At 66.2% G+C, this 96301-nt stretch carries 106 protein-coding genes, 2 tRNA genes, 2 pseudogenes and 1 riboswitch (1 of these 111 only partly in view); of the genes and pseudogenes, 77 read left to right on the plus strand and 33 right to left on the minus strand.

Annotation, left to right across the window (positions count from 1 at the left end):
• From typA to AUL38_RS14630, 3 genes are all read left to right on the plus strand, one after another.
• Positions 1 to 816, plus strand: partial view of a translational GTPase TypA gene (gene typA / locus AUL38_RS14620; protein ID WP_059063187.1) — the final stretch only. 1089 nt of this gene lie to the left of the window's left edge; the window shows 816 of its 1905 coding nt (coding positions 1090-1905); its start codon lies beyond the left edge, outside the window; it ends in the stop codon at positions 814 to 816.
• Positions 817 to 902: 86 nt separating this feature from the next.
• Entirely contained in the window at positions 903 to 1541 is a 639-nt protein-coding gene (locus AUL38_RS14625; protein ID WP_083506940.1) for a hypothetical protein, read from the plus strand.
• A gap of 84 nt (positions 1542 to 1625) precedes the next feature.
• Positions 1626 to 1699: transfer RNA gene (locus tag AUL38_RS14630), tRNA-Pro, on the plus strand.
• 253 nt (positions 1700 to 1952) lie between these two features.
• Here AUL38_RS14630 and AUL38_RS14635 read toward each other — a convergent pair.
• The 3 genes from AUL38_RS14635 to AUL38_RS14645 form a co-directional block, all read right to left on the minus strand.
• Positions 1953 to 2405 carry a DUF6713 family protein gene (locus tag AUL38_RS14635; protein ID WP_201023757.1) on the minus strand — a complete coding sequence of 151 codons (453 nt, stop codon included), beginning with the start codon at positions 2403 to 2405 and terminating at the stop codon, positions 1953 to 1955.
• Between the two features lie 72 nt (positions 2406 to 2477).
• A complete protein-coding gene (locus tag AUL38_RS14640; RefSeq protein WP_059063193.1) occupies positions 2478 to 2942 on the minus strand; it encodes a GNAT family N-acetyltransferase in 465 nt (154 codons plus the stop codon).
• Positions 2929 to 4197, minus strand: coding sequence for a benzoate/H(+) symporter BenE family transporter (locus AUL38_RS14645; protein WP_201023758.1), 1269 nt, complete (start codon positions 4195 to 4197; stop codon positions 2929 to 2931). The genes AUL38_RS14640 and AUL38_RS14645 overlap by 14 nt, the downstream gene beginning before the upstream one ends.
• A gap of 102 nt (positions 4198 to 4299) precedes the next feature.
• On the opposite strand from AUL38_RS14645, the gene AUL38_RS14650 reads away from it, so the two are divergent.
• Positions 4300 to 5682: a PLP-dependent aminotransferase family protein gene (locus AUL38_RS14650; protein ID WP_059063195.1), complete on the plus strand. Its 1383-nt coding sequence runs from the start codon at positions 4300 to 4302 to the stop codon at positions 5680 to 5682.
• Positions 5683 to 6345: 663 nt separating this feature from the next.
• Here AUL38_RS14650 and AUL38_RS14660 read toward each other — a convergent pair.
• Both AUL38_RS14660 and AUL38_RS17190 read right to left on the minus strand, forming a co-directional pair.
• Positions 6346 to 6738, minus strand: a complete 393-nt coding sequence (locus tag AUL38_RS14660) for a hypothetical protein (protein ID WP_059063199.1) — start codon at positions 6736 to 6738, stop codon at positions 6346 to 6348.
• Between the two features lie 136 nt (positions 6739 to 6874).
• Complete coding sequence (locus AUL38_RS17190; protein ID WP_153006622.1) at positions 6875 to 7057, minus strand: hypothetical protein; 183 nt, start codon at positions 7055 to 7057, stop codon at positions 6875 to 6877.
• 186 nt (positions 7058 to 7243) lie between these two features.
• Between AUL38_RS17190 and AUL38_RS14665 the strand changes: the two genes are divergently transcribed.
• Positions 7244 to 7486 (plus strand): hypothetical protein, encoded by a 243-nt coding sequence (locus tag AUL38_RS14665; protein WP_153006623.1) that lies wholly within the window; start codon positions 7244 to 7246, stop codon positions 7484 to 7486.
• Between the two features lie 67 nt (positions 7487 to 7553).
• Here AUL38_RS14665 and AUL38_RS14670 read toward each other — a convergent pair whose 3' ends face one another.
• Complete coding sequence (locus tag AUL38_RS14670) at positions 7554 to 7874, minus strand: hypothetical protein (protein WP_153006624.1); 321 nt, start codon at positions 7872 to 7874, stop codon at positions 7554 to 7556.
• A 63-nt stretch (positions 7875 to 7937) separates the two neighbouring features.
• On the opposite strand from AUL38_RS14670, the gene AUL38_RS14675 reads away from it, so the two are divergent.
• Positions 7938 to 8147, plus strand: a complete 210-nt coding sequence (locus AUL38_RS14675) for a hypothetical protein (RefSeq protein ID WP_059063204.1) — start codon at positions 7938 to 7940, stop codon at positions 8145 to 8147.
• Here AUL38_RS14675 and ctaD read toward each other — a convergent pair.
• Complete coding sequence (gene ctaD / locus AUL38_RS14680) at positions 8144 to 9847, minus strand: cytochrome c oxidase subunit I (RefSeq protein WP_083506929.1); 1704 nt, start codon at positions 9845 to 9847, stop codon at positions 8144 to 8146. The two genes, AUL38_RS14675 and ctaD, sit on opposite strands and share 4 nt — an antisense overlap.
• A 52-nt stretch (positions 9848 to 9899) precedes the next feature.
• The gene (locus AUL38_RS14685; RefSeq protein WP_059063206.1) at positions 9900 to 10829 is read right to left on the minus strand and encodes a bifunctional hydroxymethylpyrimidine kinase/phosphomethylpyrimidine kinase; all 930 of its coding nucleotides are present in this window, start codon (positions 10827 to 10829) and stop codon (positions 9900 to 9902) included.
• 67 nt (positions 10830 to 10896) lie between these two features.
• Between AUL38_RS14685 and AUL38_RS14690 the strand changes: the two genes are divergently transcribed.
• Complete coding sequence (locus tag AUL38_RS14690) at positions 10897 to 12015, plus strand: DegT/DnrJ/EryC1/StrS aminotransferase family protein (protein WP_059063208.1); 1119 nt, start codon at positions 10897 to 10899, stop codon at positions 12013 to 12015.
• Here AUL38_RS14690 and alr (AUL38_RS14695) read toward each other — a convergent pair.
• Both alr (AUL38_RS14695) and AUL38_RS14700 read right to left on the minus strand, forming a co-directional pair.
• Entirely contained in the window at positions 12012 to 13184 is a 1173-nt protein-coding gene (gene alr / locus AUL38_RS14695) for an alanine racemase (RefSeq protein WP_083506930.1), read from the minus strand. The two genes, AUL38_RS14690 and alr (AUL38_RS14695), sit on opposite strands and share 4 nt — an antisense overlap.
• Positions 13185 to 13189: 5 nt before the next feature.
• Complete coding sequence (locus AUL38_RS14700; protein WP_059063210.1) at positions 13190 to 13993, minus strand: YggS family pyridoxal phosphate-dependent enzyme; 804 nt, start codon at positions 13991 to 13993, stop codon at positions 13190 to 13192.
• 53 nt (positions 13994 to 14046) lie between these two features.
• On the opposite strand from AUL38_RS14700, the gene AUL38_RS14705 reads away from it, so the two are divergent.
• From AUL38_RS14705 to AUL38_RS14720, 5 genes are all read left to right on the plus strand, one after another.
• Positions 14047 to 15432: an aminotransferase class I/II-fold pyridoxal phosphate-dependent enzyme gene (locus AUL38_RS14705; protein ID WP_059063212.1), complete on the plus strand. Its 1386-nt coding sequence runs from the start codon at positions 14047 to 14049 to the stop codon at positions 15430 to 15432.
• A gap of 57 nt (positions 15433 to 15489) precedes the next feature.
• The gene (gene gabT / locus AUL38_RS14710) at positions 15490 to 16836 is read left to right on the plus strand and encodes a 4-aminobutyrate--2-oxoglutarate transaminase (RefSeq protein WP_059063214.1); all 1347 of its coding nucleotides are present in this window, start codon (positions 15490 to 15492) and stop codon (positions 16834 to 16836) included.
• A gap of 36 nt (positions 16837 to 16872) precedes the next feature.
• Positions 16873 to 16943, plus strand: a tRNA-Cys gene (locus AUL38_RS14715).
• A 122-nt stretch (positions 16944 to 17065) separates the two neighbouring features.
• Positions 17066 to 17236, plus strand: a complete 171-nt coding sequence (locus tag AUL38_RS17450) for a hypothetical protein (RefSeq protein WP_161937451.1) — start codon at positions 17066 to 17068, stop codon at positions 17234 to 17236.
• A 6-nt stretch (positions 17237 to 17242) separates the two neighbouring features.
• Positions 17243 to 18469 (plus strand): L-lactate permease, encoded by a 1227-nt coding sequence (locus tag AUL38_RS14720; RefSeq protein WP_059063216.1) that lies wholly within the window; start codon positions 17243 to 17245, stop codon positions 18467 to 18469.
• A gap of 116 nt (positions 18470 to 18585) precedes the next feature.
• On the opposite strand, the gene AUL38_RS14725 is transcribed toward AUL38_RS14720, so the two are convergent.
• The gene (locus tag AUL38_RS14725; RefSeq protein ID WP_059063217.1) at positions 18586 to 19128 is read right to left on the minus strand and encodes a carboxymuconolactone decarboxylase family protein; all 543 of its coding nucleotides are present in this window, start codon (positions 19126 to 19128) and stop codon (positions 18586 to 18588) included.
• Between the two features lie 123 nt (positions 19129 to 19251).
• Between AUL38_RS14725 and AUL38_RS14730 the strand changes: the two genes are divergently transcribed.
• Positions 19252 to 20133 (plus strand): AraC family transcriptional regulator, encoded by an 882-nt coding sequence (locus AUL38_RS14730; RefSeq protein WP_059063219.1) that lies wholly within the window; start codon positions 19252 to 19254, stop codon positions 20131 to 20133.
• A gap of 37 nt (positions 20134 to 20170) precedes the next feature.
• Here the strand turns inward: AUL38_RS14730 and AUL38_RS14735 are convergent, their stop codons facing one another.
• The 5 genes and pseudogenes from AUL38_RS14735 to AUL38_RS14755 form a co-directional block, all read right to left on the minus strand.
• Positions 20171 to 20632 (minus strand): MmcQ/YjbR family DNA-binding protein, encoded by a 462-nt coding sequence (locus AUL38_RS14735; protein ID WP_083506931.1) that lies wholly within the window; start codon positions 20630 to 20632, stop codon positions 20171 to 20173.
• The gene (locus AUL38_RS14740) at positions 20598 to 21581 is read right to left on the minus strand and encodes an alpha/beta fold hydrolase (RefSeq protein ID WP_059063221.1); all 984 of its coding nucleotides are present in this window, start codon (positions 21579 to 21581) and stop codon (positions 20598 to 20600) included. The genes AUL38_RS14735 and AUL38_RS14740 overlap by 35 nt, the downstream gene beginning before the upstream one ends.
• Positions 21571 to 22143, minus strand: a complete 573-nt coding sequence (locus AUL38_RS16955) for a glycosyltransferase (protein ID WP_083506933.1) — start codon at positions 22141 to 22143, stop codon at positions 21571 to 21573. The genes AUL38_RS14740 and AUL38_RS16955 overlap by 11 nt, the downstream gene beginning before the upstream one ends.
• Positions 22144 to 22262: 119 nt before the next feature.
• Positions 22263 to 22802, minus strand: a pseudogene (locus AUL38_RS18010) (glycosyltransferase family 4 protein); the annotation flags it as partial.
• Between the two features lie 7 nt (positions 22803 to 22809).
• Positions 22810 to 23769, minus strand: a complete 960-nt coding sequence (locus AUL38_RS14755) for a DMT family transporter (RefSeq protein ID WP_059063227.1) — start codon at positions 23767 to 23769, stop codon at positions 22810 to 22812.
• Between the two features lie 329 nt (positions 23770 to 24098).
• Between AUL38_RS14755 and AUL38_RS14760 the strand changes: the two genes are divergently transcribed.
• The 4 genes from AUL38_RS14760 to AUL38_RS14775 all read left to right on the plus strand — a co-directional run bounded on the left by AUL38_RS14760 (position 24099) and on the right by AUL38_RS14775 (position 28232).
• Positions 24099 to 25319, plus strand: coding sequence for a sensor histidine kinase (locus AUL38_RS14760; RefSeq protein ID WP_059063230.1), 1221 nt, complete (start codon positions 24099 to 24101; stop codon positions 25317 to 25319).
• On the plus strand, positions 25312 to 26004 hold the full coding sequence (locus tag AUL38_RS14765) for a response regulator transcription factor (RefSeq protein WP_059063232.1): 693 nt from the start codon (positions 25312 to 25314) through the stop codon (positions 26002 to 26004). Before AUL38_RS14760 ends, AUL38_RS14765 begins: the two co-directional genes overlap by 8 nt.
• A gap of 52 nt (positions 26005 to 26056) precedes the next feature.
• Complete coding sequence (locus AUL38_RS16960) at positions 26057 to 27460, plus strand: aspartate dehydrogenase domain-containing protein (RefSeq protein WP_083506935.1); 1404 nt, start codon at positions 26057 to 26059, stop codon at positions 27458 to 27460.
• A gap of 79 nt (positions 27461 to 27539) precedes the next feature.
• The gene (locus AUL38_RS14775) at positions 27540 to 28232 is read left to right on the plus strand and encodes a YitT family protein (protein WP_059063383.1); all 693 of its coding nucleotides are present in this window, start codon (positions 27540 to 27542) and stop codon (positions 28230 to 28232) included.
• A gap of 45 nt (positions 28233 to 28277) precedes the next feature.
• Here the strand turns inward: AUL38_RS14775 and AUL38_RS14780 are convergent, their stop codons facing one another.
• The 4 genes from AUL38_RS14780 to AUL38_RS14795 all read right to left on the minus strand — a co-directional run bounded on the left by AUL38_RS14780 (position 28278) and on the right by AUL38_RS14795 (position 33410).
• On the minus strand, positions 28278 to 30329 hold the full coding sequence (locus AUL38_RS14780) for an NADPH-dependent 2,4-dienoyl-CoA reductase (protein ID WP_059063234.1): 2052 nt from the start codon (positions 30327 to 30329) through the stop codon (positions 28278 to 28280).
• A gap of 88 nt (positions 30330 to 30417) precedes the next feature.
• Entirely contained in the window at positions 30418 to 31524 is a 1107-nt protein-coding gene (locus tag AUL38_RS14785) for a DUF4192 family protein (RefSeq protein WP_059063236.1), read from the minus strand.
• Between the two features lie 105 nt (positions 31525 to 31629).
• Positions 31630 to 32097, minus strand: a complete 468-nt coding sequence (sufU, locus tag AUL38_RS14790; RefSeq protein WP_059063238.1) for a Fe-S cluster assembly sulfur transfer protein SufU — start codon at positions 32095 to 32097, stop codon at positions 31630 to 31632.
• Positions 32094 to 33410 (minus strand): aminotransferase class V-fold PLP-dependent enzyme, encoded by a 1317-nt coding sequence (locus tag AUL38_RS14795; protein WP_059063240.1) that lies wholly within the window; start codon positions 33408 to 33410, stop codon positions 32094 to 32096. Before AUL38_RS14795 ends, sufU begins: the two co-directional genes overlap by 4 nt.
• A 141-nt stretch (positions 33411 to 33551) precedes the next feature.
• Between AUL38_RS14795 and AUL38_RS14800 the strand changes: the two genes are divergently transcribed.
• Entirely contained in the window at positions 33552 to 34229 is a 678-nt protein-coding gene (locus AUL38_RS14800) for a trimeric intracellular cation channel family protein (protein WP_201023759.1), read from the plus strand.
• Between the two features lie 5 nt (positions 34230 to 34234).
• Here the strand turns inward: AUL38_RS14800 and AUL38_RS14805 are convergent, their stop codons facing one another.
• Entirely contained in the window at positions 34235 to 35464 is a 1230-nt protein-coding gene (locus AUL38_RS14805; RefSeq protein ID WP_059063243.1) for an MFS transporter, read from the minus strand.
• A gap of 79 nt (positions 35465 to 35543) precedes the next feature.
• On the opposite strand from AUL38_RS14805, the gene rsmI reads away from it, so the two are divergent.
• The 9 genes and pseudogenes from rsmI to ispG all read left to right on the plus strand — a co-directional run bounded on the left by rsmI (position 35544) and on the right by ispG (position 48032).
• On the plus strand, positions 35544 to 36359 hold the full coding sequence (gene rsmI / locus AUL38_RS14810) for a 16S rRNA (cytidine(1402)-2'-O)-methyltransferase (RefSeq protein WP_059063245.1): 816 nt from the start codon (positions 35544 to 35546) through the stop codon (positions 36357 to 36359).
• Positions 36360 to 36498: 139 nt separating this feature from the next.
• On the plus strand, positions 36499 to 37509 hold the full coding sequence (locus AUL38_RS14815; protein ID WP_059063247.1) for an FKBP-type peptidyl-prolyl cis-trans isomerase: 1011 nt from the start codon (positions 36499 to 36501) through the stop codon (positions 37507 to 37509).
• A gap of 45 nt (positions 37510 to 37554) precedes the next feature.
• A complete protein-coding gene (gene dxr / locus AUL38_RS14820) occupies positions 37555 to 38634 on the plus strand; it encodes a 1-deoxy-D-xylulose-5-phosphate reductoisomerase (protein WP_059063249.1) in 1080 nt (359 codons plus the stop codon).
• A gap of 456 nt (positions 38635 to 39090) precedes the next feature.
• Positions 39091 to 39182, plus strand: a riboswitch (glycine riboswitch).
• Positions 39183 to 39334: 152 nt separating this feature from the next.
• A pseudogene (gene gcvP, locus AUL38_RS14825) lies at positions 39335 to 42198 on the plus strand (aminomethyl-transferring glycine dehydrogenase).
• Positions 42199 to 42200: 2 nt separating this feature from the next.
• Entirely contained in the window at positions 42201 to 43346 is a 1146-nt protein-coding gene (gcvT, locus tag AUL38_RS14830; RefSeq protein ID WP_059063251.1) for a glycine cleavage system aminomethyltransferase GcvT, read from the plus strand.
• Positions 43347 to 43396: 50 nt separating this feature from the next.
• A complete protein-coding gene (gene gcvH / locus AUL38_RS14835; RefSeq protein WP_059063254.1) occupies positions 43397 to 43774 on the plus strand; it encodes a glycine cleavage system protein GcvH in 378 nt (125 codons plus the stop codon).
• 28 nt (positions 43775 to 43802) lie between these two features.
• Positions 43803 to 45284: an L-serine ammonia-lyase gene (locus tag AUL38_RS14840; RefSeq protein ID WP_059063256.1), complete on the plus strand. Its 1482-nt coding sequence runs from the start codon at positions 43803 to 43805 to the stop codon at positions 45282 to 45284.
• 69 nt (positions 45285 to 45353) lie between these two features.
• Entirely contained in the window at positions 45354 to 46850 is a 1497-nt protein-coding gene (locus AUL38_RS14845; RefSeq protein ID WP_059063258.1) for an RIP metalloprotease, read from the plus strand.
• Positions 46851 to 46901: 51 nt separating this feature from the next.
• On the plus strand, positions 46902 to 48032 hold the full coding sequence (gene ispG / locus AUL38_RS14850) for a flavodoxin-dependent (E)-4-hydroxy-3-methylbut-2-enyl-diphosphate synthase (RefSeq protein ID WP_059063261.1): 1131 nt from the start codon (positions 46902 to 46904) through the stop codon (positions 48030 to 48032).
• Positions 48033 to 48222: 190 nt separating this feature from the next.
• On the opposite strand, the gene AUL38_RS14855 is transcribed toward ispG, so the two are convergent.
• Positions 48223 to 49695: an RNB domain-containing ribonuclease gene (locus tag AUL38_RS14855; RefSeq protein ID WP_059063263.1), complete on the minus strand. Its 1473-nt coding sequence runs from the start codon at positions 49693 to 49695 to the stop codon at positions 48223 to 48225.
• Positions 49696 to 49741: 46 nt separating this feature from the next.
• On the opposite strand from AUL38_RS14855, the gene AUL38_RS14860 reads away from it, so the two are divergent.
• Positions 49742 to 50815, plus strand: a complete 1074-nt coding sequence (locus AUL38_RS14860; RefSeq protein WP_059063267.1) for a TIGR00730 family Rossman fold protein — start codon at positions 49742 to 49744, stop codon at positions 50813 to 50815.
• Between the two features lie 2 nt (positions 50816 to 50817).
• Positions 50818 to 51183: a TraR/DksA C4-type zinc finger protein gene (locus tag AUL38_RS14865; RefSeq protein ID WP_059063270.1), complete on the plus strand. Its 366-nt coding sequence runs from the start codon at positions 50818 to 50820 to the stop codon at positions 51181 to 51183.
• Positions 51184 to 51521: 338 nt separating this feature from the next.
• Here AUL38_RS14865 and AUL38_RS18015 read toward each other — a convergent pair whose 3' ends face one another.
• The 3 genes from AUL38_RS18015 to AUL38_RS14875 form a co-directional block, all read right to left on the minus strand.
• Positions 51522 to 51836 carry a type II toxin-antitoxin system RelE/ParE family toxin gene (locus tag AUL38_RS18015; protein WP_369795327.1) on the minus strand — a complete coding sequence of 105 codons (315 nt, stop codon included), beginning with the start codon at positions 51834 to 51836 and terminating at the stop codon, positions 51522 to 51524.
• Positions 51823 to 52059, minus strand: coding sequence for a hypothetical protein (locus tag AUL38_RS14870; RefSeq protein WP_059063272.1), 237 nt, complete (start codon positions 52057 to 52059; stop codon positions 51823 to 51825). The genes AUL38_RS18015 and AUL38_RS14870 overlap by 14 nt, the downstream gene beginning before the upstream one ends.
• Positions 52060 to 52226: 167 nt before the next feature.
• Entirely contained in the window at positions 52227 to 54644 is a 2418-nt protein-coding gene (locus AUL38_RS14875; protein ID WP_059063274.1) for an excinuclease ABC subunit UvrA, read from the minus strand.
• Positions 54645 to 54731: 87 nt separating this feature from the next.
• Between AUL38_RS14875 and AUL38_RS14880 the strand changes: the two genes are divergently transcribed.
• From AUL38_RS14880 to AUL38_RS14895, 4 genes are all read left to right on the plus strand, one after another.
• The gene (locus tag AUL38_RS14880) at positions 54732 to 55106 is read left to right on the plus strand and encodes a PadR family transcriptional regulator (RefSeq protein WP_059063276.1); all 375 of its coding nucleotides are present in this window, start codon (positions 54732 to 54734) and stop codon (positions 55104 to 55106) included.
• Positions 55103 to 56002 (plus strand): hypothetical protein, encoded by a 900-nt coding sequence (locus AUL38_RS14885; RefSeq protein ID WP_059063278.1) that lies wholly within the window; start codon positions 55103 to 55105, stop codon positions 56000 to 56002. Before AUL38_RS14880 ends, AUL38_RS14885 begins: the two co-directional genes overlap by 4 nt.
• Positions 55999 to 56724, plus strand: a complete 726-nt coding sequence (locus AUL38_RS14890) for a hypothetical protein (RefSeq protein ID WP_059063280.1) — start codon at positions 55999 to 56001, stop codon at positions 56722 to 56724. Before AUL38_RS14885 ends, AUL38_RS14890 begins: the two co-directional genes overlap by 4 nt.
• Positions 56725 to 56825: 101 nt before the next feature.
• Positions 56826 to 57716 carry a CPBP family intramembrane glutamic endopeptidase gene (locus AUL38_RS14895; RefSeq protein ID WP_059063282.1) on the plus strand — a complete coding sequence of 297 codons (891 nt, stop codon included), beginning with the start codon at positions 56826 to 56828 and terminating at the stop codon, positions 57714 to 57716.
• A gap of 29 nt (positions 57717 to 57745) precedes the next feature.
• Here the strand turns inward: AUL38_RS14895 and aroQ are convergent, their stop codons facing one another.
• Entirely contained in the window at positions 57746 to 58183 is a 438-nt protein-coding gene (aroQ, locus tag AUL38_RS14900; protein WP_059063286.1) for a type II 3-dehydroquinate dehydratase, read from the minus strand.
• A gap of 109 nt (positions 58184 to 58292) precedes the next feature.
• On the opposite strand from aroQ, the gene trmB reads away from it, so the two are divergent.
• From trmB to map, 24 genes are all read left to right on the plus strand, one after another.
• Entirely contained in the window at positions 58293 to 59030 is a 738-nt protein-coding gene (gene trmB, locus AUL38_RS14905; RefSeq protein ID WP_059063288.1) for a tRNA (guanosine(46)-N7)-methyltransferase TrmB, read from the plus strand.
• A 582-nt stretch (positions 59031 to 59612) separates the two neighbouring features.
• The gene (gene rpsJ, locus AUL38_RS14910; RefSeq protein ID WP_010156393.1) at positions 59613 to 59921 is read left to right on the plus strand and encodes a 30S ribosomal protein S10; all 309 of its coding nucleotides are present in this window, start codon (positions 59613 to 59615) and stop codon (positions 59919 to 59921) included.
• Positions 59922 to 59935: 14 nt separating this feature from the next.
• Positions 59936 to 60589 (plus strand): 50S ribosomal protein L3, encoded by a 654-nt coding sequence (gene rplC, locus AUL38_RS14915; protein ID WP_059063290.1) that lies wholly within the window; start codon positions 59936 to 59938, stop codon positions 60587 to 60589.
• Positions 60590 to 60592: 3 nt separating this feature from the next.
• A complete protein-coding gene (gene rplD / locus AUL38_RS14920) occupies positions 60593 to 61246 on the plus strand; it encodes a 50S ribosomal protein L4 (RefSeq protein WP_059063292.1) in 654 nt (217 codons plus the stop codon).
• 2 nt (positions 61247 to 61248) lie between these two features.
• Complete coding sequence (rplW, locus tag AUL38_RS14925) at positions 61249 to 61542, plus strand: 50S ribosomal protein L23 (protein ID WP_059063293.1); 294 nt, start codon at positions 61249 to 61251, stop codon at positions 61540 to 61542.
• A 22-nt stretch (positions 61543 to 61564) separates the two neighbouring features.
• Complete coding sequence (gene rplB / locus AUL38_RS14930; protein ID WP_059063296.1) at positions 61565 to 62401, plus strand: 50S ribosomal protein L2; 837 nt, start codon at positions 61565 to 61567, stop codon at positions 62399 to 62401.
• 22 nt (positions 62402 to 62423) lie between these two features.
• Positions 62424 to 62705 (plus strand): 30S ribosomal protein S19, encoded by a 282-nt coding sequence (gene rpsS, locus AUL38_RS14935; RefSeq protein ID WP_025133706.1) that lies wholly within the window; start codon positions 62424 to 62426, stop codon positions 62703 to 62705.
• 25 nt (positions 62706 to 62730) lie between these two features.
• Positions 62731 to 63111: a 50S ribosomal protein L22 gene (rplV, locus tag AUL38_RS14940; RefSeq protein WP_059063298.1), complete on the plus strand. Its 381-nt coding sequence runs from the start codon at positions 62731 to 62733 to the stop codon at positions 63109 to 63111.
• Between the two features lie 3 nt (positions 63112 to 63114).
• Positions 63115 to 63873 carry a 30S ribosomal protein S3 gene (gene rpsC / locus AUL38_RS14945; RefSeq protein ID WP_042544411.1) on the plus strand — a complete coding sequence of 253 codons (759 nt, stop codon included), beginning with the start codon at positions 63115 to 63117 and terminating at the stop codon, positions 63871 to 63873.
• A 2-nt stretch (positions 63874 to 63875) separates the two neighbouring features.
• On the plus strand, positions 63876 to 64295 hold the full coding sequence (gene rplP / locus AUL38_RS14950) for a 50S ribosomal protein L16 (RefSeq protein WP_017793373.1): 420 nt from the start codon (positions 63876 to 63878) through the stop codon (positions 64293 to 64295).
• Complete coding sequence (gene rpmC, locus AUL38_RS17815; RefSeq protein WP_059063302.1) at positions 64295 to 64612, plus strand: 50S ribosomal protein L29; 318 nt, start codon at positions 64295 to 64297, stop codon at positions 64610 to 64612. The genes rplP and rpmC overlap by 1 nt, the downstream gene beginning before the upstream one ends.
• A gap of 2 nt (positions 64613 to 64614) precedes the next feature.
• Positions 64615 to 64887 carry a 30S ribosomal protein S17 gene (gene rpsQ, locus AUL38_RS14960; RefSeq protein ID WP_059063304.1) on the plus strand — a complete coding sequence of 91 codons (273 nt, stop codon included), beginning with the start codon at positions 64615 to 64617 and terminating at the stop codon, positions 64885 to 64887.
• A gap of 30 nt (positions 64888 to 64917) precedes the next feature.
• A complete protein-coding gene (gene rplN / locus AUL38_RS14965) occupies positions 64918 to 65286 on the plus strand; it encodes a 50S ribosomal protein L14 (protein ID WP_059063306.1) in 369 nt (122 codons plus the stop codon).
• A gap of 4 nt (positions 65287 to 65290) precedes the next feature.
• The gene (gene rplX / locus AUL38_RS14970) at positions 65291 to 65653 is read left to right on the plus strand and encodes a 50S ribosomal protein L24 (RefSeq protein ID WP_059063308.1); all 363 of its coding nucleotides are present in this window, start codon (positions 65291 to 65293) and stop codon (positions 65651 to 65653) included.
• Positions 65653 to 66231 (plus strand): 50S ribosomal protein L5, encoded by a 579-nt coding sequence (gene rplE, locus AUL38_RS14975; RefSeq protein WP_059063311.1) that lies wholly within the window; start codon positions 65653 to 65655, stop codon positions 66229 to 66231. Before rplX ends, rplE begins: the two co-directional genes overlap by 1 nt.
• A 111-nt stretch (positions 66232 to 66342) precedes the next feature.
• Positions 66343 to 66741 carry a 30S ribosomal protein S8 gene (rpsH, locus tag AUL38_RS14980; protein WP_059063313.1) on the plus strand — a complete coding sequence of 133 codons (399 nt, stop codon included), beginning with the start codon at positions 66343 to 66345 and terminating at the stop codon, positions 66739 to 66741.
• A 6-nt stretch (positions 66742 to 66747) separates the two neighbouring features.
• Positions 66748 to 67284: a 50S ribosomal protein L6 gene (rplF, locus tag AUL38_RS14985; protein WP_059063315.1), complete on the plus strand. Its 537-nt coding sequence runs from the start codon at positions 66748 to 66750 to the stop codon at positions 67282 to 67284.
• A gap of 2 nt (positions 67285 to 67286) precedes the next feature.
• On the plus strand, positions 67287 to 67661 hold the full coding sequence (gene rplR / locus AUL38_RS14990) for a 50S ribosomal protein L18 (RefSeq protein WP_042544402.1): 375 nt from the start codon (positions 67287 to 67289) through the stop codon (positions 67659 to 67661).
• Positions 67658 to 68368, plus strand: coding sequence for a 30S ribosomal protein S5 (rpsE, locus tag AUL38_RS14995; protein WP_059063317.1), 711 nt, complete (start codon positions 67658 to 67660; stop codon positions 68366 to 68368). The genes rplR and rpsE overlap by 4 nt, the downstream gene beginning before the upstream one ends.
• Positions 68368 to 68556 carry a 50S ribosomal protein L30 gene (gene rpmD / locus AUL38_RS15000; RefSeq protein WP_059063319.1) on the plus strand — a complete coding sequence of 63 codons (189 nt, stop codon included), beginning with the start codon at positions 68368 to 68370 and terminating at the stop codon, positions 68554 to 68556. The genes rpsE and rpmD overlap by 1 nt, the downstream gene beginning before the upstream one ends.
• Positions 68553 to 69014, plus strand: a complete 462-nt coding sequence (gene rplO / locus AUL38_RS15005) for a 50S ribosomal protein L15 (RefSeq protein WP_059063321.1) — start codon at positions 68553 to 68555, stop codon at positions 69012 to 69014. Before rpmD ends, rplO begins: the two co-directional genes overlap by 4 nt.
• 148 nt (positions 69015 to 69162) lie before the next feature.
• Entirely contained in the window at positions 69163 to 70488 is a 1326-nt protein-coding gene (gene secY / locus AUL38_RS15010) for a preprotein translocase subunit SecY (RefSeq protein ID WP_059063324.1), read from the plus strand.
• The gene (locus tag AUL38_RS15015) at positions 70485 to 71063 is read left to right on the plus strand and encodes an adenylate kinase (RefSeq protein WP_059063326.1); all 579 of its coding nucleotides are present in this window, start codon (positions 70485 to 70487) and stop codon (positions 71061 to 71063) included. Before secY ends, AUL38_RS15015 begins: the two co-directional genes overlap by 4 nt.
• A gap of 60 nt (positions 71064 to 71123) precedes the next feature.
• Positions 71124 to 71906 carry a type I methionyl aminopeptidase gene (gene map / locus AUL38_RS15020; protein ID WP_201023760.1) on the plus strand — a complete coding sequence of 261 codons (783 nt, stop codon included), beginning with the start codon at positions 71124 to 71126 and terminating at the stop codon, positions 71904 to 71906.
• Between the two features lie 15 nt (positions 71907 to 71921).
• Here the strand turns inward: map and AUL38_RS17615 are convergent, their stop codons facing one another.
• Entirely contained in the window at positions 71922 to 72557 is a 636-nt protein-coding gene (locus AUL38_RS17615; protein ID WP_059063330.1) for a CGNR zinc finger domain-containing protein, read from the minus strand.
• Between the two features lie 89 nt (positions 72558 to 72646).
• On the opposite strand from AUL38_RS17615, the gene AUL38_RS15030 reads away from it, so the two are divergent.
• Positions 72647 to 74239 (plus strand): FAD-dependent monooxygenase, encoded by a 1593-nt coding sequence (locus AUL38_RS15030; RefSeq protein WP_059063332.1) that lies wholly within the window; start codon positions 72647 to 72649, stop codon positions 74237 to 74239.
• A gap of 95 nt (positions 74240 to 74334) precedes the next feature.
• Here AUL38_RS15030 and AUL38_RS15035 read toward each other — a convergent pair whose 3' ends face one another.
• Both AUL38_RS15035 and AUL38_RS15040 read right to left on the minus strand, forming a co-directional pair.
• Complete coding sequence (locus tag AUL38_RS15035) at positions 74335 to 75147, minus strand: hypothetical protein (RefSeq protein ID WP_059063335.1); 813 nt, start codon at positions 75145 to 75147, stop codon at positions 74335 to 74337.
• On the minus strand, positions 75144 to 75635 hold the full coding sequence (locus AUL38_RS15040; RefSeq protein ID WP_059063337.1) for a hypothetical protein: 492 nt from the start codon (positions 75633 to 75635) through the stop codon (positions 75144 to 75146). The genes AUL38_RS15035 and AUL38_RS15040 overlap by 4 nt, the downstream gene beginning before the upstream one ends.
• A 97-nt stretch (positions 75636 to 75732) precedes the next feature.
• Here AUL38_RS15040 and AUL38_RS15045 point away from each other — a divergent pair, with 97 nt between their 5' ends.
• Positions 75733 to 76812 (plus strand): GNAT family N-acetyltransferase, encoded by a 1080-nt coding sequence (locus tag AUL38_RS15045; RefSeq protein WP_059063339.1) that lies wholly within the window; start codon positions 75733 to 75735, stop codon positions 76810 to 76812.
• Between the two features lie 8 nt (positions 76813 to 76820).
• On the opposite strand, the gene soxR is transcribed toward AUL38_RS15045, so the two are convergent.
• The gene (soxR, locus tag AUL38_RS15050; RefSeq protein WP_059063341.1) at positions 76821 to 77300 is read right to left on the minus strand and encodes a redox-sensitive transcriptional activator SoxR; all 480 of its coding nucleotides are present in this window, start codon (positions 77298 to 77300) and stop codon (positions 76821 to 76823) included.
• A 51-nt stretch (positions 77301 to 77351) separates the two neighbouring features.
• On the opposite strand from soxR, the gene AUL38_RS15055 reads away from it, so the two are divergent.
• From AUL38_RS15055 to rplQ, 7 genes are all read left to right on the plus strand, one after another.
• Positions 77352 to 78794, plus strand: a complete 1443-nt coding sequence (locus AUL38_RS15055) for an MFS transporter (protein WP_201023761.1) — start codon at positions 77352 to 77354, stop codon at positions 78792 to 78794.
• Positions 78795 to 78955: 161 nt separating this feature from the next.
• The gene (gene infA, locus AUL38_RS15060) at positions 78956 to 79177 is read left to right on the plus strand and encodes a translation initiation factor IF-1 (RefSeq protein ID WP_059063343.1); all 222 of its coding nucleotides are present in this window, start codon (positions 78956 to 78958) and stop codon (positions 79175 to 79177) included.
• An 82-nt stretch (positions 79178 to 79259) separates the two neighbouring features.
• Positions 79260 to 79376 (plus strand): 50S ribosomal protein L36, encoded by a 117-nt coding sequence (gene rpmJ, locus AUL38_RS15065; RefSeq protein WP_005050492.1) that lies wholly within the window; start codon positions 79260 to 79262, stop codon positions 79374 to 79376.
• A 152-nt stretch (positions 79377 to 79528) separates the two neighbouring features.
• Positions 79529 to 79897: a 30S ribosomal protein S13 gene (gene rpsM, locus AUL38_RS15070; RefSeq protein WP_059063344.1), complete on the plus strand. Its 369-nt coding sequence runs from the start codon at positions 79529 to 79531 to the stop codon at positions 79895 to 79897.
• 48 nt (positions 79898 to 79945) lie between these two features.
• On the plus strand, positions 79946 to 80344 hold the full coding sequence (rpsK, locus tag AUL38_RS15075) for a 30S ribosomal protein S11 (protein ID WP_042544393.1): 399 nt from the start codon (positions 79946 to 79948) through the stop codon (positions 80342 to 80344).
• Positions 80345 to 80470: 126 nt separating this feature from the next.
• The gene (locus AUL38_RS15080; protein WP_042544392.1) at positions 80471 to 81457 is read left to right on the plus strand and encodes a DNA-directed RNA polymerase subunit alpha; all 987 of its coding nucleotides are present in this window, start codon (positions 80471 to 80473) and stop codon (positions 81455 to 81457) included.
• 44 nt (positions 81458 to 81501) lie between these two features.
• Entirely contained in the window at positions 81502 to 82008 is a 507-nt protein-coding gene (gene rplQ, locus AUL38_RS15085) for a 50S ribosomal protein L17 (protein WP_059063346.1), read from the plus strand.
• Positions 82009 to 82190: 182 nt separating this feature from the next.
• Here the strand turns inward: rplQ and AUL38_RS15090 are convergent, their stop codons facing one another.
• The gene (locus AUL38_RS15090; protein ID WP_235590749.1) at positions 82191 to 84086 is read right to left on the minus strand and encodes an acyltransferase family protein; all 1896 of its coding nucleotides are present in this window, start codon (positions 84084 to 84086) and stop codon (positions 82191 to 82193) included.
• A 98-nt stretch (positions 84087 to 84184) separates the two neighbouring features.
• On the opposite strand from AUL38_RS15090, the gene AUL38_RS15095 reads away from it, so the two are divergent.
• The 4 genes from AUL38_RS15095 to glmM all read left to right on the plus strand — a co-directional run bounded on the left by AUL38_RS15095 (position 84185) and on the right by glmM (position 87559).
• Positions 84185 to 85084, plus strand: coding sequence for a tRNA pseudouridine(38-40) synthase TruA (locus tag AUL38_RS15095; RefSeq protein ID WP_059063348.1), 900 nt, complete (start codon positions 84185 to 84187; stop codon positions 85082 to 85084).
• 149 nt (positions 85085 to 85233) lie between these two features.
• A complete protein-coding gene (gene rplM / locus AUL38_RS15100) occupies positions 85234 to 85680 on the plus strand; it encodes a 50S ribosomal protein L13 (protein WP_059063389.1) in 447 nt (148 codons plus the stop codon).
• Between the two features lie 32 nt (positions 85681 to 85712).
• Complete coding sequence (gene rpsI / locus AUL38_RS15105; RefSeq protein WP_059063350.1) at positions 85713 to 86192, plus strand: 30S ribosomal protein S9; 480 nt, start codon at positions 85713 to 85715, stop codon at positions 86190 to 86192.
• 17 nt (positions 86193 to 86209) lie between these two features.
• On the plus strand, positions 86210 to 87559 hold the full coding sequence (gene glmM / locus AUL38_RS15110; RefSeq protein ID WP_059063353.1) for a phosphoglucosamine mutase: 1350 nt from the start codon (positions 86210 to 86212) through the stop codon (positions 87557 to 87559).
• 280 nt (positions 87560 to 87839) lie between these two features.
• On the opposite strand, the gene AUL38_RS15115 is transcribed toward glmM, so the two are convergent.
• Both AUL38_RS15115 and coaA read right to left on the minus strand, forming a co-directional pair.
• Complete coding sequence (locus AUL38_RS15115) at positions 87840 to 88670, minus strand: DUF559 domain-containing protein (RefSeq protein WP_059063361.1); 831 nt, start codon at positions 88668 to 88670, stop codon at positions 87840 to 87842.
• A 564-nt stretch (positions 88671 to 89234) separates the two neighbouring features.
• Positions 89235 to 90278: a type I pantothenate kinase gene (gene coaA, locus AUL38_RS15125; protein ID WP_083506938.1), complete on the minus strand. Its 1044-nt coding sequence runs from the start codon at positions 90276 to 90278 to the stop codon at positions 89235 to 89237.
• A 31-nt stretch (positions 90279 to 90309) separates the two neighbouring features.
• On the opposite strand from coaA, the gene glmS reads away from it, so the two are divergent.
• From glmS to tsaD, 7 genes are all read left to right on the plus strand, one after another.
• Positions 90310 to 92160, plus strand: coding sequence for a glutamine--fructose-6-phosphate transaminase (isomerizing) (gene glmS / locus AUL38_RS15130; RefSeq protein ID WP_059063365.1), 1851 nt, complete (start codon positions 90310 to 90312; stop codon positions 92158 to 92160).
• Complete coding sequence (locus tag AUL38_RS15135) at positions 92157 to 92522, plus strand: holo-ACP synthase (protein WP_059063367.1); 366 nt, start codon at positions 92157 to 92159, stop codon at positions 92520 to 92522. Before glmS ends, AUL38_RS15135 begins: the two co-directional genes overlap by 4 nt.
• Positions 92519 to 93658: an alanine racemase gene (alr, locus tag AUL38_RS15140; protein ID WP_059063369.1), complete on the plus strand. Its 1140-nt coding sequence runs from the start codon at positions 92519 to 92521 to the stop codon at positions 93656 to 93658. Before AUL38_RS15135 ends, alr (AUL38_RS15140) begins: the two co-directional genes overlap by 4 nt.
• Entirely contained in the window at positions 93655 to 94161 is a 507-nt protein-coding gene (gene tsaE / locus AUL38_RS15145; protein WP_059063371.1) for a tRNA (adenosine(37)-N6)-threonylcarbamoyltransferase complex ATPase subunit type 1 TsaE, read from the plus strand. The genes alr (AUL38_RS15140) and tsaE overlap by 4 nt, the downstream gene beginning before the upstream one ends.
• A gap of 5 nt (positions 94162 to 94166) precedes the next feature.
• Entirely contained in the window at positions 94167 to 94820 is a 654-nt protein-coding gene (tsaB, locus tag AUL38_RS15150; RefSeq protein WP_201023766.1) for a tRNA (adenosine(37)-N6)-threonylcarbamoyltransferase complex dimerization subunit type 1 TsaB, read from the plus strand.
• The gene (rimI, locus tag AUL38_RS15155; protein WP_059063373.1) at positions 94817 to 95269 is read left to right on the plus strand and encodes a ribosomal protein S18-alanine N-acetyltransferase; all 453 of its coding nucleotides are present in this window, start codon (positions 94817 to 94819) and stop codon (positions 95267 to 95269) included. The genes tsaB and rimI overlap by 4 nt, the downstream gene beginning before the upstream one ends.
• Positions 95266 to 96301, plus strand: a 1036-nt coding sequence (gene tsaD, locus AUL38_RS15160; RefSeq protein ID WP_059063375.1) for a tRNA (adenosine(37)-N6)-threonylcarbamoyltransferase complex transferase subunit TsaD, incomplete at its 3' end; no start/stop codon positions are given. The genes rimI and tsaD, both read left to right, overlap by 4 nt.

Consider the following 96301-nt stretch of genomic DNA (forward strand, 5'->3'; position numbering starts at 1 on the left):
CGTGAGCTCATCGGTAACGTCTCGCTGAAGGTCGTCGACACCGGCCGCCCCGACGCGTGGGAAGTCCAGGGTCGTGGCGAGCTCGCCCTGTCGATCCTCGTTGAGAACATGCGCCGCGAGGGCTTCGAGCTCACCGTTGGCAAGCCGCAGGTAGTGACCCGCGAGATCAACGGCAAGACGCACGAGCCCTACGAGCACCTCACCATCGATACGCCCGAAGAGCACCTCGGCGCGATCACCCAGCTCATCGCGGCTCGCAAGGGCCGCATGGAGAACATGGTGAACAACGGCACCGGCTGGGTTCGCATGGAGTTCATCGTTCCCGCACGTGGCCTCATCGGCTTCCGCTCGGAGTTCATGACCACCACCCGCGGCACCGGCATCGCAAACGCGATCTCGCACGGCTACGACGAGTGGGCTGGCCCGATCGTGACCCGTAACAACGGTTCGATCGTTGCCGACCGCTCGGGTGTTGTCACCCCGTTCTCGATGATTAACCTCCAGGAGCGCATGAGCTTCTTCGTGCAGCCCACGCAGGAGGTCTACGAGGGCATGGTCATCGGCGAGAACTCGCGTTCCGAGGACATGGACGTGAACATCACCAAGGAAAAGAAGCTCACTAACATGCGTGCGGCGAGCTCCGACACCTTCGAGTCGATGACGCCGCCGCGCCAGCTCACCCTCGAGGAGAGCCTCGAGTTCGCCCGCGAGGACGAGTGCGTTGAGGTGACCCCCGAGGTCATCCGTATCCGCAAGGTTGAGCTCGACGCGTCGCTCCGTGCACGCTCGGTCTCACGCCTGAAGAACCAGAAGTAAGCTTCTCGCGGTTCTGCGCGAACGCCCGCTCCTGAGCATTGCTCGGGTGGCGGGCGTTCGTCATCTGTGCCGCGTATGATCGGGTCATGGCTCTCCTATACACAGACACCACGCTCGTTCCCTCGAAGCTCGAACTCGTTGCCGAGTGGCTGCCGAAGCAGCCCTGGTTCACGGGGGATCCCGCCAAGATCAGCCGCGTCTCCGGCTACCGGCTCGACGACCCCGAGGGCGAGGTCGGCATCGACGGCCTGCTCGTCTCCGCGGGTGAGGACAAGGTCTACCACGTGCCGCTTACGTACCGTGGTGCCCCGCTTGATGGCGGCGAGGCGCACCTCGTCGGCACAATGGAGCACGGCGTGCTCGGCACTCGCTGGGTGACTGAGGGGGCGGGGGATCCCGTCTACCGCGCGGTCATCGCGCAGGTCATCGCGCAGGGCGGATCGGGCGGCGAGGAGCTCGTGCACCAGCCCGACGGCTCTGCCGTTGCCCGCGAGATCGAGATGCCGCTGCAAGGCTCCGGTGAGCCCGGCTCCCAGGTACCAGAGGTCTGGGCCGCCGAAGTATCGACCGAGGGAGGCACAAGCGTTGCCTCGACGGGGTTTGTTGCACTTCGGGTTATGCACGTACCCGGCACTGCCGAAGCCGCCCCTGCAGCGAGCGCTGGCACGCTCACCGCGACCTGGCCGGGCCAGGACACCCCGGTCGTGATCGCCACCCTGGGCTAACGCGCCCGACCTTCCACATCCTGGCCGGTCGTTTTCGTTTTTCTCGGGCGAAGCGATAGAGTAGACCCTGCGCGAAAGCGTAATCGGGATGTGGCGCAGCTTGGTAGCGCACGTCGTTCGGGACGACGGGGTCGCAGGTTCAAATCCTGTCATCCCGACGAAATGGCCCGAAACTCCGTTGAATTATCAACGGAGTTTCGGGCCTTTGTCGTTTCCTCTTTAGGGCACATGGGAAACTGGCTCTTCACAATTGCAGGTGTACACGTCAGCTATCCGGAACGCTCACCTGCCATAACCTCAGCGAGGTCATGATGTTTTTACGGTTCATTGCTCCTGACTTCGCTGAGGTCATGGCTTGTGAGCGAATCAGTCTGGGCGTGCCCGCTCATCGGGAATGCGGTGAACGCAGGATCAGCGCGATTCGTTGCGCCCAGCCGTAGAAACTCGCTTTACAAATCCGAGCAGCACGGCCCCAGCGACACCGCAGAGCACGATGACGAGGATCGACAGTGGCAGGTGGAACTCTTCCCTCCCGGCAATGGCGAACCCAATATGGAGCCCGGCGGTTGCGAGCCCGAGCGCCCCGCACAGCACGACGGCGTGCGGGGCCCATCTGCCACCCAGGAGCAGCTCGCGGTACCCGACGAGAATCGCTCCGACCGCCACTGCGTTGAATACGAGGAAGCCTTGGACCCCGCCGGGCACGCCGAACATTGACCACTCCTGCCAAAACGCCGCATCGATCTGATGGATGATGAGCGCGAGCAGGGTGACCTCATACCAGCGCGACACTGCCTGAGATGGCGTACGTGGTACCTGTGGGGCGTTGAGCTGGCCGGCGGGGATACCGCTATCTGAGGTCACTCTCACAGTGTAATGGCGAGCACCTGCTCAGACTCCACGGCGCTGAGTACCGAGCTGCAGGCCGCCGGCGCATCACAGCGGTGTGGGGGCCGCCTCGTAGGTGACCCACGCGGTGCGCTGGGCGAGGGTGTTGTACAGGGCTTGCGCCTGGTGATTGTCTTCGGCAGTCATCCACTGCACGAAAGCCCGCCCCTCGGCCGCCGCCATGTCCGTGAGGCGAGCGATGAGTGCCCGCCCGATGCCCAGGCCACGCGCGGCGGGAACGGTGAATAGGTCATCAAGGAAGATGCCCGAGGTTCCGGTGTACGGCGAAGAGATGCGGCGGTGGTGAGCAAAGCCGAGGATCTCGCCGTCGACTTCGGCAACGACGGCCTGGCACTCGTGCGTGGGATCCATGAACCAACCCCACACGTTCGAGACAACCTCTTCGCTCTCCTCGAGCGTGTAGAACTCGCGGTAGGAGCGAAAGAGGCGTCGCCACTCGGCCTCGTCGGCGGGCAGGATCGGGCGGATCGTGGGGGAGTTATGCGTTGTCATCGGTATCTTCCTGGGATGGCTGGGGTGGTTGTGTGTGAGGTGGTTGGACGTGTGGTTGGACGTGTAGTTGGGGACGCCGCCGAAGCGGAGCGAGTGCGAGGTAGACACCGGTGCCGGCAATGAGTGCCCAGAAAGCCGCACCGATGTTGAGGAACACGACGCCTGACATGGTGACGGCGAGCGTAGTGATGGCGGCCAGGCCCGTGCGGGTGTCGCCGCTCATTGCGCCTGAGAGCGCGGTCAGCGCCGAGCCCAACAGTGCAACCGCGGCAACAACCGAGACTGTCTCCGATGGGATGGACTGGAACCCGGCCACCAGCGCTCCTCCGAAGGACGCGAAGATGAGATAGGTGACGCCGCCAGAGAGCCCGGCGACATAGCGCCTAGAGCGGTCGGGGTGGGACTCAGGGCCGACCGCGATTGCGGCAGTGATCGCCCCCAGGTTAATGCCGTGAGCCCCGAAGGGCGCGAGCGCGGCGGACACCACGGAGATCGTGCCGACGAGGAACCTGTCGTTCGGCGCGTACCCCTGTGATCGGAGGAGCGCGAGTCCCGGCGCGTTCTGCGACGCCATCGTAACGACAAACAGCGGGAGCGCGATGCTCACAAGTGCGGCCGGGGTGAACGACGGCGTCGTGAACACCGGGCCGCCGAGTACGAGCGTTGCACCCACCGGCTGAAACGACCCGGTAGCCCACGTCGCCACGACACCCGCTACGAGGGCCGCGAGCACAGCAAAGCGATCCCACAAGCGTTTCCCCACAACAAATGTGACAACGATACTTCCCGCGATGAGCGGCGCGGTCGCGAAGGCACCCGCTGCCGCGATGACGAACGGGAGGAGGATTCCGGCGAGCAGCGCCTGCAGCACGGGGCCGGGAACCTTGGACAGCAGCCACCCGAACCACCCCGTGTAGCCAGCGACCGCCGCCGCGACGGATGCAACGAGGAAGGCGCCGACGGCCTCCGAGAACGAGAACCCCCCGAGTGAGGCAATCAGCAGCGCGGCTCCGGGTGTCGACCACGCCACGATCACTGGGATGCGGGTGAAGAGGCTCAGCACGATGCTGCAGACGCCGTTGCCGAGCGATAGCGCCCACACCCACGAGGCGGTCTGCGCCTCGTTCAGGCCCGCGGCCCGTGTCGCCTCCAGCACGATGAGGAAGGGCCCAGCGAAGTTGATCACCGCCGAGAGGAACCCGGCGACCACCGCAGAAATCGATAGATCCTGCGGCAGTGCTCTCGCCCGGATCACGCGCGCGCTGTCGAAACGAGAGTCCCGGTGGCTGGGTATCTCAGAGCGAGAAAAGGCCGTAACGGGCTTGCAAATTTATGAGTAACGTTATCTACTAGCTTCATGTCCAAGGATAACAGATCGTCAGAGATTGCCACCCTCCTGCGCCGGCGGATCGCGGCAGCGGCTGACGGCGAGCGGCTGGCCGGCGTGCGAGAGCTCTCTCGCGAGTACCAGGCGAGCGCGGCAACGATCTCGGCAGCGCTCGCCGAACTCAGCTCGCTCGGACTCGTGCGATCCGAGCCGGGGCGCGGAACATTCGTGACGCGGAGCACTCCTGCGCCCGAGCCCGACTTCTCCTGGCAGTCCCAGGCGCTGGGCCCCGCCCGCGTCGATCCTGATCGCGCGTCACGGCTCGGAGGCTACGGCACCGCCGAGCACATTCCCCTCTCGTGGGGATACCTCGCGCCAGAGCTACTGCCCAACGACGAGCTGCACCGCATGGGTTCACGCGCAGCGAAGAGTAGCCGCGCGTGGGTCATGACGCCCTCGGCGGGGTCCCCCGAACTCCGGCGCATGTTTGCCGCAGAGTATCGGGCCGATCCGAGCGACGTGCAGATCGTCGCTGGCGGGCAGCAGGGGCTCGTGTTCGCGATGCGTACCCTCGCCGAGCCAGGGGCCACGGTGATTACCGAGAGCCCGAGCTATCCCGGCGCAATCCTCGCGGCTCAGAGCGCGGGCCTGTCGATCGCCTCTGTGGCAGCCGATCGCGACGGGATCATGGTGGATCGGCTCGCCGACGCGCTCGAGCGCACGCGCGCCCGAGTCATCTATCTCCAGCCCAGCTACGCCAACCCCACCGGGGCAGTGCTCAGCCAGGAACGCCGAGCGCAGGTGCTCGAGCTCGCCGTGCGTCACGGCGCATTCATCATCGAAGACGACTGGGCGAGGCATCTCGGGCTCGACGGCTCAACGCCCGCGCCCCTCATGACGGACGACGCACACGGCCATGTGGTCACGGTCACCACACTGTCGAAGCCAGCATCGCCGGGGCTCCGCATCGGCGCGATCATTGCGCGCGGCCCGGCCGGGGCCAGGCTCCGCGCCTCGCGCACGGCGGACGACCTCTGTGTGGCTCCCATGGTGCAGGAGATCGCGCACAGCCTCCTCGCCTCCAACGTCTGGCCCCGGCATCTCAAACGTCTGCGCGCCGAACTCACGCTGCGCCGCGATGCTCTCGTCGCGGCGGTCCGGGCGAACCTCCCCGAGATGAGCATCCAGACAGTCCCTCGCGGGGGCCTGCATCTCTGGGTCCGCCTGCCAGAGGGAACCGACACTCGTGAGATCAGCGCCGCGGCCTACGCCGCCGGCGTGCTCGTCGGTGACGGCCGACACTTCTTCGTCGACGAACCCCCGGCGCAGTTTCTCAGGTTCTCCTACGGGGCCGCGACGAAGGCACAGCTCGACCAGGGCACGAGAACGCTCGCCCGAACGCTCGCCGCGTGAAGTGCGCTGGTGACGAGTGCAAACACCTGCACGGATCGGGCTTCCCGAGGGGCGGCGCCCCGAGCTCGAACCGTTCGAGGCCGAGCGAGTCGAGGGCGCAGGCCGCAACCATCACCGCGGCCCGGCTTGTCCAGCCGCGGCCGCGAGCGCTGTCCGTCATCCCGCACGAGAACCGGCATTTGGGGGCTGCGGTTCAGTCGGGCGAGCAGGTACTCTCTCAGTAGAGAAAGTCGCAACGAATCAAGCGAAGCGGAGGCCGTCGTGCGATCAGATACAGGTGAGAAACTCGGCCGATGGAGCCTGCGTCTCGACGCTGGTTACTGCTTGCTGTTGGGGCTGAGTATCGCCCTGTGTGCTCCACAGATCTCTGGCGGTGTGATGCTACCGGTTCCCCTGGTTGTGGGGATCGGGGCTGCCGTGGTGGCTTGGGCCGGCGGAGTGCTGTGGATGCTCGCTCGGCTCCCGCTGCGGGTGGCGCTCCGGTGGGTGATGTGCGCAAACCTTGTTGCTGCTGCCGCCGTAGCACTGGTCTCAATGTCGGCAGCGACGGTATTAGTTGTAGTTGCGATTGTGGCGATCGCGGTCGATGTTGCGCTCTTTGCAGCTAGCCAGGCGATTGCACTTCACAGGCTTCCAGCTCACGCCTGAGGAGGCAGCGAGTGGCTAGGGGGCGGCGTTCCACGCAATGTAGGAGCCGTCGGCCTGGGTTGCCTGCCAGACGTTTCCGCACTGCTGCACGTCTTCAATGCCGACGTCCTGCAGCATGAGCAGTGAGACCGTCGAGTTCGTGAGGCCCTTGCCCGGTGCGCAGTCTTCAGTGAGCGGCTGACCCTTCCAGGAGATTCCAAACTCATCGCCATCGATCTCCACACGCAGATCCAGCGGTTCAGCGGTGAACGAAGCGGGAACCTTTCCTTCGCTCTTGAGCTGCTCGAGCTTTGCGGTTGCAGACTCCTGTGGCTCATTCTCAGTGCCATCGGTTGCTGCGGAGCATCCGCTCACGAGAAGCGCAAGCGCGATGGACACGGTTGCCAGCGGGGCGAATGGCTTTGGCACGAGTTCCTCCAGACGGTGAGATGTTCTCAAATTAGACAATCAAGCTCTGTGCCTGCTGGGGATGTCCTGGGTGTTCCCCGGCGGTCATACCTCTGCTGTTGTCACAGGTGCAGCGTGGTTGTGGATGCGCCGGTGCCTACTCGCCCGAAGGGGGACTGGGCGCTGGTGGTTCTTGAGGGCTGCGTTGTTCCTCAGCGTGCTTTCGGAGTGCCGACAGCACCGCGCCGCGAATCACGATGAATGCGAGTGTTGCGATCACGAGCGCACTCATGAGCCAGATAAGGAGACCGTATAGGCCAAACATAGGATTGCTCACCATGCGGTCAGACTAGCCCGGCTGCGACGTTCTTGGAAGGGTGTGACCCGACTGCGGCACAGTGTGGGGTCGACCAGTGGGCGTGCATTCTGTGCGTTACGCGCGGCATTTTCGCAACATTTGAGTAGTTTCGTGGGTGTGTCTCCAGGATGGTGATATTTGTCCGCTGGCTGTCCTAAAATTGTGAACATGCTTAGTGACAGTTTCCAGCGTCTGCCCTCCCACATCCAGCAGGACGTCCTTGACAGCCTTGATGAGGAGATCCGCATCGGGTTCCAGGTGAGCGAGGAGGCTTCGGCCGACGAGAAGACCAGCCCCGAAAAGTCGCGGCAGCTCGCTGACCGCATCGTGAAGTCGCTCGCCCTGCGCAACTCGTTCACCGGTGAGTCAGTGACCTCGCCCCGTGACCTCGGGATCGGCAAGCGCAAGTAGCAGTCGCTACGAAGACGCCTCGGCACGCTCTATTGAGCGAGTCGGGGCGTTGTGCGTTGCGGGGATGCTACCTTCGGCCGTTCGCCGGCCCCGAGTTCACCCGCGACATCTCTGCCACCGCCCTCGTGTCCCAGAGCACCGAGCCGTTCGCCTCCTCAAGCGTGTCGTGTTGCGAGACAACGCGGCGCTTGGAGGGCTCCGGGTGCCAGGTCATGACGAAGAAGAGTGGGACGTTCTCGCGGTTGGCGAGGCCCTGGATCATCGCGACCGGACGGTCCTTCGGGTACCGCATAACGGCCCAGAGGTTTGTGTCGACCTGCACATATGGCATGCGCTCGCGCTCTGTTTCCTTGTCCCGTTCATTCCGGTACATGGCTTTTACCCCCATTCGAATGTGTGTTCGAGTAGTGTAAAAGCCTGTACCGACATTCGGGGGTAGGGGCGACAAACTATGAAGATTCGTGCAAGTAACCATATTGGGGGAGCCTCCCGCTACGAGGCTGCCGCCGCGGAAGAGACCCTCCGCGAGCTCGATGAGCAGTACGCGAGGGGCGAGATCGAGCGCCATGCCTACTTCGAGAAGAAGCGCTCGCTCGTGCGGCTGTTCCTGAAGGCGACGACCTCACCGCAGCGTCGCCCCCGCGACGACTACGAGGTCTAGTCGGCGTTCGCCGCCGTCGACGGATCGGCCTCGGTGGCGCCCCGTGCTGGCACGTCGACCGGATCAGGGACTCGCTCCGGGCCACGCCTCGACGGATCATCGTAGCCGGGCGCGAGCTCGGGGTGGTTCGCGTCGAAGGCTGGCGACTCCGACCGGATGCGTGGGATGGAGACAAAGTTGTGGCGCGGGGGTGGGCTCGTGGTTGCCCACTCAAGTGACCGTCCATAGCCCCAGGGATCGTTCGCGGTGACCTGCTTGCCCCTGCGTGCGGTGAGGTAGACGTTGAGGAAGAAGGGGATCATCGAGGCGGCCAGGATGATGGACCCAGCGGTCGAGAGCTGGTTGCCCCAGGTGATGCCGTCCTCGGGGAGGTATGTGTAGTAGCGCCGTGGCATCGCCATCACGCCGAGCCAGTGCTGCACGAGGAACGTCATGTGGAAGCCGATGAACAGCAGCCAGAAGTGGATCTTGCCGAGCCGCTCGTTCAGCATCTTCCCCGTCCACTTTGGCCACCAGAAGTAGAAGCCCGCGAACATCGCGAACACGACCGTGCCGAACACGACGTAGTGGAAGTGTGCGACAACGAAGTACGTGTCGGAGAGGTGGAAGTCGAGTGCGGGGGAGGCGAGGATGACCCCGGTGAGGCCGCCGAAGGTGAACGTGACGAGGAAGCCGAGCGACCACAGCATGGGCGTTTCGAATGTGATCGACCCGCGCCACATGGTGCCGATCCAGTTGAAGATCTTCACTCCCGTCGGCACCGCGATGAGCATGCTCATGAGCGCGAAGAACGGCAGCAGCACGGAGCCGGTGACGTACATGTGGTGTGCCCAGACCGTGAGCGAGAGCGCCGCGATTGCGATCGTTGCGTAGACGAGCGTCTTGTAGCCGAAGATTGGCTTGCGACTGAACACGGGCAGGATCTCGGAGATGATGCCGAAGAACGGCAGCGCGATGATGTACACCTCGGGGTGACCGAAGAACCAGAACAGGTGCTGCCACAGGATCGCACCGCCCTCGCCTGAGAAGATTTGACCGCCGAAAATGCGGTCGAAGGCGAGCGCCGCGAGCGCCGCCGCGAGCACGGGGAAGGCGACGAGAACGAGGATCGACGTAATGAGCGTGTTCCACGAGAAAATGGAGATGCGCCACATCGTCATGCCTGGCGCGCGCATCACGATGATGGTTGCGATGAAGTTCACCGCTCCGAGGATCGTGCCGAAGCCGGTGATGAGCAGCCCGAGTGCCCAGAGGTTCCCACCGACGCCCGGTGAGTATGCTTCGGAGGAGAGCGGCGCGTAGGCGAACCAGCCGAACGAAGCCGCCCCCTGCGGGGTGAGGAACCCGCCGATCGTGATGAGCGCGCCAAACGTGTAGAGCCAGAACGAGAAGGCATTGAGCCTGGGGAACGCAACGTCTGGCGCACCGATCTGCAACGGCATGATGACGTTCGCGAAGCCCGTGAACAGGGGTGTTGCGAACAGCAGCAGCATGATCGTGCCGTGCATGGTGAAGAGCTGATTGTATTGCTCTTTGGACGCGATGACCTCGAGCCCCGGCGCGAAGAGTTGCGCGCGGATGAGCAGTGCGAGTACGCCTCCGAAGAGGAACCACACGACCGAGCTGACAAGGTACATGTACCCGATCACCTTGTGGTCGGTCGATGTGAGGATGGAGACAATCTTGCTGCGGGTGGCCATTTCGGGGTCCTGTTCGAGAGCTGGATCGGACGGTTGGGTCGTGGCTCGGACGCTATGGTGCCGCCGGACTGGGGCGCAGGGCCTGGGTGCGTGCATAGACTTCCGCTGCAGCGAAGTCGACGGCCTCGGCGATTGCGTAGCCGTCGAGGAGTGCGGCTGCGAGGACTGCGGCGAAGGTGTCGCCCAAGCCCTTGGGGCTGATTGCGGCGGCCTGGAGGCGGTGCGTGCTGCTCGAGGCCCGGCGCACCAGGATCTCACCGATGTGGGAGGAGGCGGGCCCGCCGACCTCTAAGGCGGTCGGCGGGAACCGGATGCCTGTGACGATCACCCACTCGGTGAAGTCGCCCATGATCGAGCGGGCGGCAGCCTCGATTGCCGTGTGGGAGTTCAGATCTTCGACGGGCACGCCGCTGAGCTGCGCCAGCTCAAACAGGTTCGGGGTGACGCCCATCGCGATGGGGAGGAGTTCTTCGCGGATCGTCCCCGCTAGAGCAGGCAGCGTGTAGAAGCCGAGGTCGGTATCGCCGAGCACCGGGTCGACGATGAGCGGTGGTCGGTGCTCGATCGGAAGTTTCTCGTACCAGTCTGCGACCGCGGCAGGCTGGCCGGGAGACGCAAAGTATCCGGTGGTGACCAGTCGCAGGTCGCGCATCGCTCCGGAGGCGGTGAGTTCCTCGAGCGAAGCGGAGAGCCAGGAGGTGGGGATCTGTACCTCGTGCACTCGCGCGTGATGCGGGAGCGCGCTGAGCAGAATCGTGGGCACCTGGATCGTTCGCACGCCGTAGTCCGCGAACACGCGGCCAGCCGCATTGAGGCCGACCGAGCCGTGCAGCAGTTGCGAGCCGAAGGTGAGAAGCGCCGTCGGCCGCCGGTCAAGTTCGAGGGCTGCGGGCGCTGCAACCAGTCGAGCGCGCCGCGGAGCCTCGGGCCCCGCCGGATCGACTCCACACGCTTGCGCATCATCCAATGAGCTGACTGGCATAGGACAAACGCTATCATGGCAGTGACAATGATTCTAGCGGCGCATTTTCAGCGCGGAGGCCACACCTATGACACCAACACCCCAGTTGATTCCGGCAGCGAAACCTCTCATCGGCAGCGAGGAGCGGCTCGCGGTCGATGCGGTACTGCGTTCGGGCATGCTTGCGCAGGGGCCTGAGGTTGCGGCCTTCGAAGAGGAGTTCTCTCACCACTTCGTGCTCGGCCGCCCGACGGTCGCCCTGAACTCCGGCACGAGCGGCCAGCACCTCGGGCTCCTCGCGAGCGGCGTCGGCCCGGGTGACGAGGTCATCGTGCCCTCGTTCACGTTCGCAGCCGTCGCGAACTCGGTGGCACTGACGGGCGCCGCGCCGGTCTTCGCCGATATCGAACCCGACTATTTCACGCTCGATCCGCAGCGGATCCGCGAGGCGGTGACCGAGCGCACGAAGGGCATCATGCCCGTGCACCTCTACGGTCACCCGTTTCAGGTGGATGCGGTCGAGGCCGTCGCCGCAGAACACGGCCTCGCGATCTATGAGGACGCCGCGCAGGCGCACTGCGCCAGCTGGGGCGACCGACCCGTCGGCACGATCGGCGAGTTCGCCATGTTCAGCCTGTATCCGACCAAGAACATGACCGCGATCGAGGGTGGCATGGTGACCTGCCGCTCCGAGGAGACCGCGCGGCAGATCAAGCTCCTCCGCAACCAGGGCATGGAGACCCAGTACGCGAACGAGGTGATCGGCTTCAACGCCCGCATGAGCGACGTGCACGCCGCCGTCGGCAGGGCCCAGCTCGCGAAGGTCGACGCGTGGACCCGGATCCGCAGGCGCAACGCCGCCTTCTTCGACCGCGAGCTCGCCCTGATCCCGGGAATCACCCCGCCGCGGGTCGCGCCGCTGGCCACGCACGTGTACCACCAGTACACGATCCGCGTCGCTGTGGCCGAACGCGACCGAATCCGCCAGGCACTCCTCGACGAGCACGGCGTCGCGACCGGCGTGTACTACCCGATCCCGAACCACCGACTGCCCTCGCTCGCGCGATTTGCGCAGTCCGTCGAACTGCCCGAATCCGACCGTGCAGCCGCAGAAGTGCTCTCGCTGCCCGTGCACCCCTCGCTCACCGAGGCCGAGCTGCACCGCATCGTCGCCGGAATGACCGCCGTCGCGGCGGCCGGCGCCTAGACCTCCCGCTCGCGTAGCGGGCGGGAGTGGTGGATCGGGGCTTCTCGTGGGGGGTAGCCCCGATCCACCGATACACGTCGCACCCGGGGGCCGATCCCGGCGACGATCTCATAGTTGATGGTGCCGAGGCGCTCTGCCCATTCCTCGACGGCTGGCTCGCCGTGCGCCGGGTCACCAAAGAGCACCGCGCGGGATCCCACGAGCGCTCGCCCCGCGAGATGGGTGACATCGACGACGCACTCGTCCATCGCGATCTGGCCAACGACGGGCGCGCGCTCGCCGCCGATCGACACGGCAAGTCCGGTGTCGCTGAGCGCGCGGGGCATGCCATCGCCAAAACCGACCGGGAGCTGCGCAAGCAGCGATTCCCGCCGACAGGTGTGCGTGAATCCCTCCGACACCCCGGCGCCAGTCGCAGCCCAGCGCAGCGAGATGATCTCGGTCGCGAATGTCATCACCGGGCGTAGGCCGAGGACGGCTGCGCCACCGTCCTGCTCCGGGCTGAGCCCGAACGCGGCGAGCCCGATCCGCACCGCGTCGTACGCGAGATGTGGTGACGAAAGCGCTGCGGCGGAGGCGGCGAGGTGCCTGAGCGGGGCAGCAACGCCGTGGGCGCGGAGCAGCCGCACGCCGGCATCGAAGCGCGCGGCCTGCGCGCGGTCAGCGGCATCGCCTGCGTTTGCGAGGTGGCTGAACACGCCGGTGATCCGCACGAGGCCCGCCCGCTCCGCGCTGGCCGCCGCCGCGAAGAGCGTCTCCCACGTATCTGGTGCGGCGCCGTTGCGGCTCAGCCCGGTGTCGAGTTTGAGTTGGGCGCATGCGACGGTGCCCGCCGAGCGCGCAGCGACCGCGAGCCGATTGAGCTGGGCCACGCTGCTCATGCCGAGCTGGACGCCGAGGCGTACGACTGCTCCGTAGTCGAGGTGTTCGGCGTGCAGCCAGCAGAGGATCGGAGCGTTGAAGCCACTCTCGCGCAGCACTGCCGCCTCCTCGATGCTGGCCACCGCAACCATCTCCGCGCCGGCCGCGATCACCGCTGGCGCGACGATGGCGGCACCGTGCCCGTACGCATTGGCCTTGACGACGACGATCACGCCGGCCCCGGTGTGCGCCCTGAGGGCCGCGATGTTGTGCCGGATCGCGGACAGCGAGACCTCGGCGAATCGCACGTGGCCTACTCCGAGCTGCCCGTGGCGTCGAACGCCTCCGGCCAGTAATGGCTGTCGGGCACCTGCCGCTTGCCGAAGATTGCCTGGCCGACGCGCACACACGTCGCCCCCTCCTCGATCGCAACCTCGTAGTCCCCGCTCATGCCCATCGACAGGCCGCCGTCGCCGACGAGCGCGGGGTCGATGTCGCGCATGCGATCCCGCACGCTCCGCAGCAGGGTGAAACAGGTGCGCACGCGCGGGATGTCGCTCGTGAAGATCGCGAGGGTCATGAGCCCGCGCACCCGCAAGGACGAATACTGGGGGAGCTCTCGGAGGAACGCCTCAACCTCCTCGGGTGGCAAGCCGTATTTTTGTGGCTCTGCCGAGGTGTTCACCTGCACGTACACGTCGAGGCTTCGCCCTGCAGCCTGGAGTCTGCGATCGAGCGCCGCTGCTGCGCGGAGCGAATCCAGCGCTTGGAACTCGCTCGCGAAGGCGGCGACATCGCGGGCCTTGTTCGTCTGCAGATGTCCGATGACCGACCAGGCGACGCCGAGATCGGCCAGGTTCTCGGACTTCCGCTTCGCCTCCTGCACCTTGTTCTCGCCGAGCTCGTGGCAGCCCGCGGCGACGGCGAGTCGCACGCGCTCCTCCGGCACGGTCTTGCTCACTGGCAGCAGTCGAACCTCCTCGGGGGAGCGTCCGACGCGCTCGGCGGCGCGCGCGATGTTCGCCTGAACGTCGGCGATGTTGCGCGCAAACTCGTCGACCGAGGTTGCCGTGGGGAAGTCGTGGATTGGCAGATCATCCTCAATTTGATTTGTCATAGGACAAAGCGTAACATGGGCCGTGTCATGCTCATCCAACCGAAGGAGCCACCGTGGAAGAACGCACTACGCGCCGCGACGAGCAGCTCGGGATCTCCGGATCCACAGCTGAGGAGATCGTCGCAAGCATCCGCGCGCTCATCGACAACGGCTCGCTGCGGCCCGAGGATTCACTGCCCCCGATGCGGGCGCTCGCCGATCACCTCGGAGTGAACCGCAATACGGCGTCTGCGGCATACCGGGCGCTCGTGCAGGCGAAGGTCGCCGAGACCCGCGGTCGTGCCGGCACCTTCATCGTGAACCCCTATGCCGCACTCGACGAGGAGGGGTTCGCCCGCGATACCGTGCTCCGCGACGTCGGTGACGGCAACCCCGATTCCGGGCTGCTGCCCGACCCAACGCTCGTGCGGCTCGCGCCCGCGGAGCCGCGGCTGTACGGCGAGACCACCATCGATCCCGAGCTCGCTGAGTGGGCGACCGCGTGGATCGCGCAGGATCAGCAGCGGCCGTTCCGGCTGACCGTTACCGCCGGCGCGGTTGACGCGATCGAGCGGCTCCTCGCGCAGACGCTCACCCCGGGCGACACGCTCGCGGTCGAGGATCCCTGCTTCCTGACGAGCATCAGCACGATCCGTCAGAACGGCTACCGGGCCGTGCCCGTCGAGATGGACGAGCAAGGGATGCTGCCGGAGAGCCTGCGGAACGCGCTCGAGGAGGGCGTGCGCGCCGTGATCTGTACGCCACGCGCACATAATCCGACAGGTGCGAGCCTTACTCCGGAGCGCGCCGCAGCACTGCGAGACATTCTCGCCGCGTATCCGCACGTGCTCGTCATCGAGGACGACCACTTCTCGCTGCTCGCGCGCGCGCCATACGCGTCGATCATCGGCGAGGGCCAGCAGCGCTGGGCCCTCGTACGATCCATGTCGAAGGCCCTCGGGCCCGACATGCGGATCGCGCTTGTCGCGAGCGACGTCGACACCGCCGAGCGGCTCGCATCGCGTATCAGCGGCGGCATCACCTGGGTGAGCCACCTCATTCAGCGCATCACCTACGCGATGCTCGTCGACCCAGACACGCAGTCTCGCATCGAGCGTGCCGGCGCCCACTATGCGGAGCGGAACGATGCCTTCGTCGCCCAGCTCGCGGCGAGCGGGCTGACGGGAATGTCGCGCGACGGACTCAACGTGTGGGTCGATGTTCGGCAGGACGCAGCCGACGTGCTTGTGCAACTCATGCGCCGCGGCTGGGTCGCCCGCGACGGCTCAACATTTCGGCTGCAGGGGGAGGGCGACACCTGTCTCCGGCTCACCGTGCACGACCTGAGCGATGCCGACATGGCGACCCTCGCGAACGATCTCACCCAGTCGGCAGCCGCTGTCGGTGTGAGCAGACCCCTCACGAGACCGCAGGTCGCCGCGCCCATCGCCGCGCGGTAGCCAGCGATCGCACATCCCGTGCTGCACACGTATTCAACCCCGAAGGGAACTCCCGCCATGACCGCAACTGTCAACGCTCCCGTGTCACTGCAACGCCCGGAGCTCGTCACCGAAATCCCCGGCCCGAAGAGTCGCGCGATTCATGCACGCCGCGAGCAGGCGGTACCGCGAGGCGTCGGCTGCGCGCTCCCCGTCTACATCGAGTACGCCGATGGGGCGTGGCTCACCGACGTTGACGGGAACCGGCTGCTCGATCTTGGCTCGGGTATCGGTGTCACCACGCTCGGGCATACGCACCCCGCGGTCGTCGCCGCGGCGAAGGCGCAGCTTGACCGGGTGAGCCACACGCTCTTCACCGTCACGCCCTACGAGAACTACGTGCGACTCGCCGAACGGCTCGCCGAGCACACCCCCGGCGACCACGCAAAGAAGAGCTTCTTTGTGAACTCGGGCGCGGAGGCCGTCGAAAACGCCGTAAAGATCTCCCGCGCGTTCACCGGGCGTCGCGTCGTCGCAGCACTCGACCACGCCTTCCACGGCCGCACCAACCTCACGATGGCGATGAACCACCGCGCCGCGCCCTACGGCACCGGCTTTGGCCCGTTCGCACCTGACGTGCAGCGCGTGCCGAACTCCTCCCCGCTCCGCGACGGCCTCACCGGGGCCGAGGCCGCAGCCCGCACGATCGAGTACCTCGAGCAGCGGATCGGCGTCGCTGATCTTGCAGCGGTCATCGCTGAGCCGATCCAGGGCGAGGGCGGGTTCATCGTTCCCGCCGAGGGATACCTGCCGGCGCTCCAGGAGTGGGCAACCGCGAACGGGGTCGTGTTCATCGCCGACGAGATCCAGGCAGGCCTCGGCCGCACCGGCACCTGGTTCTCCAGTGAGCTCTTCGGGCTCGTCCCCGATGTCGTGCTGACCGCGAAAGGCATCGCAGACGGGCTGCCGCTCGCGGGCATCACGGGCCGCGCTGACATCATGGACGCCGCGCTCCCTGGCGGGCTCGGCGGCACGTTCAGCGGCAACCCGGTGTCGATTGCTGCGGCGCACGCTGTGCTCGACCTGCTCGAGACGGGCGAGCCGTTCGCCGAGGCCGCGCGCGTTGAGCGCGCCCTGGTCGACGGGCTGCGCGAGCTCGCTCACACGTACCCGGAGATTGGCGACATCCGCGGCCACGGTGCCATGGTCGCGTTCGAGCTGCTCCAGCCAGGGACGACGACCCCGCTCGCCGGCCTTGCCGGGGAGATCGCCGCGCACGCCGCAGAGCAGGGCGTACTGCTGCTCACGGCCGGCAGCTACGGCAACGTGATCCGCTTCCTCCCGTCGCTCGCGGTAACCACCGAGCAAATTGAGTATGCTGTGGAGGTGATCGGCGACGCACTCGCGCGCACTCGCGCACAGTAGTCACCACGGGGCCGTCCGTCACGGAACGGCCCCTCCGGTGGGGTGACCGAATGGCTAGGTCACAGCCCGCAAGGCTGTGTATGCAGGTTCGACTCCTGCCCCCACCTCTACGTCCAGTTCACACGGCGCGCCGCACGGCCGCAGGGCGTCACCGAGGAGTCTGATCGCTATGCGCCACGCGCCGCTCGTGCACCGCCGCTATCCCGAACTAGATTGGGTCGCCTGAGCCGTGCAAGCACTCGCCGCGGCAGTGCCGCTTCTTGCCGTGCTCGTCGCACTGCTGTTCGGGCGATCCTCCCGCACCGCAGCGCTCGCGGGAGTCGCCGTGCTGGTGCCGCTGATCGTCTTCCTCTTCCCGACACCGTGGGGTGACATCGCGCAGGCGGGCTTGGACTGGTGACTCGTCGTGCTCGAAGTGATGCTCGTGCTCGGCGGCGGGATCCTGTTCGCTGAGGCGGGGCGCTTCACCGGGAACCAGGCGCAGATCACGGGGTGGGTCACCCGCTCACTCGGCACGGGCATCGTGCCGGTGCTCGCGATCGTGCACGGCTTCACCCCGCTCACCGAGTCGCTCACCGGGTACGGGATCGGCGCGGCGCTCGCCGTTCCGCTGCTGCTCGGAATCGGGCTGCCGGGAAAGAAAGCAGCCATCATCGGTCTTATAGGCCTGTGCGCGGTGCCCTGGGGATCGATGGGGCCCGGCACACTCATCGCATCGCACCTGAGCGGTGTCGACTTCGACACGCTTGGTGTGACGACCGCCCTGTTCAACGTGGTGGTGTTCGCAGGTGTCGGCGTGACGGCCGCGCTCCTGATCGCTGCGCCGGGGGAACGAGTCGGCGCCGCTGCCGCCGGGCTCGGCTCGGCGCTCGCGCTCTCCGTCACGGTGCTCGGCGCCAACCTGCTCATCGGTACGGCGCCCGCTGGCGCGATCGGCGGGCTGCTCACGCTCGCCATGCACATCGGCCTGCGCGCGCTGCGCGGGCACACCGTTCGGCTGTCGCGGCCCGTGCTGCGGGCGTTCGTGCCCTACGCGGTCGTGCTCTGCGGCATGCTTGCCGCGACCGTCGCCTTTGCGATCATTCCGGGCACCGGCTCACCCGCGGAGGCCGTGATCACGTCGCCCGCCTTCTGGCTATTCGTCGCCTCGACGTTGCTGCTCACCACGCACCGCGGATTTTTCCGCGAGGCGGCGGGGGCCGCGGCCGGAACCTGGCTGCTCGTCGCCCCCTCCACGCTGCTGTTCATCGTGCTTGGCGCGCTCATGGGCGTGAGTGGCATGTCCGAGGAGCTTGCGGGTCAGCTTGCCAGGCTGGGTTCCGCGTACCTCTTCCTGCTCCCGCTGTTCGCGGCGCTCATCGGATTCCTGACGGGCTCAAACTCCGGCGCGAACGCGCTCGCGGCCGGCGCGCAGACCGACGTGGCGATCGCACTCGGTGCCGATGTGCCGCTCGCGATCGGGGCGCACAACGCCGCAGGAGCGGCAGCGATGATGGCGTCGCCGGCTCGCGTTGAGCTCGCGACGAGCCTGGCGCGTGTGCCGGAGGAGCGAGGCTCCGTGCAGCGGCTGCTGCTCGTGCAGCTGGGGGCGATTGCCCTCGTCATGGGCGCACTGAGCCTGGCGCTGCTGTAGCTATCGCAGCGGTCCGTGCGCGCACTCACGCGAGTCCCGACACACGTGAGGCTGCCCGGCCGCTCCGACGGGGAGCGAACCGGGCAGCCTGTTCGGACGACCGGGATGGTCGCGAGTTACCGCTGGAACGGTACCTCGGGGAAGTCCACCGGCACGTCGAGCGCGATGTTGATGTAGTTCGTAAACAGGTTCAGTCCGACCTGAGCGATGGTTTCGACGATCTGGCTATCGGTCCAGCCGAGCTCGCGGAGCTTCACGATCTCTGACTCGGCGACCTCGCCGCGCTGCTGCACGAGGGAGTGGGCGAACTGGAGGAGGGCGTCGATGCTCGGATCGTCAGAGTGGCCCTGCTGGGCAGTGGCGAGCTCCGCCGCGCTCAGGCCCGCCTGGGTGCCGAGGGCCGTGTGCGCCGCGAGGCAGTAACGGCAGTCGTTGGTATCCGCTACCGCGACGGCGATCTGCTCGGTGAGTGCCGCACCGAGTGCGCCTGTCGAGAACGCCCCGAACGAACCCCACATGGACTGCAGCGCCGCTGGTGAATTTGCGACCGCGGCAAACATGCTCGGGATCATGCCGCCGACGGCCTTCTCGATCTTCGTCAGAGTGGACTGCGTCGCGGGGGTCGCAGTGTCAACGGTGAGGATGGGTACACGTGCCATGATGGGCTCCTTCGGTGAGATGCGCGGCCTGGTTCGGCGGCGTGATTCTCAGTCTCGCCGATCTGCTGGGATGTTTCGCACCAAATATGCCAAGACTCTTGCCTGATCGTCTATATTGGGGGCATGAACCCAATCGATCGGCTCGATGCCCTCCTCCGCCGATTCGCGGTGCGGGCACAGCAGTTCTATGACGGCACCCTCTGCCACACACGCGACTTCGAAGCCGTGCCGGGCCGGGGATTCCTGCATGTGCTGCGCCGCGGGTCAATGACTGTCAGCGACGGCACCGGCAGAGTGCCGCGCGAGATCACCGAGCCAAGCGTCCTGCTGTATCCGCGCGCACACGAACACGTCTTCACCCCGAGCGCCGACACCGGGGTGGACCTCGCCTGCGCAACCCTCACATTCGACGGTGGGGCGATGCACCCACTCGTGACGGCACTACCCGATGTCCTCACGGTTCCGATCGCAGACGTGCAGGGGCTCGATCCGATACTCGACCTCCTCGAGAACGAGATCGGCGCGATCAGCTGCGGGCACCGGCACATCGTCGACCGGCTGTTCGAAGTCGTGCTCATCAAGATCCTGCGACACCTGCTCGACCGACCCGGCGAATACGACCTTCCCGGTGGCGGCGTCTTTGGCGGGATGGCTGATCCGCACATCGCTCACGCGCTCGCCGCAGTGCACGCGCAGCCCGGCGAGGCATGGACGCTCGACCGCCTCGCACAGACGGCACACATGTCACGGAGCGCGTTCGCCGAACGCTTCCGCGAACTCGTCGGGACAACTCCGCACGATTACCTCACCTCGTGGCGGATGACCGTTGGCAAGCAGCTGCTCACCCAGCAACTCCCCGTCACCCGGGTCGCAACCGAGCTCGGGTATACGGGGAGCTCGTTTTCCAGGGTTTTCGCGCAGCGTGAGGGTATGTCGCCGCGCGCGTGGCTCGACACCGCGACTCCCGGAGCTGCGCTGCCTGCCGCGCCCGCGCTGCGCCGATAGATCTGGGATCTGCGGAGTATCTGCCGAATGGGGCTGATTAGGGCAGACCTTGCGGTGTTTCCATATCTTGCGTCGGCTTTGGCGTCGCCTGAGGCGTGGCCTCCGGCGTGGCCTCCGGCCCGTGCTGCCCAAACGTCGCGGGATCCACGGGGCGCTGCGCGCGTGGAAGGGTCTCGACAACGAGCAAATAAGACTCCGTGATGAGATCCTTCACCAGCGCCTCGTCGAGTGCGCCGCCAGACTTTAGGCTGATCCAGTGCCGTTTGTTCATGTGATAGCCCGGAATGATGTCGGCGAACGCCTCGCGCAGCGTTGACGCATCGGCGGGCCGGGCCTTCACTGTCACGAAGGGTTCCCCGGTTGCATGCGATAGCAGCAGGAACATCTTTCCGCGCACCTTGTAGACCGTCGAATCGGGCCCGAAGGGCTGCTCTGGGACGGCGCCGGGGAGTTCGTCTGCGCGCTCAATCGCCCACTCCTGCGGCGTGTGCGTCGGCATTGTGGCTCCCTCCGGCCGGCGGGCTGGGGAGGCCGGCAGTTTGAGCATAGTGCAGCGCATCACGGCCGCTGGCGTGTAGCCGCTCCCAGTCGGCAATGATGTTGGCGGCTTCGGCCGGCGCTTCGTACGGCACGAGGTGGCCCAGGCCCGGGAGCACACGGAACGTCGCCTGCGTCAGGCCGCTGCGCTCCGGTGTGCAGGCCGTGGAGAGGCTGAGCGGGTCGCGATCTGCGCCGATGACCAGCGTCGGACAAGAGACATCGCCCGCGTAGTCAGCGACCGTGGTCGATGTTGAAGCTGCGAACGACTCGAAGACGACTGCTGGTGACGCGAACGCACCTGCCTGGTTGCGGTGTTCCTGGCGGATCCAACGTCGAAGTGCCGGATCCTGCGTCGAGGTCATGAAGGCACCACCCAGTGCCGCCACCCACTCGTTTGCGAGCAACCCACGCCCAAGCGGCTCGGGGAGGCGCCGCGCGATCGAATAGTAGGAGCGTGCCACCGCCGTCGCGGCGACGCTCGGGCCCGCGAAGGGGAGTGTGAGGATGGGGTTCAGGAGGGCCGCTGCCCTGACGGGCGCTCCCTCAGCGATTGCTGCCGCTGCGACGACGCTGCCGAACGAGTGGCCGAGGAGTAGCGGGGGCTGCGCGAACTGCGACGTGAGTTCGGTCAGCCAGACCGCGTAGTTCGCCGTGTCGTGCGGAGCACTGAGGGGCGCTGAGCCCCCGGCCCCGGGCAGGTCGGGGACGATGACACGATACCCGTGCGAGGCGAGTGCCTCGGCGAGCGGTGCCAGGCCAGCGTGCGTGCCGCGAAACCCGTGAACGGCGAGGCAGGTGATGCCGTCGGGCGGCCCGTAGTCGAACAGCCGTGCGGTGGCGCCGGCCACGGTGAGCGTGTGTGAGCGCGCGGGCGCAGCGACGGGGTCGGCGCGGCAGTCACGCAGCATGGCGCACACCGCCTCGTGGGAGCTGCGGGAGGGGCCCGGTCTGGGCCCAAGCGCGGTGCCGCGTCGCTGCGAGCGCATACAGCGCTTCCGCACGCTCGGTGAGTGCGCTCTGCAGGAAGGCGTCGCTGGGAGCGGGTGTGTGCTGGTGGTGTGCGAGATCGGTGACGAAGTTGCTGAGCGTGTCGGCGAAGGCGGTCACGCTCGCGCCCGTGGCGGTGTGCCGCAGGCTGGCGGGGAGTTCCCGACTGATGTCCGGATCGCGCAAGATCACGGGCGTCCCGAGCGACACTGCCTCGTACGCGGTGAGCCCCTGCGTTTCGTAGCCGCGCGAGCTGAGCACGACCGCGTCGGCCTGACGCATGGCGCGCAAGACGCGGTGGTGGCTTGCCGACCCGTGACAGGTGAGCTGATCGGCGACGCCCAGTCGCGTTGCGAGGCGTTCGCTGCGCGCGAGGTCGGTGCCGGCACCGTACACGTGCACGTCGGCGTCGATTCGTGCGAGCGCGAGCGCGGCGATGAACACAGGGGGAGCTGTTTCTCGGGGCTCACCCGTCCTGGCCAGACGAGCTGTGGCCGTGGCCGGGGCGCGACCGGGGTGGCGCGGATCTCACGCAGTGTGGCGTCGTCGACTCCCGTGGGGAGGACGTGAATCTCACCCGCTACACCTGTTCGGCCGAGCCGCTCGGCGAAGTGCCTGGTTGGCGCGATGATGAGGTCTGCGCGCTCTGCGAAGGCGCGAGTGTAGTCGGTGAGGGTGCGCACTGGCGCGTCGGTGACGTAGCGCTGTTGCGCCGCGAACAGCAGTCGACTGGTTGCACGCGGAAACCGCATGATCGCGGGGAGTCCGATCTCGATGTTGGTGTGCATCGTGTGCACGAGTGGGAGGCCGTGCCGGTGCGCGAAGCGGTAGCCGTTCCAGGCACCCCACCCGTCGGCCTGGACGTGCACGATATCGACCGGTGGCTTGCGGGCGAAGGCCGCGTCGATGACGCGATCACAGCGTTCGCCGGCGAGGCAGAACGACTGCTCACCGACCTGCTGCGCCGACAGCAACACGTCGTCATGCCGTCCGTACTCGGGCGTCGCCACCCGCCGGGAGTTGGGCGCGCAGACAGTCACGGTGTGGCCGCGCAGTTCGAGGTGCCTGCGCTGGGTGCCGAGCGAGACCTGGAGCCCGCCGAGCGTTCCGGGGTGTTGGTCGCTGAAGAACGCGATGTGCATGATGCTCCTAGTGGTGCGTGGTGGGGACGGCCCGGCGCGATTCCGCGCCTGCCGGGGCCGACGGGATCGTGGTGCCACTTGCGCCGGCCGGGGATGCTGCTCGTTGGATGCGGGTGAGGCCAAGGACGCCGGCGCAGGCGATCGCGCCGAACCCGACGAGTCCGAGCACGAGGCCGACGGTGAGCTGTACTTCGCCAAGCACGCTAATGCCGATGACAGCAGCGGTGAGTGGGTCGATGATGGTGATCGCGGCGACGACGACCGGAGCGGGGAAACGATGGTGTGAACGCTGCAGGAGGACGTTCGCGACGACTCCGCCGGCGGCGACCGCAGCGAGCCCGAGCAGCGCGGCCGGCAGCGCGAGTGTCGCGGCGAGGCCGTCCCGCAGCACGAGCGTGACGACGACTTTGAACACGGTGGTGATGCTGCCGAAGATGAGCGCTGCTGCGACGAGCCCGAGGAGTGATGCCCCGTCGGGGCGCCCGCCGAGACGCGGGTTCCTGGTGCTGATCGCGACGGCGACCAGTCCGAGTGCCGTTGCTGCCGCGACAATCACGGTCACCGCGGCGAGGTCGGCGAGTGGATCCGTGCTGGGCCCGCTGGCGAGGGATCCACGCATAAGCGTGATGAAGCCGATGATGCCCACCGCGCACAGCACGATGGCTGCGGCGCCGTGCCCGCCGACTGGCGCCCGGCCTGACCAGTGCGCGACGACGGCTGAGGTCGCGAGCGCCACGATACTCACCGACTGCACCACGCTCACTGGTGCGAGGGCCAGCGCAACAAAGTTTGAGGACACGGCGGTGCCGAGCAGAAGCACCCCGGCCCACCAGCGCGGGGCCCGAAGGAACACGCGCCAGTGTCCGTCGGCCTGGAATACCGCACGGGACTGTAGTTCGGCGCCCGCAGCGAGCAACAGCGCGCCGATGAGCGCAACCCCCAGCCCGAGGGCGAACGAGCCCGTCACCGTGAGGCGCCAGGTCGAGCATGGCTCGCTGGGTGTGCGCGTGGGGGTCGCCGCGCGGGACCGGAACGAGTCTCGCTCTGGTGGCGGATCGGCTCGGCGGAGCGATGCTGAGGTGTCATACCATTCACGCTAGATTTGCGGCGAACGCACCGACACCACCCGCGGGTGGAATCCCGGATGGCGCATCGCTGCGGCCGATCGGCGGCGTGCATACGCTGTTGCTTCCACCCATGGGTGGTGGATGCGGGCGTGGCGAACGCCTAGTCTCGAAGTAAACGGGCACGCGGCGCACCGCCGGAGCGTGCGCAGGAGCTATTCCGAAGGACCCAGTGACGTCGAGGATCATCCACGCTGAGCCGCTCATGCGGCGATCGAAGGTGCCCGCCTGGTTCGCTGCGCGGCCGCGGGTGCTCGACGTCGTGGTGATCCTCATCGCATCGGTCCCGCAGATTGTCGCGCTCACAGTGCAGGACGTGCCGCACGAGTGGCTCGGCCAGCTCTGCGTCGCGGGCGGCGCGGTCGCGCTGTGGTGGCGGCGCAGCCACCCGCTCGCCGTGCTGCTCATCGTCGCCGCGCTCGCAGGGTTCAATCCGCTGTACAGTGGCCTCCCAAACGCCGGAAACTTTGAGGTGATGTTCGCCGCGTACGCGCTCGCAGTGCATACTCGGCTGCGCACTACGGTGCTCGGCTACCTCGCCAGCGCCCTCACCATTCCGGTCGCGGGCGCGCTGGCTGCGAGCGTAGGCGTCCGCGACGGGGCACTGCTCCTCGGCCTGCAACCGATGGCGCTTGTCGCCCTGGCAATCGGAGTGGCGGTGCGCGCGAGCAACTCACGGCGCGAAGCGGTCGAGGAGCTCGCTGCCCTGCGAGAGGAGCGCGCTGTCTCCGCGGAACGTGCGCGGATCACCGCGGAGATGCACGACGTCGTCGCGCACTCGGCGACGGTGATGATCGCGCTCGCGGGTGGCGCGCGAGCCGGGTGGGAGAAACACCCCGAGCGAGCCCGGGCCGCGCTGGAACAACTGGGCACCGTCGGCGCGCAAGCGCTCGAAGACATGCAACGCACCCTCCGCGTGCTGCGAGAAGGGGACGCGGTGCTCGACGCGGGCCTCGCGCACTCCGGCCACAACATCCCGCCCTTCGACGAACTCGTGCGCGTGTTCGCGGCGGCAGGCCTCAACGTCGAGCTGCGCGCCCCCGACGCACTGCCCGACGATCCCGCCCTCCGCACCACCCTCTACCGGATCGTGCAGGAGTCGCTCACAAACGCCCTCAGGCACGGCGCCGGCGTCACTCGGGCAACGGTTGACGTGACCTGGCTCGACGGCGCAGTGACCGTCTCCGTGACCGACGACGGCGACACCACCGGACCGAGCAGCGGCGCAGCCCAGCCTGGCTTCGGGCTGCTCGCCATGCGGGAGCGGACCGCAGCATTCGGTGGCACCCTCGATGCGGGACCGCTCGCGCAGGAACCCGGCGGCCCACCCACGCGCGGGTGGCGCACCCGCGCAACGATCCCCATCGCGACACGGGGAGGCCGCAGTGGCTAGCCAGAGCAGACCGGTGCGCGTCGTCGTCGCCGACGACCAGCGCTACGCAAGGTCGGGTGTTGCGCTCATTCTCGACTCGGATGACGGCATCGAAGTCGTCGCCGAAGCTGACAGCGGTGAGACCGCAGTTGCCGTCGTCGCCGAGGAACGGCCGGACATCGTGCTCATGGACGTGCGGATGCCGGGCATGGGCGGCATCGCAGCAACCAAGCTCATCACCGAACGGTATCCGGGCACCCGCGTGATCGTGTTCACCACGTTCGACCTCGACGAGTACGCCTTCGGGGGGCTCCAAGCAGGGGCAAGCGCGTTTCTCCTGAAGAGCGCAACCCCCGAGGCGCTCGTCGGCGCAGTGAAAACCGTCGCCGCTGGCGCCGCTGTCGTCGAACCCCGCGTCACTTCCCGGCTCATCGAGCACTACCTCACCTCGCGCACCGCACCCGACCGCATGGGCGCCGCCGGCACAGGAGGAGCTCGGCAGCTCGACGAGTTGAGCCCGCGAGAACGCGACATCTTCGTCGCCATCGTGCAGGGCAGCACCAATTCCGAGATCGCGGCCGAACTCCACCTCGCGCAGTCCACCGTGAAGTCCCACATCAACTCGATCTTCGCAAAGCTGCACCTGCGAGACCGAGTCCAAGCGGTGATCCTCGGCCACGAGCTCGGGCTGCACCCACGCAGATAGTCCGCCGCCGCGCACGGGCAGACCCTTTGCCGCGGCACGTTAGGCTGGCAGCATGACATCGGTAGCGCGCGGCCGCCCCCTCGCGTCGTCACGGGAAACCCTCGCAGACGCGGCGAGTGAGCTCTTCCTCGAACAGGGATACGACGCGACCACGGTTGTCGACATCACCAAACGCGCGGGGGTCAGCCGATCCTCCTTCTTTAACTACTTCGACGGCAAAGCGGCGACGATCTGGTACGCGCTCGACGAGCACCTTGACAGATTCTGTGGGCCCGAAGCCGATCACGACGCGTTCTCGGTCGCTGCGCTCGCCGCAGCCCTCGGGGATGCTCCGCCGCACACCCTCGCGCTCGCGATCACGAACGCCGAGGTCATGGGGGTCGCCGAGGAGCTCACCACTGGTCGGGCACTGCGCCAGTCGGCGCTCGGGGCGGCGCTCGCTGCGGATCTGTGTCGGCGGGACCGGAGCCGTGCGATGTTCCTCTGCGAGATCGCCGGGGCGGCACAGGCGGCTGCGGTGTTCGCCGCGATCTGGCGCTGGGCCGCACTCGGGGCGGGGACCCACAGGGCCGACGCGGAGATCACCGCCGCGCTGGCTGCGGTCCCCGAGGCACCCCGTGCGGGCGGCAGCGCGTTGCGCGTTGCTGTGATTGGTGCCGGCGCCATCGGCAGCCGTGTCATTGAGCAGCTCGCGACCGGCAGGGTTGCCGGGACGGTTCTCGCGGGAGTGGTCACGAGACGCCCTGACGCACTCAGCGAAACGGTCGGGGCCCTCGCAACGGGGATCACCGACTTCGGTGACGATCTGGCCGGAGCGATCGCCGCGAGTGATCTCGTTGTCGAGTGCGCGGGGATCGGCGCGGCACGTGAGTTCGGGACCCAGGTCATCGCAGCCGGGCGAGACCTGCTGCTCGTATCGATTGGTGCGCTTGCGGACGAGGCGACGCGTGCGGCGCTCGTTGAGGGGCCCGGCGTGCTGCGGCTCGCGAGCGGCGCGATCGGCGGGCTCGACATCCTCGCCTCGGCGGCGCGACCGGGAGGCATTCCCGGCGGTATCGCACGCGCGAGCATCACCTCCACGAAGGAAGCGACATCGCTCGTGCAACCGTGGATGGGGGAACAGGAGGCATCCCGGCTCCGCTCCACGACCGAGGCATTTACGCTGTTCGAGGGATCTGTCGCTGAAGCTGTCGAGCTCTACCCGGGGTCGTTGAACGTCGCCTGCGCGCTCGCGCACGCGACCGCGCTGTGGGATGAGGTGCGGGTGCAGCTGGTGGCGGATCCCGGTGCGGATCGCACGATCCACGAGATCAGTGCGAGTGGCTCGGCAGGCGACTATCGGTTTGTGATGACGAACGCCGTATCCGAGGCAAACCCGACCTCGAGCGCGGTCGTCGCAGAATCAGTGCTGCGCGGGATCGGTGAAATCGCGCGACCGAACCGTTCGTTCGCGTAGCCGCGGCTGCTCGGCGGAGGCGCTCGTGAGTGCGAGGCAGCCGCGCGCCCGGACGACGTGGGAGCACTACACTGGATCGGTGAGGAAACAGCGACCCCCGAAAAAGCTCGATCGTCTGCCGCGTCGAGCGCTGCAGCTCACGATCGGACTCGCCCTGTTCGGTCTCGGAGTCTCGCTGATTTTGCACTCGAACCTGGGCGCCGCGTCCTGGGATGTGCTCACCCAAGGGTTGAGCCATCACCTCCCACTGAGCTTCGGCACCATCACGATCATCATGAGTGGGCTCGTACTACTGTGCTGGATTCCGCTCCGCCAGCGGGTCGGCATCGGCACCGTGGCGAACGCGGTGCTTATTGGTGTCTTCGCTGATGTTGGGCTCGCGCTGTTTGTCACGCCCGAGGCATTCTGGGCACGGGTGCTCATGATGCTGCTCGGCGTGCTTCTTGTCGGACTCGCAAGCGGGATCTACATCGGGGCCGGCTTCGGCTCGGGGCCGCGCGACGGCCTGATGATCGGCCTGCACGAGGTCACTGGGCTGCCCATTTGGGTCGTGCGCACCGCCCTTGAGGTGCTCGTTGTGGTCGCCGGCTGGTTCCTCGGCGGCACGGTGGGCATCGGAACGCTCGCCTTCGCGGTGTTCATCGGGCCGCTGTGCCAGATCTTCTTGCCGATGTTTGAGATTCGCGATGCCGCACCCGCGGTGGCAGCCGTTCCGGCAGTCGAATCGGCTGACGATGCTGCCACAGAGCCGGAGCCGGCGCCGAGCGTCTAACCCGACGCCGAGCGTCTCACCCGGCGCTGGCTCGGCAGCGACCACCTAGATGGTGGCTGCCAGACGGGTCCCCTGGTCGATGGCGCGCTTCGCGTCAAGCTCACCGGCGACGTCTGCGCCACCGATGAGGTGCGTCGTCACGCCGAGACCGATCAATTCATCGGCGAGGTCGCGGCGGGACTCCTGCCCAGCACACACCACGATCGAGTCCACCTGGAGCACCTGGGCCTGGCCGTCGACTGAGATGTGCAGGCCCGCGTCATCGATGCGATCGTATTCGACGCCGCCGATCATCTGTACGCCTCGGCGGGCGAGCTCGGTGCGGTGGATCCAGCCCGTCGTCTTGCCGAGACCCTTGCCCAGCTTGCCGTCCTTGCGCTGCAGCATGAAGAGTTCGCGAGGCGGGGCGAGCTGGGCCGGTGTGGTGAGTCCACCAGCGTGCTCGTACGCTGGGTCGACGCCCCAGTGCGCGAGAAACTCGCCAGTGGTGGCCGGATCTCCGTTGCGCCCCGGGGAATCCTCAGGCTCGGTGAGAAATTCTGCCGTGTCGAACCCGATGCCTCCCGCGCCGATGACGGCGACCCTCTTCCCGACGGTTGCGCCGTCACGGAGCACATCGAGGTAGCCAACGACCGAGGGATGATCGATGCCTGGGATAGCGGGTGTTCGCGGGGTGACACCCGTGGCGATGATGACCTCGTCAAAGCCCTCGCTCGCGATCGTGGCTGCAGTCGCCTCGTCGCCGAGACGCAGCTGCACCCCGGTCTCCGCGAGCCTGACGCCGAAGTAGCGCAGGGTCTCGCGGAACTCGCTCTTGCCAGGAACTCGCATGGCAACGTTGAGTTGGCCGCCAATATGGTCGGCAGTGTCAAAGAGTGTGACGTCGTGGCCGCGTTCGCCTGCGGTGACGGAGAATGCGAGCCCTGCGGGGCCAGCTCCGACCACTGCGAGCCGTTTGGGAGTGTGCGTAGCAGTGATGATGAGTTCGGTTTCGTGCCCCGCGCGGGGGTTCACCAGGCAGGAAGTGAGCTTTCCCGAGAACGTGTGGTCGAGGCACGCCTGATTGCAGGCGATGCACGTGTTGATGCGTTCGGGAGTGCCCGACGCGGACTTCGAGATGAACTCTGCGTCGGCGAGGAAGGGCCGCGCGAGCGAGACCATGTCGGCATCGCCCGCTTCGAGAATGTGCTCGGCGGCCTCGGGCGTATTGATGCGGTTGGTCGCGATGAGCGGCAGCGAGACCTTGTCGCGGAGCTCGCGCGTCACCCAAGCAAAGGCCCCCCGCGGCACCGACGCGGCGATGGTGGGAATGCGTGCCTCGTGCCAGCCGATCCCCGTATTGATGACGGTGGCGCCTGCGGCCTCGACACGCTGGGCGAGTTCCACGACCTCCTCGAGCGTCGATCCGCCTGGCACGAGATCGAGCATGGAGAGCCGGTAGATGATGATGAACTCGGCCCCGACAGCCTCGCGCACGCGGCGGACAATCTCGACAGGCAGCCGCAGCCGACCGTCGAGATCTCCGCCCCAACGGTCAGCCCGTTGGTTGGTCTCGAGAGCGATGAACTCGTTGATGAGGTAGCCCTCCGATCCCATGATCTCGACGCCGTCGTAGCCGACCGACTGGGCGAGTTGGGCCGCGCGCACGAAGTCTGTGATGGTGCGTTCGATGTCTGCGTCGCTGAGCTCGCGCGGGGTGAGCGGTGAGATGGGTGCGCGTACGGGGCTTGGCGCGACGAGATCGGGTTGCGCACCGTAGCGGCCCGCGTGAAGTAACTGGAGCGCAATTCTGCCGCCCTCGCCGTGCACTGCATCAGTCACCAGTCGGTGCGGTGCGGCATCCTCACTGCTCGCCATCGTCGCGCCGCCGACAGAGAGCCGGCCCTCCTCATTCGGCGAGATGCCGCCGGTCACGATGAGCGCCACACCGCCGGCGGCGCGCTCACGGTAGAAGGCGGCGAGGCGGTCGAAGCCCCCGGGGAGCTCTTCGAGCCCGAGATGCATAGACCCCATGATCGCCCGGTTAGGCAGTGTCACACCCGTGTGCGGGAGGGTGATCGGCGTGAAGAGATGGGGGTACGAAGTCGTCGTTGACATGAAAGCCTCTCTGCAGAATGTCACCCGAATCTAGCGGGGCCGCGCACCGAAGTCGAACACGTAGGCCCGTTCCCACAACCCTGGAGGCTCACTCCTGAGCGGAGGCAGTTGGGAAACTCCCATGTTCAATCACGCGTTTGGCGAGGCGCGCAACCTCGTGATGCGGATCCAGCGTGAGCGCCTCCTCGATTTGGCGGCGCGCGACCGATTCGAGGCCACGCACCCACCACGCCAGTGCGCTCAGCGCAATCAGCGCGGGCTTGGACGCACGGGATGCGAGCGGCACGAGAAATGCGAGATGCTCGGATGCGGCGCGCAGCCCGGCCATCACGGCGTGCTGGGTCTGCCGCGCAGGCATTGTCGCGTGCCGTGTGCCGGCAGGAAGCGCCTCCGTCAATGCCTCACGCGTTTCCATCCGGGGAGCGCTGACGCTCGCTCCCCGCGCGAGCTCATCGAAGGTGGCAGCCCAGCCGGCATCGGTGCGAAGCGCTCCCAAGAGCCTGGCGGTCTCGGTCGGGGTGAGTGGTTCAGGGGTGAAGAGCCGAGTGATCTCGGCGCGCGACGTCGCGCGGTCGCTCCGCTCGGGCGCTGCAGCAATCGCGGTGAACGCCTGGGCAACCGCTTCCCGTTCCGCAGCCGGCACACGCCGGAAGACTCCGAGCTCTGTGAGTGCCGGAGGTGCGCTCGGCGCTGCAGCCGAGCTAGCTGCAATCTCGGAGAGCGGCCGCCCACGTCTCGGCGCCAGCGGATCAAGGTAGCTCACCCAGCCGTCTGGAGCGAGGCAGCAGAGCTCCCGAGGCGCTGCATGAGCGCGCTGCAGCCGGGCGAACAGGAGCGTCGCGAGTGCCTGCCAGGGTGGCCCGCCTGCCTCCTCGAAACTCAGGGAACTCGAGATCGCGATGGCCGGGGCGGAGGGGCCATGGAGGGTGCGGGCTCTGCCCAGGAGTAGCTCGAGATCGTCGAGATAGTCGCTGAGTGCTGCAGGGTCTTCGGTGTCCGGCAGATCCACCCGGAGGGCGCTGTGCGCTTGGGCCCCTGTGAATAGGACGAGGAACAGGCTGTCAGGCGCGGTGAACCCGACGAGGCGGGGGAGCGCAGCCAGAAAGTCCGCGGTCGAGGTGCAGCGAATGCGTTCAGGTGCAGCGGTGGCGCTGGCGGTGGACGTGGGGTCGGGGAGCGTGTGAGAACTGGTCATGAGACCAGCGTGCGTGCTGGGCAGCCCAAAGCCTGCCCTATCCACAGGCGACCGATCACCCGCGACCCGCAGACCCCTGTGTGGGGAACAGCAGGGGCCTGCTGGTTAGCGCTGAGCGTCGACCTGTGTCAGGTCGGCCTCGAGGGCGACCCACGCGAGCATGGCGCACTTCACCCGCATGACGAACTTCGAGACGCCCTGCAGCGCGATTGCGTCGCCGAGGAGTTCCTCGTCGGGCTCGCCTGCGGTTTTGCCGTGGATCATCTCGCGGAACGCGGCGATCCGCTCCCGGGCTGCCGCCCCATCGAGCGTCTCGTCTCGGACGATCTGCGCCAGGATGGACGCCGACGCCATCGAGATTGAGCAGCCCTGGCCTTCCCACGCGAGCGAGGTGATCTCGCCGGAGGTGGGGTCAACCGCGATGGACACGTCGATCTCGTCGCCACAGCTCGGGTTGAACTCGTGATGCGAGGCGGTAAGTGAACCCTCCGCCGGTGTCAGCTCACCCTTGCCGATGGGGCGCTTCGAATGGTCGAGAATAACCTCTTGATACAGTCCGTCGAGCGCGCTCACGCGGACACCTCCGTTCCAAAGTACTGTTGTGCGCCGCGAAGCGCGGCAATAAAGCGATCGACCTCGTCCTCGGTGGAGGTGACGTGCACGCTCGCCCGGGTCGAGGAGGCCATACCGAGGGCGCGGTGCAGCGGCTGCGCGCAGTGATGCCCGACCCGCACGAGTACACCCTGCTCATCGAGGAACTGGCCAAGGTCATGGGCGTGCAAGCCCTCGACCGATACTGCCGTCAGCGCGACCCGCTGGGACGTGTCCGCCGGGCCGAGCAGCCGGACACCGCGCAGCTCGGCGATGCCCGCAACGAGTCGCTCGACGAGCTCGTACTCGCGCGCGGCGACGCGATCCATGCCGATATCGGTGAGGAACTGAGCTGCGGCGCCCAGGCCAACCACCTGCGAAACCGGCTGCGTGCCCGCCTCGAAACGGAGCGGCGGCGGCATGAACTCGGCACCCTCCATCGTGACCTTGGTGATTGCTGATCCACCGGTACGGGCAGCTGGTAACGCATTGAGCATGTCCGGGGTGCCGTAGAGCACGCCGATGCCGTTCGGGCCGAGCATCTTATGGCCGGAGAACGCAGCGAAGTCGACGCCGAGCTCCGCGAAGTTCACGGGGATGTGCGGCACCGACTGGCATGCGTCGAGCACGGTGACTGCGCCGACGCCGCGTGCAAGCTCGACGAGCTCAGCGACCGGCGCGACAAAGCCTGTTACGTTCGAGACGTGCGCGAACGCGAAGAAGCGGGTCTTCGCGTTGAGCGCGGCGCGGGCATCATCGAGCGTCCACGTGCCGTCCTCGCGCACGGGAATGTACTTCAGTGTCGCGCCCGTTTTCGTCGCGAGGCGCTGCCACGGAATGAGGTTGGCGTGGTGCTCAGCCTCGGTGATGAGGATCTCATCGCCAGCGCCGAGGGCGAACCGCTCGGATCCGGCAACGCCGTTGCCTGAGTTGGCCTCGCCGATACCGAGTGTGACGAGGTTCAGGGCGTCGGTCGCGTTCTCAGCCCACACGATCTGCTCCGGGGCCGCAGCGCCCACGAACTCTGCGATGGCGGCGCGGGCGCCCTCGAAGGCGCCGGTCGCGGCGCCGACAGCCCCGCTCGTGCCGCGGTGCACGGCCGCGTTGGAACGCTCAAGGAAGGATCGTTCGGCGTCGAGCACCACGAGCGGACGTTGCGAGGTCGCAGCCGAATCGAGATAGGCCGGGACCAGCGCGGTCGCGGCTCCAGCCGCAGCCTGCTCGTCGATCGCAGCGAAGTAGGGAAATGCGGCGCGAAGGCCTGCAACTTCAACCGGGGACAGAGACGCATGCATACGTCCATTGTTCCACCTCGGGGCGTCGACTGGCCGGTGAGCACGCTCAGCTGCCTACGCTGCAAGCGAATTGTGTGTGCTGAGGCCCGCGGGGACGCAAACGGGCCCCCGCGGGGGCGCACATCGCCTAGGATCAGAATCGTGATCGGCGATGTGATCTATGAAGCACTGCAGCTTGCGGGAATCCTCGCGTTCGCGCTGTCCGGCGCGCTCGTGGGCGTCCGTCGGAACCTGGACATCCTCGGGGTGGTTGTGGTCGGCGCGGCCACCGGCACCGGCGGCGGAATCCTTCGCGACATGCTCCTCGGTGTACATCCGCCGGTGTCGTTTCTCCACTGGCCCAACCTCGCAGTCGCGATTGCCGGGTCGCTCGTGGTGTTCTTCGTCCACCCTGGCCTGAGCCGCATTCGGTACTTTGAGGTCGTGTTCGACGCATTTGGCCTCGGACTGTTTTCTGCGAACGGTGCGGCACTCGCATTCGCGAGCGGCCAAACCCCCATCACGGCGGTACTCGTCGGCACGATTGCAGCGATCGGCGGCGGCGTCATTCGCGACGTGCTCGTGAACACGGTCCCCGGAGTCCTCACACGGGAGTTGTACGCGGTGTCCGCACTCGTTGGCGCCGGCCTTGCCGTGGGCGTCGCCGCGCTCGGGGCCGGCGTGAACGTTGCTTCGGTGATCGGCGGCACCGTCGCAATCGGCTTGCGCCTCACCTCGGTCGCGCGAGGCTGGCATCTGCCTCGGCCGAAGTTTGCGCCGGAACCGCGCAGCGGCACGACTGAAGCCCCCGAGCCGACGCCAGGCAGCGCAGGCGCCTAACGACGCTATAGGTCGCGGCCACTCCCTGACGGCGTCAGCATCCAGTTAATGACACCGGCGAGCAGGGCGAATGCTCCGGCATAGAAGGGAAGCGCCATCGCAGCCTGCACGCCGACGTTCTCGGCGACGGTGCCGCCGATGGCGGATGAGAGTGACTGGCCGAGGATCACGCCTGAGCCGAGCATCGTCATCACTGTCGCGCTGCGGCCCTCAGGGCTGCGCGCGGTACCGAGACTGTACAGCGTTACCAGCAGTGGCCCGATGCCGATGCCGGTGAGCGCGAGGCCCGCAGCAATGCCGCCCATGGTGGTGGAGGTGGCGAGGAGCGCCTCACCGGCTACAACGAACAGACCGAAAACGAGCCAGCGATACCGGAGCGTGAACTTCGGCGAGAAGAACGCGACGGAGATCGCGAGAATCGCCGAGCCGATACCCATGATGCCGTAAAACAGGCCAGCTGCCTCGGGCCTACCCTGTTCCTGCATGAAGGCGGTGAGCGCGGTGAGCGTCGTGCCAAAGACGAGGCCGACACCGGCGATCCCTGCGACGACGACGAGCAGCGAGGGCCGCGCGAGCTCGGAAGCAGGTGCGAGCGTTTCCGCGCGCTCGGCGGCTGTCTTCGCCGGGGCGCTCGTGTGGTGCAGTGCAAACGAGATGATGAACAGGATCGTGAGCGCAGCAGCGGCGAGGATCGGGGTACGCGGTCCGAAGAATGTCGCGAGCAGCCCAACGATCACGGGACCGAAGACGAATACCACCTCGTCGGCAGCGGACTCGTAGGCAAGGACCTGTGACATCACCTTGGGACGTCGAGCGGGAGGCAAGAAGTTCTGAATGATGAGCACGAGCCGAGATCGCGACATGGGTGACGTTTGCGGGCTCGTCGCTCCGACGAAGAACGCGACCACAAGCATCGCCCAGTCGGGGGCCGCTGAGTATGCAATGAACGCGAGCGTGACCAGTGCCGCGCTGTGGGTGACCGCCGCGATGAGCAGCGCGATCCGCTGCCCGTACCGATCCGCAGCGGCGCCAAGGAACGGGCCGACAATGGCGGATCCGATCCCGACCACAGCGGACGAGATCCCGCCGAGTTGCAGGGAGCCTCGCGCAGAAACGATGAGCGTGAGCACACCGACCACCATCATCGCGAACGGAAGCCGAGCGACGAGCGCGAGCGGGAAGTAGGCGACGCCTGTGCGCTCGATGAGTGTGGGGGCCGGGGAGGAATCTTGCATAGCCGCCCTAGCCTACCCGACCGTTGAATATCCGGCTCAGGTGGATTGCGGAGTGCCAGGTGCCCGTAGCATTGAGCACATGATCCTCCTTGCGGCGACCCCCATCGGCAACCTCGGCGATGCGTCGACCAGACTCCGCGAGACGCTCGCAGGGGCGACGGTTATTGCGGCAGAGGATACGCGGCACACCGCTCAACTGCTCCGTCTCCTTGAGATCGAGAACCGGCCAGAGCTGGTCGCGCTGCACGATCACAACGAGCACGATCGTGCAGCGAGCCTCGTCGAACGCGCAAAACACGAGGACATTGTGCTCGTGAGCGACGCGGGCATGCCGACGGTGTCGGACCCAGGGTTCCGCGTCGTGCAGCTCGCCGCGGAGCAGGGCGTTACCGTGAGCGCGATCCCAGGCCCCTCCGCTGTGATCACCGCGCTCGCGGTGTCAGGGCTGCCGACCGACAGGTTCGCGTTCGAGGGCTTCCTTCCGCGGAAGGCCGGAGATCGAGCGAAGCTGCTCCGGGAGCTCGCTGGTGAGCGGCGGACGCTCGTGTTCTTCGAAGCGCCGTCCAGGCTCGCCACGTCGCTCGCCGACCTCGCAGATACGTTTGGGGCGGATCGTCCAGCGGCAGTCTGCCGGGAGCTGACGAAGATGTACGAAGAGGTCAAGCGGGGCGGGCTCGCCGACCTCGCCGAATGGGCGCGGACCGGCGTGCGGGGCGAGATCGTGCTTGTAGTCGGCGGCGCGACAGCTGCCGTTGCCTCTCCGGAAGCGGCGCTCGCGGAGGTGTTGTCGCGCGTCGCCGCGGGGGATCGCCTGAAGGATGTCGCCCGCGAGGTCGCCGAGGCATCCGGGCTGTCGAGCAAGGAACTCTACGCTGCAGCCATCGCCGCGAAGTAACTGGAATAGCCAGGTGGAGCAAGCAGCGGTGAATCTCGAAAATGAAACAAGCCGGGTACGTTCACAGTCTTGCGACGCATCTATACCCCAGACTGGAAGTAACGACCGAACCTCCGAACGAATGAAGAACAGGCCTCAAGTGAAACTTTCCCGTGTACTGCTCCCCACTGCCATCGTCGGCGCACTCCTGCTCACCGGCTGCAGCGCCGGGGGAGGCCCGGGCAAGGACGCCTCGGGCACCGAGTGCCTGCCGTCGGGCGCGGCCAGCGACGCGATCGCAGTGAAGGGCGAAGTTGGCGTCGACCTCGAACTCACCAACAAGCTGCCGGTGAAGGCCGACAAGCTTGAGCGCACTGTGCTCACCGAGGGCAAGGGCGATGTCATCGAGGACGGGCAGACCATCGATGTCGCGCTCGCGATCTTCAACGGCACGAGCGGCGAGCCGATGCAGCAGCAGCCCGAAGCTCCCATGGCCTACACGAAGGGTGCACTGATGAGCTGGGCTGACGAAGCCTTCCGTTGCGCCGTTCCCGGCCAGCAGGTGACTCTTACCGCGTCGTTCAGTGAGATGTACGACGGGGTCGAGCCCGAGCAGATGGGCCTGGCCGACATGACGAAGGACGATCCCGTTGTCGTCGTGATGAACTTCGGCGAGATCACCGAGACCAAGGCTGAGCCGGGCACGCTTGAGCCGGGCGACTTGCTCAAGAAGGCCGAGGGCAAGGCGCAGGCAGCACCGAAGGGCTTCCCGACAGTGAAGCTCGCCGACAACGGCGAGCCGACGATCACGATGCCCGAGGGCGTCGAACCGCCGAGCGAGCTCTCGGTCGCGACGCTGATCGAGGGCGACGGCGAGGTCGTCGAGCCCGGCGATCGCGTCTACGTCAACTACCGCGGCGTCATCTGGCGCACCGGCGAAGAGTTTGACTCGAGCTGGAGCCGCGGCGAGCCCATCCCGTTCCGCACGAACGAAGTGATTCCCGGTTTCACGAAGGCGCTTGAGGGTCAGAAGGTCGGCTCGCAGGTTATCTCGGTCGTGCCGGCCGAAGATGGCGGTTACGGCGCAGACTGGCTCACGGGCAAGGGCTACGAAGCCGACGACGTGATGGTCTTCGTGCTCGACATCCTCGGAACCGTTCACTCCGAATAGTCTCGGCGGGTCAGAATCCCAGCGCGCCTCATGCAGAATAGATGCATGAGGCGCGTTGTGATTTTGGGGTCCACCGGTTCGATCGGCGAGCAGGCGCTCGACGTGATCAGGAGGCACCCTGATCGCTTTGAGATCGTTGGGCTCGTGACGGGGTCGAACGCGGCCAGGCTCGCGGAGCAGGCCGCCGAGTTCGGGGTCGAACACACCGGGCTCGGTGTCGACGCTGCTGTGCAGATCGTGCGCGACGTCGAGGCCGATGTCGTGCTCAACGGCATCACCGGCTCCGTCGGGCTGGCGCCGACGATCGCCGCGCTCGAGGCCGGCCGCACGCTCGCGCTCGCGAACAAGGAATCGCTCATCGTTGGCGGCGAGTTGGTGCAGCGGCTCGCCGCCCCCGGCCAGATCGTCCCCGTCGACTCGGAGCACTCGGCGCTCGCGCAGGCCCTGCGCTCCGGGACACACTCGGAGGTGCGCAGGCTCGTGCTCACTGCGTCGGGCGGGCCGTTCCGCGGGCGCACCCGTGCGGAGCTCGCGAACGTGACCCCCGCTGAGGCGCTCGCGCACCCGACGTGGGACATGGGCCGCGTCGTCACGACGAACTCAGCAACGCTCGTGAACAAGGGGCTCGAAGTCATCGAGGCGCACCTGCTGTTCGACATCGCCTACGAGCAGATCGAGGTGGTGGTGCATCCGCAGTCGATTGTGCACTCGATGGTGGAGTTCATTGACGGATCCACCATTGCGCAGGCCTCGCCGCCCGACATGCGCCTGCCGATCGCGCTCGGCCTCACCTGGCCGGAGCGGCTCTCGAACATCGGCGAGCCGATCGACTGGACGCGGGCGGCGACCTGGGAGTTTGAGCCCGTGGACAACGACGCGTTCCCGGCGCTGAATCTCGCGAAGCAGGTCGGTGAGGCTCGCGGCACGTACCCTGCCGTGTTCAACGCGGCGAACGAGGAGGCGGTTGACGCGTTCCACGACGGCAAGATCCCGTTCACCGGCATCGTCGACGCCGTGAGCGAGGTGGTGGATCGCCACGACGCGCCAGGCGAGCTTACGCTCGAGTCGCTCGCGGAGGCTGAGGCCTGGGCGCGCGCAGAGGCGCACACCCTCTTCGCGGGCTGAATCCGGTCGACGGCTCTGGGGTTCCCCGGCCGCACCCTGTAGTGCTCTGACGCGCCCGCACTCCTCCCCACCCCCGATTAATCCATTCCGACCCCAAATCGCCCCAAGCAGGGCTCAGAATAGAAAACTCGGGGTGGTTTAGGTGACCGACCCACGGGGAATCGCTGGCTTGAGGTGCGGAGGTGCGGCGCTGCGGCGCTGCGGGTCCGCCACTGCGCCCGCGCTCCTGCGCGCCCGCGGCACCTTCTGCTCGTGCCCCCGCGGCACCTCCCGCTCCCATCTAGTCCGACCCGATTTTTCCTCAATGAGGCTTTGATGGGCCACACAAGGCTCCGAAAGGAAAAGTGGGGTCGGAGGAGATCCGCTCAAGCCACACCGCAGACCGCAGGGATGAAGAAGTCAGGCCGCCGGGAGCTTGCCTAGGGTAGACTCTCCGGTAACAACTGAACACGCCGCTTAGGCATTGCGGGAGAGACCGAGTTCGACTCGGCGCCGTAGGAGCAAACCCTCCCCGGGAAACTCTCAGGCACCCGTACCGCAACGCGTAGGCAACTCTGAAAAGCAGCGGGTACTCCCCGTTCACCGAAGGTGCAAGGGCGCAGTGATGGTTTTCACTCGTGCTCGAATCTCTCAGGTCACGGTACAGAGCGGGGAGGATCTTTAGCTGGTCGCGTGCGACCCCGACATCGGAGATCCTCTTTTGACATCATCAGCTCTTTCCGTACCCTTCGCGAATCGCCATATCGGCATCGCGTCTGACGCCGACCAGCGCGTCATGCTCGACGAGCTCGGCTTTGCCAGCCGTGCAGCACTTGTCGACGCAGCCGTTCCCGCCGCGATTCGCTCGGCAGACGGTCTCGACCTCCCCGAGGCACTCAGCGAGGAAGGCGTGCTCGCCGAGCTCCGCAGCCTCGCATCGAAGAACGTCGTGAAAACCCCCAGCTCATCGGCCAGGGCTTCTACGGCACGCACACGCCCCCGGTGATCCGCCGCAACGTGCTCGAAAGCCCCTCCTGGTACACGGCCTACACGCCGTACCAGCCCGAGATCTCGCAGGGCCGCCTCGAGGCGCTGCTGAACTTCCAGACGATGGTCGCAGACCTCACGGGCCTGCCCGTCGCGAACGCGTCGATGCTCGACGAGGCATCGTCTGCCGCCGAGGCCGTGCTGCTCATGCGCCGCGCGAACAAGAAGAAGGCCGACGCGAAGACCGTTATCGACGAGAACCTTTTCCCGCAGACGATCGCCGTGATCCAGGGTCGCGCTGAGGCGCTCGGCTTCGAGGTCGAGATCGCCGATCTCTCGCAGGGCCTGCCCGACGGCGAGATCTCGGGCATTGTGCTCCAGCAGCCGGGCAACGATGGCGCAGTGGTGGATCACACCGCGGTCATCGCCGCAGCCAAGGAACGCGGTGCGATGGTTACCGTCGCAGCGGATCTCCTTGCGCTCACCCTCATCACCTCTCCCGGCGAGCAGGGCGCGGACATCGCGGTCGGCAACACGCAGCGCTTCGGAGTTCCGCTCTTTTTCGGCGGCCCGCACGCGGCGTTCCTCGCCGTGCGCGAGGGCCTCGAGCGCTCGCTTCCCGGCCGCCTCGTTGGCGTCTCGAAGGATGCCGAGGGCCGCACCGCCTACCGCCTCGCGCTGCAGACCCGCGAGCAGCACATCCGCCGCGAGAAGGCCACGAGCAACATCTGTACCGCGCAGGCGCTGCTCGCGATCACTGCGTCGATGTACGCCGTCTACCACGGCCCGGACGGGCTGAAGCGGATCGCTGAGCGCACCCACGCGCACACTCGCTCGCTCGCAGCAGCCCTCACGGGTGCCGGCGTCGAGCTCGCGCGCGACGTGTTCTTCGACACGCTCTGGGCGCGCGTGCCGGGCAAGGCGGCGCAGACCGTCGCGGCTGCTGCCGAGGCTGGACTGAACTTCCGCCAGGTCGACGCAGACACCGTCGGCATCTCGTTCGACGAGACCACGACCACGGACACCGTCGCCGCGGTTGCGGGCGTCTTTGGCGCGCAGGCCCCCGAGGCCGTCGCCGCTGGCGACTACGCGTTCTCGGGCGCGCTCGTGCGCGAGAGCGAGTACATGACGCACCCGATCTTCCACTCGGTGCGCTCGGAGACGCAGATGCTCCGCTACCTCCGCCGCCTCGCAGACCGCGACCTCGCGCTTGACCGCACGATGATCCCGCTCGGCTCGTGCACGATGAAGCTCAACTCGACCGCCGAGATGGAGTCGATCTCGTGGCCCGAGTTCGCCGGGATCCACCCGTACGTTCCCGCCGAGCAGAGCCAGGGCTGGCGCGAGCTCATCGGCCGCCTCGAGGACTGGCTGCTCGAGATCACGGGCTACGCCGGCATCTCGCTGCAGCCGAACGCCGGCTCGCAGGGCGAATACGCTGGCCTGCTCGCGATCCGCAGCTACCACCTCGCGAACGGCGACACCGAACGCGACATCTGCCTCATTCCCGAGTCCGCGCACGGCACGAACGCCGCGTCTGCGGTGCTCGCCGGCATGCGCGTCGTCATCGTGAAAAACACCGAGTCGGGTGCGATCGACATGGCTGACCTCGATGCGAAGATCGAGAAGCACGCAGCCGCGCTCTCGGCGATCATGATCACCTACCCGTCGACCTACGGCGTATACGACGCCGACGTGCGCGACGTCTGCGATCGCGTGCACGCCGCTGGCGGCCAGGTCTACATCGATGGCGCAAACATGAACGCGCTCGTCGGCCTCGGCAAGCCGGGCGAGTTCGGCGGCGACGTGTCGCACCTGAATCTGCACAAGACGTTCGCAATCCCGCACGGTGGTGGCGGCCCCGGTGTCGGCCCCGTCGCGGTCGCCGAGCATCTCAAGGCGTACCTCCCGGGCAACCCGACGGGCACCACGACCGACGGCATCCAGACCACGGACGGCATCCCGGTCGCGGCGACGCTCTTCGGTTCTGCTGGCGTGCTCCCCATCTCCTACGCCTACGTCGCGATGATGGGCGGCGACGGCCTCACCCGCGCGACCGAGTCGGCGCTGCTGTCTGCGAACTACATCGCGAAGCGGCTGCGCGAGCACTTCCCGGTGCTGTTCACGGGCGAGACCGGCCTCGTCGCTCACGAGTGCATCCTCGACCTGCGCGACCTCACCGCGAAGTCCGGCGTCACCGCCGAGGATGTTGCGAAGCGCCTCATCGACTTCGGCTTCCACGCCCCGACCCTCGCGTTCCCGGTTCCGGGCACACTCATGGTCGAGCCGACCGAGTCGGAGGATCTCGTCGAGATCGAGCGTTTCATCGAGGCGATGATCCAGATCCGCGCCGAGATCGAAGAGGTCATCGCGGGCAAGGTCGCGATCGAGGCCTCGGTGCTGCGGAACTCACCGCACCCCGCTGCGGTCGTCGTGAGCGACAGCTGGGATCGGACGTACACGCGCGAGCAGGCCGCGTTCCCGAGCGAGCGGCTGCGCGTCGACAAGTACTTCCCGCCGGTGAGCCGCATTGACGGCGCATTCGGAGACCGCAACCTGGTCTGCTCCTGCCCGCCCATCGAAGCCTACGAGGACTAATCATGACTGCGAACACTCCACTGCACACCGCGCTCCACGCCGAGCACGAGAAGCTCGGCGCCTCGTTCACCGACTTCGGTGGCTGGGACATGCCCCTGAAATACGGCAGCGAGCTCGCCGAGCACCGCGCCGTCCGCGAGGCCGCAGGTCTCTTTGACCTGTCGCACATGGGCGAGGTGTGGATCTCGGGCGCTGACGCAGCCCGCTTCCTGAACACCGCGCTCGTCGGCAACTTCGCGGTCACCGCGGTCGGTAAGGCAAAGTACTCACTGCTCTGCAACGCTGACGGCGGCATCGTCGACGACCTCATCGTCTACCGGGTCGCCGACACCCGCTACCTCGTCGTGCCGAACGCGGGCAACGCGCCGGTCGTCGCCAAGCTCCTCACCGAGCGCGCTGCGGGCTTCGACGTCGAGGTGCACGACGCCTCGGCCGAGACAGGGCTCATCGCCGTGCAGGGGCCGAACTCGGAGGCGATCGTGCGCGCGGTGGTTGCGGACGACGCCGAGCGCCAGGCAGTGCAGGATCTCGCCTACTACGCGTGGACACAGGTCACGGTCGGCGGCATTGACGTGCTGCTCGCCCGCACCGGCTACACGGGCGAGGACGGCTTCGAACTCTACATTCCGGCCGAGCGCTCGCCCGAGCTCTGGCAGCTGCTGCTCGCCGCGGGCGAGGGTCACGGCCTCGTACCCTGCGGTCTCGCGGCGCGCGACTCGCTTCGCCTCGAGGCGGGCATGCCGCTGTACGGGAACGAGCTCGACGTGCACACGACCCCCTACGACGCGAACCTCGGCGGCGTGGTCTCCTTCAAGAAGGAGGAGGACTTCGTCGGTCGCGCAGCGCTCGAAGCCGCGAAGGCCGCTGGCCCCCGCCGCGTGCTCGTCGGCCTCAAGGGCCTCGGCCGGCGCGCAGGGCGCGGCGGCTACGCCGTGTTCGCGCAGACCGACGGGCTCACCGACGAAGCTCCCCGCGAGATCGGCGTGATCACGAGCGGCCAGCCGAGCCCGACGCTCGGCTACCCGATCGCGCTCGCGCAGCTCGACGCCGGCTACGCCGAGGTCGGCACCGTTGTCGACGTCGACCTGCGCGGCAAGCGCGAGGCCTTCGAGGTTGTCGCGCTCCCGTTCTACAAGCGAAACGCGTAACGCCGCCTAGGCGCACGCACCCACCCCCACAAGAAAGAACCAGAAACATCATGAGCCAGGTACACGCCGGATTCCGCTACTCCGAAGAGCACGAGTGGATCGACGAGAACAGCCCAGCGACCGTTGGCGTCAGCCAGGTCGCAGCCGACGCGCTCGGCGACGTCGTCTACATCGAGCTGCCCGAGGTCGGGCAGACCCTCACCGCGGGCGAGGTGTGCGGCGAGATCGAGTCGACGAAGTCGGTCTCAGACCTCTACACCCCGGTCTCGGGCGAGGTCGTCGAGATCAATGACGCCGTCGTTGCTGACCCCGCACTCGTGAACAGCGACCCCTACGGAGCAGCCTGGCTGTTCAAGGTCGCCGTCACCGAGTTCGGCCCGCTGCTGTCGGCTGAGGAATACGCCGCAGCAAACGACGCAACCGTCTAACTCACACACACGAAAGGCAGGCCGCAACGTGGCGATCAGCGTATTCGACCTCTTCACCGTAGGCATCGGGCCCTCGAGCTCGCACACGGTGGGGCCGATGCGCGCGAGCCACGCCTTCGCGGCGGGGCTCGTGAACCACGGCCTGCTTGACCGTGTTGCCGGGCTGCGGGTGGACCTCTTCGGGTCCCTCGCAGCCACCGGCCACGGCCACGGTACCTTCACCGCCGTGTTGCTCGGGCTCGAGGGCTTCGACCCCGAAACCGTGCTGCCGAGCGAGGTCGATGCCGCGCTCGCGCGCATCGAGGAGACCGGCGAGCTGCGCGTCGGTGCCGAGCTCTCCGACCTGCAGGGGGCGGCCCCCGCGGTCGTGAAGTTCGGCGTTGCCGACATGGTTCTCCGGCCGCTGACGGTGCTCGAAACGCACACGAACGGCATGCGCTTCGCGGCCGTCGACGCGGCGGGCGAGACGCTTGAAGAACAGACCTACTATTCCGTTGGCGGCGGCTTCATCGTGCGCGAGGGCGCCGAGGAGAAGATCCTCGACAGGCTTGAGCAGCAGCTCGCCGAACAGCCCTACCCGTTCACGACCGGAGCCGAGCTCCTCGTGCACGCCGAATCGAGCGGGCTGAGTATCGCAGGCGTCATGCTCGCAAACGAGCTCATCACCCGCGATGAGGTGAGCGTGCGGTCCGGCCTCGCCCACATCTGGGACGTCATGGAGGAGTGCAAGAACTCCGCACTCACCCGCACCGGCGTGCTGCCGGGCGGCTTGAACGTGCGGCGCCGCGCACCCGAATGGCACCGCAAGCTCACCGAGCAGGATCCTCATCGCGACCCCGTCTTCTGGCAGGAGTGGGTGAACCTCGTGGCCCTCGCAGTCAACGAGGAGAACGCGTCGGGCGGTCGCGTCGTCACCGCCCCCACGAACGGGGCGGCCGGCATCATCCCTGCCGTGCTCTTCTACGCGACGCACTACGCGCAGATCCCCGAGCTCGGCACCTCCCGCCAACCGGGACTCGGCGGGGGAGCCGCAGCCCCGCGCGCCGTCTCGCTGAGCCCGGAGCAGAAGCAGCGCGTCGTCGTCGACTTCCTGCTCGCGGCAGCAGCCGTCGGCGTGCTCTACAAGGAGCAGGCGTCGATCTCGGGCGCCGAGGTTGGCTGTCAGGGTGAGGTGGGATCCGCATCATCGATGGCGGCCGCCGGGCTCGCGCAGATCCTCGGCGGCACACCGCAGCAGGTCGAGAACGCCGCGGAGATTGCGATGGAGCACAACCTCGGGCTCACCTGCGACCCGATTGGCGGGCTCGTGCAGATCCCCTGCATTGAACGCAACGCGATCGCGGCGTCGAAGGCGATTAACGCCGCGAAGATGGCGCTCATGGGCGACGGCGCGCACCACGTCACGCTCGATGAGGTCATCATCACGATGCGCGAGACGGGCAAGGACATGAGCGACAAGTACAAGGAGACCGCGCGCGGCGGGCTCGCCGTCAACGTTATCGAGTGCTGAGCAGCCCCGTTGGCCCGCCGCATCGACCACTGAGGGTGGAAACACAGTCGGCGCGGGTACGCTAATCCGGTGACTTCCGTCTTGCTCTACGCCCTCGGCATCCTCATCGTCGTGCTCCTGCTCGGCATCTCGATCGCGCTGCACGAAATCGGGCACCTCGTGCCTGCGAAGCTGTTCGGCGTGAAGGTGACGCAGTACATGATCGGCTTCGGCAAGACGATCTGGTCGCGCAAAAAGGGCGACACCGAGTACGGCGTGAAGCTGCTGCCGCTCGGTGGCTACGTCGCGATGATCGGTATGTATCCGCCCGCGAAACCGGGGGAGGCCCCGCGCGAATCCACGACCGGGTTTTTGAACTCCGTCGCTGAGGAAGCCCCGGTGAAGACGAAGCGCAAGCGCGCCGAGGGGTTCGTCGACGAGATCACGCGAGTCGGCGACGTGCCAGAGGGATCGTCAGCACCTCGGGGATCCTCGCACAGTATTGACGAGGTCGAAGAGGTCGAGTACCGCCGCGGGCTCGCGGGCTGGGTTGACGAGGCGCGCGACGCGAGCGCCGAGACGATTCCCGAGGGGGAGGATCACCGCTCTTTCTACCGCCTCCCCGTCTGGAAGAAGATCATCGTCATGGCGGGCGGGCCGCTCATGAACCTGCTGCTCGCGTTCCTGTTCTTCGGGATTGTGATTTCCGGCTTCGGCATCGCCCAGACGAGCACCACGCTCGGGCACGTGAGCGAGTGCCTCGTGCCCGCGGGCAGCACGCAGACCGAGTGCACTACCGACGACCCGGCAGCTCCCGCCGCCGCCGCAGGGCTGCTTCCGGGCGACAAGCTCCTCACAGTTGAAGGCACCGCGATCGAAAGCTGGGATCAGTTCCGCGGCGTCGTGGCGACCTCGCCTGGACAGTCACTGTCGATCGAGATTGAGCGCGCGGGCGAGATCGAAACGGTGACCCTCACGCCCGAGGCGAACGAGCGCGTGCTCGTCGACGACAAGGGCGAGGCCCTGCTCAACGCGGACGGCACGCCGAAGACCGAAAGCGTCGGCATGATTGGCGCAACCGCGGGCACCGAGATCGTGCGGCAGCCGATCACCGAAGTCCCGGCATTTGTCGGCGAGAATGTGAAGAACGTCGCTGGCGTCATCATCAAGCTCCCTGCGCGTATGGTCGACGTCTGGAACGCCGCGTTCGGCGCGGAGGAGCGCGACCCCAACGGCCCGATGGGTGTCGTCGGCGTCGGCAGGCTCGCCGGTGAGGTCGCGAGCATGGAGGAGATGCCGGTCGAATCGCGGGCACAGATCCTGTTCAGCCTCGCGGGCTCGCTCAACGTCGCGCTGTTCGTGTTCAACCTCGTGCCGCTCATGCCGCTCGACGGCGGGCACATCGCGGGCGCGATCTATGAGGCGATCAAGCGCGGCTGGGCGAAGCTGCGGCGCAAGCCCGACCCGGGGCCCGTCGACACCGCGAAGATGGTGCCCGTGACGTTGGTCGTCGTCATCGCCTTGGGAGCGATGAGTTTGCTGTTGATGTACGCCGATATCGTCAAGCCGGTCGCGCTATTCGGCTAACGCACGGCTGCGCCCGGTAGACTCGTTCTCGTGGCAGCAGTGAATTTGGGAATGCCGAAGGTAGCCGAAGTATTGGCACCGCGGCGCAAGACCCGTCAAATCAAGGTCGGTTCAATCGGCGTGGGCAGCAACTCGCAGGTATCTGTGCAGTCGATGACCACGACTCCGACGACCGACATCAACGGAACGCTTCAGCAGATTGCCGAGCTCACGGCGGCCGGCTGCGACATCGTGCGGGTCGCGGTGCCGAGCCAGGACGACGCGGATGTGTTGCACATCATCGCGAAGAAGAGCCAGATCCCGGTGATCGCGGACATCCACTTCCAGCCGCGCTACATCTATGCGGCGATCGATGCTGGCTGCGCCGCGGTTCGCGTGAACCCCGGCAACATTCGGCAGTTTGACGGCAACGTTGGCGCGATTGCGAAGGCCGCAAAGGACGCGGGCGTCTCGCTCCGCATCGGCGTGAACGCTGGCTCCCTCGATCCCAGGCTGCTGCAGAAGTACGGCAAGCCGACCGCCGAAGCGCTCGTCGAGAGCGCCGTTTGGGAGGCGTCGCTCTTCGAGGAGCACGACTTCCACGACTTTAAGATTTCCGTGAAGCACAACGACCCGATCGTCATGACGAAGGCGTACCGGCAGCTCGCGGCGCAGGGCGACTGGCCGCTGCACCTCGGCGTGACCGAGGCGGGCCCCGCATTCCAGGGCACGATCAAGAGCGCGACCGCGTTCGGCATCCTGCTCTCCGAGGGCATCGGTGACACGATCCGCGTCTCGCTCTCGGCTCCGCCCGTCGAAGAGGTGAAGGTCGGCCTGCAGATTCTGCAGTCGCTGAACCTCCGCGAGCGCAAGCTTGAGATCGTCTCGTGCCCGTCGTGTGGCCGCGCGCAGGTCGACGTGTACACGCTCGCCGACGAGGTCACCAAGGGCCTCGAGGGTATGACTGTGCCGCTGCGCGTCGCCGTCATGGGCTGCGTCGTGAATGGCCCGGGCGAGGCCCGTGAGGCCGACCTCGGTGTCGCCTCGGGTAACGGCAAGGGTCAGATCTTCGTGAAGGGCGAGGTCATCAAGACCGTGCCCGAGTCGGAGATCGTCGCCACGCTCATCGAGGAGGCGAACCGCATCGCCGAGGAGATGGGGCACACGACCGAGTCGGGCGCACCGCAGGTCGTCACGGGTTAGCCAGGCGCTTCACGCTTGAAGGCGAAGACCTAGGCGATTCGGAACGCTCAAAAGACATGACCTCAGCGAGGTCATTGCGTTTTCGCTGCTGATCCCTCCTGACCCCGCTGAGGACATGGCTTCTGAGCGCCATTCAAAGTAGGGCGCTTCCGATTGAGAGTGTCGTCGCCCTAGCGAGACAAGGGTCTCGCTACAGGGCGACGGGCTCGATCGCGATCTCGCCCTTCGCCACGTCGACGCGCACGACGCGCACGGTGCCGGTCTTGCCGGGGATGAGGATCCCTGCGGGGTCGGGGCAGCGCGTCGTGATCGGCGGATCCGTGATCTGCACGCGGGCGCTGCCGCCCTTCGACTCGACGACCACAACGCGGAACGTCTCGCCGACGCGATCCCGCACGAGCGCGGCCTCGACCCGGTCGAGCGCCGCAGACCCGAGCCTGCTCGCGAGCCCCGATGACGAGCGCATGAGCGCGGGAACCTCCGCGAGGCTCGCGAGCGCCCACTCGGGGACCGGCTTGCCCGCGCTCAAGGCCTCGCACACGACGAGCCCCCAGCGATCCACGAGTCGCCTGAGCGGAGCGGTCACGTGCGCGTACGGCGCGGCGATCGCGGCCTGCTCGGGAAGCGGCGGCGGGGGCAACAGCTCACCGTCACGCTCGACGCCGAACGCCGCGTAGTCAGCCCCGCGAAACAGGCTCGACGCTGCGTGGAGCACGGCCGCCGCCTGCGGGGTGCCGCGGGGCAGCTCGCGCAGGTACTCGCCGTACGTGAGCGCCTCGCGCCAGGGCACACCCAGCACCGCGACCCTGCCGCGGAACTCGGCGAGCGCCTGCTCGTCGGGGGCGGCCATCGTGCGGAGGATCCCGATCCCGCCGTCGAGCATCATCCTTCCAGCGAGCATCCCGGTGAGCAGCGACAGCTGCGAGTTCCATTCCTCCACGGGCAGCGGGAAGCGGCGCTCGATGCGGTAGCCCGTCTCGTCGCGCACGACCTCCTCGTCGGCCATGTTCAGGCTCGCGCCGCCCCTACGCTGTTCCTGCGCGATGCGGAGCGCCGCGAACTCGGGGAGTAACGCGAGCGGACCTGAGGCGGTGCCTGCGTCGAGGCTCGCTTGCGCGGATCCGTAGCCGAGCTTCGCGCGCGAGCGGATGAGCGCGCGCTCGACGGACGCCGCAGCCGCTTCGCCGTCCTCGAACGCCGCGGCCCCCATGGCATCAACCGGGATAGTCCAGACGTAGGCGACGCGATCCACATCGGGGAGCAGCGAGGCGCGATCCTCGCTGAGCTCGCGCGGATGCAGCGGCACCGACCCGTCGGGCAGGTAGAGCGTCTGCCCCCGCCGCCGCGCCTCGGCATCGAGCGAGCGGCCGGGCCGGACAACGCCGGGAACGTCCGCAATCGCGTAGCGCAGGGTGAAGCCGTTGCCTGTGCGCTCGAGGTGGAAGGCCTGGTCGAGATCCCGGGAGTCTGGCGGATCGAGCGTCACGAACGGGATCTCGCGCAGATCCAGCGCGGGAACGGGGGCCTCCGCCTCGCGTGCTTCGGCGAGCACCTCGGCCGGGAACTCGTCAGAGACGCCGTTCTTGTCGCGAAGTGCGGTGAGCGCGGCGGCAAGCGAGCCGCGGGTGGTCTCAGGGGCAAGGTGTGTGCGCCGTGCTGGCATGGCCACAGCCTATCCGCCGCGCGCCGCAAACTCCTAGACTGTGAGCATGACTGCGCCAGTGAACGACCAGACAGCCGAAGCCATCGACAGCCTGCTCCGCGACGCCGGCGTGACGCAGCAGCGGGGACTGATCCGCCGCATCATGGTCGCCGCCCTCGGCCTCGGGGCCGATGGTGCGTCCCGCCTCGACCTGAAGATCTCGGCCTCCGCGCTCGAGGAGATGCGGCAGGCCTTCGCGCTGTTCGCGCCATACGCGGGGGTGCGCAAGGCATCCATCTTCGGCTCCGCCCGCACGAAGCCCGGCGACCTGCTGTACACCGCGGCTGAGGAGAGCGCACGTGCGCTTGCGGAGGATAACTGGATGGTCGTCACCGGTGCGGGCCCCGGCATCATGGAGGCCGCCGCTGTCGGCGCCGGTGTCGAGCGGTCACTCGGGGTGTCGATCCGCCTGCCGTTCGAAGAAGAACCGAACGCGTTCGTCGCACACGAGGCGCACCACGTCGCGATGAAGTACTTCTTCACGCGCAAGCTCATGCTCGTGAAGGAATCGAGCGCATTCATCTGCCTGCCCGGCGGCTTCGGCACGATGGACGAGACCTTCGAGCTGCTGACGCTGCAGCAGACCGGGAAAATGGTGCCCGTGCCGATCGTGCTGCTTGACCGGCCCGGCGGCAGCTATTGGGCGGGGTTCAAGGACTTCGTCGTCAACGAGCTTGAGGGCGGAGGCTACGTCACCGCGGGCGACCTCGACCGCGTGCTCATCACCGACTCGGCAGACGCCGCCGTCGAGCACGTGCACGCGTTCTGGAGTAACTACAACGATCTCCGCTGGTTCCCCACCGACGTGCCGGGCGAGCGTGACGCACTCCTGCTCTACACGCGCGTCGCCCCGACCGACGCGCAGCTCGCCGACCTCAACGAGCGCTTTGGGGACATGCTCGACTCGGGCGCGATCACGCTCGCAGACCCGTACCCCGAGGAGGGCTCCGAGCGGGCGACACTCTCCCGGGTGCGCCTCGTGCCGCGGCCGCACGCGATCGGGGAGCTGTACCGGCTCATCTGGGCGCTCAACGAGCTGCCGGAGACCGACCCGACAGGGCCGGTGGGTGGGGAGGGGTAGCCATGGTTGGGGCGGGCGCGGACCGGGACCGGTTGCATGCCCTGCTGCTCGCTGAGCGTGAGGTCGTCGTCTCCCGCGTCGCGGACCTCGACGCGACGCTCGCTGAGCTGGTGCGGAGCCGGGAGTCCTCGAACGATGACGACGAGCACGACCCGGAGGGCGTGACGCTCTCATCGGAGTGGTCCAGGCTCAGCGGTCTCGCCGACGCGGCGCGTGCGGAGCTCGCCGAGATCGACGCCGCGCTCGAACGCTGGGAGGCGGGCAACTACGGCGTCTGCGAGCGTTGCGGCGAGCCGATACCTGTCGAGCGCCTCGAAGTGCGCCCCTTCGCGACGCGCTGCGTGCCGTGCGCGAGCCTACGGCGGTAGCTGGCGGGGCACCGGGCTACAACCGACATTGCGCTCGCAAACTGTGGACCGGTGCGTGAGAATCGGCCCAGCTTTCGTCCAAGCGGATTGGGCATTCCTGATCGCCATTAGGCTCCGGAACTCCGGGGCCTATCGATCGACGCCCGCGCAGACACGATCTACTCCACGAATGCTTGCACGCAAACTTGAGACTCGAGAATAGTCCGGTGGGAAGCGTAAGAACGAAACAGTCAGGTAGCGGCTATCACGGCCCCGTTTTCTGAACCGTGGGGGAATTCGTTGAGGTGAGCTCGGAAATTGGCGAATCCGGTCCTCAGGGGTCTGCGGAGTTTCTTGGCTCATAGGAGATTTCGGATGTCACGCCGGATGTGGGCAACCCTCAGAATTCTGACTACGCCTTCATCTACGGCGTAGATTGCCACGTATGGCGTCCGTGTGAGCGGGAACAGACGGATAGTCGCGCCAACTGCGTTGGATGCACGGTACCGTCTGCCGATCGACGGGAATCGCTGCAATGTTTCGTGCATTGAATCGAGTGAACTGAGAAAGCGCTCAAGAGCATTGCTCTCCCCGTGGGAGATGTACCAGTCGACAGTGCGTCTCACATCTCGGACGGCAGTGTCGCGCCAGATGAGGGGCTCACTGCGCGGCACGAGCCCGGGTGCGCAGGTCCGCCAATACTTCCTCGTGACTAAGCGCGGAATCTGATGCCGCTAGCCCCTCGTGGATCATTTCGTTCAGTTCCTGGCGCGCCAATTCGATAGTTTGCTGTTCTCTGATGAGGTCGCTGACGTACTGATCTGGTGTTGTGAACCCGCCACGCCCAGCTTGAGTGCGTACGAATTCTTGGAGGTCTTCGTCGAGGGTGATACTCATTGGCTCCATACTCCGATTCTAAGCTCGACTCGTGAACTTGCAGTCGACACTACGCACCCCGCACTGTGTCGTGTCAAGGGCGGGATGCGATCGGTGCGAGGGCTCCGCGGTGAAGTGGCTGGAGCAAGGAGGACCGGCGCGGGGACATCTGCCGGCGAGCGAGCGCCCTACGCCACGTACTCCGCGAGGTGTTGGCCCGTGAGCGTCGAGGCCGCCGTCACGAGCTCGCGCGGCGTGCCCTCGAAGACCACCCGGCCGCCCTGCTGGCCCGCGCCCGGGCCGATGTCGATGATCCAGTCGGCGTGCGCCATCACTGCCTGATGATGCTCGATGACGATGACGCTCTTGCCCGAATCGACGAGCTTGTCGAGCACCCCGAGGAGCTGCTCGACGTCTGCAAGGTGCAGCCCGGTCGTCGGCTCGTCGAGCACGTACACATCGGCGTCTTCGCTCATCGCGATCGCGAGCTTCACGCGCTGGCGCTCGCCACCGGACAGCGTGGTGAGGGGCTGGCCGAGCGTGAGGTAGCCGACGCCGACGTCGACGAGGCGGGAGAGGATCTTTGCGGCCTTCGGCACCTTCGCGCCGGCGCCGGCCGGCGAGGTCCCGGCGAAGAAGGTGTGCGCGTCGGCGATGGACATTTCGAGCACCTCGGCGATGTTCTTGCCGGTGCCGGTGCCGTTGCCGGTGCCGTCGCCGGCCCCGCCCAACTCGTACTGCAGCACGTCGGCCTGGTACCGGCGGCCCTCGCACTCGTCGCAGATGGTTGCGACGCCGGCCATCATCACGAGGTCGGTGTAGATCACGCCCGCGCCCTTGCACACTGGGCACGCGCCCTCGGAATTTGCTGAGAACAGTGCAGGCTTCACACCGTTTGCCTTCGCGAACGCGGTGCGGATCGGGTCGAGCACGCCCGTGTAGGTCGCGGGGTTTGAGCGGCGGGACCCCTTGATGGGGGACTGATCCACCGCGATGACGCCCTCCCGCTTGGACACGTACCCGTGAATGAGCGAGGACTTGCCCGAGCCGGCGACGCCGGTAATCGCGCAGAGCACGCCCAGCGGCACGTCGACGTTGATGTCCTGGAGGTTGTTCAGCGTGGCCCCGCGGATCTCCATCGCACCGGTCGCCACGCGCACGGTCTCCTTGAGCGCGGCGCGGTCGCCGAAGTGTCGCCCGGTGACCGTGTCTGAGGCCTCGAGCTCAGCCACGGTGCCCTCAAAGCAGATCTCGCCGCCGCCCGATCCCGCTGCTGGTCCGAGATCCACAACGTGGTCGGCGATGCGGATCATCTCGGGCTTGTGCTCGACGACGAGCACCGTGTTGCCCTTGTCGCGCAGGCGCAGCAGGAGCCCGTTCATGCGCTGGATGTCGTGCGGGTGGAGCCCGATTGAGGGCTCGTCGAAGATGTAGGTGACGTCGGTGAGGGAGGAGCCGAGGTGCCGGATCATCTTCGTGCGCTGCGACTCGCCGCCCGACAGTGTGCCGGCCGGGCGATCGAGCGAGAGATATCCGAGCCCGATCTCGACGAAGGCGTCGAGGGTGTCGCGCAGGCTCGCGAGCAGCGGGGCGACCGACGGCTCCTCGAGGTCCGCGACCCAGGTCGCGAGGTCTGAGATCTGCATTTGGCATGCGTCGGCGATCGAGATGCCCTTGATCTTCGAGGAGCGCGCGAGAGCGGTGAGGCGGGTGCCCTCGCACTCGGGACAGGTGTCGAACGTGATCGCGCGATCCACGAACGCGCGAATGTGGGGCTGCATCGCCTCACGATCCTTCACGAGCATTGACTTCTGGATGCGGGGGATGAGCCCCTCGAAGGTGACGTTGATGCCGTCGACCTTGATCTTCGTCGGCTCCTGGTGCAGCAGCGCCTCGAGTTCCTTCGCGCTGAAATCCTTGATCGGGGTATCGGCGTCGAAGAAGTCGCCCGAGCCAAAGATGCGGCCGTACCAGCCGTCCATCGAGTACCCGGGGATGGTGAGCGCGCCCTCGTTGAGTGTCTTCGACGAGTCGTAGAGCGCGGTGAGGTCGAAGTCGCTCACCTTGCCGCGGCCCTCGCAGCGCGGACACATGCCGCCGACGACGGTGAACGAGCGACGCTCCTTCGTCGTGCGCCCGCCCTTTTCAAACGTGACGGCCCCCGCGCCCGAGATGGAGGCGACGTTGAAGGAGAAGGCCTTGGCGGTTCCGACATGCGGGGTGCCAAGCCGGCTGAACAGGATCCGCAGCATGGCGTTCGCGTCGGTCGCGGTGCCGACGGTGGATCGTGGATCGGCGCCCATGCGCTGTTGGTCGACGAGGATCGCGGTGGTCACCCCGTCGAGCAGGTCGACGTCGGGGCGGGCGAGCGTTGGCATGAAGCCCTGCACGAACGTCGAATAGGTCTCATTGATGAGGCGCTGGGACTCGGCGGCGATGGTCGCGAACACGAGTGAGCTTTTACCGGAGCCTGAGACGCCGGTGAACGCGGTGAGTCGGCGCTTCGGCAGCTCGACGCTCACGTCTTTGAGGTTGTTCTCGCGCGCTCCGAAGACGCGGATACGGTCGTGTGAATCGGCGGGGTGGATCGCTGCCTGATTGCTCATACGAAAATCGTAGTGTGCGCGGCTTTATGTCACAGCAAAAGTTCGTTCGTGTATCGCAAGGCTTGTTATGCAAGGTATAGTCGGGTCATGGACGCCCAGACCGAACGCATTGCGACGAACCTCCGCAAGGGGGTGCTCGAGTACTGCGTGCTCGCCCTGCTGCAGACCCGCGATATGTACGGTCTCGAGCTCGCGAATGCACTCATGGAGCGTGGCTTGAGCGCCAGCGAGGGCAGCCTCTACCCACTGCTCGCGCGCATGCGCGAGGCCGGAGCGGTGGACACTCGCTGGGAACAGCCAGCCGAAACCGGCGGCACCCGGCCGCGCCGCTACTACGCGATCACGAACCGTGGTCGCGAGCTCCTGGTGGTGTTCGCGGGCGTCTGGCGGGGGATCGCGGCCGAAGTTGACACGCTCATCACTGATGTTCTGGAACGCACCGATGCGGAGGAGATCGCATGAACACCCAGTCCCTTCCGGCGCAAGCCGAAACCTATCTCGGCCAGCTCGCCGGTGCCCTCGCTGACGCCCCGGAGGCGGCGCGAGCTGCAGCCCTCGACGACGTTCGCGCGCACGTCGAGGAGGCGCTCGACAGTGGCAGAACGGTCGACGAAGCGCTTGCCGGGCTCGGGCCGGCTCGGGCGTTCGCGGCGCAGTTCCGCCAGGAGCTCGGTCTGCCCGCGGATCACGCCGCGGAGGCGAGCCGCGGTGCGCGTATCTTGCATATCGCGGCTGTGGTGGTTGCGGTGCTCGGCGGCATTATGAACGTGTGGCTCGAGACGGCGGTGGGCGGCCTCTCCCTCGGTGTCGCGGTGCTGCTGTTCATCCCCGCTGTGCTCGCTGCGCTGCCGCTCGTGCTCCCGGTTCACCTGCGCGTGCCGGTGGGGCTCGCGAACGCCGTCGTCGTCACGGCGTTCGTCGTGCTCACATTCGGCAGTGTCGGTGCGTTCTTTGTCCCCCTCGCGCTGCAGCTCTGGGTCGCGGTGATCGTCCCATGGCGGGTGTCCAAGGGGCTCGACCTCTCGCAGGGGCTCATCTGGCGGGTCTTCGGCGCGGTCACGGTCGCCCTGCCCGGGCTGCTGCTCATCGCCGGCATGACCTCGGGATCCCTGGGGTGGAGCCCAGTGGCGGCGGCAATCGCGGCGGCGCTCATCGCGCTCGCGCTGGGGTTTGCCCTCGGGGTTCGCTTCACCGCCCCGGTCATCGCCGTGCTCGGGATCGTGCTGCTCGTCGCCGCCTTCTTCGATCCGGGCATGCTCATGCTCGGGGTGTGGTGGGTCGGCGGCTACTACCTGAGCTTCGGACTCGGGTCTTCGGCCGCCTGGGCCGCAGCGGAGCATCCTGGTGCGCGGCTGTGAGCGCGATCCGACGCCCGCTGCTCGCCGCCCCGCTCGCGCTGCTGCTCTCGCTCTCCGGGTGCGTGTCGATGGTGTTCTCGGCACCGGCGACCACGTACGTCGACGAGGGCGGTGAGACCGTGCGGCTCAACTGGCGGGAGTTCCCCGGGCACGGCACCACCGACCCGCAGGCCGTGCTCGACGGCCCGACCGTTGAGACGGGCGAGGCAAGATCGGAGCTGCTGCTCGCGGAAGCGCGAGCCGCCCTGTCGGAGCGCTTCGGCGGCGACTGGACACTCGAGGCACACGGGGGAGAGCCCAGCGAATGGCACGCCACCAGCAACGGCTACGGCGGCGACTCGCTCCTGTATACCTTCAACTCGCCGAGCTCCGAGCTGGAGGTTCGCGTGCCTCGGGACGAGTGGCCCGAGGTGATCGCCATTGTCGAGGGCGTCGTGGTGTCGCAGGGGCTCACCGAGCGATCTGACGCAGACCTTGACCCGCCCTACGACGCAACGCATCGCTCCACGACCTTTTCGCACGGTGGCGAGTTCCTCGATGTCACCGTGAGTGACTCCACGCTCGACGCGGCCGCGCTCGCGGAGACCGAGAAATGCGGAGGGCCAGTAGCCGGGATCTCGCTGTTCTACGGAGTCTCAGCGATCCACGAAGCCGATCGCGCTGAGTTCGAGCGCCGGGTGCAGCCGTTCCTCGGCCAAGCACACCCCAGCATCACCGACTGACGGGGCCACCAGCGAGCCCCGGGCGGCTGCCAGTCACGGGCCAGCTGCCAGCCCCCGTTCGGCTACCAGCACAGAGGCACAGCGGATAATCTAGACGCGTGATGACCAGAGCGGTTCCCCAACTGGCTGCGCTGCCGCTGGTAGCCGCCCTACTGGCCGTGCTCGCCGCGCCTGCGTTCTTCGTCGCAGAGCTCCCGTGGCTCGGCTTCGCGCTGCTGCTTGCAGGGCTCGCGGTCGCGTGGCTCGCGGATACTCGTGCGGGGATCCCGATCCTGCCCGCGCGCGCGCCGCAGGGACCCGAGCGAGTGCCGTCGCTCACCCGCGACCTGTCCCTCATCGCGCTTGGGCTCGCGATCATCCGCACGATCCCGCTCGCCGCCGAGCTCGACAACCTCGCCATGCTGCGGTTCACGCTCGCGCTCGGCGGGGCGGTGCTCGTGCCGTATCTCGTGTCGCGGTTCCTATACCGCGACCGCGCTACAGGGTTTCCCTGGCGCGGCGAGCACGAGGCAGGCCAGCCGCGCAGGCGTTGGGGCGTGCTCCACTGGAGCTGGCTCGTCGGCGTGCTCGTGATCGGCTGGCTGCTGCTCCCGTTCTACTTCATCTCGTCCGGCGTCTACACGAACTGGCCGCAGGTGGATACGCCGGATCTCATCGGGCGGCTCTTCCTGGGCGTCGGTGCGGTCGGGATCTGGGACGAACTCTTTTTCATCTGCACGGTGTTCGCGGTCATGCTCCGCCACTTCCCGGTGTGGGCCGCGAACGCGCTGCAGGCGATCGTGTTCGTCGCGTTCCTGTGGGAACTCGGCTACCGAGCGTGGGGTCCCATGCTCACGATCCCGTTCGCGCTCGTGCAGGGCTTCATCTTCCTGCGGACGCGCTCACTCGGCTACGTGGTGACCGTGCACCTGCTGTTCGACGCCGTTGTCTTCGCGGTGCTCGTGCACGCACACAATCCGGCGCTCTTCAACGTCTTCCCGACGGCGCCGTAAACGGGGCCCCGGGGCTTCGGCGCGCAGAGTTAGCGCGCGAGCAGCGCTGCGATCCGACGTACCGCGAACTCGTAGCCCTGAATCCCCGCGCCGGTGATGACGAACTCCGCAAGCTCAGAGACGTACGAGTGCTGACGGAACTCCTCACGCGCGAGCACGTTCGAAATGTGGATCTCAGCAAACGGCAGCGCGACTCCAGCGAGCGCGTCACGTAGCACCACCGAGGTGTGCGTGAGCCCGGCCGGGTTAATGATGATTGCGGAGCAGTCGTGGCGTGCTTCGTGGATCGCGTCGACAATCACACCCTCGTGATTCGACTGCACGGCGCGCACCTCGATGCCGTATTCCTTCGCGACGCGCAGGACGAGTCGTTCAACGTCTTTGAGGGTGTCGCTGCCGTAGATCTCGGGCTCTCGGGTGCCGAGCAGGTTGAGGTTCGGGCCGTTCACTAACAGGATCCGCTTCATCTTCGGCACTCTTTCACGCTAGAAGGATGTTTTGACCATCGTACTGCGGCTACAGGCCGAGAAGCGGGATGCAATTGCGATCCGGCAACCGCACGGCTACCGTTGACAGGTGACTGAACAGCCTCGCAAGACCTTTGACCCATCCACCTTCCGCGACAAGCCAGTATCGTTTGTGCGCCGCAGCGGCCGCATGACCGACTCCCAGGTGCGGGCGTGGGAGGAATCACGCGAGGCGTTCCTCATTGAGATCGAGCACGGTCCGGCCGCGACGAGCGTTGCCGCCGGCGTGACCGGAGACCCCGCCGAGATCTTTGGGCGCGAGGCCGAGCTCATCGTCGAAGTTGGGTCAGGGCAGGGCCACCAGATCATTGCTGCTGCGACCGCGCACCCCGAGAAGAACTTCCTTGCGGTCGAGGTGTTCCGTGCAGGCCTCGCGCGCACGGTGATCCGTGCCGCCGATGCTGGATTGACCAACCTGCGCCTCGCGGAGGTCAACGCTCCTGAGCTGCTCGAGCACTACCTCCCCGAGGGCTCGGTCGCGGAGATCTGGGTGTTTTTCCCGGACCCGTGGAAGAAGGCCAAGCACCACAAGCGCCGCCTCATCAGCGAGGACTTTGCTCGGATTGCGCACCGTGCTCTCCAGCCGGGCGGTGTGCTGCGCTTGGGGACCGACTGGCAGAACTACGCCGACCACATGCGCGAGGTCCTCGACGACGCGCCAGGCTTCGAGCGCGCGTTCGAGGGGGAGTGGGCGGAACGCTTCGAGGGACGCGTACTCACCGCCTTTGAAAATAAGGGCATCGCCAAGGGCCGCGACATCCGCGACCTCGCCTACCGTCGGGTCTAGGAGCCTACCGTCGGGTCTAGGAGCCTGCCGCCGGGTCTAGGAGCCTGCCGCCGGGTCTAGGAGCCTGCCGGCGTCTCGCCGGCTCAGCCGGGGCATGGGCGGCGGAGGGCCCGCTCGTCTGCGATCTGCAATAGATCTGCCGTGAGGGTCGAAACGCGGCATATGCTCTGCCGATTCCATACCGTGTGTCGGGGCTTCAAGCACGCCGATCCATCCAAGCGGCGCCCGCCCGCGATCTGAGTCTGCGACACGCCGCGGCGCGCGACACGCCCGGGTTGCACCATGCCAAACCCTGTGTCAGAATAGACAGGTTCAGTACTCCGTGCATGCGGATCACTGCCAGGTTGTGCACTGCCACTCGACAAGATCGGGGAGGTGGGGCCGCGGGCAGCGAACACAGCCTGCACGCTTCGGCGGCCAGACGTAAGTCCGGCCGTTTTCGCGTGCGGAAATTGATAGGTGAACAGAGACCCAGCACAAGACGCCGTGAGGCGTCCGTCTGCCAAGGGCGCTGGTACGCAAGACGTCCAATGCTGTCGGCCACAAGCCGAGAGTACGACGCAAGTAGAAAGTAGAGATGTCATGGCGGGACAGAAGATCCGCATTCGACTCAAGTCGTATGACCACGAGGTCATTGATAGCTCCGCGCGCAAGATCGTTGATACGGTCACCCGCGCCGGCGCAACCGTGATCGGCCCAGTGCCGCTCCCCACGGAAAAGAACGTGATCGCTGTGATCCGTTCGCCGCACAAGTACAAGGACAGCCGCGAGCACTTTGAAAAGCGCACGCACAAGCGCCTGATCGACATCGTCGATCCCACCCCGAAGGCCGTCGATTCGCTCATGCGTCTCGATCTCCCGGCCGATGTCAACATCGAGATCAAGCTCTAAGGGGGGATCCAGACATGACTGCAGTACGTAATGTGAAGGGTCTCCTGGGCACCAAGCTCGGCATGACTCAGGTCTGGGACGAGGACGGCAACGTCGTTCCCGTGACCGTCATCGAGGTGGCACCGAACGTTGTCACCCAGATCCGTACCCCTGAGGTCGACGGCTACAGCGCCGTGCAGATCGCTGCGGGTCAGATCGACCCCCGCAAGGTGAACCAGCCTTCCGCTGGTCACTTTGAGAAGGCAGGCGTTACGCCTCGCCGCCACATCACTGAGGTCCGCACCTCGGACGCGGCTGACTACAGCCTCGGCCAGGAGCTCACCATCGGTGGCGCTTTCGAAGCCGGTCAGAAGATCGACGTCGTTGGCACCTCGAAGGGTAAGGGCTTTGCGGGCGTCATGAAGCGTCACAACTTCGGTGGCGCTCAGGCATCGCACGGTGCGCACCGTAACCACCGTAAGCCTGGCTCCATCGGCGGCGCTGCGACCCCCGGTCGCGTGTTCCGCGGTAAGAAGATGGCCGGCCGTATGGGCGGGGATCGTGTCACCGTACAGAACCTCACCGTGCAGGCGATCGACGCAGAGAAGGGCCTCATCCTCGTGAAGGGTGCTGTTCCCGGTGCGCGCGGTCGTCTCGTTTTCGTCCGCAACGCAGTGAAGGGGGCGTAGTTCATGGCTACCGCTACCAAGCTCGAGGTTTTCGACGCGAAGGGCAAGAAGGCTGGGTCGGTTGACCTTCCCGAGGCTATCTTCGGCGCAGAGACCAACGTTCCGCTGATCCACCAGGTGGTCACGGCACAGCTTGCAGCTGCCCGTCAGGGTACGCACAAGGTTAAGACCCGTGGCGAGCGCTCGGGTTCCGGCGTGAAGCCGTTCAAGCAGAAGGGCACTGGCCGTGCACGCCAGGGCTCGGTCCGCATGCCGCAGCACCGCGGTGGCGGCATTGTTCATGGGCCCGTGCCCCGCGATTACTCGCAGCGCACCCCCAAGAAGATGATCGCTGCTGCACTCATCGGTGTGCTGTCGGATCGCGTCCGCGCGAACCGCATGCACGTAGTCGAGGGCTTCGGCATTGCCGACAAGCCCAGCACGAAGGCCGCACGCGAGTTCATCGCGCAGGTCGCACCGGGTAACCGCGTGCTCGTGATCATCGACCGTGAGGACGAGCTCACCGCTCTCAGCGTTCGGAACCTTCCGAACGTTCACGTGCTGTTCCAGGATCAGCTCAACGCCTACGACGTGATCGTCAGTGACGACCTCGTCTTCACCAAGGCGGCCTTCGACGGCTTCGTCGCCGGTCGCGCCGCTAAGGAGGACACGAAGTGAGCATGAACAAAGCTGCACACGACGTCATCATCCGCCCGATCGTCTCTGAGAAGAGCTACGGTCTCATCGACGCAAACGGTCAGTACACCTTCGAGGTTGCTCCCGGTGCTTCGAAGACTGAGATCAAGCTTGCTATCGAGTCGGTGTTCAACGTGAAGGTCGCTTCGATCAACACGCTGAACCGCAAGGGCAAGACCCGCCGCACGAAGTACGGCCTTGGCAAGCGCAAGGACACCAAGCGCGCCATCGTCACGCTGAAGTCGGGCTCCATCGACATCTTCACGGCTGCGCTGTAGAAGGGGCGAGAAGGAACACAACATGGCAATTCGCAAGTACAAGCCGACGACCCCAGGTCGCCGCGGGTCGAGCGTTGCTGATTTCGCTGAGATCACGCGCTCCACGCCCGAGAAGTCGCTGCTGCGTCCGCTCCCGAAGACGGGTGGCCGTAACAACCAGGGCCGCATCACGACCCGTCACATCGGTGGTGGCCACAAGCGCCAGTACCGCGTCATCGACTTCCGTCGTAATGACAAGGACGGCGTGAACGCCCGCGTAGCGCACATCGAGTACGATCCGAACCGCACGGCGCGCATCGCGCTGCTGCACTTCGAAGACGGCTCGAAGCGTTACATCATCGCTCCGAACAAGCTCAAGCAGGGCGACATCGTCGAGTCTGGCGCTGGTTCGGATATCAAGCCAGGTAACAACCTGCCGCTGAAGAACATCCCGACCGGTACGGTCATTCACGCGATCGAGCTCAAGCCCGGTGGAGGAGCGAAGCTCGCTCGTTCCGCTGGTTCTTCGGTTCGCCTCGTTGCGAAGGATGGCCCCTACGCTCAGCTGCGTCTCCCCTCGGGCGAGATCCGCAACGTTGACGCACGCTGCCGGGCAACCGTCGGCGAGGTCGGCAACGCCGAGCAGTCGAACATCAACTGGGGTAAGGCCGGCCGTATGCGCTGGAAGGGCGTCCGCCCGACCGTGCGTGGTGTCGTCATGAACCCGGTGGATCACCCCCATGGTGGTGGCGAAGGCCGCACCTCGGGTGGCCGTCACCCGGTTAGCCCCTGGGGCCAGAAGGAAGGCCGTACGCGCCGTCCGAACAAGGAAAGCGACAAGCTCATCGTGCGTCGCCGCAATGTTGGCAAGAAGCGCTAGTCGGCGGGTAGGAGAATAGAAGATGCCTCGTAGTCTCAAGAAGGGCCCCTTCGTTGATAACCACCTGCTGAACAAGGTGGTTGTCCAGAACGAAGCTGGCACCAAGAACGTGATCAAGACCTGGTCGCGCCGCTCGATGATCATCCCCGCAATGCTGGGACACACCATCGCGGTGCACGACGGTCGGAAGCACATCCCCGTATTCGTCACCGAAACCATGGTTGGGCACAAGCTGGGCGAGTTCGCCCCGACTCGTACCTTCCGTGGCCACGTGAAGGACGACAAGAAGGGCCGTCGCCGCTAACGCGGTGACGAAAGGAGGAAGAGAAATGGTGGAATCGATCGCACGCGTGCGTCATATCCGCATCACCCCCCAGAAGGCCCGTCGTGTCGTTGACCTGGTTCGCGGAAAGAACGTTCAGGAGGCACTCGCCATCCTGAAGTTCGCCCCGCAGGCTGCTGCTGAGCCCGTGTTCAAGCTTGTCGCTTCGGCGGTTGCGAACGCACGTGTGAAGGCTGACGCCGAGAACCTGCGTTTCAACGAGGACGAGCTCGTCATTGCTCGCGCCTTTGTCGACGAGGGTGCAACGCTCAAGCGTTTCCGTCCCCGTGCACAGGGTCGCGCGTTCCGTATCAATAAGCGGACCAGCCACATCACGGTCGTACTTCAGACCGCTGATGAGCTTGCTGCTGCCAAGAAGGGAGCCTAAGGAATGGGCCAGAAGATTCATCCCTACGGCTTCCGCCTCGGGATTACCACCGACCACGTGTCGCGTTGGTTCTCGGACTCGACGAAGAAGGGCCAGCGTTACGCTGACTACCTCGCCGAGGACATCAAGATCCGCCAGCACCTGCAGGTCCAGCTGGACCGCGCCGGTGTCTCGCGTGTCGAGATCGAGCGCACCCGTGACCGTGTCCGCGTGGACATCCACACGGCTCGCCCCGGCATCGTAATCGGCCGCCGTGGAGCAGAGGCAGAGCGTATTCGCGCTGACCTCGAGAAGCTCACCGGCAAGCAGATCCAGCTGAACATCCTCGAGGTCAAGAACCCCGAGGCTGACGCTCAGCTCGTCGCACAGGGCATCGCCGAGCAGCTCGCTGCTCGTGTGGCGTTCCGTCGCGCGATGCGCAAGGGTCTCCAGGGTGCACAGCGCGCTGGCGCCAAGGGTGTCCGTATCCAGGTCTCAGGCCGTCTTGGCGGCGCCGAGATGAGCCGTTCGGAGTTCTACCGCGAGGGTCGCGTGCCGCTGCACACCCTTCGTGCGAACATCGACTACGGCTTCTATGAGGCAAAGACCACCTTCGGCCGTATCGGCGTGAAGGTCTGGATCTACAAGGGCGACCTCACGAACAAGGAACTTGCTCGTGAGCAGGCCAACCAGAAGCCGTCACGCGAGCGCGGCGATCGCCGCCGTGCGCCCCGTGGCGCGCAGGCTGAGGCTGCACCCGCTGCAGCAGGAGCGGAGAAGTAACCATGCTGATTCCCCGTCGAGTCAAGTACCGCAAGCAGCATCACCCCGGCCGTAGCGGCCAGGCAAAGGGTGGAACCAAGGTCTCGTTTGGCGAGTTTGGTATCCAGGCCCTGACGCCCGCTTACGTGACGAACCGTCAGATCGAGTCCGCTCGTATCGCGATGACCCGTCACATCAAGCGTGGCGGCAAGGTGTGGATCAACATCTACCCCGACCGTCCGCTCACGAAGAAGCCCGCTGAAACCCGCATGGGTTCCGGTAAGGGCTCGCCCGAGTGGTGGGTTGCGAATGTCAAGCCGGGCCGCGTCCTCTTTGAGGTCGCCGGTGTCGATGAGGAGCTTGCGCGTGAGGCACTGACCCGTGCAATTCACAAGCTGCCCCTCAAGGCCCGCATTATTAAGCGCGAGGAGGGCGACGCGTAATGGCGATCGGAACCAAGGAACTGGCTGTCACGGAGCTTGACAGCTTCGAAAACGAGCGTCTCGCGGAGGAGCTGAAGAAGGCCAAGGCCGAGCTCTTCAACCTGCGTTTCCAGTCGGCCACCGGCCAGCTTGAGAACCACGGGCGTGTACGTCAGGTGAAGCGCGACATTGCTCGCATTTACACCGTGCTCCGTGAGCGCGAGCTCGGTATTCGGGTCACCCCCGCTGCCGAGCCAGTCAAGAAGGCTTCTGCAAAGAAGTCGACCACTAAGAAGACCGAGCAGGCGGATGCCGCCGCTGAGACGAAGGAGGCCTAGGAATGGCTGAGGTCGAGAAGGAACAGCGGCCGTATCGCAAGGCGCGCCGTGGCTATGTAGTCAGCGACAAGATGGATAAGACCGTCGTTGTCGAGGTCGAGGATCGCGTAAAGCACCCGCTCTACGGCAAGGTCATGCGTCGCTCATCGAAGGTGAAGGCCCACGACGAGCAGAACACCGCCGGTATCGGCGATCTCGTTCTCATCCACGAGACCCGTCCGCTGAGCGCTACCAAGCGCTGGCGCCTGGTCGAGATCCTCGAGAAGGCGAAGTAAGCCTCGGCTTACTGACTGAAGGAGTAGCAAGTGATTCAGCAGGAATCCCGACTCAAGGTTGCCGATAACACCGGCGCCAAGGAGTTGCTTACAATCCGTGTCCTCGGGGGCTCAGGGCGTCGCTATGCAGGTCTCGGCGACACCATCGTCGCGACCGTCAAGGACGCAATCCCCGGCGGCAACGTCAAGAAGGGTGAGGTCGTCAAGGCCGTCATCGTTCGCACACGCAAGTCGACCCGTCGCGTTGACGGTTCGTACATCAGCTTCGACGAGAACGCCGCCGTCATCCTGAAGGCAGACGGGGAGCCTCGCGGCACCCGTATCTTCGGACCGGTCGGTCGTGAGCTTCGCGATAAGAAGTTCATGAAGATCGTCTCGCTCGCACCGGAGGTGATCTAGTCCTATGGCTGCAAAGATCAAGAAGGGTGACCTCGTAGAGGTTATCTCGGGCCCGACCCAGGAGCGCGGTGGATACCGTGGCAAGCAGGGACGCGTCCTCGATGTTCTCACTGAGACCGACCGTCTGGTCGTCGAAGGTGTGAACTACGTCACCAAGCACGTCCGCGTCGGCCAGTCCGACCGCGGTACGAAGGAGGGTGGCATCGAGACCGTCGAGGCCCCCATCCACGTGTCGAACGTTGCCATCGTTGACCCCTCGACCAAGAAGCCGACTCGCGTTGGCTTCCGCGTCGAAGAGGTTGAGAAAGACGGCAAGAAGAAGACGGTTCGCGTGCGTTACGCGAAGTCGTCCGGGAAGGACCTCTAATGTCTGAAGCTGCTGTAGCGGCTGGCAAAATCCAGCCCCGCCTGAAGCAGAAGTACCGTGGCGAGATCGTCCCGGCACTCCGCGAAGAGTTCTCCTACGCAAACGTTATGCAGGTTCCCGGTCTCGTGAAGATCGTTGTGAACACCGGCGTTGGCGAGGCGGCTCGCGACAGCAAGGTGATCGAGGGCGCAATTGCTGACCTCGTGAAGATCACCGGCCAGAAGCCGAAGGTCACCCTGGCCCGCAAGTCGATCGCGCAGTTCAAGCTGCGTGAGGGACAGGCCATTGGCGCACACGTCACGCTTCGTGGCGACCGTGCCTGGGAATTCCTTGATCGTCTCGTCACCCTCGCACTGCCCCGTATCCGCGATTTCCGCGGACTTTCGGACAAGCAGTTCGACGGTTCTGGCAACTACACGTTCGGTTTGACCGAGCAGAGTGTGTTCCACGAGATCGATCAGGATAAGATTGACCGCGTGCGTGGTTTTGACATCACCATTGTCACCACCGCAAAGACTGACGACGAGGGTCGTGCGCTGCTTCGTGCGCTCGGCTTCCCGTTCCAGGCCAACAACTAAATAGTCCAAGCGGATAGGGTGCCCGGGAGACCGGGCACCCCGTTCGCGTGTCACCCAGGTCGCGTCCCGTGTAACGGGGCGTGAAACCAGGCGAGAAAGAAAGAGTCAATCATGACGATGACTGATCCGGTAGCAGACATGCTTACCCGGTTGCGCAACGCAAATAGCGCACATCATGACGACGTTTCGCTCCCCGGCTCAAAGCTGAAGGAGCGGATCGCCGAGATCCTCAAGCGCGAGGGCTACATCAGCGACTGGAAGGTCGAGGCGGCGCGAGTCGGCACGACCCTCACCATGACGCTGAAGTACGGTCCGAACCGTGAGGTTTCGATCGAGGGCCTCAAGCGCGTCTCGAAGCCGGGCCTCCGCGTATACGCAGGCTCGACTGAGATCCCGAGCGTGCTCGGCGGCCTCGGCATTGCGATCCTGTCCACCTCCTCAGGTCTTCTCACTGACCGCGAGGCTGAGCAGAAGGGCGTGGGCGGAGAAGTTCTCGCCTACGTGTGGTAATTCGCTATGTCACGTATTGGAAAGCTTCCCATCGCCGTTCCCGGCGGTGTTGATGTCAAGGTCGATGGCCAGCAGGTCACGGTCAAGGGTTCGAAGGGCGAGCTGAAGCTCGTCGTTGCTGAGCCCATTCGCGTCGCAGTTGAGGACGGCCAGATTCTGGTTTCGCGCCCCAACGACGAGCGTGAATCACGAGCGCTGCACGGGCTTACCCGCACGCTCATCTACAACAACGTCATTGGTGTGACCGAGGGCTACAAGAAGTCGCTCGAGGTCGTTGGTACCGGTTACCGTGTGCAGCAGAAGGGCCAGGGCCTTGAGCTCCAGCTCGGCTTCTCGCACCCGGTCAACTTCGACGCTCCCGAGGGCATTCAGCTCGCGGTCGAGGGTTCCACCAAGATCACCGTCAGCGGCATCTCCAAGCAGGCAGTTGGCGAAGCCGCAGCGAACATTCGCAAGCTGAAGAAGCCGGAGCCCTACAAGGGCAAGGGCATTCGTTACGCTGACGAGGTTGTTCGCCGCAAGGCTGGAAAGGCTGGTAAGTAACCATGGCCGCTAACATCACCCGTGCAAAGGGTCGTTCGGCTGCGCGCGTTCGCCGCCACGCCCGCCTGCGCAAGAAGATTGTCGGCACCGAGATGCGCCCGCGTCTCGCTGTCACCCGTTCGGCACGCCACGTATTCGTTCAGGTTATCGACGACTCGAAGGGCCATACGCTGGCCTCAGCGTCGACGATGGAAGCTGATCTTCGTGCGTTCGACGGCGACAAGACCGCCAAGGCCCGCAAGGTCGGCGAGCTTGTAGCTGAGCGTGCCAAGAGCGCTGGCGTCGAAGCGGTCGTGTTCGACCGTGGCGGCAGCAAGTACGCCGGCCGTGTCGCTGCGATCGCCGATGGCGCTCGCGAGGGAGGGCTGACGCTGTGAGCAACGAAAATAAGGAGCAGGAAGTGGCTGCTGAAGCACAGACCGAGGCTCCGGCCGCAGAGGTGCAGAACAGTGATCACCGCAACGAGCCCCGTGAGCAGCGTCGTGGTAGCCGCGACCGCGGCACCCGTGGCGAGCGTGGTGGCCGTGGGGAGCGTGCTGAAAGCCAGTTCCTCGAGCGTGTTGTCACCATCAACCGCGTGTCAAAGGTCGTCAAGGGCGGCCGTCGCTTCAGCTTCACCGCGCTCGTCGTGGTTGGCGATGGCAACGGCACCGTAGGCGTCGGCTACGGGAAGGCGAAGGAAGTTCCCCTCGCAATCTCGAAGGGCGTCGAGGAGGCAAAGAAGAACTTCTTCCGCGTCCCCCGCGTCGGTAGCACGATCCCGCACCCGGTGCAGGGCGAGGCCGCAGCTGGCGTCGTACTGCTCCGTCCGGCTGCAGCAGGTACCGGTGTTATCGCCGGTGGCCCGGTGCGCGCCGTACTCGAGTGCGCTGGCATCCACGACGTACTGAGCAAGTCGCTCGGCTCGTCGAACACCCTGAACATCGTGCATGCGACCGTTGAGGCACTGCGTCAGCTCGAGGAGCCCCGCTCCGTCGCTGCTCGTCGTGGTCTCGACTTCGACCGCGTCGCTCCGGCTCGCCTCGTGCGCGCTGAAGCGAAGGCCGCGGCCGACGCTGCCTCGAAGGCAAAGGCAGGTGCGTAATGGCTAAGAGCCTGAAGATTACGCAGACGAAGTCCGTGATCAGTGAGAAGCAGAACCAGCGCGACACGCTGCGCAGCCTCGGTCTCCGCAAGATCGGCCAGTCGGTCGTTCGCGAGGACACTCAGGCCAACCGCGGCTACGTCCGTGCGGTTGCTCACCTGGTCCAGGTTGAGGAGATCGACGAATGAGCGAGAACAACGAAGAGCGCGGTCCCGTGCTGAAGGCACACCACCTTCGCCCGGCTCCCGGCTCGAAGACTGCGAAGACCCGCGTGGGTCGCGGTGAGGCGTCCAAGGGTAAGACCGCTGGTCGCGGCACCAAGGGCACCAAGGCGCGCTACCAGGTGCGTGCAGGCTTCGAAGGTGGCCAGATGCCGCTGCACATGCGTACGCCTAAGCTGCGCGGGTTCAAGAACCCGTTCAAGACGGAGTACCAGGTGGTGAACGTCGCGAAGCTCGAGGAGCTGTACCCGAAGGGTGGCGAGGTCACTATCGAGGACCTCGTCGCAAAGGGCGCCGTACGCAAGAACCAGCCCGTTAAGGTGCTGGGCAACGGTGACCTTCAGGTCAAGCTCTCCGTTCAGGTGGACAAGGTCTCGAGCTCAGCTGAGCAGAAGATTGTCGCCGCAGGCGGAGAAGTGAAGTAACATTCGAGTTTTGCTTGAATGATGGGGGTGTGGGGAGCCGCAGGTTTCCCACACCCCTTATTTCGTATTCCAGACAGCGTGGCCCGTGTAGTCTGGTCTAGTTGCTCCTCGCCGGAAACGTCCGGCGAACTATCCAGGAGGCTAAGTTTTGTTCAGCGCTATTGGACGGATCTTCCGTACCCCCGACCTCCGTCGGAAGATCGTTTTTACGCTTGGAATTGTTGCACTCTTCCGCTTGGGGTCGTTTATCCCGACCCCGTTCGTGGACTTCAACAACGTCCAGGCCTGTCTCGCCGTCAACGCGAACACGGGGACCGCCGGGTTGTACGACATGGTCAACCTCTTCAGCGGTGGCGCCCTCCTGCAGCTTTCGATCTTCGCCCTTGGCATCATGCCGTACATTACGGCGTCGATCATCACCCAGCTTCTTCGCGTGGTGATTCCGCACTTTGAGACTCTCCACAAGGAGGGCCAGGCGGGCCAGGCGAAGCTCACTCAGTACACTCGCTACCTGACGATTGCGCTTGCGGTACTCCAGGCAACGACGCTCATTACCGTTGCGCGCTCAGGTCAGCTCTTCGGCAGCCTCGCGAACCAGGCCTGCCAGAACCTTGTCGCCCAGGAATGGTGGGCGATCCTCATCATGATCATCACGATGACCGCCGGTACCGGCCTCATCATGTGGTTCGGTGAGCTCATCACCGAGCGTGGCGTCGGCAACGGCATGTCGCTGCTTATCTTCACCTCCATCGCAGCTACCTTCCCGAGCGGTCTCTGGGTCATCAAGGAGCAGCGTGGCTGGGAAGTCTTCTTCTTCGTCATTCTCGTCGGCATTATCGTCATTGGCGCGGTTGTGTTCGTCGAGCAGTCGCAGCGCCGTATCCCGGTGCAGTACGCGAAGCGTGTTGTCGGGCGCCGCACCTACGGTGGCTCGAGCACCTACATCCCGATCAAGGTGAATATGGCGGGTGTGATCCCCGTGATCTTCGCTTCGGCGATCCTGTACCTCCCGATGCTGCTCGCGCAGTTCAACCAGCCCAAGGCTGGCGAAGAGCCCGCGGCATGGGTGGTATGGGTCCAGAACAACCTCGTGTACGGCGACCAGCCACTGTACATGCTCGTGTTCTTCCTGCTGGTCATCGGCTTTACCTTCTTCTACGTGCAGATCACCTTCAACCCTGAAGAGGTCGCGGACAACATGAAGAAGTACTCGGGCTTCGTGCCTGGCATTCGTGCCGGCCGCCCGACTGCCGAGTACCTGAACTACGTGCTGACGCGTATCACCAGCGCCGGCTCGCTCTACCTCGGAACCATTGCACTGCTGCCACTTGTGGCGCTCTCATTCTTCGGCGCAAACGAGAACTTCCCGTTCGGCGGCGCGTCGATCCTCATTATTGTCGGCGTTGGCCTTGAAACGGTGAAGCAGATCGACGCACAGCTGCAGCAGCGCCACTACGAAGGACTTCTCAAGTGACAGTAACCAGGCTTCTCATCATCGGCCCTCCCGGCGCAGGGAAGGGCACGCAGGCGGCAAAGATTGCCGAGACCTACGAGATCCCAGCGATTTCGACAGGCGACATCTTCCGGGCGAACATCAAGGGCGGCACGGAGCTTGGGCAGCGCGTCCAGGCAATCATCGAGTCGGGCGAGCTTGTTCCTGACACGCTCACGAACGAGATCGTGCAGGATCGGCTGCTGCAGGAGGACGCCGCGGCTGGTTTCCTCCTCGATGGCTACCCGCGCAACGTGGAGCAGGTCGAGGCGCTCGACGGGATGCTCGAGGGCGATTCCCTCGACGCTGTTGTCCTGCTGGAAGCAGACACCGACGAGGTAGTCGCCCGCTTGCTCAAGCGTGCCGAGACCGAGGGTCGTGCAGACGACACTGAAGACGTCATCCGGCACCGCCAGGACGTGTACGCACAGCAGACCGAGCCGCTCATTGAGCTGTTCACGAAGCGCGGCATCTTGGTGAGCGTAGACGGGCTCGGCGGCATCGATGAGGTCGCCGATCGTATCTCGAGCGCACTCAGCGCACAGCTGGGACGCTAAGTGTCACGTCGCGGTTTCCTGCGTCGGTCGATTTACAAGTCGCCTGCGCAACTTCGACTGATGGTCGAGCCTGGCCTCGCTGCGGTGGACGCGCTTGCTGCAATGCGGGCTGCGGTCGGCCCTGGCGTCACCACGCTCGAGCTCGACGCGCTCGCTGAGGCTGCGATTCGAGCTCGTGGTGGCGAACCGAACTTCATGCTCGAGCCGGGCTACAGGCACACGATCTGCGCGAACGTGAACGCGGATGTCGTGCATGCGATCCCGACTGACCGTCCTCTCGAGCCGGGCGACGTCGTGTCGCTTGACGTGGGCGCGGTCATCGGTGGCTGGCACAGTGACGCCGCGTTTACCGCGGTGATCCCTGATCCGTCGCGACCCGAGCTCACCGAGGCGAACGAGAAGCTCTCGCACGTTACCGAGCAGGCGATGTGGCAGGGGATCGCGCGGCTTGCCCGTGCGAAGCACCTCAACGAGGTTGGCGAGTCCGTGCAGGGCTACGTGCGCAAGCACAGTGACTTTGGGGTGCTCGAGGATTACATCGGTCACGGCATCGGCCGGAGCATGCACGAGGATCCTCCGGTGTTCAACGTTCCCGTGCAGCGTCGCGGCCCCGAGGTGAAGCCAGGCCTCGTCGTCGCGATCGAACCGATCATCTCGGCCGGAACGATCGACACTGTCGTGCAGGATGATGACTGGACCGTGACCATTGCTGATGGCTCAATGAGCGCGCAGTGGGAGCACAGCGTTGCCGTGCACGCCGAAGGAATTTGGGTGCTCACCGCGGCGGACGGGGGAGCGGCAGGTCTCGCTCAGTTCGGGATCACACCCGTTCCGATTCCGTAACCTCGTATCGTCTGCTCAGGCCGCCGGTCCCGCTTCGGGGCTGGCGGCTTTTGCGTGCCGTCGAGCTTCGCCGTTGGCTGTGTTGCTTGCCCGGCGGTGCGCCGCGACCCGGGTACGCGTCGCGCACGGGGTCGAACAGAACCGCTGCGGTGCGCGCCGGCCCTCGTCGACGAAGACGTTGGTGCACGTCTCCGCGGCGCACACGCCCCATGCGCAGCGGCCGCGCTCGGCGAGCCACTCTGCGAGAGCGAATGCGGTAACCGCACGATACACCGCTGCGGCAGTCTCGGCTGCGGCTATCCGGGGGCGCAAGGCCCACCGCCCATTTTCCAGCTGCGTCAGCTCCGTGCCGCGCGGACCCTCTGCCGTGCCGACCATCGCGCCCGGGCTATCGGACGAGGCCATGAGCAGGTTGAGCGCGGTCGCGGCAAGTGTGTTGTCGGTGATCGCGAACACCGCACGAATCTCGGCGACAGCCCGCGCGAGGTCTGCGGAGTCGACCCTGCGTGCGCCGAGTTCGGTGTCACCGTGCGCGCTGGCGAGGCCAGCCCACTCGACTGCGGGGTGAGCTGCGTTGGCGAGCGCGACGGCAAAATGGAGCCCGCGCGGGCGTTCGGTGTTGGCCGCCTGTCGCGGCTGTGGGGGGCTCACCGCGGGTTCGCAGTTGCCGACGGGCGAGATTTCGTGCGCACGACTCTAGTGTAACGACAAAACACGAAAAAAGCGTTACGATAGTCTCAATGACTACAGTTGCAGACGCCCAGATTGACGTTCTCATCGTTGGGGCGGGCCCGGTGGGGCTGACGCTTGCCTCCCTGCTGCGCCGCGAGAAGCTGAGCGTCCGCGTCCTTGAGGCGCACCCCGGAACATCGATGCACCCGAAGGCGCGCGGAATTTCCGCGCGTTCGATGGAGACGTTCCGGTCGCTCGGACTCGAGGAAGCGGTACGCGCGGCTTCGCTCCCGGGTGAGCACGTGAGATTCTTCCGGGGCGCAAACCTATTGGACCCAAATGCCGAACTCGGTCCACCCCTGTCGGGCGCCGACACCCCGCACACGCCGGCCCCTGGCGCGCTGTGCTCGCAAGACCGGCTTGAACCGGTACTGCTTGCGGCCGCAACCGCCGCGGGGGCAGATGTGCGCTTCGGGCAGCGTGTCACGTCGCTGACGCCGGGGCCGAACGGCGTCACAGTGCGTGCGCATCCGCGCTCGTCGCCGACCGCGCAGAGTGAGCAGTCGCACCGCGCGGCGTATGTAGTGGGCTGCGATGGGGCGCGGAGTCTTGTGCGCGAAGCAATTGGGATCGGCCTTGCCGGTGAAACCGAGCTTGCGAGGTTTCTGTCCGTGCGTTTCAGCGCGCCGCTCGGGCAAGCAATGCGCGGGCGCGAGGCGACCTCGTACTTCATTGGGGGTGGAAAAGGCGGCTTTCTCGCCGTCGATAACGACACCGAATGGGTCTATCAGTACCCGGTCGGTGCCGGAGTGGATGTCGGTGCCTTGTGTGCCGACGACGGGACCATAACGGAGCTGATTCGTGACGCCGTGGGGGATCCCGAACTGCGCCTGGAGATCCGCGACACTATGGTGTGGCACATGGACGCCAGAATCGCAGACACCTACCGCGCGGGGCGGGTGCTGCTCGCCGGCGATGCGGCGCACCAGACACCGCCAACAGGCGGGCACGGTATGAACGTCGGTATCGGTGACGCGGAGACACTCGCGTGGCAACTCGGCGCGGTGGTGCGCGGCGAAGCGAGCACGGCGCTGCTCGACCGCTATACGGCCGAGCGTCGTCCGGTCGGGGCCGCTGTGATCGAGGTATCGCTCGGGAACAGCACACGTGCGTACGGGATCGATGACGAGCTACTGCTCGGCACCGGTTACCCGCCGTCAAGGCCGCTTGCTCCGGGGGCTTACTCGGCCTCGGCGGAGCTCGGCAGGCGACTGCCGCACGCGTGGCTCGAAGGTCGGGATGCCTCCTCGCTCGACGGGGCCGCTGGTCAGTTTCGCGTGGTCACGGGAGGTGCGGACGCGGAATGGATCGCGGCAGTCGCGGCAGCGCCGGTGGCGCTCCCCGTTGGTTATGTCGCGCTCGAGCTTGCTGCGGGCGGCGAGGGTGCTGGGGAGTTCGCGGGCGCTGGGGCTGCGGTGCTTTCCCAGCTTGGCGCGGGCGATGCCCTGCTTGTGCGCCCCGACGGCCACGTTGCCGCCCACTTTCCCGGTGCGGGTGACGTTGGCCGAGCCTCGAACGTGCTTGGCGTTGCCGCGAAGGGTGCCTGGCTCGCGGCTGCGCTCTCGGAATGCCTTGCGGGTCCGGTTTCGCGCGACGCCTAGGCGGCCACGCGTCAGCGAGCGGTGGGCATAGTGCTCTGGGGGCACGCGCGCTGGATCGGCAGGTGTCGGGTGGGGACGGCGGACAGTACGCCCGGCTATGCGAACACGGGAAGCGTCGGCCCCAGCGCCCGGAGCTGCTCCCAGCTGTGCAGAAAGCGTGCGCGCAGGGTGGCTGGCGGCCAGTCGCTTGGTCTGAACTCGCCCGGCAGGAGCGGATCCACGCTCAACGCCCTGTCGAGCCCCTCGGCGAGCAACAGCGCCGCGGCGGTCACGGCAACCGGGTCAGAGGCGCGGGGGATCTCAGTACCAGCGAGTACGTTCGCGAGCGGCTCGTAGGCCGCGAGGGTTTCGCCCGCAGGCCACAGCAGCTCGACGATTGCCGTTGTGCTGTGGCGACCTGGCAGCACGAGGTCGGGCGTCGCGGCGGAGATGAGCCAGCGGTCGACCACCCCGGGCGGGAGATAGTCGAGCAGCCCCTCCCGCAGATTGTGCGGGGTGGCATACAGGCCCGATGCGATTGGTGCCGCACCCAACGCGGTCAGCCCGGCCCTGAGCGCGTCGCGTTCGGGCCTCGCGGACTCCGGAACCGAGAAGGCGTAGAGTCGCCAGTTGCCGTCCCAGGGGTGCGCGCCCGCGTCTTGCGCGAACGCGAAGTCGATGAGGCGCGACTCGGAGCGGCTGCGGCGCAGCGCATCGCTGCTGCGAATGATCCGCCCGGCGCGCCCGCGCCCCTCCTGAACGAGCTCGCCAGCGGCAGCCATGCGGCGGATCGCGAGCCGCACTGTTTGCTCGGGGACCCCGAGTGCGAGACCAACGTCGTAGACGGCTGCGAGGTCGGCGACACCGGTTTCATCGAAGCTGCCCTCGATGATGGTGCGCGCCGAGACGGTGATGGGCAACGCGCTCATGCTGTGCCCTCCCAGGGGTAGCCGTGCTTGGTGAAGGCGCGCTCGATCGCGACGCCGCCGCCCTCGACGTCGTCGTTGAAAAGGATGCGGCCCTCGACCGACTCGATACGCAGTTTTCCGCCCTTGCGATACACGCCGCCGACCTGCGCGCGCGTGACAATGCGGGCGTCATCGCCCTCGCGGATGCGGATCTGGGTGTCGCTGATCGTGAGTTCGGCTGCCTCGTAGGTGATGAAGAATGCGATGACGAGCCCAATGAGGGCAAGTACAGCCGGTCTGCCGATGACCATGAGTGGCGCATCGAATGAGCCGAGAAACTTCAGCGCGTCGATGTAGGGGATCGGCCAGGTCGCGATGCGCTGCAGTAGCCACGGGAGTGCGAACCCAAGACCTGCGCCTGCGGCGCCAAGGGTGAGCCAGACGAGTGCCTTGGTGCCGCCGGTCATGCGCAGCACCGTTTCGCTGGTGGGCTGCTGGGGTGTATCCACATCGCTCCTTCGGGGTAACTATCGAACTTGACACGATCGTATCATGGGCAATAGGTTTGCTTCCCCCGGCGCGAATCGGCGGGAGAAGGAGTAGCTCATGAGTGACGGCCCCGCCCTGTCGGATCGGATCATCCCGCCCGCGGCGCTCCCGCCGCTGCCAGAACTCGCCGGCGACGTCCCGCTGCGCTGGCGTCCACTGCGCCGCAGTGACGCGCGCCGACTGCACGGCCTGCAGGCGGCGGCCGGCGAACTGGACCACCCCGCTGATGCTGGAAGCGTTGCCGCGGTGCGCCACGAGTTGCGCGCGCCACGCTTCGACCCCCAACGTGACGGGGTGATTGGGCTCGGGCCAAGCGGCAAGGCGCTTGCCGCGGGCTACGCGAGCCTCGGGGAGGAGCCGGAGTCGGCAACGCCTGGCGGCGTGCCGCAGCACCTCGAAGTGGCGTTGTCCGGGGTTGTGCACCCCGACCTACGGGGGCGAGGCGTCGGTCGCCAGCTGCTCGCCTGGCAGGAGGCCCGCGGGCTTCAGCTCCTCGCGACCTCGCGGAGCATGTTGCCTGGGCTGCTCGCGGTGCACAGCCGTACCGCCTGTGTGGCAGCCACCGCGCTCTACGTGAGCGCCGGGTTTGGGCTGGAGCGCTCATGGGCGTCGCTTGCGCGGCAGGTCGAACCGGACCTCCCCGAGCGCGAGTTGCCGGCGGGGATACGCCTTGTGTCGTTTCGCCTCGGGCATAGCGAGGCGGTGCGGATCGCATTGAACGAAGCCTTTCGGGACCACTGGGGCTTTGCCCCGATTGGTCGTACGGAGTGGCGCAGGCAGAGCGCGGTCGGCGGGTTCGCTCCGCGCCTCTCGGTTCTCGCCGTCGAGGGCGGTGGCGCCACGCACGAGCCGCTTCGCGTCGCTGCGTTCGCGCTCACGGAGCTGCACCAGAGCGAGTGGAAATTGCGTGGCGAGCGCTTTGGGTACCTGGCGACGATCGGCGTGGTCAGCCGGTGGCGTGGCACGGGGCTGTCGACCGCCGTGATTGCTCGGGCACTGCGCGCGTATCGGCGCAGGGGGTTGGCGAGCGCAGTGCTCGACGTTGATGCCGCGAACCCGAGCGGTGCCCTTGCGATGTACGAGCGGCTGGGCTTCCGTGAGCGTGACCGGACGGCGACGTACGCGAAACGCCACTGAGTGATCGCTCAGCGAGCGGGCGGCGTGAGGTCAGTGAAGTCGTCGTCCAGACGTACCGCGCCGACTCCCTGGCTCGCGAGCACGTCTCCGGGGTTCAGGGCATTGCAGTTATTGAGGGACAGGCAGCCGCAGCCGATGCAGGCCGAAAGCTCTGCCTGCAGTGCGTCGAGCCGCCGTCGCCGTTCGTCGAGGAGGTCAGCCCAGCGCTGGGATATCCGAGTCCAGTCTCGCTTCGAGGGCATCCGGTCGGGAGGGAGCTTGGCGAAGACATCCGCCACCTCGGTGAGGGGGATCCCGAGCCGCTTGGCGTAGCTGATGATTGACAGCCGCCTGAGCACGTGGCGCGGATAGCGTCGCTGGTTACCCGCAGTGCGGGTCGAGGTGATGAGGCCCTCTTGCTCATAGAAGCGGACCGCCGACGTTGCGATGCCGACGCGCTCGGCGACCTCGCCAATGGTGAGCAGGTCAGTTGGGGTCTTGCGTTCCATGGTTCACACCTCGCTTGACTTCAAGTGCACTTGAAGTTTTAGTCTAGCCGAGTGACTTCTTCTAGCCCAGACACCAATTCGATCCCGATCTCTGTCCCCGCCGCGATCCCGTCGCCCGACCGGCTCATGTCGCGTGAGCATCTTGCTACCGTCGCGGTGCTGGCGGGCGGCACCGTGCTCTACGCGATGAATCTCTATTTCACCGCAGCGCTGCTGCCGTCGATTGTCGCGGACATCGGTGGCGCGCACCTCTTCGCCTGGGTGGCTACGGGGTTCCTCGTCGCGGCGGTGGTCTCCTCCATGCTCGTCGCCCGAGTAATTGCGGGCTTGGGTGCCCGAGGAGCGTACCTCCTGGGGTTTGGAACGTTTGCCGTCGGGCCGTTCGCCGCTGCGTTGAGCAGTGGCATGGAACTCTTTGTTGCGAGCCGCGTGCTGCAGGGCTTGGGCGGCGGATTGCTCGCGGGCCTCGGTTTCGCTGTCATACGCTCCGCGCTGCCCCGGAGTCTGTGGCTCAAAGCCTCGGCACTGGTTTCGGCGATGTGGGGGATCGGCGCGCTGGTCGGACCGAGCCTGGGTGGGATCTTCGCGGAGCTGCAGGCCTGGCGCTGGGCGTACGGCGCGCTTGCGGCAATCGCACTACTCCTCGGTGCGGCGACGCTCTCTGCGCTGCCACGCAGGGCTGCGCACCGGACCGCAGTCGAGCCGCTCCCGTATGTGTCGCTTCTTGCCCTCGTGCTCGCAGCTGCGAGCTTCAGCCTGGCACCGGTTCTCGCCCCAGCGGGCCACGATGCCACTGCAATCATTGTGGGGATCCTGCTCGTGATGCTGTTCCTGCTCGCGGAAGCGAAGGGGCGCAACACCGTGTTGCCGCGGATGACATTTGAGCGGGGCAACCCGCTCAAGTGGGTGTACCTTCTCCTCGCTGGGCTGTGCGCGGGCGTGATGGTCGAGACCTATGTTCCGCTCTTTGGTCAGGAGCTTGGAGGGCTCTCCCCGGTCTGGGCTGGATTCTTGGGCGCCGCTCTGTCGCTCGGCTGGACGGGCTCGCAGTTGGTGAGTGTGAAGTTTGGCCCGCGGATGTCGAAGGCGGTCATGGTGATCTCGCCGCTCGTCCTTGCAGCGGGACTCTTGAGCTATGGGCTGCTCCAGCAGCCGGGAGCAAGTCTAGAAAGGGTGGCCCTCTGGGCTGTTGCGCTCATTCTTGCCGGGACGGCGATCGGCGCAGCGTTCCCGCACCTGAGTGTGCGCGCGATGGGCGCGACCGATGACCAGGCCGAGGGGGAGAAGGCTGCTGCGGCCCTCAGTACCACGCAGCTGATCGCCTATGCCCTCGTCTCAGCGCTACTGGGGGTGTTCGCCTCGGGCGCTGGCGGAGAGCCACTGATGATGGCTGAGCGGATCTCGACTGGCCTCGCCGTCATCACGGGCGCAGCGGTGGTGCCTGGGGTGATGCTGCTTCTCTCCGCTCGGCGGAAGCGACGCGCCAGGGCTTGACGAAATGCCGTGCGCCGTGGATCATGCAGGCTGTAAGGTAGACAATGCGGGCTTTCCGGGATAGGATTGCTCGTTGGTGCTTTGTGCCTGTTTTTGCGTTCGCGAAACCAGGGGGAAAGCATTCGCAAGACCGGTGAATCAACACGAGCGACAGTGAGGCTATGGCGAAGAAAGACGGCGTCATCGAGATCGAGGGCCAGGTGGCTGAAGCGCTCCCGAACGCACAGTTCCGGGTAGAGCTTACAAACGGCCATAAGGTGCTCGCACATATCTCGGGCAAAATGCGTCAGCATTACATCCGCATCCTTCCAGGGGACCGCGTGATCGTGGAACTGACCCCGTACGATCTGACCCGCGGTCGCATCGTCTACCGCTACAAGTAGACCTGCGCTCACGTCCACCGGAAAGTAACGGCTCACGGCATCCCGTGGGTACGAGGACAGCGAACCCGCTAAAGGAATAACAATGAAGGTCAACCCCAGCGTCAAGCCCATCTGCGATCACTGCAAGGTGATCCGCCGCCACGGCCGCGTCATGGTGATCTGCAAGAGCAACCCGCGTCACAAGCAGCGCCAGGGCTAATACCCTGACCTGCGGCTCGCAGATCAACGTTTTACAACTGAAATCGCGCATCGAAGAACCTTCCGCATCACGCCGGAGGGGGACACCTTGGGTCGGAGGCCTGATCCCACGATGCGCACCACACCTCCACTAATCCGCAAGGAGAGCCAGACATGGCACGTATTGCAGGCGTAGACATCCCGCGCGAAAAGCGCGTAGAGATCGCGCTCACCTACATCTATGGCGTTGGACGCACGAGCGCGCTGAAGACGCTCGAGGCGACCGGCATCGACGGGAACACCCGTGTTCGCGAACTGACCGACGAGCAGCTCGTTCAGCTCCGCGACCACGTTGAGGGCAACTTCAAGGTAGAGGGTGACCTCCGCCGCGAGGTCCAGGCTGACATCCGCCGCAAGGTTGAGATCGGCAGCTACCAGGGAATTCGCCACCGCCGGGGCATGCCTGTGCATGGTCAGCGCACCAAGACGAACGCTCGTACCCGCAAGGGCCCGAAGCGCACCGTCGCCGGTAAGAAGAAGTAACACCGGTTCACACCGACCATTCACACATAGCTTTCAGGAGAACACTCAATGGCTGCACCCAAGTCGGCAGCGCGCAAGCCGCGTCGCAAAGACAAGAAGAACATCGCAGTGGGCCACGCCCACATCAAGTCGACCTTCAATAACACGATCATCTCTATCACCGACACCACCGGTGCTGTGCTCACCTGGGCATCGTCGGGTGGCGTTGGCTTCAAGGGCTCGCGTAAGTCGACCCCGTTCGCCGCGCAGCTCGCTGCCGAGTCTGTTGCCCGCAAGGCGCAGGAGCACGGCATGAAGAAGGTTGACGTCTTCGTGAAGGGCCCCGGCTCGGGCCGCGAGACCGCGATCCGCTCGCTTCAGGCCGCTGGCCTCGAGGTTGGCTCGATCAACGACGTCACCCCGCAGACCCACAACGGCTGCCGCCCGCCCAAGCGCCGCCGCGTCTAAGCGCCTCTGTCGCGCCGGCTTCGGCCGGCGCGACACCGGCTCGTCCGCTAGACGAGCTGGGTACGTTCCCATCACCCTCTTTACCGCAGAGTCATATAGCGGACTCCAGCGAAAGGAACTCATACAGTGCTCATTGCACAGCGCCCCACTCTGACCGAAGATTCAATCTCCGAGTACCGCTCACGTTTCACGATCGAGCCCCTCGAGCCTGGCTTTGGTTACACGCTTGGTAACTCACTTCGTCGTACGCTGCTCTCCTCGATTCCCGGAGCCGCTGTCACCAGCGTCCGCTTCGAGGGCGTGGCTCACGAGTTCACGACGATCCCCGGTGTCACAGAAGACGTCACCGAGATCATCCTGAACATCAAGGGCCTCGTTGTATCGAGCGAGCACGACGAGCCGATCACCGCGTACCTTCGTAAGACCGGGGCAGGCGAAGTCACCGCTGCCGACATCTCAGCGCCTGCTGGCGTCGAGGTGCACAACCCCGAGCTGGTCATCGCGACCCTTGGCGACGACGCACAGTTCGAGCTTGAGCTCACCATTGAGCGCGGCCGTGGCTACGTTTCTGCAGCGCAGAACCGTAACGACGACGCAGAGGTTGGCCGTATCCCGGTCGACTCGATCTACTCGCCCGTGCTCAAGGTGACCTACCGTGTCGAGGCAACTCGTGCCGGTGAGCGCACTGACTTCGACCGCCTTGTGGTCGACGTCGAGTCGAAGCCCGCAATCAGCCCCCGCGACGCAATCGCGTCGGCTGGCTCGACCCTGGTCGAGCTGTTCGGGCTGGCACGCGAGCTGAACACTGCCGCTGAGGGCGTCGAGATCGGCCCCGCGCCGGTTGAGGTTGTTGCCGAGGGCGAGCTTTCGATCCCGATCGAAGACCTCGACCTTTCGGTGCGCAGCTACAACTGCCTCAAGCGTGAGGGCATCAACTCCGTGAGCGAGCTTGTTGCGCTCTCGGAGGCACAGCTCATGAACATTCGTAACTTCGGTCAGAAGTCCGTCTTCGAGGTGCGCGACAAGCTTGCCGAGATGGGCCTCTCGCTCAAGGACGCGGTTCCCGGTTTCGACGGGGCCAACTTCTACAGCTACGAAGACGACGTTAACTAACGATCCGGCTCTTTAGCTGATCGAACACACACAGGAGTACACACATGCCTAAGCCCACCAAGGGCGCCCGCCTCGGAGGCGGTCCCGCTCACGAGCGCCTGATGCTCAACCAGCTGGCTTCGCAGCTCTTCGAGCACAAGCGCATCCAGACCACCGAGACGAAGGCGAAGCGCCTGCAGCCCCTCGCAGAGCGTCTCGTGACGTTCGCGAAGCGCGGCGACCTGCACTCGCGTCGTCGCGTGATGCGTCGCGTTCTCGACAAGTCGGTTGTCCACGAGCTCTTCACCGAGATCGCGCCGCTTGTCGAGGATCGCGAGGGTGGTTACACCCGTATCGTGAAGACCGGCTACCGTAAGGGCGACCGCGCCCCCATGGCAGTGATCGAGCTCGTTCTCGAGCCCGTTCAGCCGAAGGTCAAGGCTCAGAAGGCCGCTCCGGCTGAGCCCAAGGCTGAGGTCGTCGAGGAGACCGAAGTTGTCGAGGAGACCGTAGAGGTCGCCGAGACCGAGGCTCCCGCCGAGGAAGCAGCTGCCGAGGAGAAGGCCGAATAGGTCTCGCTCTCACGCGTTAACGAAAGCGCCCCGTGGTTTCTACCACGGGGCGCTTTCGTGTGTGCGGGACCGGGCGGTGTGCACCTGTGCGTCGGGTGGAGTAGCTGTGCCGGGGGTGTAGCTGTGCCTGGGCGTAGCTGCCCCCGGGGTGTAGCTGTGCCCGGTGTGCGCCGCGTCCGCTGCTAGCGGCGCGGCGTCGCCCAACCGGCGGACTCCCCGGGAGCCAGTAGCTCGTCGAGCGCGGTGCGGATCGATGCCGCATAGATCTCGCCGCCCTCCGGGCCGGGGTGAATGCCGTCCTCCGCGAGGAACTCCGGGGTGCCAGCGACAGCAGCGTCCCACCGTGCCAGGGTCACCCCGCGGTGCTCCGCTGCGAACGAGGTGAGTACGGTGTTCACCTCAGCGATCCAGTCGCGTTCTGCGTGCGCGTCGACGAGGACGAGCTGGCGAGCCCCGACAGCCTCCTTGAGGGCAGCGAGGGCCTCGACCTCGACTGGGCCGTTGGTGCCGAGCCCTACGACCACGACTTCGCGAAGCGTGCCCTGTGCGGCCATCCCGGCGACAATGTCGACACCGGCCCACACGCCACGTGACACGGCCGCATCCACCTCGATACCAGGGAAGGCCTCGGTGAGCTCTGGGTAGCTTGCGAGCATGACTGAGTCGCCGACCGCGGTGACGTCTCTGCCCTCGATGGTGATGAGCGGCGGGGCTTCCTCGGGGGAGGTCGGCTCTTCGTCCGAAGTGGTGCCTGCAGCTTCGTCGCCCGATACCGATCCGGCGCTTCGATCAGCCTCGAGCATCTCCTGGCCGCGCCGTATCGAGTCTTCAGACGAGGTTTGCGCGGGCGCGATGGCGACGGCGATCCCGGTGAGCGGGAAGGTGATGGCGAGGACCCCCGCGAGGGTGATCGAGATCTTCTTGCGCCGCGGCGTGTAGCTGCGCGGGCTAAACCAGCGAACGAGCGCGCCGCGCAGTCCCACCCGCCTAACCGGCTGCTCGACGAAGCGGTACGAGAGCGCCGCGAACGTGACGGTGAGCAGGAGCGTGACGACCGGGACGATCCAGCTCTTCCCGAGGCCGGCCCCTGTCGCGATGCTCGTCACGATGACGAGTAGCGGCCAGTGCCAGAGGTAGATGCCGTAGGAGCGCTCGCCGATCCACCGAAGGGGCGTGACATCCAGCCAGCGGCCGATGACGGCGCCCTCGCGCGTAATGGCCCAGACGATCGCCAGCGCAGCCAGCGTGGCGAGCTGGAAACCGCCGAGGAAGCTCTCGGGGGTTGCCTCACGGAGCGCGAATGCCAAAAAGCCGAGCACCGTGAACCCCGCGACTGCTACCGCGAGCGATGCCGCCTGCCCTGCACGCCCAAGGGCACGGTTGCCGCCCCGCGACAGCAGGACTGCCATTGCGGCGCCGAGGAAGAGACCGAAGCTGTGTGAGTCGGAGCCGAAGTAGATCCGCGTGGGATCGGCCTCGCCGTTGGCGAGCGCCGCCATGAGGAACGCGGACCCGAGACCGAGCGCTGCGAGAGGGATCGCCCAGGTGATGCGTGAACGCAGTTTGAATACGACCACCGCGATCAGCGGAAGGACGATGTAGAACTGCTCCTCAAGGGCGAGTGACCAGAAGTTGCGGAATAACTCAGGTGCATCGCGTGCAAAGTAGTCTGAACCGTTTGCGATGAACACCCAGTTGCTGACGAAGAGGAGCGCTCCGGCGATCTGTTGCGCAACCCCGACCAACAGATCGCGGCTCGCGGCGAGGGCGAGCGAAGTGCTCACGAGAACGACGAGAGCGACCGCCGGCAGCAACCTGCGAGCACGACGTTGCCAGAAGGCCAGCAGGTCGATGCGTCCGGTCTTTTCAAGCTCGCGCAGCAACAGCGAGGTGATGAGGAAACCGCTCATCACGAAGAAGACGTCGACGCCGAGGAACCCGCCGGGCAGTGCGCTCGGGAAGAGGTGGTAGACCAAGACCATTCCGACCGCGATCGCGCGAAGGCCGTCGAGACCACCAAAGCGAGCGCCGCGAGCCGTCACCGGTGCCCCTGTGGGGAGCAGCGGGCGAACAGACACCCAAAGATGCTACCCCGGAACCTTGAGTGCTGCCCTGCATTGGGGTGGTGATCGGGACGACCGGTACCCCGTCGAAAATATCTGGCAGACTTTACAGCGTGGAAACCACCCGGCTGCGCCTCGACCTCGCCTACGACGGTACCGACTTTTCAGGCTGGGCGACACAACCAGGCTTGCGCACCGTGCAGGGAGAGATCGAACAGGCCATCGCCACGCTCCTCCGGATCGACGCCACCGAGACACGGCTCACGGTTGGAGGCCGGACCGACGCGGGCGTGCACGCGCGCGGCCAGGTCGCCCACGTCGACGTCACCGCCGAGCAGCTCGCGAAGTGGGGCGCCTCGCAGCGTCAGTCGAAGGACATTGCGGATCGCGGAGACGCACCGCACCACGATGCGGCTCGCATCATGACCCGGCGCCTGAACGGCGTGCTGCAGCGCAGTGCGTCAGACATCGCGATCCACCGGGTCGCACCCGCACCCGCCGGCGTCGACGCGAGGTTCTCCGCGCTTCGGCGGCGCTACGAGTACCGGCTCCGCCCGGAAAACGCACGGAGAGATCCGCTGACTGCGCGCTTCACGGCAGACGTGCCCCGCGTACTCAACCTCGCCACTATGCAGCGAGTTTCTGCCGATCTGCTCGGGCTGCAGGACTTCACGACATTCTGCAAGGCGCGCGAGGGGGCGACCGCGGTTCGCGAGTTGCTTGCCTTTGAGTGGCGCGAGACCGAAGACGGTGCATACGCTGCGCGGATCGAAGCCGACGCGTTCTGCCATTCGATGGTGCGGGCGCTCGTCGGCTCCGTTGTTGCGGTCGGCCACGGGCGAATTGGGGAAGATGAGCTGCTCGAACTTCGCGACGCGCGGCAGCGGACGAGCCGGTTCACGGTGATGCCCGCTCACGGTCTGTCACTGGAGGAAATCGGCTACCCGAGCGGCGACGGGCTCGCGGCGCGCGCGGAACAGACGCGCGCACGGCGCGATCCGCTCGATGACTGAGTATTCTGTGCTAAAGTTGACCCTTGGTGTGCAAGCACCCGAATTGTTGAGCCCTCCACCGCACAGGAACTCAGGCAGTGTCACTGCATGAGACCTCGCACGGAGTGGGATTCAAGAACTCCTCCATTTCGACAGAAAGCAGCACGACAGTGACTCGCACTTATTCGCCGAAGGCAGCTGACCAGAAGCACGACTGGATCGTCATCGACGCAGCAGACGTGGTTCTCGGCCGCCTCGCATCGCACGCAGCAGCCCTGCTCCGTGGCAAGCACAAGACCACCTTCGCACCGCACATGGACATGGGCGACTACGTCGTCATCGTCAACGCGGACAAGGTTGTGCTGACCGCCAACAAGGCAGCTCAGAAGAAGGCTTACCGCCACTCGGGTTACCCGGGCGGCCTCCGTTCGGTGACCTACACCGAGCTCCTCTCGAAGAACCCGGAGCGCGCCGTTGAGAAGGCTGTCCGCGGCATGCTTCCGAAGAACTCGCTTGGCGCTGACCTGTTCCGCAAGCTGAAGGTTTACGCGGGTCCGGAGCACCCCCACGCTGCGCAGCAGCCGACCCCTTACACCTTTGGCCAGGTTGCGCAGTAGCGCGCTAGAGACGCAAGAAGAGAGACTTTAACGTGACTGAAGAGCAGACTGTGGACACCGAGAGCTACACCACCGAGACCCCCGCATCGCAGGCGACCGCCGCGGCCCCGCGCCCCGCGCTCACCGTTCCCGGTGCAGCAGTGGGCCGTCGCAAGCAGGCAGTAGCCCGCGTGCGCCTCATCCCCGGCGAAGGCAAGATGACCGTGAACGGTCGCGAGTTCGCCGAGTACTTCCCCAACAAGCTGCACCAGCAGCTCATCACCGATCCGTTCACCGTGCTTGAGCTCGGCGGCGCATACGACCTCATCGCGACCATCGACGGTGGCGGCCCCTCGGGCCAGGCCGGCGCACTTCGCCTCGCTGTCGCACGCGCACTCAACGAGATCGACGCAGAGCACAACCGTGCAACGCTGAAGAAGGCTGGCTTCCTGAGCCGCGACGCTCGCATCAAGGAGCGCAAGAAGGCCGGACTCAAGAAGGCCCGTAAGGCGCCTCAGTACTCGAAGCGCTAAACAGGAACGTATTCCCTATGGGACGCCTGTTTGGCACCGATGGGGTGCGAGGCTTGGCCGGCGTGGATATCACTGCCGACCTCGCCCTCGCCCTCGCGCACGCAGCGGCTCTCGTACTCGGGCGTAATGCCCGAGGCGAGAGCCGTCGCGCTCCCGCGATCGTTGCGCGCGATCCGCGAGTTTCCGGCGAGTTCATCTCGGCTGCTGTGTCAGCCGGGCTCGCCGCTGCCGGCGTCGATGTGCTCGACGCTGGCGTCATCCCCACCCCGGCCGCCGCATACCTGGTCGCCGACACCGGAGCCGATTTCGGTGTCATGGTGTCTGCCTCACACAACCCGGCCGCCGACAACGGGATCAAATTCTTTGCAGAGGGCGGGCGCAAGCTCCCTGATGACGTAGAAGATGCGATCGAGGCCGCCATGAGCGTCCCGCCCATCGCCGTCACCGGGAAAGAGGTCGGACGGATCCGGCGCTTCGCCGATGCGGAAGACCGCTACCTCGTGCACCTGCTTGGCACGCTCGAAGGCACGAGCCTCGCGGGCCTCACCGTCGTGCTCGACTGCGCACACGGCGCAGCCTCGGGTATTTCCCCGGATGCGTTCACTGCCGCCGGCGCGAAGATCATCGTCATTGGCAATGATCCAGACGGCATGAACATCAACGATGGTGTCGGATCGACCTACCTCGGGCCGCTGAAGGCAGCGGTGCTTGAGCACGGCGCTGACCTTGGTATCGCGCACGATGGAGACGCCGACCGCTGCCTGGCCGTTGACAACAACGGCGCTGAGATCGACGGTGACCAGATCATGGCGATCCTCGCGCTCTCAATGGAGAGCCGAGGCAAGCTTGAGAAGAACACGCTCGTCGCGACCGTAATGTCAAACCTCGGCCTCAAGCTCGCGATGTCAGACAACGGCATTGACGTCATCGAGACCGGTGTCGGCGACCGCTACGTCCTCGAAGCGATCAACGAGCACGGTTACTCCCTGGGCGGCGAGCAATCAGGTCACGTCATCATGAGCGAGTTCGCGACGACCGGCGACGGGATCCTCACGGGGCTCCACATCGCCGCCGAGGTCGTGCGCACGGGCAAGCCGTTGTCCGAGCTCACGCAGTGCATGAAGGTGTACCCGCAGGTCCTCGTGAATGTTCGCGGAGTCGATCGTACCCGTGCGAACAGCGACGAGGTCTTGCAGCAGGCTGTTCGCCAGGTCGAGGAGCTGCTCGCTGGCGAAGGCCGCGTGTTGCTTCGGCCCTCCGGCACCGAACCAGTCGTGCGCGTCATGGTTGAGGCCGCTCACGTCGATCAGGCGCAGCAGCTTGCCGATGATCTCGCATCAATTGTGAAGGAACGGCTCGCGGTGTAATCCGCTTCCGCGAAAAGCCCGGCCCCCTAGGGGCCGGGCTTTTGCGTTGCTTCGCGCCTCCACTTCGCGCCAGAAGATCTGCAGAATGCCGAAGATATGTCATTCTTTGGCGCTTCTGGCATATGAATCGCTGATCGCATACGGTGTGGCAGAGTTCAACGGTGCTGCACCGCGAGGCTGTGCACCACTGCTGGCACCGCAAGCGGGTGCAGCACTCCAGGCGCGTGCAGCACCTCCAACCCGCACACCACCAAGCAGCCCTGAGCGCCCCACCGAGCGACTAGCGGAGCGTAGCCCGTTGGTGCAGGCCGAGCGCTATGGCGTGCATGATGGTTGCCTGAGCCTCTGGCCACGAGTCCATCACCTGGGCATAGCTCAGACGGATAACCGTGTACCCGCGCAGCTGGAGCTGGGCGTCGTGGGCAATGTCTTGCGTGCGTTGCCGTCCGGTGTGGTGCCCGCCATCGATCTGCAGCACCAGCCGCTCACCGAAAAGGAAGTCCACGCGGTGCCCGACGATCCAGCTTTGCGCGCTGATAGGGACGCCTAACCACCGCAGCCGCAAACGAACGTATGTTTCTAGTCCGGAGTCGGCGAAAGGATCGGTTGCAGCAAGCACTCGGCGAGCAGTCCCACGGAGCGGCAACTGGGCCAGGGCGGGGCGGTCAATGAGCCCCTTGTTCAGTGCCGAGTCCCATGTGGCGACTGCGTCTTCGAACGGCTCACACTGCGCGACGAGAACGAGGGCATTTTCGAGAGTGTCGGCTAACGCAAACCGCGGACGCGGCAGGACGGGTGCGTGGTAGTGGAGTATAGCTCCCAGTGGACGCAGCTCTGCTCCGGGCCGGGGCACCGCAAAGTGCAGCCGGCTGCTGTCTCGCACCCACAGGCCCAGCCTGGCCGCTTGGGTAATGCATGAGACGGTGAGGCCCTGACGGGCAGCGGTGACGAGCAGCGGGTCGGCATTGGACAACGCCAGCCATCCTTTGCGGACCCGGACGACCCTGCCAGCCTCGATCGCCTTGCGCACCGCCGTTTTGCTGTAGCCATGGTCTAGCAGGACACTGCTTCGGACGACCCCGCTGTGATCGGCCAGTAAACGCTCTAACATGCCTCGAGCTTGCAGGTTAGCGGGCGATAGCGGAGCAGGAACGCGGAATCTGTGGACAGGTCGAATGACGCTGCAGATTGTTCTACGCTGTGGGGTTCGCTGCGCGAAGGGAAAATGGCGCTGGCGCTGGCGCTGGCGCTGGCGCTGGCTCTGCCGATGCCGATGGCGCTGGCGCTGGCGCAGGCGATGGCGATGGCGCTGGCACAGGCAGGGTACTGCTGCAGGCGTGGGCCGGCACAGCTACATACACGCAGGGGGATAGGAACCGGACTGCTGACCGACCGCTGTCACCGAGCGGGTGGCGACTGCGTTGCCGATCGCATGTAATCTCCTCAACGTATGCAGAACTCAGCGGCTTTCTACATACATTGAGAAGATTTGAGATCTTGGGGCGCGCGGGGCGCGCGGGGCGCGCGGGGCGCGCGGGGCACGCGGGGCGCCCGGGGGCAGCGGTAGTGGAGAGCGCAGCGAAGGAAGCGGAGGCGCATTGAGTCCTGGGCCCCATCTAGGCCCTAGGGCGCACCGAGTAGGCTCGGCACGCCCCCACAGAGGAAGCCGGTCCTCTTACAGCTTGCGCAGCAGCACCTTCTCGACGCGGTGGTCGGCGCCCTTCCGCAGCACGAGCGTCGCTCGAGCGCGCGTTGGCCGAATGTTCTCAATGAGGTTCGGTTCGTTGATCGACTTCCAGATGCCGTGAGCGTAGCTGCGGGTCTCAGCGTCGCTGAGCTGCGAGAACTTCCGGAAGAACGAGCTCGGATCCGAGAACGCGCCGTCGCGAAGCCGGAAGAAGCGCTGGGTGAACCACTCTTCGATGTGATCGGTTCGTGCGTCAACGTAGACGGAGAAGTCGAACAGGTCGGACACCGCGAGCGGGTGATCTGCGGTCGGGGGCTGGAGCACGTTCAGGCCCTCGAGGATGAGGATGTCTGGTTGCCGCACCGTGGTGTACTCACCGGGAACGATGTCGTAGATGAGGTGGCTGTAGTGCGGGGCGCGCACCTCGGGCATGCCGGACTTCACCTGTGACACGAACCGCAGGAGCGCGCGCCGGTCGTATGACTCTGGGAAGCCCTTCCGGTGGGCGATGCCGCGGCGTTCGAGCTCGGCGTTCGGGTAGAGGAAGCCGTCTGTGGTGACAAGTGTGACGTTCGGGGTCTCCGGCCAGCGGGCGAGCAGGTCACGGAGAATACGAGCGACGGTGGACTTGCCGACTGCGACAGAACCGGCGACCCCAATGACGAAGGTGCTCTGCTTTTCACCCTCGCGCTTGAGGAAGCTACGCGTCCGCTGGTGCATCTCGCGTGCGGCGATCGCGTACTGATTGATGAGGCGGCTCAGCGGCCGATACACCTCGGAGACCTCTTCGACATCGAGCGAGACCCCCAGTCCGCGGAAGGATTCGACCTCTGGTTCAGTGAGCGGCATCGGAGTCTCCCCGGCAAGGCGGGCCCACTCAGCTCGACCGATCTCCGTGAACGGCGAGGTGAATTCGGGTCGCACGAGCGCTTGCGTCTCAGGCCCGAGGACCGGATTCGGCTGGGTCTCCTCGGCTGCATCATTGCTGGGAGCAAGCTCGGTGACTGCGGCTTCGCTGTATTTATTGCTCATCGCACTCCATCGTGCCACTAAAATCGGGTGTATGTGTGGAATCGTTGGATACGCAGGCCCAAATGACACTGTTGAGGCGCTGCTGAATGGACTTCGTCGACTCGAGTACCGCGGCTATGACTCCGCGGGCGTAGCAGTCATCGACGATACCGGCGGTGTCTCCGTACGGAAAAAATCAGGCAAGCTCGTCAACCTTGAAGATCTTCTCAAGGCGAGCCCGCTCGAGGCTGCGGGAACCGGAATCGGCCACACCCGCTGGGCAACCCACGGTGGGCCGACCGACGTCAACGCGCACCCGCACCTTGGCGACGATGGACGACTGGCGGTCATCCATAACGGGATCGTCGAGAACTTCGCAGAACTCCGCGACGAGGTCACCTCGCGCGGCGCCGAGCTGCTCAGTGAGACCGATACCGAGGTCGTTGCCGTGCTGCTCGGGCTGGAGACCGCATCGGGGAAGGACCTCGAGACTGCGTTCCGCGAGGTCGTGCAGCGGCTGCACGGCACCTTCACGCTGCTTGCGATGCACCAGAGCGAGCCGGGCAAGATTGTGGCCGCTCGCCATCACTCCCCGCTCGTGGTTGGGCTCGGTGAGGGCGAGAACTTCCTCGGCTTTGACGTCGCGGCGTTCGTGTCGTCCACGCGTCGGGCGGTCGTCGTAAACGAGGACAATATCGCGATCATCACGCCTGACAGCGTGCGGATCACGGACTTCACCGGAGCCGAGGTCGACTTCGAGGAGTACGAGGTCGAGTGGGATGCGGGCGCCGCGGACAAGGGCGGCTGGTCGTCGTTCATGGCGAAGGAAATCAACGAGCAGCCGGAGGCTATCGCGAACACGATTCGCGGCCGCATCGTCGACGGCCACGTCGAGATCCCGGAGCTCACCGCGCTCGGCGAGGATCGGCTGAAGGAGATCGACCGGATCATCATCGTTGCCTGCGGCACGGCGTCATACGCGGGCATGGTCGGGTCGTACGCGATCGAGCAGTGGGCGCGCATCCCGGTCGAGGTGCAGCTCAGCCACGAGTTCCGGTACCGCGACCCGGTGCTCACTGACCGCACGATGGTGATCTCGGTCAGCCAGTCGGGCGAGACGATGGATACGCTCATGGCCGTGAAGTACGCGATCGAGCGTGGCGTGACGACCGTGTCGGTCTGCAACACGCAGAGCGCGACGATCCCGCGCGAGTCAGATGCCGCTGTCTACACGCACGCAGGGCCTGAGGTCGCTGTCGCGTCGACGAAGGCGTTTGTCGCGCAGATCACGGCGCTCTACCTGCTCGGCCTGCATCTGGGGCGCGTGCGCGGCACGCTCTCAGCCGAAGACGAGGCAGCCGCGGTCGAACAGTTCGAGACGCTCCCGGAGAAGATGGCTGAGGCCGTCGCGACGCACGAACAGATCGCCCAGCTCGCGCACTGGATGGCGGACACCCGCTCGGTGCTGTTCCTTGGGCGCCACGTCGGGTACCCGGCAGCGCTCGAGGGGGCGCTCAAACTCAAGGAGATCGCGTACATTCACGCGGAGGGCTTTGCCGCTGGCGAGCTGAAGCACGGTCCCATCGCGCTCATCGATCACGGTCAGCCCGTGTTCGTGCTGGTGCCGAGTCCGCGCACCTCACCGCTCATGCATTCGAAGGTTGTGTCGAACATTCAGGAGATCCGCGCGCGCGGCGCACGCGTCATCGCGATCGTGGAGAAGGGCGACACCGCGGTGCTGCCGTTCGCTGACGATGTCGTGCGGATCCCGCTCACGGACGCGCTGTTCGATCCGATCCTGCAGGTCGTTCCGCTGCAGTGGTTCGCGCTCGAGCTGTCGACCGCGAAGGGCCTCGACGTGGATCAGCCGCGCAACCTGGCGAAATCGGTGACGGTCGAGTGATCATCGGCATCGGCGTCGACACTGTCGACATCGTGCGCTTCGAGCGGCAGCTCGAGCGCACGCCAAAGCTTCGCGGACGTCTGTTCAGCGAGGCCGAGGGACAGCTGTCGACGCCGTCGCTCGCGGCCCGGTTTGCCGCGAAGGAGGCGCTCATCAAGGCGCTTGGCGACTCGGGCGATCTCACGTGGTCAGACATGGAGGTGCGACGCAACGCGTTGCGTGCTCCCGAGTTCGTGCCGACGGCCGGTCTGCTCGCGGCGCTTGAGGCGCGCGGTGCGGATCGGATCGACCTGTCGATGACCCACGACATCGGTATTGCGACGGCGTTCGTTATTGTTGAGCGCGGAGGTGCGGCGGCATGAGAACTGGTTCAATGCGGGTGGCAGACATCTCGGTTCGGGCGATTCGGAAGAACGTTGGTCGGATCCGGGAACTCACGGGTGATGCGAAGGTCATCGTCGTGGTGAAAGCCGGTGGCTATGGCCACGGCGCTGAGATCGCTGCGCGAGCGGCTGTCGAGGGTGGCGCATCAATGATCGCGACCGCGGACCTCGAGGAGGCGCTGCAGCTGCGCGAGTGCGGTATCGACGCACCGCTGCTCTGCTGGCTCCATGGGCCGCGCGTCGACTTCGCGCCGGCAATCGAACAGTCGATCGATGTTGGGATCGCGCACCTCAGACAGCTGGAAGCGCTCGCCGAGGCCGCGCGTGTGACCGGTCAGCAGGCCACCCTGCAGTTCAAGATTGATACCGGCCTGAGTCGTAACGGGGCTGCTCGCGACGAGTGGGAGGCCCTCTTCGCGCGCGGTGCAGCACTCGAACGCGAGGGGCTCGTGCGGGTGCGTGGCATCTTCAGTCATCTCGCGAATGCGGGTGAGGAGGCCGACCTCGCGCAGGGCGCCTGCTTCGACGAGGCCCTCGCGCTGCTACGGGCTGCTGGCTCTGACCCAGAGATGATTCACCTCGCCGCGAGCGCCGCGACGTTCTCGCGCCCCGAGCTGTACTACAACACGGTGCGTGTCGGGGTGGCCGCGTTCGGCCTGAGCCCGATCCCCGGCAAGAACTCGGCGCAGCTCGGGCTCATCCCCGCGATGACGCTTCGCTCGGAGGTTGTCGCCCTGCGCGGTGTCCCGGCGGGCACGGGCGTCTCGTACGGGTTCAACCACATCTGCGAGGTCGCAACGACGCTCGCCCTCGTGCCGGTCGGGTATGCCGACGGCATGCCGCGCGCGCTCAACGGTGCTGGCGCATGGGTGACGATCGCGGGGGAGCCATGCCCCATCGTCGGCCGGATCGGCATGGACCAGTTCATCGTCGACGTTGGGCCGGTGGGCGGGCGTATCGACCTGGGCGCGCCGGTCGTGCTGTTCGGCGACCCGGAGCGCGGATATCCGTCGATCGATATCTGGGCGGGGCTCATGCGCACGATCCACTATGAGATCCTTGTCGGCATCGGTCCACGTGTGCTTCGGCGCGCGGTTGATGAGGAGGACGCATGAGTGTCGTGGAACAGTTCACGGCAGGAGACCCCGACGCGATGCACGATTTGGGCATTCGTCTCGGTGCGGTGCTCGCCGCCGGCGATCTCGTGATTCTCACTGGCCCACTTGGCGCGGGCAAGACAACCTTGACGCGCGGGATCGGTGAGGGGCTCGGCGTTCGCGGCCCCGTGCAGAGCCCGACCGTCGTCATCGCGCGCACCCATCCCTCCCTGGTGGGGGCAGCTCCGCTCGTGCACGTCGACGCATACCGGCTTGCCGACGCGAGCGAGGTCGAAGACCTCGACCTTGATTTCGATGGCTCGGTTGTCGTTGCCGAGTGGGGAGCTGGCCTTGTCGATGCCCGCGACTCGTGGCTGGACGTCGTCATCGACCGCCCGCTTGGCGGCGACGACGCTTCCGATGCCGACGATCTCGAAGACTACGCGGAGGCCCCCGTCGAGCCCCGCACACTCACCGTCACCGGGCACGGCCCGCGCTGGCAGAACGGGGTACTCGCGTGACCGCGATGAACGTCCGCACGATTGCGGCGCCGGAGCTCGGGGACCGAGTGATCCTGGCGATCGATACCTCGCTCGGAACGAGCGTCGCTGTCGGCGCTGCCGAGAGCGTGACGGAGGTGTCGAGTGACGACCCGCGCGGTCACGCTGAGGCGATCGGCACCCTCATTGCGCGCGTGTTTGCAGAGCGAGGGATCGATCCCGCGAGCGTCACCCACGTGACCGCCGGGATGGGGCCGGGCCCGTTCACCGGGTTGCGCGTCGGGATTGCGGCAGCGAACGCGTTCGCGCTGGGCCGTGGACTGACCACGCTGCCGCTCGTGAGCCACGACGCTGCGGCGCTCGAACAGCTCGAAGCGGGGGCAACCTCCGGGGTACGAATTGTGCAGGACGCGAAGCGCAGAGAGCTGTTCGTGACCGACTACACGTCACTCGACTGGGCAGGGATTCCGGAGCGCGCTGGCGATCCGCATCTCGCGCCCCGCGACGGCTACGAGAGCGTCACCAACGAGCTCTGGCCTGAGCGTCTGCCTGCGGCGGCGCTCGTGCGGCTCGCCGCACGGCACCTCGCAGCAGGCCGCGACTTCGCTTCCGAGCAGGCACTCTACCTCAGGCTCCCCGACGTGATGCAGCCGCGCGCCCCGAAGCCGGTCACGCCGTGAACATTCGTGACGCGGCACTCGCCGACATTGCGGCCGTCGCAGCTCTCGAAGCCGAGTTGTTTGGCAGCGACGCGTGGAGCGCCGACATCGTGCGGGAGGAGCTCACCGGTGAGCGTCGACGCTACATTGTGCTCGTCGACGAGTCGGACGCGATCCGCGGCTACGCGGGCGTACTCGTCGTCGCCCCGGACGGCGACATTCAGACCATCGCCGTCGATCCCGCGTTGCGAGGCGCCGGCCACGGCCGCGCGCTCATGAATGAGCTTCTCGACGAGGCGGACCGCCGCGGCGCCTCGCAGGTGTTCCTCGAGGTGCGTGCGGACAATCCACCCGCGCGCGGCCTGTACCTCTCGCTCGGCTTTGTCGAGATCGGGGTGCGGCCCGGGTATTACCAGCCGGAGGGCGTCGACGCGATCGTCATGCAGTTGCAGCTAAAGGACCGACAGTGAGTGAAACAGTGAACGCAGCAGAACGCCAGCCGCTTGTGCTCGGCATCGAGACGAGCTGCGATGAGACAGGCATTGGCATCGTCCGTGGCCGGACGCTGCTCGCGAACGCGATCGCGTCGTCGATGGACGAGCATTCCCGCTTCGGCGGCGTGATTCCGGAAATCGCAGCACGCGCCCACCTTGAAGCAATGAACCCGACGATCGAACGAGCGCTCACCGACGCGGGGGTGACGCTCGACGACGTCGACGCGATCGCCGTGACCGGTGGGCCGGGGCTAGCCGGGGCACTCATGGTCGGGGTGTCCGCTGCGAAAGCGCTCGCGGTCTCGCTCGACAAGCCACTGTACGCGGTGAACCATCTGGTGGGACATGTCGGCGCCGATTTGTTACACGGCGACGGCCTACGACCAGCTGTGGGGACGGTCGGCGAGCTCGAGCTGCCGACGGTCGCACTGCTCGTGTCGGGCGGGCACACCTCGCTGCTGCTCGTGCGCGACCTCGTGAGCGATGTGGAGCTGCTCGGCGAAACCATTGACGATGCGGCGGGGGAGGCCTTTGACAAGGTCGCTCGCCTGCTCGGCCTCCCGTACCCGGGTGGGCCGCACATTGACCGGGTCGCGGCTGCGGGTGACCCGCAGGCGATCAGGTTCCCGCGCGGCCTGACGCTGCCGAAAGACATGGCGAAGCACCGGTATGACTTCTCGTTCTCGGGGCTGAAGACCTCGGTGGCGCGCTGGGTGGAGAAACGTGTCGCAGCCGGTGAAGAGGTTCCCGTCGCCGATGTTGCCGCGAGCTTCCGGGAGGCAGTGGTTGACGTGCTGCTCACGAAGGCGCTCGCCGCGTGCGCGGATCTCGGCGTTCCGCGGCTGTTGCTCGGCGGAGGTGTTGTCGCAAACGCCCGGTTGCGTGAGGTTGCTACGGAGCGCGCTGCGGCCGCAGGTGTTGAACTCAGGGTGCCTCCGCTATCCCTGTGCACCGACAACGGTGCGATGATCGCATCGCTCGGTGCACAGCTGCTTGCCGCGGGTCACG

The organism is Leucobacter sp. G161 (genome assembly GCF_001482305.1).
GTDB lineage: Bacteria > Actinomycetota > Actinomycetes > Actinomycetales > Microbacteriaceae > Leucobacter.

What these genes read in the sequence shown, in the direction of transcription:
- rplQ (WP_059063346.1), top strand. Translation starts at nt 81,502, where the DNA reads ATGCCTAAGCCCACCAAGGGCGCCCGCCTCGGAGGCGGTCCCGCTCAC.
- tsaB (WP_201023766.1), top strand. Translation starts at nt 94,167, where the DNA reads ATGAACGTCCGCACGATTGCGGCGCCGGAGCTCGGGGACCGAGTGATC.
- rpsM (WP_059063344.1), top strand. Translation starts at nt 79,529, where the DNA reads ATGGCACGTATTGCAGGCGTAGACATCCCGCGCGAAAAGCGCGTAGAG.
- map (WP_201023760.1), top strand. Translation starts at nt 71,124, where the DNA reads ATGGTCGAGCCTGGCCTCGCTGCGGTGGACGCGCTTGCTGCAATGCGG.
- soxR (WP_059063341.1), bottom strand. Translation starts at nt 77,300, where the DNA reads ATGGAACGCAAGACCCCAACTGACCTGCTCACCATTGGCGAGGTCGCC.
- AUL38_RS14665 (WP_153006623.1), top strand. Translation starts at nt 7,244, where the DNA reads ATGCTTAGTGACAGTTTCCAGCGTCTGCCCTCCCACATCCAGCAGGAC.
- AUL38_RS15035 (WP_059063335.1), bottom strand. Translation starts at nt 75,147, where the DNA reads ATGAGCGCGTTGCCCATCACCGTCTCGGCGCGCACCATCATCGAGGGC.
- AUL38_RS14685 (WP_059063206.1), bottom strand. Translation starts at nt 10,829, where the DNA reads ATGCCAGTCAGCTCATTGGATGATGCGCAAGCGTGTGGAGTCGATCCG.
- rpsQ (WP_059063304.1), top strand. Translation starts at nt 64,615, where the DNA reads ATGGCTGAGGTCGAGAAGGAACAGCGGCCGTATCGCAAGGCGCGCCGT.
- glmS (WP_059063365.1), top strand. Translation starts at nt 90,310, where the DNA reads ATGTGTGGAATCGTTGGATACGCAGGCCCAAATGACACTGTTGAGGCG.
- AUL38_RS17190 (WP_153006622.1), bottom strand. Translation starts at nt 7,057, where the DNA reads ATGGTGAGCAATCCTATGTTTGGCCTATACGGTCTCCTTATCTGGCTC.
- rplO (WP_059063321.1), top strand. Translation starts at nt 68,553, where the DNA reads ATGAGCGAGAACAACGAAGAGCGCGGTCCCGTGCTGAAGGCACACCAC.
- AUL38_RS14625 (WP_083506940.1), top strand. Translation starts at nt 903, where the DNA reads ATGGCTCTCCTATACACAGACACCACGCTCGTTCCCTCGAAGCTCGAA.
- rpsK (WP_042544393.1), top strand. Translation starts at nt 79,946, where the DNA reads ATGGCTGCACCCAAGTCGGCAGCGCGCAAGCCGCGTCGCAAAGACAAG.
- AUL38_RS14860 (WP_059063267.1), top strand. Translation starts at nt 49,742, where the DNA reads ATGACTGCGCCAGTGAACGACCAGACAGCCGAAGCCATCGACAGCCTG.
- gcvH (WP_059063254.1), top strand. Translation starts at nt 43,397, where the DNA reads ATGAGCCAGGTACACGCCGGATTCCGCTACTCCGAAGAGCACGAGTGG.
- rpsH (WP_059063313.1), top strand. Translation starts at nt 66,343, where the DNA reads ATGACGATGACTGATCCGGTAGCAGACATGCTTACCCGGTTGCGCAAC.
- rplP (WP_017793373.1), top strand. Translation starts at nt 63,876, where the DNA reads ATGCTGATTCCCCGTCGAGTCAAGTACCGCAAGCAGCATCACCCCGGC.
- AUL38_RS14650 (WP_059063195.1), top strand. Translation starts at nt 4,300, where the DNA reads ATGTCCAAGGATAACAGATCGTCAGAGATTGCCACCCTCCTGCGCCGG.
- AUL38_RS14805 (WP_059063243.1), bottom strand. Translation starts at nt 35,464, where the DNA reads ATGCAAGATTCCTCCCCGGCCCCCACACTCATCGAGCGCACAGGCGTC.
- coaA (WP_083506938.1), bottom strand. Translation starts at nt 90,278, where the DNA reads ATGAGCAATAAATACAGCGAAGCCGCAGTCACCGAGCTTGCTCCCAGC.
- AUL38_RS14870 (WP_059063272.1), bottom strand. Translation starts at nt 52,059, where the DNA reads ATGAGTATCACCCTCGACGAAGACCTCCAAGAATTCGTACGCACTCAA.
- rplE (WP_059063311.1), top strand. Translation starts at nt 65,653, where the DNA reads ATGTCTGAAGCTGCTGTAGCGGCTGGCAAAATCCAGCCCCGCCTGAAG.
- glmM (WP_059063353.1), top strand. Translation starts at nt 86,210, where the DNA reads ATGGGACGCCTGTTTGGCACCGATGGGGTGCGAGGCTTGGCCGGCGTG.
- rpmJ (WP_005050492.1), top strand. Translation starts at nt 79,260, where the DNA reads ATGAAGGTCAACCCCAGCGTCAAGCCCATCTGCGATCACTGCAAGGTG.
- ctaD (WP_083506929.1), bottom strand. Translation starts at nt 9,847, where the DNA reads ATGGCCACCCGCAGCAAGATTGTCTCCATCCTCACATCGACCGACCAC.
- AUL38_RS15045 (WP_059063339.1), top strand. Translation starts at nt 75,733, where the DNA reads ATGAGTGACGGCCCCGCCCTGTCGGATCGGATCATCCCGCCCGCGGCG.
- AUL38_RS14730 (WP_059063219.1), top strand. Translation starts at nt 19,252, where the DNA reads ATGAACCCAATCGATCGGCTCGATGCCCTCCTCCGCCGATTCGCGGTG.
- rpsJ (WP_010156393.1), top strand. Translation starts at nt 59,613, where the DNA reads ATGGCGGGACAGAAGATCCGCATTCGACTCAAGTCGTATGACCACGAG.
- rpsS (WP_025133706.1), top strand. Translation starts at nt 62,424, where the DNA reads ATGCCTCGTAGTCTCAAGAAGGGCCCCTTCGTTGATAACCACCTGCTG.
- AUL38_RS14880 (WP_059063276.1), top strand. Translation starts at nt 54,732, where the DNA reads ATGGACGCCCAGACCGAACGCATTGCGACGAACCTCCGCAAGGGGGTG.
- AUL38_RS14785 (WP_059063236.1), bottom strand. Translation starts at nt 31,524, where the DNA reads ATGACCAGTTCTCACACGCTCCCCGACCCCACGTCCACCGCCAGCGCC.
- gcvT (WP_059063251.1), top strand. Translation starts at nt 42,201, where the DNA reads ATGACTGCGAACACTCCACTGCACACCGCGCTCCACGCCGAGCACGAG.
- gabT (WP_059063214.1), top strand. Translation starts at nt 15,490, where the DNA reads ATGACCGCAACTGTCAACGCTCCCGTGTCACTGCAACGCCCGGAGCTC.
- AUL38_RS16960 (WP_083506935.1), top strand. Translation starts at nt 26,057, where the DNA reads ATGACATCGGTAGCGCGCGGCCGCCCCCTCGCGTCGTCACGGGAAACC.
- AUL38_RS14700 (WP_059063210.1), bottom strand. Translation starts at nt 13,993, where the DNA reads ATGACAAATCAAATTGAGGATGATCTGCCAATCCACGACTTCCCCACG.
- infA (WP_059063343.1), top strand. Translation starts at nt 78,956, where the DNA reads ATGGCGAAGAAAGACGGCGTCATCGAGATCGAGGGCCAGGTGGCTGAA.
- AUL38_RS14875 (WP_059063274.1), bottom strand. Translation starts at nt 54,644, where the DNA reads ATGAGCAATCAGGCAGCGATCCACCCCGCCGATTCACACGACCGTATC.
- rplR (WP_042544402.1), top strand. Translation starts at nt 67,287, where the DNA reads ATGGCCGCTAACATCACCCGTGCAAAGGGTCGTTCGGCTGCGCGCGTT.
- AUL38_RS14895 (WP_059063282.1), top strand. Translation starts at nt 56,826, where the DNA reads ATGACCAGAGCGGTTCCCCAACTGGCTGCGCTGCCGCTGGTAGCCGCC.
- rplC (WP_059063290.1), top strand. Translation starts at nt 59,936, where the DNA reads ATGACTGCAGTACGTAATGTGAAGGGTCTCCTGGGCACCAAGCTCGGC.
- AUL38_RS14740 (WP_059063221.1), bottom strand. Translation starts at nt 21,581, where the DNA reads ATGCTGCGTGACTGCCGCGCCGACCCCGTCGCTGCGCCCGCGCGCTCA.
- AUL38_RS14795 (WP_059063240.1), bottom strand. Translation starts at nt 33,410, where the DNA reads ATGCATGCGTCTCTGTCCCCGGTTGAAGTTGCAGGCCTTCGCGCCGCA.
- alr (WP_059063369.1), top strand. Translation starts at nt 92,519, where the DNA reads ATGAGAACTGGTTCAATGCGGGTGGCAGACATCTCGGTTCGGGCGATT.
- rpmD (WP_059063319.1), top strand. Translation starts at nt 68,368, where the DNA reads ATGGCTAAGAGCCTGAAGATTACGCAGACGAAGTCCGTGATCAGTGAG.
- AUL38_RS14725 (WP_059063217.1), bottom strand. Translation starts at nt 19,128, where the DNA reads ATGGCACGTGTACCCATCCTCACCGTTGACACTGCGACCCCCGCGACG.
- rplD (WP_059063292.1), top strand. Translation starts at nt 60,593, where the DNA reads ATGGCTACCGCTACCAAGCTCGAGGTTTTCGACGCGAAGGGCAAGAAG.
- AUL38_RS14690 (WP_059063208.1), top strand. Translation starts at nt 10,897, where the DNA reads ATGACACCAACACCCCAGTTGATTCCGGCAGCGAAACCTCTCATCGGC.
- rsmI (WP_059063245.1), top strand. Translation starts at nt 35,544, where the DNA reads ATGATCCTCCTTGCGGCGACCCCCATCGGCAACCTCGGCGATGCGTCG.
- rpsC (WP_042544411.1), top strand. Translation starts at nt 63,115, where the DNA reads ATGGGCCAGAAGATTCATCCCTACGGCTTCCGCCTCGGGATTACCACC.
- rplV (WP_059063298.1), top strand. Translation starts at nt 62,731, where the DNA reads ATGGTGGAATCGATCGCACGCGTGCGTCATATCCGCATCACCCCCCAG.
- rplW (WP_059063293.1), top strand. Translation starts at nt 61,249, where the DNA reads ATGAACAAAGCTGCACACGACGTCATCATCCGCCCGATCGTCTCTGAG.
- AUL38_RS15115 (WP_059063361.1), bottom strand. Translation starts at nt 88,670, where the DNA reads ATGTTAGAGCGTTTACTGGCCGATCACAGCGGGGTCGTCCGAAGCAGT.
- rplX (WP_059063308.1), top strand. Translation starts at nt 65,291, where the DNA reads ATGGCTGCAAAGATCAAGAAGGGTGACCTCGTAGAGGTTATCTCGGGC.
- AUL38_RS14640 (WP_059063193.1), bottom strand. Translation starts at nt 2,942, where the DNA reads ATGACAACGCATAACTCCCCCACGATCCGCCCGATCCTGCCCGCCGAC.
- rplB (WP_059063296.1), top strand. Translation starts at nt 61,565, where the DNA reads ATGGCAATTCGCAAGTACAAGCCGACGACCCCAGGTCGCCGCGGGTCG.
- aroQ (WP_059063286.1), bottom strand. Translation starts at nt 58,183, where the DNA reads ATGAAGCGGATCCTGTTAGTGAACGGCCCGAACCTCAACCTGCTCGGC.
- AUL38_RS14865 (WP_059063270.1), top strand. Translation starts at nt 50,818, where the DNA reads ATGGTTGGGGCGGGCGCGGACCGGGACCGGTTGCATGCCCTGCTGCTC.
- AUL38_RS14885 (WP_059063278.1), top strand. Translation starts at nt 55,103, where the DNA reads ATGAACACCCAGTCCCTTCCGGCGCAAGCCGAAACCTATCTCGGCCAG.
- AUL38_RS14780 (WP_059063234.1), bottom strand. Translation starts at nt 30,329, where the DNA reads ATGTCAACGACGACTTCGTACCCCCATCTCTTCACGCCGATCACCCTC.
- tsaE (WP_059063371.1), top strand. Translation starts at nt 93,655, where the DNA reads ATGAGTGTCGTGGAACAGTTCACGGCAGGAGACCCCGACGCGATGCAC.
- AUL38_RS15030 (WP_059063332.1), top strand. Translation starts at nt 72,647, where the DNA reads ATGACTACAGTTGCAGACGCCCAGATTGACGTTCTCATCGTTGGGGCG.
- rplF (WP_059063315.1), top strand. Translation starts at nt 66,748, where the DNA reads ATGTCACGTATTGGAAAGCTTCCCATCGCCGTTCCCGGCGGTGTTGAT.
- AUL38_RS14675 (WP_059063204.1), top strand. Translation starts at nt 7,938, where the DNA reads ATGAAGATTCGTGCAAGTAACCATATTGGGGGAGCCTCCCGCTACGAG.
- dxr (WP_059063249.1), top strand. Translation starts at nt 37,555, where the DNA reads ATGAGGCGCGTTGTGATTTTGGGGTCCACCGGTTCGATCGGCGAGCAG.
- AUL38_RS14735 (WP_083506931.1), bottom strand. Translation starts at nt 20,632, where the DNA reads ATGCCGACGCACACGCCGCAGGAGTGGGCGATTGAGCGCGCAGACGAA.
- AUL38_RS14855 (WP_059063263.1), bottom strand. Translation starts at nt 49,695, where the DNA reads ATGCCAGCACGGCGCACACACCTTGCCCCTGAGACCACCCGCGGCTCG.
- AUL38_RS14670 (WP_153006624.1), bottom strand. Translation starts at nt 7,874, where the DNA reads ATGGGGGTAAAAGCCATGTACCGGAATGAACGGGACAAGGAAACAGAG.
- rpmC (WP_059063302.1), top strand. Translation starts at nt 64,295, where the DNA reads ATGGCGATCGGAACCAAGGAACTGGCTGTCACGGAGCTTGACAGCTTC.
- ispG (WP_059063261.1), top strand. Translation starts at nt 46,902, where the DNA reads ATGCCGAAGGTAGCCGAAGTATTGGCACCGCGGCGCAAGACCCGTCAA.